Annotated in this window: 108 protein-coding genes and 1 riboswitch (2 of these 109 cut by a window edge); of the genes, 48 read left to right on the top strand and 60 right to left on the bottom strand. The window is 46.6% G+C overall.

Annotated elements, in window-relative coordinates; all coding sequences use genetic code 11:
• A protein-coding gene (locus ACP7H9_RS08215) for a serine hydrolase domain-containing protein (protein ID WP_114982448.1) crosses the window boundary here: on the top strand, positions 1-1,025 show its 3' portion. It extends 595 nt beyond the left edge of the window; the window shows 1,025 of its 1,620 coding nt (coding positions 596-1,620); its start codon lies beyond the left edge, outside the window; it ends in the stop codon at positions 1,023-1,025.
• A 13-nt stretch (positions 1,026-1,038) separates the two neighbouring features.
• On the opposite strand, the gene gdhA is transcribed toward ACP7H9_RS08215, so the two are convergent.
• The 4 genes from gdhA to ACP7H9_RS08195 all read right to left on the bottom strand — a co-directional run bounded on the left by gdhA (position 1,039) and on the right by ACP7H9_RS08195 (position 7,263).
• Entirely contained in the window at positions 1,039-2,391 is a 1,353-nt protein-coding gene (gdhA, locus tag ACP7H9_RS08210; RefSeq protein ID WP_114982449.1) for an NADP-specific glutamate dehydrogenase, read from the bottom strand.
• 127 nt (positions 2,392-2,518) lie between these two features.
• Complete coding sequence (locus tag ACP7H9_RS08205; RefSeq protein WP_439222565.1) at positions 2,519-5,446, bottom strand: TonB-dependent receptor; 2,928 nt, start codon at positions 5,444-5,446, stop codon at positions 2,519-2,521.
• A gap of 165 nt (positions 5,447-5,611) precedes the next feature.
• Positions 5,612-6,817: a GGDEF domain-containing protein gene (locus tag ACP7H9_RS08200; RefSeq protein WP_439222564.1), complete on the bottom strand. Its 1,206-nt coding sequence runs from the start codon at positions 6,815-6,817 to the stop codon at positions 5,612-5,614.
• Positions 6,818-6,819: 2 nt separating this feature from the next.
• A complete protein-coding gene (locus ACP7H9_RS08195) occupies positions 6,820-7,263 on the bottom strand; it encodes a YaiI/YqxD family protein (protein WP_114982459.1) in 444 nt (147 codons plus the stop codon).
• Between the two features lie 126 nt (positions 7,264-7,389).
• Here ACP7H9_RS08195 and ACP7H9_RS08190 point away from each other — a divergent pair, with 126 nt between their 5' ends.
• Complete coding sequence (locus ACP7H9_RS08190) at positions 7,390-8,019, top strand: peroxiredoxin (protein ID WP_114982452.1); 630 nt, start codon at positions 7,390-7,392, stop codon at positions 8,017-8,019.
• A 129-nt stretch (positions 8,020-8,148) separates the two neighbouring features.
• Positions 8,149-9,789, top strand: a complete 1,641-nt coding sequence (locus ACP7H9_RS08185; protein ID WP_034822656.1) for a methyl-accepting chemotaxis protein — start codon at positions 8,149-8,151, stop codon at positions 9,787-9,789.
• Here ACP7H9_RS08185 and ACP7H9_RS08180 read toward each other — a convergent pair.
• From ACP7H9_RS08180 to hemH, 4 genes are read right to left on the bottom strand one after another with little or no spacing between them, the layout of a single operon-like run.
• A complete protein-coding gene (locus tag ACP7H9_RS08180) occupies positions 9,786-12,086 on the bottom strand; it encodes a putative bifunctional diguanylate cyclase/phosphodiesterase (RefSeq protein WP_114982454.1) in 2,301 nt (766 codons plus the stop codon). The genes ACP7H9_RS08185 and ACP7H9_RS08180 overlap by 4 nt on opposite strands.
• 27 nt (positions 12,087-12,113) lie before the next feature.
• Positions 12,114-12,617 (bottom strand): hypothetical protein, encoded by a 504-nt coding sequence (locus ACP7H9_RS08175; protein ID WP_439222563.1) that lies wholly within the window; start codon positions 12,615-12,617, stop codon positions 12,114-12,116.
• 23 nt (positions 12,618-12,640) lie between these two features.
• Complete coding sequence (locus ACP7H9_RS08170; RefSeq protein WP_439222562.1) at positions 12,641-13,144, bottom strand: retropepsin-like aspartic protease family protein; 504 nt, start codon at positions 13,142-13,144, stop codon at positions 12,641-12,643.
• Positions 13,145-13,155: 11 nt separating this feature from the next.
• The gene (gene hemH, locus ACP7H9_RS08165) at positions 13,156-14,250 is read right to left on the bottom strand and encodes a ferrochelatase (protein WP_011235573.1); all 1,095 of its coding nucleotides are present in this window, start codon (positions 14,248-14,250) and stop codon (positions 13,156-13,158) included.
• Between the two features lie 134 nt (positions 14,251-14,384).
• On the opposite strand from hemH, the gene ACP7H9_RS08160 reads away from it, so the two are divergent.
• A complete protein-coding gene (locus tag ACP7H9_RS08160; RefSeq protein WP_114982455.1) occupies positions 14,385-14,969 on the top strand; it encodes a YqaA family protein in 585 nt (194 codons plus the stop codon).
• 15 nt (positions 14,970-14,984) lie between these two features.
• A complete protein-coding gene (locus ACP7H9_RS08155) occupies positions 14,985-16,031 on the top strand; it encodes a CNNM domain-containing protein (RefSeq protein ID WP_439222561.1) in 1,047 nt (348 codons plus the stop codon).
• On the opposite strand, the gene ACP7H9_RS08150 is transcribed toward ACP7H9_RS08155, so the two are convergent.
• Positions 15,948-16,706 (bottom strand): sulfite exporter TauE/SafE family protein, encoded by a 759-nt coding sequence (locus tag ACP7H9_RS08150; protein ID WP_439222560.1) that lies wholly within the window; start codon positions 16,704-16,706, stop codon positions 15,948-15,950. The genes ACP7H9_RS08155 and ACP7H9_RS08150 overlap by 84 nt on opposite strands.
• 145 nt (positions 16,707-16,851) lie before the next feature.
• Between ACP7H9_RS08150 and trhO the strand changes: the two genes are divergently transcribed.
• Together trhO and ACP7H9_RS08140 are read left to right on the top strand one after the other, a co-directional pair.
• Positions 16,852-17,775, top strand: coding sequence for an oxygen-dependent tRNA uridine(34) hydroxylase TrhO (trhO, locus tag ACP7H9_RS08145; RefSeq protein WP_439222559.1), 924 nt, complete (start codon positions 16,852-16,854; stop codon positions 17,773-17,775).
• A 145-nt stretch (positions 17,776-17,920) separates the two neighbouring features.
• On the top strand, positions 17,921-18,397 hold the full coding sequence (locus ACP7H9_RS08140) for a Dps family protein (protein WP_439222558.1): 477 nt from the start codon (positions 17,921-17,923) through the stop codon (positions 18,395-18,397).
• A gap of 62 nt (positions 18,398-18,459) precedes the next feature.
• Here the strand turns inward: ACP7H9_RS08140 and ACP7H9_RS08135 are convergent, their stop codons facing one another.
• Positions 18,460-20,916 carry a TonB-dependent receptor plug domain-containing protein gene (locus tag ACP7H9_RS08135; RefSeq protein ID WP_439222557.1) on the bottom strand — a complete coding sequence of 819 codons (2,457 nt, stop codon included), beginning with the start codon at positions 20,914-20,916 and terminating at the stop codon, positions 18,460-18,462.
• Between the two features lie 179 nt (positions 20,917-21,095).
• Here ACP7H9_RS08135 and ACP7H9_RS08130 point away from each other — a divergent pair, with 179 nt between their 5' ends.
• On the top strand, positions 21,096-21,293 hold the full coding sequence (locus ACP7H9_RS08130; protein ID WP_034822665.1) for a DUF3185 family protein: 198 nt from the start codon (positions 21,096-21,098) through the stop codon (positions 21,291-21,293).
• Between the two features lie 14 nt (positions 21,294-21,307).
• Here ACP7H9_RS08130 and ACP7H9_RS08125 read toward each other — a convergent pair whose 3' ends face one another.
• The 9 genes from ACP7H9_RS08125 to trxA form a co-directional block, all read right to left on the bottom strand.
• A complete protein-coding gene (locus ACP7H9_RS08125; protein WP_110013426.1) occupies positions 21,308-22,633 on the bottom strand; it encodes an MFS transporter in 1,326 nt (441 codons plus the stop codon).
• Positions 22,634-22,648: 15 nt separating this feature from the next.
• Positions 22,649-23,392, bottom strand: a complete 744-nt coding sequence (locus tag ACP7H9_RS08120; RefSeq protein WP_034822669.1) for a phosphotransferase — start codon at positions 23,390-23,392, stop codon at positions 22,649-22,651.
• Positions 23,389-24,015: a nicotinamide riboside transporter PnuC gene (gene pnuC, locus ACP7H9_RS08115; RefSeq protein ID WP_011235582.1), complete on the bottom strand. Its 627-nt coding sequence runs from the start codon at positions 24,013-24,015 to the stop codon at positions 23,389-23,391. Before pnuC ends, ACP7H9_RS08120 begins: the two co-directional genes overlap by 4 nt.
• The gene (locus ACP7H9_RS08110) at positions 24,008-24,265 is read right to left on the bottom strand and encodes a YkoF family thiamine/hydroxymethylpyrimidine-binding protein (protein WP_110013427.1); all 258 of its coding nucleotides are present in this window, start codon (positions 24,263-24,265) and stop codon (positions 24,008-24,010) included. The genes pnuC and ACP7H9_RS08110 overlap by 8 nt, the downstream gene beginning before the upstream one ends.
• Positions 24,266-24,276: 11 nt before the next feature.
• Entirely contained in the window at positions 24,277-26,406 is a 2,130-nt protein-coding gene (locus tag ACP7H9_RS08105; RefSeq protein WP_439222556.1) for a TonB-dependent receptor, read from the bottom strand.
• Between the two features lie 49 nt (positions 26,407-26,455).
• A riboswitch (TPP riboswitch) is annotated at positions 26,456-26,554 on the bottom strand.
• A 50-nt stretch (positions 26,555-26,604) separates the two neighbouring features.
• Positions 26,605-27,306, bottom strand: coding sequence for an NAD(P)H-flavin reductase (fre, locus tag ACP7H9_RS08100; RefSeq protein ID WP_110013429.1), 702 nt, complete (start codon positions 27,304-27,306; stop codon positions 26,605-26,607).
• Positions 27,307-28,779, bottom strand: a complete 1,473-nt coding sequence (gene ubiD, locus ACP7H9_RS08095) for a 4-hydroxy-3-polyprenylbenzoate decarboxylase (protein WP_439222555.1) — start codon at positions 28,777-28,779, stop codon at positions 27,307-27,309. It abuts the gene before it with no gap.
• A gap of 7 nt (positions 28,780-28,786) precedes the next feature.
• The gene (gene rho / locus ACP7H9_RS08090; protein WP_011235587.1) at positions 28,787-30,055 is read right to left on the bottom strand and encodes a transcription termination factor Rho; all 1,269 of its coding nucleotides are present in this window, start codon (positions 30,053-30,055) and stop codon (positions 28,787-28,789) included.
• 249 nt (positions 30,056-30,304) lie between these two features.
• Positions 30,305-30,631, bottom strand: coding sequence for a thioredoxin TrxA (gene trxA / locus ACP7H9_RS08085; protein ID WP_011235588.1), 327 nt, complete (start codon positions 30,629-30,631; stop codon positions 30,305-30,307).
• 91 nt (positions 30,632-30,722) lie between these two features.
• Here trxA and rhlB point away from each other — a divergent pair, with 91 nt between their 5' ends.
• A complete protein-coding gene (gene rhlB / locus ACP7H9_RS08080; RefSeq protein WP_011235589.1) occupies positions 30,723-32,000 on the top strand; it encodes an ATP-dependent RNA helicase RhlB in 1,278 nt (425 codons plus the stop codon).
• A 1-nt stretch (position 32,001) separates the two neighbouring features.
• On the top strand, positions 32,002-32,928 hold the full coding sequence (locus tag ACP7H9_RS08075) for a Ppx/GppA phosphatase family protein (protein WP_439222554.1): 927 nt from the start codon (positions 32,002-32,004) through the stop codon (positions 32,926-32,928).
• Here ACP7H9_RS08075 and hemB read toward each other — a convergent pair.
• Genes hemB through trmH form a run of 11 tightly spaced genes read right to left on the bottom strand, consistent with a single transcriptional unit; the run spans position 32,925 to position 43,659 of the window.
• Positions 32,925-33,932, bottom strand: a complete 1,008-nt coding sequence (hemB, locus tag ACP7H9_RS08070) for a porphobilinogen synthase (protein WP_439222553.1) — start codon at positions 33,930-33,932, stop codon at positions 32,925-32,927. The genes ACP7H9_RS08075 and hemB overlap by 4 nt on opposite strands.
• Positions 33,933-33,949: 17 nt before the next feature.
• Positions 33,950-35,728 carry a sensor domain-containing diguanylate cyclase gene (locus ACP7H9_RS08065; RefSeq protein WP_439222552.1) on the bottom strand — a complete coding sequence of 593 codons (1,779 nt, stop codon included), beginning with the start codon at positions 35,726-35,728 and terminating at the stop codon, positions 33,950-33,952.
• A complete protein-coding gene (locus ACP7H9_RS08060; protein WP_417438986.1) occupies positions 35,721-36,512 on the bottom strand; it encodes a TatD family hydrolase in 792 nt (263 codons plus the stop codon). Before ACP7H9_RS08060 ends, ACP7H9_RS08065 begins: the two co-directional genes overlap by 8 nt.
• A complete protein-coding gene (gene tatC / locus ACP7H9_RS08055; RefSeq protein ID WP_153850111.1) occupies positions 36,502-37,236 on the bottom strand; it encodes a twin-arginine translocase subunit TatC in 735 nt (244 codons plus the stop codon). Before tatC ends, ACP7H9_RS08060 begins: the two co-directional genes overlap by 11 nt.
• Positions 37,229-37,579: a Sec-independent protein translocase protein TatB gene (tatB, locus tag ACP7H9_RS08050; protein ID WP_153850112.1), complete on the bottom strand. Its 351-nt coding sequence runs from the start codon at positions 37,577-37,579 to the stop codon at positions 37,229-37,231. The genes tatC and tatB overlap by 8 nt, the downstream gene beginning before the upstream one ends.
• Positions 37,580-37,801 carry a twin-arginine translocase TatA/TatE family subunit gene (gene tatA / locus ACP7H9_RS08045; RefSeq protein ID WP_153850113.1) on the bottom strand — a complete coding sequence of 74 codons (222 nt, stop codon included), beginning with the start codon at positions 37,799-37,801 and terminating at the stop codon, positions 37,580-37,582. It abuts the gene before it with no gap.
• A 20-nt stretch (positions 37,802-37,821) separates the two neighbouring features.
• Entirely contained in the window at positions 37,822-39,483 is a 1,662-nt protein-coding gene (gene ubiB, locus ACP7H9_RS08040; protein WP_194928054.1) for a ubiquinone biosynthesis regulatory protein kinase UbiB, read from the bottom strand.
• A gap of 2 nt (positions 39,484-39,485) precedes the next feature.
• On the bottom strand, positions 39,486-40,091 hold the full coding sequence (locus tag ACP7H9_RS08035) for a ubiquinone biosynthesis accessory factor UbiJ (protein WP_439222551.1): 606 nt from the start codon (positions 40,089-40,091) through the stop codon (positions 39,486-39,488).
• On the bottom strand, positions 40,091-40,846 hold the full coding sequence (ubiE, locus tag ACP7H9_RS08030) for a bifunctional demethylmenaquinone methyltransferase/2-methoxy-6-polyprenyl-1,4-benzoquinol methylase UbiE (RefSeq protein WP_011235599.1): 756 nt from the start codon (positions 40,844-40,846) through the stop codon (positions 40,091-40,093). Before ubiE ends, ACP7H9_RS08035 begins: the two co-directional genes overlap by 1 nt.
• 41 nt (positions 40,847-40,887) lie before the next feature.
• On the bottom strand, positions 40,888-42,969 hold the full coding sequence (gene recG / locus ACP7H9_RS08025) for an ATP-dependent DNA helicase RecG (protein WP_439222550.1): 2,082 nt from the start codon (positions 42,967-42,969) through the stop codon (positions 40,888-40,890).
• A 9-nt stretch (positions 42,970-42,978) separates the two neighbouring features.
• On the bottom strand, positions 42,979-43,659 hold the full coding sequence (trmH, locus tag ACP7H9_RS08020; protein WP_439222549.1) for a tRNA (guanosine(18)-2'-O)-methyltransferase TrmH: 681 nt from the start codon (positions 43,657-43,659) through the stop codon (positions 42,979-42,981).
• A 96-nt stretch (positions 43,660-43,755) separates the two neighbouring features.
• On the opposite strand from trmH, the gene ACP7H9_RS08015 reads away from it, so the two are divergent.
• Positions 43,756-44,964 carry an EAL and HDOD domain-containing protein gene (locus ACP7H9_RS08015; RefSeq protein ID WP_439222548.1) on the top strand — a complete coding sequence of 403 codons (1,209 nt, stop codon included), beginning with the start codon at positions 43,756-43,758 and terminating at the stop codon, positions 44,962-44,964.
• Between the two features lie 5 nt (positions 44,965-44,969).
• Here ACP7H9_RS08015 and ACP7H9_RS08010 read toward each other — a convergent pair whose 3' ends face one another.
• Positions 44,970-46,499 carry a bifunctional GNAT family N-acetyltransferase/carbon-nitrogen hydrolase family protein gene (locus ACP7H9_RS08010; RefSeq protein WP_011235603.1) on the bottom strand — a complete coding sequence of 510 codons (1,530 nt, stop codon included), beginning with the start codon at positions 46,497-46,499 and terminating at the stop codon, positions 44,970-44,972.
• Between the two features lie 122 nt (positions 46,500-46,621).
• Between ACP7H9_RS08010 and ACP7H9_RS08005 the strand changes: the two genes are divergently transcribed.
• Positions 46,622-47,962 carry a Na+/H+ antiporter NhaC family protein gene (locus tag ACP7H9_RS08005; protein ID WP_034822693.1) on the top strand — a complete coding sequence of 447 codons (1,341 nt, stop codon included), beginning with the start codon at positions 46,622-46,624 and terminating at the stop codon, positions 47,960-47,962.
• On the opposite strand, the gene ACP7H9_RS08000 is transcribed toward ACP7H9_RS08005, so the two are convergent.
• The 4 genes from ACP7H9_RS08000 to gmk form a co-directional block, all read right to left on the bottom strand.
• On the bottom strand, positions 47,963-48,355 hold the full coding sequence (locus ACP7H9_RS08000) for a RidA family protein (protein ID WP_011235605.1): 393 nt from the start codon (positions 48,353-48,355) through the stop codon (positions 47,963-47,965).
• A 1-nt stretch (position 48,356) separates the two neighbouring features.
• Complete coding sequence (gene spoT, locus ACP7H9_RS07995; RefSeq protein ID WP_034822695.1) at positions 48,357-50,462, bottom strand: bifunctional GTP diphosphokinase/guanosine-3',5'-bis pyrophosphate 3'-pyrophosphohydrolase; 2,106 nt, start codon at positions 50,460-50,462, stop codon at positions 48,357-48,359.
• A gap of 102 nt (positions 50,463-50,564) precedes the next feature.
• Positions 50,565-50,834 (bottom strand): DNA-directed RNA polymerase subunit omega, encoded by a 270-nt coding sequence (gene rpoZ, locus ACP7H9_RS07990; RefSeq protein WP_011235607.1) that lies wholly within the window; start codon positions 50,832-50,834, stop codon positions 50,565-50,567.
• 68 nt (positions 50,835-50,902) lie between these two features.
• Positions 50,903-51,535 (bottom strand): guanylate kinase, encoded by a 633-nt coding sequence (gene gmk / locus ACP7H9_RS07985; RefSeq protein ID WP_011235608.1) that lies wholly within the window; start codon positions 51,533-51,535, stop codon positions 50,903-50,905.
• Between the two features lie 114 nt (positions 51,536-51,649).
• Between gmk and ACP7H9_RS07980 the strand changes: the two genes are divergently transcribed.
• The gene (locus ACP7H9_RS07980) at positions 51,650-52,858 is read left to right on the top strand and encodes a CynX/NimT family MFS transporter (protein ID WP_051018795.1); all 1,209 of its coding nucleotides are present in this window, start codon (positions 51,650-51,652) and stop codon (positions 52,856-52,858) included.
• Here the strand turns inward: ACP7H9_RS07980 and ACP7H9_RS07975 are convergent.
• Positions 52,842-53,432, bottom strand: a complete 591-nt coding sequence (locus ACP7H9_RS07975) for a TetR/AcrR family transcriptional regulator (RefSeq protein WP_034822697.1) — start codon at positions 53,430-53,432, stop codon at positions 52,842-52,844. The genes ACP7H9_RS07980 and ACP7H9_RS07975 overlap by 17 nt on opposite strands.
• 143 nt (positions 53,433-53,575) lie before the next feature.
• Here ACP7H9_RS07975 and pyp point away from each other — a divergent pair, with 143 nt between their 5' ends.
• On the top strand, positions 53,576-53,953 hold the full coding sequence (gene pyp / locus ACP7H9_RS07970; protein WP_034822699.1) for a photoactive yellow protein: 378 nt from the start codon (positions 53,576-53,578) through the stop codon (positions 53,951-53,953).
• Position 53,954: 1 nt separating this feature from the next.
• Positions 53,955-55,223 (top strand): AMP-binding protein, encoded by a 1,269-nt coding sequence (locus ACP7H9_RS07965; protein ID WP_439222547.1) that lies wholly within the window; start codon positions 53,955-53,957, stop codon positions 55,221-55,223.
• Here ACP7H9_RS07965 and ACP7H9_RS07960 read toward each other — a convergent pair.
• Positions 55,220-56,386: a PAS domain-containing protein gene (locus tag ACP7H9_RS07960; protein WP_439222546.1), complete on the bottom strand. Its 1,167-nt coding sequence runs from the start codon at positions 56,384-56,386 to the stop codon at positions 55,220-55,222. The genes ACP7H9_RS07965 and ACP7H9_RS07960 overlap by 4 nt on opposite strands.
• A gap of 153 nt (positions 56,387-56,539) precedes the next feature.
• Here ACP7H9_RS07960 and ACP7H9_RS07955 point away from each other — a divergent pair, with 153 nt between their 5' ends.
• Complete coding sequence (locus ACP7H9_RS07955; protein WP_439222545.1) at positions 56,540-58,582, top strand: BCCT family transporter; 2,043 nt, start codon at positions 56,540-56,542, stop codon at positions 58,580-58,582.
• A gap of 112 nt (positions 58,583-58,694) precedes the next feature.
• A complete protein-coding gene (locus tag ACP7H9_RS07950) occupies positions 58,695-59,585 on the top strand; it encodes a MaoC family dehydratase (protein ID WP_439222544.1) in 891 nt (296 codons plus the stop codon).
• Positions 59,586-59,602: 17 nt separating this feature from the next.
• On the opposite strand, the gene ACP7H9_RS07945 is transcribed toward ACP7H9_RS07950, so the two are convergent.
• From ACP7H9_RS07945 to ACP7H9_RS07935, 3 genes are all read right to left on the bottom strand, one after another.
• The gene (locus tag ACP7H9_RS07945; protein ID WP_439222543.1) at positions 59,603-60,877 is read right to left on the bottom strand and encodes an amidohydrolase family protein; all 1,275 of its coding nucleotides are present in this window, start codon (positions 60,875-60,877) and stop codon (positions 59,603-59,605) included.
• A 94-nt stretch (positions 60,878-60,971) separates the two neighbouring features.
• Positions 60,972-61,424: an RrF2 family transcriptional regulator gene (locus ACP7H9_RS07940; RefSeq protein ID WP_439222542.1), complete on the bottom strand. Its 453-nt coding sequence runs from the start codon at positions 61,422-61,424 to the stop codon at positions 60,972-60,974.
• An 18-nt stretch (positions 61,425-61,442) separates the two neighbouring features.
• Positions 61,443-62,384 carry an META domain-containing protein gene (locus ACP7H9_RS07935; RefSeq protein WP_439222541.1) on the bottom strand — a complete coding sequence of 314 codons (942 nt, stop codon included), beginning with the start codon at positions 62,382-62,384 and terminating at the stop codon, positions 61,443-61,445.
• A 230-nt stretch (positions 62,385-62,614) separates the two neighbouring features.
• Here ACP7H9_RS07935 and ACP7H9_RS07930 point away from each other — a divergent pair, with 230 nt between their 5' ends.
• Positions 62,615-64,750: a TonB-dependent receptor family protein gene (locus tag ACP7H9_RS07930; RefSeq protein WP_439222540.1), complete on the top strand. Its 2,136-nt coding sequence runs from the start codon at positions 62,615-62,617 to the stop codon at positions 64,748-64,750.
• A gap of 64 nt (positions 64,751-64,814) precedes the next feature.
• On the opposite strand, the gene ACP7H9_RS07925 is transcribed toward ACP7H9_RS07930, so the two are convergent.
• Both ACP7H9_RS07925 and ACP7H9_RS07920 read right to left on the bottom strand, forming a co-directional pair.
• Entirely contained in the window at positions 64,815-65,762 is a 948-nt protein-coding gene (locus ACP7H9_RS07925; RefSeq protein WP_011235620.1) for an ATP-grasp domain-containing protein, read from the bottom strand.
• Positions 65,763-65,771: 9 nt separating this feature from the next.
• A complete protein-coding gene (locus ACP7H9_RS07920; RefSeq protein WP_439222539.1) occupies positions 65,772-66,995 on the bottom strand; it encodes an APC family permease in 1,224 nt (407 codons plus the stop codon).
• 134 nt (positions 66,996-67,129) lie between these two features.
• Here ACP7H9_RS07920 and ACP7H9_RS07915 point away from each other — a divergent pair, with 134 nt between their 5' ends.
• Entirely contained in the window at positions 67,130-67,468 is a 339-nt protein-coding gene (locus ACP7H9_RS07915) for a zinc ribbon domain-containing protein YjdM (RefSeq protein ID WP_034822721.1), read from the top strand.
• Positions 67,469-67,489: 21 nt separating this feature from the next.
• A complete protein-coding gene (locus tag ACP7H9_RS07910) occupies positions 67,490-68,698 on the top strand; it encodes an alkaline phosphatase family protein (RefSeq protein ID WP_034822723.1) in 1,209 nt (402 codons plus the stop codon).
• Here the strand turns inward: ACP7H9_RS07910 and ACP7H9_RS07905 are convergent.
• The gene (locus ACP7H9_RS07905; protein ID WP_011235625.1) at positions 68,695-69,189 is read right to left on the bottom strand and encodes a DUF4199 domain-containing protein; all 495 of its coding nucleotides are present in this window, start codon (positions 69,187-69,189) and stop codon (positions 68,695-68,697) included. The two genes, ACP7H9_RS07910 and ACP7H9_RS07905, sit on opposite strands and share 4 nt — an antisense overlap.
• A gap of 103 nt (positions 69,190-69,292) precedes the next feature.
• Here ACP7H9_RS07905 and pgsB point away from each other — a divergent pair, with 103 nt between their 5' ends.
• From pgsB to pgsW, 3 genes are read left to right on the top strand one after another with little or no spacing between them, the layout of a single operon-like run.
• Entirely contained in the window at positions 69,293-70,498 is a 1,206-nt protein-coding gene (gene pgsB, locus ACP7H9_RS07900; RefSeq protein ID WP_011235626.1) for a poly-gamma-glutamate synthase PgsB, read from the top strand.
• Positions 70,495-71,070 carry a poly-gamma-glutamate biosynthesis protein PgsC gene (gene pgsC, locus ACP7H9_RS07895; RefSeq protein ID WP_011235627.1) on the top strand — a complete coding sequence of 192 codons (576 nt, stop codon included), beginning with the start codon at positions 70,495-70,497 and terminating at the stop codon, positions 71,068-71,070. The genes pgsB and pgsC overlap by 4 nt, the downstream gene beginning before the upstream one ends.
• Before the next feature lie 14 nt (positions 71,071-71,084).
• Positions 71,085-72,236: a poly-gamma-glutamate system protein gene (gene pgsW / locus ACP7H9_RS07890; protein ID WP_417441575.1), complete on the top strand. Its 1,152-nt coding sequence runs from the start codon at positions 71,085-71,087 to the stop codon at positions 72,234-72,236.
• 25 nt (positions 72,237-72,261) lie between these two features.
• Here pgsW and ACP7H9_RS07885 read toward each other — a convergent pair whose 3' ends face one another.
• Both ACP7H9_RS07885 and ACP7H9_RS07880 read right to left on the bottom strand, forming a co-directional pair.
• Positions 72,262-73,152 carry a TIGR00730 family Rossman fold protein gene (locus ACP7H9_RS07885; RefSeq protein ID WP_034822727.1) on the bottom strand — a complete coding sequence of 297 codons (891 nt, stop codon included), beginning with the start codon at positions 73,150-73,152 and terminating at the stop codon, positions 72,262-72,264.
• A gap of 77 nt (positions 73,153-73,229) precedes the next feature.
• The gene (locus ACP7H9_RS07880) at positions 73,230-73,718 is read right to left on the bottom strand and encodes a GNAT family N-acetyltransferase (protein WP_414018733.1); all 489 of its coding nucleotides are present in this window, start codon (positions 73,716-73,718) and stop codon (positions 73,230-73,232) included.
• Between the two features lie 91 nt (positions 73,719-73,809).
• On the opposite strand from ACP7H9_RS07880, the gene ACP7H9_RS07875 reads away from it, so the two are divergent.
• Positions 73,810-74,988: an MFS transporter gene (locus ACP7H9_RS07875; protein ID WP_414018734.1), complete on the top strand. Its 1,179-nt coding sequence runs from the start codon at positions 73,810-73,812 to the stop codon at positions 74,986-74,988.
• 135 nt (positions 74,989-75,123) lie between these two features.
• Here the strand turns inward: ACP7H9_RS07875 and ACP7H9_RS07870 are convergent, their stop codons facing one another.
• Entirely contained in the window at positions 75,124-75,546 is a 423-nt protein-coding gene (locus ACP7H9_RS07870) for a secondary thiamine-phosphate synthase enzyme YjbQ (protein WP_414018735.1), read from the bottom strand.
• 86 nt (positions 75,547-75,632) lie between these two features.
• On the opposite strand from ACP7H9_RS07870, the gene ACP7H9_RS07865 reads away from it, so the two are divergent.
• Positions 75,633-76,067 (top strand): nuclear transport factor 2 family protein, encoded by a 435-nt coding sequence (locus tag ACP7H9_RS07865; protein ID WP_034822732.1) that lies wholly within the window; start codon positions 75,633-75,635, stop codon positions 76,065-76,067.
• Positions 76,068-76,093: 26 nt separating this feature from the next.
• Positions 76,094-76,372: a peptidylprolyl isomerase gene (locus ACP7H9_RS07860; protein WP_034822733.1), complete on the top strand. Its 279-nt coding sequence runs from the start codon at positions 76,094-76,096 to the stop codon at positions 76,370-76,372.
• A gap of 21 nt (positions 76,373-76,393) precedes the next feature.
• On the opposite strand, the gene ACP7H9_RS07855 is transcribed toward ACP7H9_RS07860, so the two are convergent.
• A complete protein-coding gene (locus ACP7H9_RS07855; protein ID WP_034822802.1) occupies positions 76,394-76,864 on the bottom strand; it encodes a hypothetical protein in 471 nt (156 codons plus the stop codon).
• 143 nt (positions 76,865-77,007) lie between these two features.
• Here ACP7H9_RS07855 and ACP7H9_RS07850 point away from each other — a divergent pair, with 143 nt between their 5' ends.
• Positions 77,008-77,151 (top strand): DUF2256 domain-containing protein, encoded by a 144-nt coding sequence (locus ACP7H9_RS07850; RefSeq protein WP_082815469.1) that lies wholly within the window; start codon positions 77,008-77,010, stop codon positions 77,149-77,151.
• Positions 77,152-77,411: 260 nt separating this feature from the next.
• Complete coding sequence (locus tag ACP7H9_RS07845) at positions 77,412-78,311, top strand: sensor domain-containing diguanylate cyclase (RefSeq protein WP_011235640.1); 900 nt, start codon at positions 77,412-77,414, stop codon at positions 78,309-78,311.
• A gap of 63 nt (positions 78,312-78,374) precedes the next feature.
• Here the strand turns inward: ACP7H9_RS07845 and ACP7H9_RS07840 are convergent, their stop codons facing one another.
• The 4 genes from ACP7H9_RS07840 to ACP7H9_RS07825 form a co-directional block, all read right to left on the bottom strand.
• A complete protein-coding gene (locus ACP7H9_RS07840) occupies positions 78,375-80,243 on the bottom strand; it encodes a DUF885 domain-containing protein (protein ID WP_439222538.1) in 1,869 nt (622 codons plus the stop codon).
• A gap of 99 nt (positions 80,244-80,342) precedes the next feature.
• The gene (locus ACP7H9_RS07835) at positions 80,343-80,639 is read right to left on the bottom strand and encodes a hypothetical protein (RefSeq protein ID WP_439222537.1); all 297 of its coding nucleotides are present in this window, start codon (positions 80,637-80,639) and stop codon (positions 80,343-80,345) included.
• A gap of 102 nt (positions 80,640-80,741) precedes the next feature.
• The gene (locus ACP7H9_RS07830) at positions 80,742-81,845 is read right to left on the bottom strand and encodes a Fic family protein (RefSeq protein ID WP_439222536.1); all 1,104 of its coding nucleotides are present in this window, start codon (positions 81,843-81,845) and stop codon (positions 80,742-80,744) included.
• A gap of 127 nt (positions 81,846-81,972) precedes the next feature.
• Positions 81,973-82,611, bottom strand: a complete 639-nt coding sequence (locus ACP7H9_RS07825; protein WP_439222535.1) for a LysE/ArgO family amino acid transporter — start codon at positions 82,609-82,611, stop codon at positions 81,973-81,975.
• 88 nt (positions 82,612-82,699) lie between these two features.
• Here ACP7H9_RS07825 and ACP7H9_RS07820 point away from each other — a divergent pair, with 88 nt between their 5' ends.
• A complete protein-coding gene (locus ACP7H9_RS07820) occupies positions 82,700-83,275 on the top strand; it encodes a helix-turn-helix domain-containing protein (protein ID WP_110013469.1) in 576 nt (191 codons plus the stop codon).
• 341 nt (positions 83,276-83,616) lie between these two features.
• Here ACP7H9_RS07820 and ACP7H9_RS07815 read toward each other — a convergent pair whose 3' ends face one another.
• Together ACP7H9_RS07815 and ACP7H9_RS07810 are read right to left on the bottom strand one after the other, a co-directional pair.
• Positions 83,617-84,012, bottom strand: a complete 396-nt coding sequence (locus tag ACP7H9_RS07815) for a type II toxin-antitoxin system death-on-curing family toxin (protein ID WP_439222572.1) — start codon at positions 84,010-84,012, stop codon at positions 83,617-83,619.
• Positions 84,012-84,185, bottom strand: coding sequence for an acetyltransferase (locus ACP7H9_RS07810; RefSeq protein ID WP_439222534.1), 174 nt, complete (start codon positions 84,183-84,185; stop codon positions 84,012-84,014). The genes ACP7H9_RS07815 and ACP7H9_RS07810 overlap by 1 nt, the downstream gene beginning before the upstream one ends.
• 571 nt (positions 84,186-84,756) lie before the next feature.
• On the opposite strand from ACP7H9_RS07810, the gene ACP7H9_RS07805 reads away from it, so the two are divergent.
• Complete coding sequence (locus ACP7H9_RS07805) at positions 84,757-85,215, top strand: hypothetical protein (RefSeq protein WP_439222533.1); 459 nt, start codon at positions 84,757-84,759, stop codon at positions 85,213-85,215.
• A gap of 230 nt (positions 85,216-85,445) precedes the next feature.
• Here ACP7H9_RS07805 and ACP7H9_RS07800 read toward each other — a convergent pair whose 3' ends face one another.
• Positions 85,446-85,958 (bottom strand): hypothetical protein, encoded by a 513-nt coding sequence (locus ACP7H9_RS07800; RefSeq protein ID WP_439222532.1) that lies wholly within the window; start codon positions 85,956-85,958, stop codon positions 85,446-85,448.
• A 237-nt stretch (positions 85,959-86,195) separates the two neighbouring features.
• Positions 86,196-86,981: a hypothetical protein gene (locus ACP7H9_RS07795; protein WP_439222531.1), complete on the bottom strand. Its 786-nt coding sequence runs from the start codon at positions 86,979-86,981 to the stop codon at positions 86,196-86,198.
• 321 nt (positions 86,982-87,302) lie between these two features.
• Here ACP7H9_RS07795 and ACP7H9_RS07790 point away from each other — a divergent pair, with 321 nt between their 5' ends.
• Complete coding sequence (locus ACP7H9_RS07790; RefSeq protein ID WP_439222530.1) at positions 87,303-87,755, top strand: antitoxin Xre/MbcA/ParS toxin-binding domain-containing protein; 453 nt, start codon at positions 87,303-87,305, stop codon at positions 87,753-87,755.
• Positions 87,756-88,089: 334 nt separating this feature from the next.
• Here ACP7H9_RS07790 and ACP7H9_RS07785 read toward each other — a convergent pair whose 3' ends face one another.
• Positions 88,090-89,007, bottom strand: a complete 918-nt coding sequence (locus ACP7H9_RS07785) for a hypothetical protein (RefSeq protein ID WP_439222529.1) — start codon at positions 89,005-89,007, stop codon at positions 88,090-88,092.
• 1,026 nt (positions 89,008-90,033) lie between these two features.
• Here ACP7H9_RS07785 and ACP7H9_RS07780 point away from each other — a divergent pair.
• The 13 genes from ACP7H9_RS07780 to ACP7H9_RS07720 are packed head-to-tail and all read left to right on the top strand — an operon-like array spanning position 90,034 to position 108,628.
• Entirely contained in the window at positions 90,034-90,927 is an 894-nt protein-coding gene (locus tag ACP7H9_RS07780; RefSeq protein WP_439222528.1) for a WYL domain-containing protein, read from the top strand.
• A complete protein-coding gene (locus tag ACP7H9_RS07775; RefSeq protein ID WP_439222527.1) occupies positions 90,920-91,699 on the top strand; it encodes a hypothetical protein in 780 nt (259 codons plus the stop codon). The genes ACP7H9_RS07780 and ACP7H9_RS07775 overlap by 8 nt, the downstream gene beginning before the upstream one ends.
• Positions 91,692-92,237, top strand: coding sequence for a BREX protein BrxB domain-containing protein (locus ACP7H9_RS07770; protein WP_439222526.1), 546 nt, complete (start codon positions 91,692-91,694; stop codon positions 92,235-92,237). Before ACP7H9_RS07775 ends, ACP7H9_RS07770 begins: the two co-directional genes overlap by 8 nt.
• A 28-nt stretch (positions 92,238-92,265) precedes the next feature.
• On the top strand, positions 92,266-95,718 hold the full coding sequence (brxC, locus tag ACP7H9_RS07765; RefSeq protein ID WP_439222525.1) for a BREX system P-loop protein BrxC: 3,453 nt from the start codon (positions 92,266-92,268) through the stop codon (positions 95,716-95,718).
• A complete protein-coding gene (locus ACP7H9_RS07760; protein ID WP_439222524.1) occupies positions 95,718-99,209 on the top strand; it encodes an N-6 DNA methylase in 3,492 nt (1,163 codons plus the stop codon). The genes brxC and ACP7H9_RS07760 overlap by 1 nt, the downstream gene beginning before the upstream one ends.
• A gap of 1 nt (position 99,210) precedes the next feature.
• Positions 99,211-101,007 carry a DUF262 domain-containing protein gene (locus ACP7H9_RS07755; protein WP_439222523.1) on the top strand — a complete coding sequence of 599 codons (1,797 nt, stop codon included), beginning with the start codon at positions 99,211-99,213 and terminating at the stop codon, positions 101,005-101,007.
• Positions 101,007-103,331 (top strand): BREX-1 system phosphatase PglZ type B, encoded by a 2,325-nt coding sequence (gene pglZ, locus ACP7H9_RS07750; RefSeq protein WP_439222522.1) that lies wholly within the window; start codon positions 101,007-101,009, stop codon positions 103,329-103,331. Before ACP7H9_RS07755 ends, pglZ begins: the two co-directional genes overlap by 1 nt.
• A complete protein-coding gene (gene brxL, locus ACP7H9_RS07745; protein ID WP_439222521.1) occupies positions 103,331-105,379 on the top strand; it encodes a BREX system Lon protease-like protein BrxL in 2,049 nt (682 codons plus the stop codon). The genes pglZ and brxL overlap by 1 nt, the downstream gene beginning before the upstream one ends.
• Positions 105,380-105,405: 26 nt before the next feature.
• Entirely contained in the window at positions 105,406-106,191 is a 786-nt protein-coding gene (locus ACP7H9_RS07740) for a hypothetical protein (protein ID WP_439222520.1), read from the top strand.
• The gene (locus ACP7H9_RS07735; RefSeq protein ID WP_439222519.1) at positions 106,184-107,065 is read left to right on the top strand and encodes a restriction endonuclease; all 882 of its coding nucleotides are present in this window, start codon (positions 106,184-106,186) and stop codon (positions 107,063-107,065) included. The genes ACP7H9_RS07740 and ACP7H9_RS07735 overlap by 8 nt, the downstream gene beginning before the upstream one ends.
• 54 nt (positions 107,066-107,119) lie before the next feature.
• Positions 107,120-107,545 carry a hypothetical protein gene (locus ACP7H9_RS07730; protein ID WP_439222518.1) on the top strand — a complete coding sequence of 142 codons (426 nt, stop codon included), beginning with the start codon at positions 107,120-107,122 and terminating at the stop codon, positions 107,543-107,545.
• Between the two features lie 10 nt (positions 107,546-107,555).
• Positions 107,556-108,134, top strand: a complete 579-nt coding sequence (locus ACP7H9_RS07725) for a type II toxin-antitoxin system MqsA family antitoxin (RefSeq protein WP_439222517.1) — start codon at positions 107,556-107,558, stop codon at positions 108,132-108,134.
• Positions 108,134-108,628 (top strand): hypothetical protein, encoded by a 495-nt coding sequence (locus ACP7H9_RS07720; RefSeq protein WP_439222516.1) that lies wholly within the window; start codon positions 108,134-108,136, stop codon positions 108,626-108,628. The genes ACP7H9_RS07725 and ACP7H9_RS07720 overlap by 1 nt, the downstream gene beginning before the upstream one ends.
• 17 nt (positions 108,629-108,645) lie before the next feature.
• On the opposite strand, the gene ACP7H9_RS07715 is transcribed toward ACP7H9_RS07720, so the two are convergent.
• On the bottom strand, positions 108,646-110,646 hold the full coding sequence (locus ACP7H9_RS07715; protein ID WP_439222515.1) for a hypothetical protein: 2,001 nt from the start codon (positions 110,644-110,646) through the stop codon (positions 108,646-108,648).
• Between the two features lie 196 nt (positions 110,647-110,842).
• On the opposite strand from ACP7H9_RS07715, the gene ACP7H9_RS07710 reads away from it, so the two are divergent.
• Positions 110,843-110,974 carry a hypothetical protein gene (locus ACP7H9_RS07710; protein WP_439222514.1) on the top strand — a complete coding sequence of 44 codons (132 nt, stop codon included), beginning with the start codon at positions 110,843-110,845 and terminating at the stop codon, positions 110,972-110,974.
• Positions 110,931-111,209, top strand: a complete 279-nt coding sequence (locus ACP7H9_RS07705; RefSeq protein WP_439222513.1) for a helix-turn-helix transcriptional regulator — start codon at positions 110,931-110,933, stop codon at positions 111,207-111,209. Before ACP7H9_RS07710 ends, ACP7H9_RS07705 begins: the two co-directional genes overlap by 44 nt.
• A gap of 43 nt (positions 111,210-111,252) precedes the next feature.
• Here ACP7H9_RS07705 and ACP7H9_RS07700 read toward each other — a convergent pair whose 3' ends face one another.
• The 3 genes from ACP7H9_RS07700 to smrA all read right to left on the bottom strand — a co-directional run bounded on the left by ACP7H9_RS07700 (position 111,253) and on the right by smrA (position 114,122).
• Positions 111,253-112,464: a tyrosine-type recombinase/integrase gene (locus ACP7H9_RS07700; RefSeq protein WP_439222512.1), complete on the bottom strand. Its 1,212-nt coding sequence runs from the start codon at positions 112,462-112,464 to the stop codon at positions 111,253-111,255.
• A 197-nt stretch (positions 112,465-112,661) separates the two neighbouring features.
• The gene (locus tag ACP7H9_RS07695; protein ID WP_439222511.1) at positions 112,662-113,525 is read right to left on the bottom strand and encodes a YicC/YloC family endoribonuclease; all 864 of its coding nucleotides are present in this window, start codon (positions 113,523-113,525) and stop codon (positions 112,662-112,664) included.
• 9 nt (positions 113,526-113,534) lie between these two features.
• Positions 113,535-114,122 (bottom strand): DNA endonuclease SmrA, encoded by a 588-nt coding sequence (gene smrA / locus ACP7H9_RS07690; RefSeq protein WP_439222510.1) that lies wholly within the window; start codon positions 114,120-114,122, stop codon positions 113,535-113,537.
• A 136-nt stretch (positions 114,123-114,258) separates the two neighbouring features.
• Here smrA and rph point away from each other — a divergent pair, with 136 nt between their 5' ends.
• Both rph and pyrE read left to right on the top strand, forming a co-directional pair.
• Positions 114,259-114,972 carry a ribonuclease PH gene (gene rph / locus ACP7H9_RS07685; protein ID WP_439222509.1) on the top strand — a complete coding sequence of 238 codons (714 nt, stop codon included), beginning with the start codon at positions 114,259-114,261 and terminating at the stop codon, positions 114,970-114,972.
• 36 nt (positions 114,973-115,008) lie between these two features.
• A protein-coding gene (gene pyrE / locus ACP7H9_RS07680) for an orotate phosphoribosyltransferase (protein ID WP_110013477.1) crosses the window boundary here: on the top strand, positions 115,009-115,343 show its 5' portion. It continues 310 nt past the right edge of the window; 335 of the gene's 645 nt are visible here — the first part of the coding sequence; the start codon lies at positions 115,009-115,011; its stop codon lies beyond the right edge, outside the window.

The raw sequence follows: 115,343 nt of genomic DNA, 5'->3' as shown, positions 1-115,343 counted from the left end.
AAAAGACAACTGAAGGCTACGAAGGTACTTTCAAACAGGGGCAGGAATTTCCTCTCACCTTCAAAAAAGCCGGTTCGGATGATAAGCAGGCCAGCGCACCGACACCCGAGTTGGGCGAGCACGGTGCAGCGGTTGCCATCATTGACCAAGATGAAATCAAAACCCAGTTTTATGGCAGGCATGATCATAATACACAATACGAAATTGGCTCAGTCACAAAAACCATGGTGGCTTATTTACTGGCCCATGCAGTAGTTAATGAGTCTACAACCCTTGATACCCCAGTCAACGAGTTTTGGCCGCAAGCACCTGATGCAGTGACACTGGGGCAACTTGCCACACACCACAGTGGGCTGCCCCGCCTCCCTGAAAATTTATTAAGCAAAGCCGACCAGACAGACCCGTACGTTCATTATGGTCAGTCAGAATTGGAAAGTGCCTTGGCTGAGGTAGAGCCCGGCGTCAACAGTTACGAGTATTCCAACTTCGGGTATGGCTTACTTGCGGAGTCGCTCGCTAGAAATGCGGAAAAGCCTTTCCCAGAGCTGTTAAATGACGTTGTATTTGAAACTTTCAGTATGCCGGATACTTATGTGGCAACCAGCAAAGAACACACCCCAGGCTCCTTAGCAACAGGACATAATGTCTTAGGTGACGTAGTACCTCACTGGCATTTTCAGTCTCTGGCCGGCGCAGGAGCTATTGTTTCCACACTGAGTGATATGACCAACTACACTAAAACGCTCATGCGAAAAAGTGCAGAAGGCGATACCACTGTCGAGCAATTACTTGCCCCGCAAAAAGCCATTGAGGGCTGCTGCCAACAAGCTTTAGCCTGGCTTATCAGCGAAGACGAAGATGGTAAAGCCTACGCCTGGCACAACGGACAGACGGCCGGCTTCAGTAGTTTTGTTGGCTTTTATCTTGATGGCTCAAGGGCTGCCGTTATGCTAAACGCACAATCAATACCAGTAAATGATGAAGCCATAAAACTGCTAACGCAAAATACAGGCAACAACAAATAGTCCGGCTTTAAACTTAAACCACGCCTTGTTCCAGCATGGCGTCGGCGACCTTACGGAACCCGGCAATATTTGCGCCAAGAACTAAGTTATTAGGTTGTCCGAACTCTTCGGCGGTGCTTTTTGCATCCTGGTAAATATTGCTCATAATCTCTTTAAGTTTTTCATCCACTTCTTCAAAGTCCCAGCGCGACATACTGGCGTTTTGCACCATCTCCAGCTGACTTGTGGCAACACCACCGGCATTTGATGCTTTGCCTGGACCGTAGCCAACACCACTTTCAATGAACAGATCGACTGCAGCCTGAGTTGTAGGCATATTAGCCCCTTCCACAATGTACTTGCAGCCGTTTTCGAGAAGTGCCTGAGCATCTTTTTCGGTCAATTCATTTTGAGTCGCACAGGGGAAAGCAATATCGGCTTCGTAACGCCAAACGCAGTGACCTTCTTCGGGGTAATCGTCCTTAGACGTATATTCCGCATCCTCATGAGTTTCAAGGTACTCTTTGAGGCGCCCGCCCCGTTCTTCTTTTATGCGCTTAACCAAGTCGAGAGCAATACCGGAGCCATGGTAAATGGTTCCGCTGGAGTCACTGCAACTTATCGGTTTAGCTCCCAATTCATACAGCTTCTCCATAGCATGAATAGCGACATTACCAGAACCTGAAATCAAACAACGTTTCCCGTCCAGAGAGTCATCCTGGTCATCCATCATGCATTGCGCGAAATAGACAACCCCATATCCTGTCGCTTCTTTTCTAACTTGCGAGCCGCCCCATAATTCGCTTTTTCCGGTTAAAACACCGTCAAAACGGTTGGCCAGACGCTTATATTGACCAAACAGGTAGCCAATTTCCCTTGATCCCACACCGATGTCTCCCGCCGGAACATCCGTATGGGGCCCTATATGACGATACAGTTCACTCATAAACGACTGGCAAAAACGCATAATTTCCGCGTCCGACTTGCCTTTAGGATCGAAGTTGGCGCCACCTTTGCCGCCGCCAATGGGTAAACCGGTCAGCGCATTCTTAAATATTTGCTCAAAGCCAAGAAACTTAACAATGCCGGCATTAACACTTGGGTGAAAACGCAACCCGCCTTTATAAGGCCCCAGCGCCGAGTTAAACTCTATTCTGTAGCCTTTATTCACCTGAATTTTACCATCATCGTCCATCCAGGGGACACGAAACATAATTTGCCGCTCAGGCTCAACCAGACGCTCAATAATAGAGTGTTCCCGATACTTAGGACGCCCTTCCAGCAAGGGTTCTATCGACTCAAGTACATCCTCTACCGCTTGATAGAACTCAACTTGAGCCGGACTGGTTTGCTTTAACTTTTCGATGGTTTCTTTTATGTAGCTCATTGACGTATCCGTTATTGTTAAAGGCATATTCATGCTTATTAATAACGTATTTTAGAAAGTTTAGATCGCCCAAAATAAAAAACCCGGAGGCAAACCTCCGGGTTACAAAACCGTTCCACCAGGGAGACTAGAACGATAAACGTGCACCTAAGTAGAAGCGGCGTGGTTTAACCCAATCGACACTTTCACCAAAGGCGTAAACACCATCACCTGCTACTAGATCCTGTTCACGACGAGTAGCTTGATCATCCAGTGCATTAAATATGTCCAGGAAGAACTCGGCTTTATAACGCTCACCGAAGTCATGGGTATATTTAACACGCAGATCTAAAGTACCGTATGCTGGCGACTCATTTACACCAACAGTTCCCTCAGGGATCCACGTTGTGGTGTAACCACCATACTCATACGCAGGCCCTGGAGTCGGCAAGTGACGACCACCGGCAGAGAAGGTGTTGCTATAAAGCGTACCGGAGTTCCAGTTATACACACCACCAACTTCAATTCCGTTATCAAATTTATAGCTACCAAATAACTTAACCAAATGCTGCATGTTACCTGGTTGATCACCGTATACACCCGGCGCTCGTGGGTCTAACCATGGCACATCGCCCTGATAATCAGCATTACTATCTGAGTTTGAGTTACCTTCTGCTTTGTTGTAAGTCCAAGATGCATTGAAGAACCAGTTCTCAGTGCGGTGTTTAGTAAAGCTTACCTCTAAACCTTGATACTCACGTTTTGCACCCGCCAGTGTTGCAATAACATAGTTTGAGTTAGGCATCGTGTCGTAACCGAAATACGACAGCGGTAACTCAAGATCTGTACCCGCAAGCACATTACTGTATAGATCCAAATCGTAATCTTCTAAGATATTCTTAGTAACACGATCCGTGTAGGTCACCTGAATACTCATATCATCAGCAATATTTGTTGCATAACCGAGCAACAGCTCATCTGTGTAAGGAGTTTCCGTTGTTGGAGCAAAGAATGCATCAGGCTGAGTCTCACCACCGCGTACACGATATGTTAACCACTGGTCTTCGAGGTAAACCTGTTCGTTCAGAACCGGACCGGTCAAGCTACCCGCAAAGTCCGTCATATTTGTACGAATTGGATCGTAATAACGACCTGCAAAAGCCCAAACTTTACTTTCGCCGTCGATGTCATATATAACACTGAAGCGAGGCGCTATTTCCCAGTCAAATTCAGCTACCTTAGTTCCCTTAGTGGAGAAGTGTTCCCATTTTTCAGAACGTATGCCTGCGTTAACAGTCCACTGATCCAGTGTCCAGGTATCCTGAACGAAGAAGGTACTTCCTTCAGTTTCAAGGGTCACTGCACCCGGGTTTGTTTGTAATATCCGATAAGCATTGATATCACTTGTTGGGTTGCCCGTAGTTTGATCAAAAACAACACCCTGCCCTAACTCACTGTCAGAAATGGTTCCGTCGCCATTAGCATCATAACGAGCGTAAAACTGAGCAGAGTTATCACTCTGGTTCATCGCATTTACAATACGGGCGTAGTCTTCCTGAACAAACTCAGTTGCCCCAGTCCAACTTGAATTAACATAATTGTCTAAGTCAACGCTACCAGTTACTGCTCCAATAGAACTGTATTGAGCGCCATCACCTGTAAACCGGCTATCTTGGGCGTTTTCATTTTTAGTTAAGACATAACCCGCCTTAATTTCATGGCTACCAAAATTCAACGTATCAAGGAAATACTCAAGCGTTGCTGAGTATTGATCACGGCCACGAAGATTAGAAGTGTTCGTTCCATAGCCACCTTTGTCCGTATCCGCATTTGTTGGCTCAAACGAGCCACCTGACAGATAGGCCACATCATTTCGTGTTGAATTATCTTTCGCCAAGACCGTTGATTCACTCTCATGACTTGCCGCTTGAACAGTCAGGATAAAGTTATCCCAGTAACGAGAGTATTCTAGCTTATAGTTATCGCCGCCATATTCTCTTGATTGGTCACGATTCATCAAAGTTGAAGGCGAAGATGAACCACTAATCTCACGCGGGTCATTAAACCAACTTGCCACAAAGCGGTCATTCCCCGTTGGTTGCCAGGTTAATTTAAAGAAGCCTAAGTCTGACTCATCGGTAACCGAACGCATGATTTCATCAGTATTAGGGTTTACGACATCATCTTCACGGCTTTTCTTCTGAAATGAACCGAAGAACCAAAGTTCGTCTTGTATTATGGGGCCACCCAGCGTGACAGCAGTATCGTAAGTTGAGAACTTCGCGCCATCAAGGTGTTCATTATCAGCAACTAAACTATCATTCTGAAAATAGTAGTTAACCGAGCCGCTCCATTCGTTACCACCTGACTTGGTGATAACCCGAGTTACCAGGCCTTGTCCACCTGCGTATTCAGCTGGAATACCGCCCGTTAAAATTCTCTGTTCCTGAATGATTTCGGAGTTGATGCTTGAACCAAAAGTACCTGTCTGGTTATCCGTGACATTAATGCCATCCAGATAATACACATTATCAGAAGATGAACCGTATTCTCCCCCAATGTCAGAGTAGTTTACACCAGACTTTGATGACGGATTACCGCTCGGAGATGGTTTAACACCTGGTGCTAATTGCAAATAATCCTGGAAGCTCCGCGCAGTTGGTAGAGACTCTGTCATATCCAGAGTAACGGCTACACCTGTAGTTGAAGAAGTCGTATCAATTGTTGATGCTGCTCGTCCAGTAACCTGAATCGTTTCAATATTCGAACTTTCCGGCGTAAGAACATAACTTAGTTCAAATGTCTGACCCGACGACACTCGAACATCCCCAGATTCGAATGTTGAGTAACCTTCTTCAACAACTTCGACCTGATACTGTCTTGAAGGTTGTAATCCGCCTAATCGAACATAGCCGTCATCATCCGTTTCCGCATTTCTCGAAACCAACGTATCCGGCGCCTTAACAACCACCGATGCATTCGGAATCGGGTTTCCCTGATTATCAGTAATCTGTATACGAAGTGTACCGGTATCCTGAGCGTAAGCGCTAGAGGCAGCAGTTAATGCCGCAGCCACCGATAACGCTGTTAACGTTTTTTTAGTTTTAACATGATTGTTCTCTCCGTTAACAAACGCCACTATCTAAGTGAACGTACAACTTGTTTTTGTTATAATTTCTTTTTGTTATTGAGGCGAGACCTCACAACCACACTAACTTTCAGTCTCTTTTTTGTCCAGTTGTTATTTTTGATAACAAAAATATATTTTATTACGCCCAGCCTTTTTCGCAGAATAAAGGTTCTCATCAGCACGTTTCAAAATGCTATCCGCGGTATCATCAGGCTCCTTTAACGTCGCGCCTAAACTGATAGTAACTTTTACCGTTTTACTCTGCTCCTTTTTACCTCGCGCTTCTTTGCCTTTTGTCTTACTCTCCGGCCGCGAGGGCTCTCGCAATTTAAGCGGGTAATTAGCTACCTGGCTACGAACGCTTTCCAGCGTACTTTTTAACTTTTCTTCATCGTTGTGGAAAAATACTAAGGTAAATTCCTCTCCGCCATAGCGGTATGCCTTAAACCCGCCGTGTTCTTTTAAGATACTGCCTAACAGCCGCAACACCTGATCACCAACCTCGTGTCCATAGCGGTCATTAAACTTTTTAAAATGATCAACGTCGAGCATGCAAACGGCACTGCGTTTGCGTAAGTGTTGCAACTGACTCATCAACGCACGCCGTTGCGGCAGCCCGGTTAGTTCATCAATGTAGGCCAGCTTCAACATTTGGTCGGCCAGCGCCAGCAATAAGCCTGCGCTGGCTGCCAAAGCGGCCCAGGTAGAGGCTTGCTGGTACTGCACAGCCAATAAAAAGACCATAAGAGAAAGCCATGCCGCCCAATGACTCCAGGCAAAAGCGGAAGCGCTTTTATAAAGCAAATAAGTTGCCCAAATTCCCCCCATAGCGACTGTCCAAATGAGAAGTCCAATAGCAAACGAACTTTGCTGCCAGTCAGGTAAAGTCAAAACCTCCGCGGGGTTCAATAAAGCGAGAACCTGGGCAACTGGCGGCAGCAATAACGATAAAGGCAATGTCGCTAAAGCTACAAATATCAGTATGCCTTTTCCGGTGAGTAGTACTGGCTTTTTCAGGAAGGTCAGGAGCAAGGCACTAAGCGATAACCACACAGGAAGTGCATCGTACAGCTGGGAAACCTCCTCCTGCGCCAGCGGTTGCTGTAAACCGAGCTGAACTGTGGCATAGATACCACCAACCCAGGCGCACCAATAAAACCATTGCCACTGCCGAAAGAAAGCGGCAACTAAGAACACCACCCCTAGTGCGGCTGAGACGGTTCCGGGAACCGAAAGCGAGACAGACGCAAGCCACTCGGGATAAAAACAAACCACAAGAGCCCAGATAATTGCCGGTAACGCCGCAAAAAAGGTCAAGTTCAACTCCCTGCTAATAAACGGTCTAAATGATCCGCAAAGTTTTTGCGATCCACATTCGATAACGGCGGCGGGCCACCAGACTGAATACCACTACTGCGCATGGTATCCATAAAGTCTCTTATATTCAGGCGCTGGCGAATATTATCGGGGGTGAAGAGCTCCCCCCGGGGGCTTAATGCCTTAGCGCCTTTATCTATCACTTCAGACGCCAGCGGAATGTCACTGGTTATGATTAAGTCGCCCGCTTCACAACGCCGGACTATTTCATGGTCTGCCACATCAAAACCACTACCTACCTGCACCATATGAATAAATTTAGATTTAGGTGTTTGAATTCGTTGATTAGCCACTAAGTAGAGGTGAAGTTGTTTTCGTTGTGCCGCGCGAAAGAGAATTTCCCGTATTGCCACAGGACAGGCATCGGCATCAATAAATAAAGTCATTGCTAATAGTCCATGCATCTATATTAGAGTAAAAGGTTATAAGCCCAATGCCTTGTAATGTGTTCAGTACGCTATCATTTAATGATACCAGCAAAGCTTATCAATAATTGCTTCAGGAGGCACTCTATGACATTACGTATTGGCGATACTGCACCGAATTTTACCATTGATACCACACAGGGTTCGATAGAATTCCACGACTGGGCGAAAGGCTCGTGGGTATTTTTCTTCAGCCACCCGGCAGACTATACACCGGTTTGCACAACGGAAATGGGGCGTACAGCGCAACTAGCACCAGAGTTTGAAAAGCGTAACGTGAAACCTCTTGGGTTATCTACTGACACCGTAGAGGCTCATAAAGGCTGGATCAACGATGTGAATGACACTCAAAACACAACATTGGAATTTCCTATTGTTGCAGATAAAGAGTTAAAAGTTGCCCAGCTTTACGACATGATCCATCCAAACGAAAGCGCCACAGCAACAGTGCGTTCGGTTTTCATTATCGATCCGAATCAAAAAGTTCGCTTAATCATGACGTACCCAATGACTGTCGGTCGTAACTTCAATGAGATTTTACGCGTTATTGATGCTCTGCAAACAACGGATAGCAATGAAGTCGCCTGTCCGGCAGACTGGCAACCCGGTGACTCTGTCATTATTCGCCCAACGGTCACTGATGAAGACGCAAAAGAGAAGTTTCCGCAAGGTTGGAAAACCTTACGTCCATATTTGCGACTGACCGATATTAAGTAATATAAAATGTGAGTATGCTGAGTGTAATATGACGCTCAGCATTTTTTCATCCCCCCCTAAAGTAACCCTCTTTAGCTTCCGATAATAAGTCACACGACATCGGTCGCGAGCTACTTTAGAGGTTAAATTATGAGCTGGTTTAACAACCTTACATTTCGGTACAAGTTAATACTTCCTATTGCACTGTTGGCTTTAGTGCTTATTGGTATTGCTACCGTCAGTACCGTGAATTTTAAATCCGTTGCTAACAGCGTTGATGAAATAGCCAGTGAACACTTACCCGGCCTTAATTACTTATTGCAAGCGGATCGCGACCTACATCAGGCTCTGGTAGCAGAAAGAACCTTACTTTCAGTTCCACCAGGTTCGTCAAAAAAACAAGCACTTGTCGACACAGTCAATGAGAACCTACAGCAAGCTTCTCAACGGGTGGACCGATTTTTAGCTATCACTTCAAGTGCCGAAGAACGTCAAATGGTTGCTGATTACAAGCGAAAAAATGAGACCTGGGTCGCAACCACTAAGCGAGTAATAGAGCTTCATGGTCAAAACAGGGTTGAAGAAGCCATTAGTTTAAGTGAGCAGCAAAGCGGCCCTCAGTTCGAGACCATGCGGGACGTTCTTGACCAGCTAGAGCAACGCAAAGAAGAAGCAGCACTCAGTCAGTCTGACATTATTGACGAAGTCATCAGTCAAAGTAACTGGACAGAGATGGTTGTCCTGACCATAGGTTTAGCTATCTGCGTATTGCTGGCATTATTCTTTCCACCATTAATTACCAGGCCATTGAACTTAATGCTTGAGCGTTTTGAAGATATGGCCAAAGGCGAAGGAGATTTAACCGCACGCGTTAATCTGGACAGAACAGATGAACTGGGTCGAGTAGCCGATGCATTTAATGCTTTTGTCGAAAAGCTTCAGCGCATTATTACCAAAATTAATGAAATGACCGAACAACTGGCAACATCGTCAGAAGAGCTTTCCAGCATTTCAGAAGAGTCTAACGAAAGCATCAGGAAGCAACACGAAGCGGTTGAGCAGGTGGCAACGGCTATCCATGAAATGTCGACCACAGTGGACGAAATAGCCAAAAGTGCTAATGACGCAGCGACTTCTGCGAAAACAGCTGACGATCATACCAAGCAAGGTCGCGATGTCGTTAAGTCGACAGTTGATGCGATTCAGAGTTTAGCTAACCACGTGAATCAAACATCTCAAACTATTTCTAAGGTAGCGGAAGATAGCGACAACATAGGTAAGGTACTGGACGTTATTGGTAGCATAGCTGAACAAACAAACTTGCTTGCGTTAAACGCGGCTATTGAATCTGCGCGTGCAGGGGAACATGGAAGGGGCTTCTCTGTTGTTGCTGACGAGGTCAGAACCTTAGCCAGCCGCACACAAAAATCAACCCAGGAGATTCAGGAAATGATTGAGCGTTTACAAACAGCAACTCATGAAGCTGTCCGCTCAATGAACACCGGTAAGGAAGAGGCGGATCACACAGTGGAAAGAGCAAGAAATGCTGATGAGTCACTCCAGGCAATAACCTCGGCGGTAGCAGAAATTAATGATATGAACAGTCATATTGCCAGCGCGGCTGATGAGCAAAGCTCAGTTACAGAGGAAATTAATCAGAACATTAATACTATTAGTAGTATTTCAGATCAGTCCGCGCAAAGTTCGGCGCAGGTAAAAGAGTCCAGTGAAAATTTGGCGGAGCTATCTGCCAACCTGCAACAGGAGCTCCGTCAGTTCCGAATCCGCTAACGTTCGTTTTCGAAAGATTGCTGGCGTTCTGCCCATTTGAGCAGTTCTCCCAGCGGCTTCGGCTTACTGAATAAGAACCCTTGCATAAAGTGGCAACCATGCTCCACTAAATAAGCACATTCTTCTTCTTTTTCTACACCTTCAGCAACGGTTTCGATACCTATGCCTGCAACCATGCTCAGAATACCGCAGGTAATAGCAGCGTTATGCGAGTTCTCATGAATATTTTCGATAAAGCTGCGATCAATTTTGAGCTTATTTACCGGCAACATATTTAAATAACGTAAGCTGGCAAAGCCACTACCAAAATCGTCAATGGCCACATCCAAACCCAGATCTCGCAATTGCTGCAATAACTCAGCAATACGCTGAGTATCATTAACTAATACATTCTCTGTAATTTCGACGGTGATCTCGCCGGGTTTAATATCAAACTGTTCGAGTATCGCTTTCGTTTTACTGACAAAATCTTCACGATAAAACTGGATAGGCGAAAAGTTCACCGAAACAGATTTTATACCGTACAGCTTAAGCTGCTGCAGATCGCGACAAGCCTGCTTTAGCACCCATTCACTAATTGGAATGATTTGCCCTGTGCGCTCAGCAACAGGAATAAAGTCTGCGGGTGAAACATAACCTTTGGTTGGATGTTGCCAGCGAATGAGCGCTTCGGCTCCGGCAACTTGACCTTTGTCGGTCATAATGGGTTGATAAAATAGCTCAAACTGCTCTTGCGCAAGCGCTTCCTGAATTTTGGTCCGCAATGCCACTTTGTAACCTAAGCCTTCATCAAGGTTTGCGGAATACCAGTAAACAGAGTTACCACCGCGTTTTTTCGCTTCATACATAGCAACATCGGCACGTTGAGTAAGCTCCATCGGGTGTTTAAATTCAATATCATTTGCTGAAACACCAATTGCTGCCGATAAAGAAACCTCGACTTCGCCAATCCGAAAAGGCTGTTCGAATACCGCTAAAACTTCCGCGCATAACGCATTAACTTGCTCAACAGCACTCATATCCTGAATAACGGCGACAAACTCATCGCCACCAAAACGGCAAAGTAAGTTAGGTTCCGAAACAACCTGCTGCAAGCGTTGCGCCGTTTCAATTAAGACCTCGTCTCCAAGGTAGTGTCCCAAGCTGTCATTTATAGGTTTAAAGCCATCTAAATCGATAAAGAGAACGAATATTGCCGCGTCACTCTTGTTTTCCTGCAACTGTTGTAGTCGCTGCTCCATTGCACTGCGGTTTACCAGGTGCGTTAAGCTGTCGTGAGAAGTGAAAAATTCTAACGCTTCTTCTCGCTGAATTCGTTCGGTAATATCTTTAGCTATGCCGTGAACACCGGTAATTTCGCCATCGATAATAATAGGAATATTGGTTATCGCTAAGTCATGAAGCTGACCGGTCTGGTCTTTTACCTTTATCTCGTAGGACTGTGGAATACCGGCTTTAGCCGCTTCAAAATGCTCTGAGGTTCGTTTCTGGTCACTTTCAGGCACTGCCAGCTCATAGTGTTTACCCAGTAAATCCTCTTCTTTAAGCAATAAAAGCTCACAAACTGAACGATTAACACTCGTAAAGTTGCCTTCTAAGTCGAGCATAAACACGGCATCGGGGTTGTGAGTAAAGAGTGAACTTTGACTTTGCTCAAGACGAGCTTGTTTCCTTCTTTGCTCCTCCTGTTCAATGATGAGAGCCACCAGATCACGATTACGGACAATAATTTCAAGTTCAGGTCCTAAAGGCACTCTCGGCTCTGAAAAGTAAATTGCGAAAGTTCCAATAACGTCACTGTCAGAGGTTGCAAAAATAGGGTGGGACCAGCACGCCACTAAACCTTGCTGCTCGAGGAGGGACCGGAACTCATTGAAGCGCTGGTCCTTTCTCATATCAGCAACCAGCACGGGCTCACCGAGTGCTGCCGCTGTACCACAAGCGCCAACACCGTCTGCTACGGCTAAGCCATCTAAGGCGCGGTTATAGGACTTAGGTAGGGAAACAGAAGCGGCGGTTGATAAGGTTTGTGTTTTTTTATCAACCGCCATAATGGAGCACATGGCACCATCAATTTGAGACTCAATAAGCCGACAGATGCCCAACAGGCGGCTTTCAATATCCCGATGCCGGGCTAACGAGTTAAACGCTTCATAATGTGACTGAATTAAGTAATTTGTGCCTTGGTATTTCTTTTCCGCTCTTTTGCGGACCACTACGACAAAAATTGTCGTAGCAATCAGAACAATAGCTATGCCTGTCGCCAACAGGCTGTATTCGGGGAGGCTATCCTGCATTGGCTCGCTGCATATTTACCGCCTATTTTATTTAACCCGCTGCACTCGCATACGGCGATTCGAACCTTCACGGCCAAAGAAAAATGAATTTAATGCGCCGCGTTCAATATAATAGGTATCGTCTTCGTCCCAGGGAAAATAACCACCGCTGTCGGTCTGTTTCCAAATTTGGCCATTACTCAGTTCGATACGCCACTTGTCATAAGGTCCCTGCTCTTTCGCTGCGACTTCAACCTCAATTCGGTCGAGCTGGCCTTCCTCTTTGTCTTTATGCTCCATACCAAAGGTTCGCTCTAAAGAAGAGTTACCACGGCGCTCAGCCTTTGATTTTTGTTTTTCTGCCTGAGCTTTTCCTCTGGCTTTTCCTTCTGCTTGCTTCGACTCACCCTGAGATTTCTTAGCAAGACTGTCATAACATACCAGTCGCTCCAGCGAGTCTTCAATCCCTGCACATTGCTGTAACGCCTCTTGTTGTGCATTAACACTGCCCGCCGCCAACAATAAGGTTGCCCCTAGTAATGTTTTGTACATAAATCGTTCCTGTTTTGTTTTATTTAATAACGTAATGTAAGAGTATCGCCTTTTTGCGTTAACTCAAATTCCTTCAAAGCACTCATGCCCAAAAGTATGACATCCCCATCCATCCCGGGAGTGATAGACGCCGCGACATTCGTTAGCTTAATTTCACCCAATTCTAACCTATCAATTTCTGTCCTATAAGTTATAACACGTCCGTTCGCGGTTTGAGACATACCTTGCCGGCCTTTTCGTAAACCCAGTTCTGCGGCCAGGTTTTCAGGAACAGCAACCAGTGTCGCCCCGGTGTCCAACAAGAAAGTCACAGGCTGACCATTCACTTTACCCTGAGCCACATAGTGGCCCATCCGGTTTTGCTCCAGCACAACGGTGACTTGTCCGTTATCAACATGGCTTTGCACCTGAGAGTTCGGGTTAAACTGTTGCTGCAACTGGTCTTCAAAAAACCAGACCAACATGACAAGGGCTAGCCCCCAGGCAATAAACATAAAAGGTTTGCCGAAAGAAGTCGTACGCGCCAAGTTAATCTCCTTTAATCATCATAGGGCAAACTTTGCTTTTTTACCTGGTCAGCTCTTTGCTGTCGCTGTTCGGTTACGTCTTCAACTGACCAGCCTTGCAAATTATTTTCAATAAGCTGACTTAGCGCATCAATATGCCCGCTTTCGGCATTCAGAGCTGAAATGTACTCGTACCGCTCACCACCACTTTCCATAAAGTATTCACGGTTTTCTTCACCAATTTCTTCTACGGTTTCTAAGCAGTCAGAAGAAAAACCCGGACAAAAGACCTGAACCGACTTTACTCCTTTACCTGGAAGCGCTTTCATCGTCATATCGGTATAGGGCTGCAACCACTCTTCGCGACCAAAACGTGACTGAAAAGTCGTCAGATACTCGTCTTTTCCAAGCCCTAATCGTTCTGCCAGTAAGCGCGATGTTTTGTAGCATTCGCAATGGTAAGGGTCACCATTTTTCAGGTAGCGCAGTGGAATCCCATGGTAGGAAAACAGCAACTTATCAGCCCGTCCATGAGCGTCCCAGTGTTTTTCAATGCGCTGAGCAGCGGCCTCGATAAAAGGTGAAAAATCGTGATAGTGAGTAATAAAACGAAGTTCAGGTAACCAGCGGCGTTTGGTAAAGTCTTTGGCCAGCGCATCAAAGGTTGAGGCCGTGGTCGATGCCGAGTACTGCGGATACAAAGGCAACACCAGCAGTTTGCGAACGCCTTTTTGCATCATCTTCTCAACCACCTCGCTAAGAGCCGGGTTCCCGTAACGCATGGCAAAATCCACAACAATGTTGTCACCCCAGGTTTGCTTCAGTTTTGCCTCAATGGCCGAAGCCTGGTCTTGCGTGTGAAATAACAAGGGAGAGCCACGATCAGTCCAGACAGTTTTATAAGCTTCAGCTGAACGTTTAGGCCGAAAACGCAAAATAACGCCGTTTAAAATCAAAAACCAAAGTAAGCGCGGAACTTCCACCACTCTAGGGTCGGATAAAAACTCTTTTAGATAGGGCTTGAGCGCTTTTTTTGTTGGAGCCTCTGGAGTTCCCAGATTAGTAACCAAGACACCAATTTTGTCCGCCTGCCCATGAGAAAATCCCGGGCTTCCTTGATATTTCATTTTGAGTTACCTTTTAACAACACGATGTAAGTGCAAATTTTACGTAAGTTTTAACGGCTTCGATCCCTATTTGCAAAAAAATCACGCTACACTGGGCCGATGAATGCTATCGAAAATCATATGTTGACGCGCCAATGACAGAAAACTCGAAGACGCAACAATGGTATCAGAAACTGGCCAGTTCCCCCCATGCGTTGATACTTCTATTTTTTCTGTCTGCCCTGGAGGCAACGATACTTCCCATAGCCTTAGAGTTGGTCTTAGTACCTTACATGGTACTAGAACGCAAACGCATATGGCTGGTTTCGACTGTCGCTTTAGCGGGTTTTTTGGCCGGGGCTATTGTCGGTTACTACATTGGCTTTGCCTTATTTGATACCGCTGGAGAATGGTTCATCAACTACCTGTCCATTCAGGACTACTATAAAGAATTCCAGGACACTCTGAGTGAAGACGGTTTTATTGCTATTTTTCTGGTGGGTGTTACTCCCGTTCCTTTCCAGGTAGCCATGCTGGCTGCAGGTGCTGGTGATTATCCGCTTTGGCTATTTATGCTAGCGGCTGGTGCCGCAAGAGCTTTACGTTATTATGTATTAGCACTTATCGTTTTATGGTTAGGGCCTTATACTGAACGCTTATGGGGTAAATACGCAGGTCTCGTCGGTTGGTCTATTCTCATCGTCGCGGGAACTATGTTATTACTAATGCAGTTTTTGTAAGTATTTAAGGTACCAATGTTCCTACTCATTGTTTTTGCTGTTATTGCCATTGGCGTTTCATTTATTTGTTCAGTTTTAGAAGCTGCCATTTTGTCGGTTACACCAAGCTATATAGCCCAGCTAAAAGAATCCCGGCCTAAAACCCATCAACAGTTGCGCAAGCTAAAAGATTCTATCGATAAACCGCTGGCAGCTATTCTGACACTTAATACTATAGCTCATACAGCAGGTGCCGCAGGAGTTGGAGCACAAGTTGGGGTCGTCTTTGGTGACGGTTATCTGGGAGTAGCTTCAGCAGTTATGACGCTGCTTATTCTGGTGCTATCAGAAATAATTCCGAAAACCATAGGTGCTAAATTCTGGCGTGGGATAGCTCCTATGCTACCTCCAGTACTAAATTTTTTAATTTTATCGCTTAAGCCGTTTATCTGGCTTTCCGATCAAATCACCAAACGCATTGGCAGCGGAGAAGCAGACATTGACGTTCGCTCTGAAATTAAAGCTATGGCGACCATTGGTCATGAAGAAAAAGCGTTAGATGACGACGAACGTCGGGTCATTCTGAACATTCTCGACTTACATGAAATTCGTGTACGTCAGGTCATGACTCCAAGAACAGTATGTGAATCCATTCGACCAGATTTAAGCATGCCGGAAGTCAGCGAAAGGATTAGAAAGCTGCCTTTTTCCCGATACCCGGTCATTGATACCGACGAGGAGCCACAAGGCATTGTTTTTCGTAGTGATATTCTTGATGCTGAGGAATCAGACTCGCTGAAAGACATTGTACGACCGGTTGAGATCGTCACAGAAACCGTCAGTGTTGAGGCTCTAATGAGCCACCTGCTTAAAGAGCGTCAGCATATGGCTCTGGTTTACGACGAACACGGCAGCTGGCTGGGACTCATCACTCTTGAAGATATTATCGAAACCATACTCGGTACCCCCATCATGGATGAAACCGATAACATAGCCAGTTTACGACGCTACGCTCGTCAACGCTGGGACAAACGGCTCAAGCGCGACCCAAAGCAGGCGCAAAGCAAGCAAGGTAATGATTAAACGGAATAGTTGGTCAAAGCGCTGGTCAGTAATTTTTTTCAGCCAGTGCAGGCCAATCCAGGTACCGGCAAAACCGGCCGCTATCATTGCTAATACCAGCGGTAGCCAGTCCTGAAATACAAACCCGGCCATGCCAAACACCAGCGCTTTAGGCGCGTGTTGCATGGTCATTACTGCGGAGAACGTCGCGACGGTTTGCATTCGCTGACTAAACCGGGCTTTTACAAAAGCGGCAACCAGTGGCCCTGACGCACCAACAAAAAGAGAAGTAAAGCCGGTAACCAAGCCACCACCGACCAGACCAGCACGCCCACGGAAACTCTGTGGCAACTTAGGTCCCCAGGTTAGCCAGATTAAAAATAGTGCGATGGTAATTTGCAGAAAATGTGTCGGAAGCTGAACCAATAATAAACTGCCGATAAAAGTGCCTAACAAACCAAAGGGCACAAACCAGGCAACGGTAGGCCAATGAATGTGTTTCCAGGACAACCCGGTTCGGCCAATATTAGACCCCATTTGCACTAGTCCATGTACCGGAATAACCGCGCTACCGGGTAATACCAGAGCCATGACACCAATCAATACCGCGCCCCCACCGGCGCCGGCCACGGCTGTCAATAACGAGGTTGCGGCCGATAAGAGTACCAGGCCATAGAACAAGGCTTCGTTAATCATGCTTTCTTACTACTCCCTGAGTTCCTAATTTGCGCTGATTGGGATCAAAACGGTATAATCCGCGCGATTTTTACGCGAATTGCTAAAGCAATTTAAATGAAGGCTCCGGATTTACGTTCCGGACCGCTGAAAAAGGTAACATGATATGTATATTTGTGCGGCATTGTATAAATTTGTTGAGCTCAATGACTATAAAGAACTCCGCGAACCTCTGTATCAGACGCTTATTGCAAACGATGTAAAAGGCACTTTGTTGTTAGCCCGGGAGGGCATTAATGGCACCATTTGCGGTACCCGAGAAGCCATTGACAACGTTTTGAATTACTTACGTTCCGACGAACGTTTTGCTGACATTGAACACAAAGAATCCCCCAGTGACGAGCAAGCGTTTTATCGCACCAAGGTAAAACTGAAAAAAGAAATTGTCACCCTGGGCGTTGACTGGGTTGACCCCAAAAGCTCGGTCGGTACTTACGTAGACCCGGAGAAATGGAACGACCTGATAGCCGATCCGGAAGTGCTGGTTATTGATACCCGCAACGAATATGAATACGCCGTAGGAACCTTTGAAGGCGCCATTAACCCTAAGACCGATACTTTCCGCGAGTTTCCGGAGTACGTGAAGCAACATCTGGATCCGGAAAAACATAAGAAAGTTGCGATGTTCTGCACCGGCGGTATCCGCTGCGAAAAGTCGACCGCTTATTTAAAAGAGCAGGGCTTTGATGAGGTTTACCATCTAAAAGGCGGAATTCTTAAATATCTGGAAATGATGCCGGAAGACAACAGTCGCTGGAATGGCGAGTGCTTTGTTTTTGATCAGCGCGTTACTGTTAAGCACGGTCTTGAGCCGGGTGAATATGACCAGTGTTATGCCTGCCGCATGCCCATTACTGCTGAAGAAATGCAGTCAGAACATTACCAAAAAGGTGTCAGTTGTCCGCATTGCTATGACAAGACCTCAGCTGAGCAAAAAGAGCGATTTGCCGAGCGTGAGCGTCAAATTCAATTAGCTAAAGCCCGCGGTGAAAAACACATTCGCGACGGCAAACTTGAAAGCCTGAGTTGATTTAACTCACAGCGCCCCCATACTCCTTATGTAAGCATAAGCTGACAGTTATCGAGTTTAGCTGTCAGCGTTATCGATTTCCATCGCTTTCTTTAACCTCATGATTCAACTATGGTTAAGGCATAACGATGATAAAGGAGGGTTTATGAAACAGTTAAGCGTTATTGGTTTAGACCAGAAAAAAGCAGAACAACTTGCTGACAAGCTCAATGAGCTACTTTCAAATTACCAAGTTTTTTATATGAATGTTCGTGGTTTTCACTGGAACATTAAAGGTGAGCGTTTTTTTGAACTGCACGCTAAATTCGAAGAAACCTACGACGATTTGTTGCTGAAAATTGATGAGATTGCAGAACGTATTTTAACTTTGGGTCAACGCCCTCAGCATGCTTACTCAACTTACATCAAAAACAGCGAAATCGAAGAAGTTAAAGACGTACACGACGGTCGTGCCTGTGTAGCCAATATTCTGGATAGCTATCAGACTACCATTCGTTTGCAGCGTGAAATTCTTGAAATTGCTGATGAAGCAGGCGATGAAGGGACGAACGCATTGATGAGTGATTACATCAAAGAGCAGGAAAAAACAGCCTGGATGCTGACGTCTTACATGGGCAATTAATTGTCCAAAGTAACAATAAAAAACGCCCCGATATTCGGGGCGTTTTTTTATGTCGATAACAATTAGAAAGTGTAGTTCAGCCGAGCGTAGTAGTAACCACCGTTAATACCGAACGGGAAGGTTTCCCAGCCATATTTAAAGCCCGCATCAGAAAATGGTGAACCTGCACTACCCCATTCATCCGGGTAAGTATCAAACAGGTTATTAGCACCAATACGAACGTTTAAACTGTCAGTAAAGTCGTAGCCGATAGAAAGATCCGTCAACCATTTACCACCCCACTCATGACGGACACCAGTAAAGGCCTGACCTTCTACGGCCCCAAAATAGTTGAAGGCTAAATTGACGTTCCAGGCGTCACGAGTCCAGTCACCGCTTAACGTTGCTTTCTCACTGGGTTGTCCCTCTTCAAGACGCAGGACTTGAGTGTCGTTGAAGATCTGTTCCCCCGGAATTAATGAAGAGACCGAATTCACCTGCTCTACATCGGTATTCATAAAGCTCATTGCGGCAGTTAAATTCAAATTGCCGTCCATAAACTCAGTCGGGTAAGACGCGATCACATCCAGACCTGTGGTTTTGGTGTCAACAGAGTTGGTAAAAAACTGAGCGGCGCCCAGGTTATTATCCTCCAGAATTTGGCCAAACTCCGCACCAACATCGGCCGTCAGAGATTCCGATAACACAATGCGATCATCAATATTGATTTGATAAAAATCCATGGTCAGATCGAAACCGTTGTTGAAACGCTTTATAAGACCCATACTTATGCTTTCAGACGTTTCTTCTTCCAGCTCGTTAATACCAAACTGACGTGCGACTTCGTCATCATTAGCAATGGTCCCGGTTTCTACCAGAGTGCCATTAACAATGTTAGTGGATACCTGACTGTAATAAATTTGCTGTACACCAGGAGCCCGGAATCCGGTCGATACTGTGCCACGCACAGAGAGGTCACTGTTGATATCATATCGGGCAGACAGTTTACCGGAAATATTGTCTCCGGCTATGTCATAATCTTCGTAGCGTAAAGCCCCGGCTAACAAGAAGTCCGGCGTTACATAGTATTCTGCATCGACATAAGCACCATAACTGTCACGGTCAGCATCTACCGCCTGGCTCGGACTAAAACCCGGAAAACCTTGTATGCCGGCTTCAGCAGGGTCACCAGATGGGGTTAGGATTTCAATGCTGGGATCATTAGCTCTGCCATAGGACCAGGATACCGGGTCACCAGGGTTAATTTGATAGCCGTCACGGCGCATCTCTAACCCCACAGCCAGATAAAGCAGCTCATTTGCGATATCAACCGTACCATTAAAATCTAAATTGAATGTCGTCTGCTCAAAGACCAGTTCGCCATCGAAAGCCTCTGTTGGTGTTTCGCCGTAAATACCGCCGTCCGGACTTGGTTCGTAGTACCAACTTACATTTGCAGAGTTTGACGAGTTAAAGCCAAATTCATTTTTACCGTAAACCACACTGGCATCCCACAGCCAGGCGTTAGGTAGGTCTCCGCGAACTCCAACAGCCAACGATTGATCATCCGCTTCAGTCTCTAGTTTCGGCAGAAAACCATCGGGGTAAATTGCTTCTATGGTTCTAGGGTGTCCGCGTCCGCGGAAAAAACCTGAAGAACCACCGTCACGGCTGGAGATCCCACCAAAAGCGTAAAGCTCGGTCGTTTCACTAAAGTTATAACCGGAGTTAAACCAGGCGTATAAGTTCTCCGAATCGGCATCACCAATATGCAGACGAACCACAGGGTCGCCGCTGGGCGATGACCAGTCTCCTATGAGCGATGCTTCAGCTGGAGACGCCCGGTTCGTCATTCCCCGGTCACGGTACTCCAACGTGCCGTTGAAAAAGCCGTTGTCTGACTCAACACCAAAATTAACGCCAACAGTATTAACTTCGCCATCACCCTCGTAAGTTTGGCCTATTTCAGCGGAAACACTGCCGCCTTCGGAGCTTTTCAGCGTGATATTAATGACCCCGGCAATGGCATCAGACCCGTATTGAGCCGCCGCACCGTCTCGTAGAATTTCGACACGCGCAACAGCGGTAATTGGAATGGCGTTAATGTCGTAGCCTGCCGAGCCTTTACCAATGGTCTCCTGGACGTTCACCAGAGCTTGCTGATGCCTGCGTTTACCGTTAACCAGAACCAGAACCTGATCCGGATTGAGTCCGCGCAGTGTTGCCGGACGAATGATGTCAGAACCGTCAGAAATGGTTGTGCTGGAAAAGTTAAAAGAAGGCGCACTCATTTGCAGGGCTTTACCGAGTTCAGTCGCTCCTGTATTTACGAGTTGCTCTGCAGAAATAATATCAATTGGCGAAGCCGATTCTGTCGCTGTTCTGCCATTAACCCGTGAACCCAAGGTGATAATGCGCTCCATAGATTCGTCAGACTCTGCATTAGCATCCGCTTGTTGCGCAAAACCGGTACCCGGGATTGCTAACGCTGCTGACATTGAAATGGCCAAATACCCAAGTTTAAAAGATGCTCTGCTCATAGTTCTGCCTTACTTTTGTTGTTTTTTTGTTTTAAACGCGACCAGCTTTTTAACAACTACAGCCATTTCATTGGCTTGGGAATATACCAGATGATATAAATCAATATTTGTAAGGAAACTTGCGGATCTGACAGAGTGCTTTATATTGATAGTTGTAAACACAACAAAAGGAAGACTTTATGACTCGTATCGTAGGTATTGTTCTATTAGTTGTTGGCGCTATTTTATTGTATTTCTCATATGAGGCTTCACAATCAATTGCCTCTAGCGTATCAGAAGTGGCCACAAATGAACCAACTGACAACACCATTTGGTATTTAATTGGTGGTGTTGCCGCAGTTATTATTGGTCTCTACGCGGTCATTCGCGGAAAGTAACCTAGTAAACGTAGTTAGCCAGACGTGTCGCCTGATACGTCTGGCAGTCTTAAGGCTGTAAGGGTAGCAAGTAAGCCAATAGCTCCCAGTACCCATAAAACGGCAGCAACGCCATAAGCAGCATCAACCCACCCCAGTAATAAACCAGCTAAAAGCACTACCCCCATCACGGTATTAGATACCGCCGTCAGTTGCGCCCGGTTATCTTGCGTTGCCATATCAACCAGATAGGTTTTTCTGCCAACTCGTGCTCCATGATGCGCAACCGCCGAACTGAATAAAAGTAATGCCGCAATCCACTGCGCGCCCAGCGCCTCAGGTATCCAGTAATAAAGTGCCAGCGCAGCCGATATTACCAAAGTCGACATAACGGAAGCTGCTGCCATCACATGGTGACTGGCAGAATCGGACCAACGCCCCCAAAAGCGCCCCGCCAACAAACCGGCAAGCCCACTCGCTAGCATTAAACTGCCCAGACTAGTCAGTTCGGACTCACCTTCGCGCTGAATTAGAACCACGATATAAGGAATAGCAAAAGCGGCGGCGACTAGTAACGCCCGCGAAATGACAAAGTGTCCAAACTGACGATCCTGCCACAGCAAAGACATTGATTTCAGTGCTTCGGTCAGCGCGTTACCACCGCCCTCGGTTGCACCGGCAACCTCAGGAATGCCCGCATAAAGTAGAGCCGCAACAAACCAGAGCACAACACCGGCACCTAGTAGTCCAATAAATAATGAGCGCTGACCTTCCATATCGGGTGCAAATATAATAACGAGTGCGGTTAACAGTGTGAGTAATCCGGCGGTGGAGGCTGCGACACCGGACATTCGTCCACGGCGCGTTTTAGATACCGTTTTACCGGTCACATCCTTATTCGCCACAGAACAAATGCCCCGTGACAAGCTAAATATTGCCAGTAAAACAACTACAGACCACCCCAGTGCAGATTCATCTAAAGTTGCTACCGCAAACAACATCGCCAGCAACGAGACTGCCTGACCGACACTGCCCGCAACCCAGAACCATTTGCGTACCGGCTGCTCACGGAGCTTTTGAGCAACAAAGAGTTGAGGTAATAAAGCCAGAGATTCCCTTAAAGGCACTAAAGCGCTAATAAACACCGCCGGAGCGCCAAGCGAACTCAACATCCACGGCAATACAAGGCGCGCGCTGACTAAGCTGTCACCCAGTTTTGTCAGAGTTAACGACAACAACATCAAAACGAATGAACGCGGTTGCTCGTTACAGGCAGACTCAGGAATATCTTTACAAACGCGAGCATCTTCGTCTTCAGCTAAGTAGCCGTAAACGCGTTCAGTCAGTTTTTTATCAGTCATGGCAAAGTGTTCACTTTAAGAAAGGTGTCGAAATAGATGCTGCCATACTTTATTCAACCATTCCACAAACTCAAACCATTGCGCTAAACGCTGCCGATCAATTTGATAATGGGCTATTTTTTCGTACTCTGTTATTAAGCGAACCGAGGCTTGGTCACTGAGTTCATTCACGACAATTGCACTGGCAATATCAAACAAGGGGTGGCCAATACCCGCGTACTCCCAGTCAATAATCCGGATAGGATCGGCCATTAAAATATGATTCATAGATAAATCGTTGTGGCATAACACCGGATAACTGAGCCAGTCCTCTAACAAGGGTTGCATGGGTACCAATTTCTGGCTCATTTGAGCAGCAACCGCCGAATTGACCGAACGCAACTGCTGCAAATAATGCTCGACCCGCTCAGACATAGACCAGGCCGGAATATCAACTCGTGTATTGTGGATTTTCGACAGCGTTTCAGCCAGTACAGTGGCTTTAATCAAAGGCGACAGCGTAACTTGCTGTAAAGACGGAGCCTGGTAGTAAGGCTGTAAAAACCAGCCTTGCTTAGCATCGTAAGCTAAAACTTCGGGGGCAAGAGCCTGTTGCGCCAGCTCTTTTTGTATAGATACTTCCAGCTCACGGTCAACCGCGAATACCTGTTCATAGCGCCAGCGTTTTAACACATAATCTTCTGTATCTGTTCGCAGTCGCAACGTCTGATTAGACTGCCCGGAAGCAAGCAGTTGTATTTCGCAGGGCCGGCCAATCACCCGGCTTCACTCGCAGATTTCAGCGAAATGTCATGGCGCCAGCGCCACATGGCATAAATCACCAGTATCAGATAAACCACGAACAACAAGGCGGTGGCGACAAAGCCTTTGCTGGCGTACAAATAAACGTAAACACTGTCGATAACCAGCCAGTACCACCAGGTTTCATACGCTTTTTTGGTAACCAGCCAGGTGGCCAGCAAACTGAATATTGTGGTGTAAGTATCGAGCCATACTGCGTCTGCGTCGGTATAAACCGAGAGTAAATAAGCAATGCCTGCAGCCAGAGGAACCAACCACGCCCATTGCAGCAGGTGCCAACGAAACGGGTATTTCGCGCCATCAGGACTCTCCTTTGCTGCGCTTTGCTGACGCTGCCATTGCCACCAACCATAGCCTGCCAACGCAATGTAGATTGTTTGCAGCAAAGACTCCATATACAACTTACCTTGCCAGAACAAGACAGCGTATATAGTACAGCTGACCGCCGCCGCAGCCCAGCACCACTGGCGCTGATGCGCCGCCAGAACTAAATACCCCAAAGCCATGACTAAAGCCGTCAGCTCCCAGGGGGAACTGACCATCAACTGCTCAAGCCAGGATTCGAGCAAAGACTCAGGCATTATCCGGCCTTAAGTCTTTGTTAATAAATTTACAAACCAGAACATTCGAAGGCACATTCTGGAAAAGCATCTCCATTTCTTCACCCATAATGCGCATAACGTCCTGCATTTCACCAAATACTTGCGTACTCATGGTGTTGGTCAGAACCGTTAGTTCTGAATGCTGATTTAAACGCTCAATAAAATCTTTAATGGTATCCAGGTAATTTTCAGCCAGTGGATACAGCGACATTTCTACTGAAACTTGCATATTAAGCTCCCTTAAAACGATTTTCTGACAGTGATACCAAAGCGACGCGGTTCACCGTATTGGACGTAAGTTTCCGGCACATACTCCTTACGAGGGTCATTACGAAAGTAAAAACCGCGAGTTTCGTAGTCTTCATCCGTTAAATTACGACCCCATAAGCTAAAGTGCCAATCCTGATAGTGATAGTTTAGCGCAAGGTGCAACACTGCCATGCTGTCCGCTTTTTGGTTATGCGAATCAGAGAAGTAGAACTCGTCTTTCGCGTCGGCCTGAATCACCCACTGGAAGTTCTCGCCTAACCAACCTTCAAAGCCAATATTCAACTGGTAATTAGGCGCTTGCGCTTGCTCCCGCCCGGTCATATCGGTGCCGTCTTCGGTAACAAAACCTTCAATTTCGGTTTTTAACCAGCTGGCCGAAGCGAAAACCGCCAACCAATCCGTAAACTGATTGCGAATTTCCGCTTCCAGACCGTAACCTGCGCCTTCAGCGGCGTTCTCAATGTAACCCACAAATAACTGGTCTCGGTTTACCCAGCCCTTGAGCTGAACATCGTCACGCCAATGGTAAAATGCGCTGACTCTTGAGGTTAAACGCCCATCGGCACTGCTGCCTTTTACGCCAAACTCGGTACTCCAGAGCGTTTCCGGAGCAAAGGTTGAGCGGTCTAACAAGTAGTTTTCTAATTCTTCCAGACCCTGATCTTCAGCTTTTCCTAAAGCTTCACCATTAACGCCACCGGCTTTGTATCCGCGCGCCAGAGTCGCGTACAGGTAACTGTCGTCAGACGCCTGATAGCGGACACTGAAATTACCACCCACCATGGTGTCTTCAGGTTCAGCGGTAATACCGCGACTGTCGAGGTAGTCATTGTCGTAACGTTCTACCCGCAAGCCAGTTATAGTACTAACCCGGTCACTCCAATGCTGAGTTAGCTCACCATAAATAGCAACGTGATTGCTATCATAGTCGCTGTTGAAAATGCTTGGCTGGCCTAAGTCCCAGTTAAAATAGTCACGTGTCAGCTGAACCGATTTGTCGTAATAGTACAAACCTAAAACCCATTCGCTATCAATACCAAACAGGCTTTCGGGCTCGTCGGATACCCAGCGAACTTCGGCGGTTTTGTCGTCACGGTCGCGGAAGTACGCGTCAAAAGCTGAGTATTCCCAGCCCGGAGCGATACCTTCATAGGTCCAGTCTTCGTCGTAAGCGTAGCCGGTGTCTGCATCCAGGTAGTTAACAGACATTTCCAGACGGCTGTTGTCAAAACCCAGGTAACTGAGCTGCAAGCGCAATGCCTGACTTTCTAAGCGGTCAAAACCCGGTTCATCGGACAAAGTTTCGCGGGTGTTGTCGAGACTAAACGCATCGTAGCCATTGTCGACATCGTTATAGTGCAGAACCGTTTGCAGCAACCAGTCTTTACTGAGCTCTGTATCCAGCTTGAAGCGCGCAGTGAGTTCGTCGCGCTGTTCCGTGTCATCACGCTCAAGATAGGTATTTTCAATGTAACCGTCTTGCTGAAACTGGCTGACCGAGAAGCGGGCGTTACCTAACAGCCCTAGGTTTCCGCCCATAGCAAGGCCGCCCATGGCTTCGGAATAGTTGCCTGCTGATAGCTGAAACTGGCCGTTAAAGTCGCTGCTCGGTGCGGTGCTGTCCAGCAACAATAAACCGGCCATAGCGTTCACGCCAAAACGTCCGCTTTGCGGACCGCGAAACACTTCCACGTGATCAATATCGAAAAGCGATGCGGCACTGCCTAATCCGCTGTAATCAATACCATCAATTATCAAACCGACCGAGGGCGTTACAGGATCAACAAACTGAGAGCGCTCGCCAATACCACGAATTTGAATAAACCGAGCCGTGGAAGTACCACCCGAGAAATTCACGTTGGCCAAACTGTTCAGAGTGTCTTGTAAATGCTGTGAGTGACGCTGTTGCATCGCATCTTTATCAATAATAGAAACGCTGCTGGTGGTTTCATTTAAGGTGCGGCGGTGAAAGTCACCACTCACTTCAATAATTTCAATGTCTTTTGTATCTTGTGTGTCCTCTGCTGCAAAGGCAAAAGCGGGAACACTGGATAACGCAGCGGCAATGCTGGCTGCTAAGTATGAATTGATTATTTTCATGGATCATTTCCTCAAAACAAAGTCAGAAACGATCCGGTAAGGCTGTATTAGACGGGTTTTCTACCATCCCTACGCCAGTATTAACCGGATCAGGTTTTAAGGGTTCGCTAATGCATCTCAGCCGTTGCCGGCACCCCTTGGTAAAGCGGCGTCAGTATAACGCAGCTTGTTAGTTAAACAAATTTACTTTCAGTGCAATTAAATAAAGGACAGAGCGTCGCCGTAAAGGTTTTCTAACGGTACGTCTTTAGCGACAAAGTCGTCGCGAATAACGCGTATCATTTCAAAACGGCCAGCCATGTAAATTTCACACTCAGGCAGACTTTGCTCACGGGCCATAACCGCGTGGTGCACTAAACCAATAGAATAAGCCCAGTTGTTATCCGCGTCTTCGACCACCGGGTGATAATCAAAGTGCTCGTACTGGCTTGCTAAGCGTTCCAGTTCGTCATGCAAATACAGGTCGCTTAAGCTTTTTGCACCCCAGTAAAGTGTCAGAGGCCGCTCTGGCGACACACGTAAATGTTGCTGCAAAATAGAATAGGTATACGAGAAACCGGTGCCACCAGCAATTAACACTGCCGGCTTAGTGTTTTCCTGACGGTAAAACGCAATACCGTCCGGCGCATCAATTTCTAGTTCCCCATCGTCACGCACTTTATCCAACACTTCCATGGCATAGCTGTTGTCCGGCGTAGCGCCAACATGAAGTAACCACTCACTTTTATTGGACGGGCACGACGCAATACTGAAAGGCCGCTTATCGCGTTCGCCCATCACCACCATAAGGTACTGGCCTGCTTTAAACTCAACCGCCTGCGGCAATTGTAAACGCACTTCCCACACAGCATCCGCCAACTGGCGCGAAATTTTAGCTTTACAGGTCATTTGTTGACTCATTCACGACTCCATAATATTCAGTTCGTCCCACAGCTCGTCAACACGCTGTTTTACCTCATCGCTCATGACGATTGGTTCGCCCCACTCACGGTCGGTTTCACCCGGCCATTTATTGGTGGCGTCCATTCCCATCTTTGAGCCCAGTCCGGAAACCGGTGAAGCAAAATCAAGGTAATCTATTGGCGTATTTTCGACCAGGGTCGTATCACGTGCCGGATCCATCCGGGTTGTCATAGCCCAGATAACATCTTTCCAGTCACGCGCATTTACGTCGTCGTCACACACAATCACGAACTTGGTGTACATAAACTGACGCAAGAAAGACCAGACACCCATCATCACACGCTTCGCGTGACCCGAGTACTGCTTCTTCATAGTGACTACGGCCAAACGGTACGAACAGCCTTCCGGTGGCAAATAAAAATCGACAATTTCTGGGAATTGTTTTTGCAGCAACGGAATAAAAACTTCATTTAAAGCAACGCCCAGCACCGCAGGTTCGTCCGGTGGACGTCCGGTATAGGTGCTGTGGTAAATAGGATCTTTGCGGTGGGTCACATGAGTCACGGTAAACACCGGAAACTCATCCACTTCGTTATAGTAGCCGGTATGGTCGCCATAAGGCCCTTCTGCCGCCATTTCACCCGGCTCTATGTAACCTTCCAGAATGATTTCAGCGTGCGCAGGTACTTGTAAGTCGTTACTGAGACACTGCGTTACTTCGGTTTTGCTGTCGCGCAACAAACCGGCAAAGGCGTATTCCGACAAGCTATCAGGCACAGGGGTTACCGCACCCAAAATAGTCGCAGGGTCTGCGCCCAAAGCAACTGACACCGGGAACTTTTCGCCCGGATGCTGCTGGCACCATTCCTGGAAATCCAACGCGCCGCCGCGATGCGACAACCAGCGCATAATAAGCTTATTCGGACCCAAAAGTTGCTGGCGATAAATGCCTAAGTTCTGACGTTCTTTATGCGGACCTCGAGTTACCGTAAGACCCCAGGTCACCAAAGGCGCAACGTCGCCCGGCCAGCAGTGCTGAATAGGCAGCTTGGTTAAGTCAACGTCGTCGCCGCTCATAACCACTTGCTGGCACGGTGCCTTTTTAATGCTTTTTGGCGACATACTCAGCACTTTTTTGTACTTAGGCAGTAAATTCAACGCGTCGCGAAAGCCTTTAGGAGGCTCAGGCTCTTTTAAAAAGGCCAGCAATTTGCCCACATCCCGTAAAGCGGTTACTGACTCCTGACCCATGCCTAAAGCCACGCGGTCGGGTGTGCCAAACAAATTAGCCAATACAGGCATATCATGGCCTTTCACGTTTTCAAACAATAAGGCCGGGCCTTGTGCTTTTAACGTACGGTCTGATATTTCGGTAATTTCGAGGTAAGGATCGATCTCTTGTTGGATGCGCTTAAGTTCACCGCGCTCCTCGAGGAGCGCGATAAAGTCACGCAGATCTTGATATTTCATACGCCACTTAACTGTTGCGTTGACGTTTCATCGATTCGAAGAATTCGTCATTGGTTTTGGTCATCTGCAGACGGTCAATCAGGAATTCCATGGCCTCAACTTCGCCCATTGGATGCATGATTTTGCGCAGGATCCACATTTTTTGCAGCTCGTCCGGCGTAGTCAGCAACTCTTCGCGACGCGTACCTGAACGGTTGAAGTCGATGGCAGGGAACACACGGCGTTCAGCCAACTTACGGTTCAGATGCAGCTCCATGTTACCGGTACCTTTAAACTCTTCGTAGATGACTTCATCCATTTTCGAGCCGGTATCAATAAGCGCGGTTGCAATAATGGTTAAACTACCGCCTTCTTCTACATTACGCGCAGCTCCAAAGAAACGCTTAGGTTTGTGCAATGCGTTAGCATCCACACCACCGGTTAACACTTTACCGGAGCTTGGAATAACGGTGTTATAAGCACGGGCAAGGCGAGTAATTGAGTCCAGCAAAATCACTACGTCTTTTTTGTGCTCAACCAGGCGCTTGGCTTTTTCAATAACCATTTCGGCCACCTGAACGTGACGGCTGGCAGGTTCATCAAAGGTTGAAGCAACCACTTCGCCATGTACAAGACGGTGCATTTCGGTGACTTCTTCCGGACGCTCATCAATCAACAGAACAATCAGTTCAGCATCAGGGTGATTCGCCGCAATAGAAGTTGCAATATTCTGCAATAGTAAGGTTTTACCCGCTTTTGGTGGCGCAACAATAAGACCACGCTGGCCTTTACCTATTGGCGCTGATAAGTCCAGTACCCGCGCAGTGATATCTTCTTTACTGCCATTGCCGCGTTCTAAGTGAAAACGCTCTTCCGCGTGTAGCGGCGTTAAGTTTTCAAATAAGATTTTATTGCGGGAGTTTTCAGGCTTGTCGAAGTTAACTTCGCGAATTTTCAGCAGGGCAAAATAACGTTCGCTGTCTTTCGGTGGGCGAATTTTCCCGCCAATTGTGTCACCCGTACGCAGGTTAAAGCGACGAATTTGGCTTGGCGAGACGTAAATGTCGTCCGGGCCAGCCAGGTAAGACGAGTCGGCTGAACGCAAGAAGCCAAAGCCATCCTGCAAAATTTCCAGCACACCACCGCCGTGAATGTCTTCACCGCTTTTAGCGTGAGCTTTTAAGATAGCAAAAATGATGTCTTGCTTACGTAGGCGGGCCATATTCTCAAGGCCCATTGAGTCCGCGAGCTGAACCAGCTCGTTTACGGGTTTATCTTTAAGTTCTGTTAGATTCATAGGAGGGTTTTCGAGTTATCGATTGAACACAAAGCCTTTTTTAATTTGACTCTAGAAAGTAAAACAATTGGAACATTCGGAATTCGCGAAGTGCGAAACCAGAAACAGACGTTTCATTTAAAAACAGGTTAACCGGTGGAGTTGGTGAACCCGTATGAACAGTTAATGAGCAGAAGTTATCACCAAAAAAGCGATTCGTCCAGTTTTCTCAACAAAAACGGCGCATAACACGCCGTTTTTTGACAATCATTAAATATGCTGGTCTAAAAACTCAGTCAATTGAGCACGTGATAATGCGCCCACTTTCGTTCCGACAACTTCGCCGCCTTTAAACAACAATAACGTTGGAATGCCACGAATATTGTACTTAGGTGGAGTTTGTTCATTATGGTCGACGTTCAGCTTACCAATAACTAATTTATCAGCGTACTCGCTGGCAATGTCATCAAGAATAGGCGCTACCATTTTACATGGTCCACACCACTCAGCCCAAAAGTCGACTAATACGGGTTTATCGGAATTTATGACATCAGCATCAAAACTGTCATCACTTAGCTGAACTATTACGTCACTCATGGTACTCTCCGCTACTTTCTTCGCGTGGAAATATTAGAATAGTATTATTTCTGTTTTTGAATACAAGCGCAAACTGATATGCTTATAACTTATGACTAAAAAACATCTTACAGAAACTCGCTTTGCTGATTTGGCGCTTCACCCCAAAATCCAGCAAGCAATATCCAGTGCCGGATTTGAGTATTGTACTCCAATTCAGGCGTTAAGTCTGCCCGTTGCTCTGTCTAACCGCGATGTTGCTGGTCAGGCTCAGACAGGTACAGGCAAAACCTTGGCATTTCTGCTGGCTACTTTCAACCGCTTAATGCAGAACGAATCGTCCGAAAAAACCGAATCGGGCCCACGCGCGCTGATTATGGCACCGACTCGGGAGCTCGCTATTCAGATAGCTCACGACGCGGATGCCCTCATTGAGCATTGCGGTTTGAAAATGGGCGTAATTTACGGCGGCGAAGGCTACGAAGGTCAAAAAGAACAACTGGCTGCACAACCAGACATACTGGTCGGCACCACGGGTCGTCTTATAGACTTTTATAAGCAGGATCTATTTAGCCTTAAAGATATTGAAGTTGTGGTGCTGGACGAAGCCGACCGCATGTTCGATCTGGGCTTTATTGATGACATTCGTTACCTGTTACAGAAAATGCCGGATCCATCCAAACGTCTGAATCTGCTGTTCTCTGCAACCTTGTCTTATCGTGTGCAGGAACTGGCGTACGAACACATGAATGCACCGACCAAGCTCGAAGTAGAACCGTTACAAAAAACGGCCACACGGGTAACTGAAGAACTGTTTTATCCTTCTAAACCCGAAAAGTTTCCGTTGCTACTGACATTAATAGAAGAAGACTGGCCGGATAAAGCCATTGTTTTCGCCAACACCAAGCACGGTTGCGAGAAAGTGCATGGCTGGCTGGTCGCGAACGAGCACCGTGCGGGTCTGTTAACCGGTGATGTTCCGCAGAAAAAGCGTTTACGCATTTTGGAAGACTTTGCCGAAGGAAAGCTCGACTTTTTAGTTGCTACCGATGTCGCAGCACGTGGTCTGCACATTCCTGAAGTAACCCATGTATATAATTTCGACTTACCGGATGACTGCGAAGACTACGTTCACCGTATAGGCCGCACAGGTCGCGCAGGCGCCAGTGGCGCTGCAATAAGCCTGGCGTGCGAAGAGTACGTATACAACTTACCGGCTATTGAAGACTATATTGGTCACACCATTCCGGTCACCAAATACGATGGCGATGCTTTGCTTTCTGATTTACGACGTCCGCGTCCAATTCAGCGCCGTCGTCGTCATAACTCAGGCGGAGGCAAGGGCAAACCTCGCGGCCGTCGCTCGGGACCTCCGCGCAACGCGTCATAATATGCCAGCCAAAAAGCGCAAACTTGCTGCCATCGACATGGGATCCAACAGTTTTCACCTGTTGATGGCAGAAGTTTCAATGACGGGGTTCTTTCCTAAGCCCCGGATTCTTTCCCAGCATAAGCAGAAAGTTCGTTTAGCCGACGGCTTGAACGACAATGACAGCATAGACGACGCTGCCATTTCCCGTGGCATAGATTGCCTTACTCTGTTTGCCGAAGAGCTTAAGCGCTTCCAGCCTTTTGCAGTAAAAGCGGTAGCAACTGCGGCGCTGCGCAAAGCCAATAATCAGAAAGAACTTCTTGCACGCTTTGAGTCGACATTAGGCTTCCCCATTGAAGTTATTACCGGAGAGAGTGAAGCTGAATTCATTTATGCCGGGGTTTGTAGTGCGTCACAATGCCGGGATAAAGTTCTGGTTATTGATATTGGTGGTGCCAGTACTGAGGTTGTAGCCGGTAATGGAACTCAGGCCAATGTGCTTCATAGTCTGGATATGGGCTGTGTGGTGTTTCAAAACCGTTTCTTTAAAGGTGGAGAAATTAACCCGGATAATGTAGAGCTGGCCATTCAGGCCGCTACCAAACTTATTAGGCCCTACATCGCTGATTATCAGCAGCATGGATGGCTACGAGTTCTTGGCGCCTCAGGTACTTTTCGTGCACTTACTGAAATAGCGACGGCAGAGAAACAACCGGGGCTTACTCAAATCTGGTTAAGTGAACTGATTCAGCGTTGTATCCGGCAGGGGCAAGTTGAGCGTCTGAATTTTGCCGGATTACGTGATGACCGCCGCACTGTTCTAATGGGCGGAATCACTATACTTTTGGCGGCACTGAAAGCACTTAGTGTGGACGATTTTCAGGTGACTACAGGCGCGTTACGCGAGGGGCTACTCGCGCAACTTGCCAATGAAATAACAGCTTAGCCTTTCTTCGTTGTCAGACGTTCAGCCACCGATTTTGCAAAGTAGGTAAGAATGCCGTCAGCACCTGCCCGCTTGAAACCCAGCAAACTTTCTTCAATAACGTCCTGACCCAGCCAGCCATTTTTAATGGCGGCCTGGAGCATGGCATATTCACCACTGACCTGGTACGCGAAAGTCGGCACGCCGAAGGTGTCTTTTGCGCGGCGCACAATGTCTAAATAAGGCATGCCCGGCTTCACCATCACCATGTCAGCGCCCTCTTGAATATCCAGTGCAATTTCCTGCAGAGCTTCGTCTGAATTAGCCGGGTCCATCTGATAGGTCTTTTTGTCAGCTCCCTTCAGATTGCCGGCAGAGCCGACCGCGTCGCGGAATGGGCCGTAAAACGCGCTGGCATATTTAGCCGAATACGCCATAATTTGAGTGTTGATAAAGCCTTCGGCTTCCAGTGCTGAACGAATAGCGCCAATACGCCCGTCCATCATGTCCGACGGAGCCACAACATCTACTCCGGCACGCGCGTGAGACACAGCCTGCTTTACCAGAACCTCAGTGGTAATGTCATTGACTACATACCCGCTGTTATCAAGAATGCCGTCCTGACCATGGATGGTAAAAGGATCCAAAGCAACATCGGTCATTACTCCTAGCTCCGGAAAGTCAGCTTTTATGGCTTTGACTGCTCGCTGAGCCAGACCGTTATCGTCATAAGCCGCCTCAGCCATCTCCGACTTAGCCGAAGCAGGAGTCACCGGGAATAAAGCGACCATAGGAATACCTAACTCAACCAACTGAGCGCACTCTTGCAACAACAGGTCAATGCTCACGCGGTCAACGCCGGGCATTGAACTGACCTGCTCACGCTGGTTCTCACCTTCGAGAACAAACATAGGATAAATTAAATCGTCCACACTTAACTGGTTTTCTGCCACCAGCCGTCGGCTAAAATCGTGGCGGCGTAAACGTCTTAGTCGTCTGCCCGGAAAAGTACCCTGATTTGTCATTCTTGACTCCTGATTGGTTACTGCACCGCTAATCTGTCACGGCCTTCATGTTTAGCCGCATATAGTGCGTCGTCTGCGGCTTTAAAAAGCTCATCTACATTATCAAAAATACGTACGCTGGTGGAGATCACCCCAATACTCAGCGTGATCTTAAGCAAACCGGCATCGGTTTTAAATTCGGTATTACGAACCTTTTCCAGTAACTGACTGGCAAAAGTTTCCGCCTCCTGAAGGTCGGTTTCCGGCAAGATAATGGCAAACTCTTCACCACCATAACGACAGACAATATCAGCGGCCCGTTTAGCGTGTTGCTGCATCAATTTTGCTAACTGTTGCAGGATCTGATCTCCGGCAAGATGACCATAGGTATCGTTAACTGGTTTAAAATGGTCGACGTCGACCATCAGTAATGCAAGCGGTAACTCGCGACGTAATGTACGCCGCAGTTCACGTTCCAGATGCTGTTGGAAATAACGGCGGTTATACAAACCGGTCAACGGATCTTCGGTATTCTTCTGTTCCAGCTCAGTGTTCACGTCCTGGAGCTCGCGCAGAGCGACTTGTAACTCAAACGTACGTTCATCCACGCTTTCTTCCAGCTCGCGGTTATGACGTTGCTCGGCCTGCAGCCGCTCTTTACGTTGCTCGCTGTAGCGTACGGCCAGAACCCAGGACAACAGCAGAATTTCAATACCTGAACCTATCATAATGGCATGACGCTGAATGAACATGCTGTCGATGATGCCCAGATACCCGAGAGAATTCACAACTACAGAAACGAGCAAGCTACACCAGGCTAAGGTGAAAATGCGGGCGTAAACAAAACCCTTACGCCACATATATACGCCCACAACCAGCAGGAATAAACAACCAGGTACAGCTAAACTCAACAACACATGAATGCTAACTCGATAGTTGGCAAAAATAGCAATTAGCAGACTCAAACCAGCAAGGAATGCCATCACCATTAACCCTCTGCCCCAAGTGTATCGATAACGTTTTAGTTCAAGGAGCTGATAAGCAAACAAGGCAGCGGTCAGAAAGGTTAGACTACCAAATATAGGAATTCCCTTATCCTGCAAATACAGAGAGTCAGGCCATAAATAATGAAAGCCAAGCCCTTCTAAAGACAGCATCAGTCCGGCAAAAAATAGGGTGTAAAGCGAATAGACACCAAATTCAGGCTCGCGCGACGCAATAAAACCAAAAAGATTATAAACCGCCATACAAAGCAGTACGCCAAAATAAACTCCTTCGGCAATACGACGGTTCATTTGCGTTTCGAAAAAACCAACTTCGGTACGCACGGCGATAGGCAAACGCATTGAACTTTGCGTATTGGTCTTGATATAGATTTCACCGCCGATGTCATTGGGCAAAGGAACCGCAAATTCTGACGTTGGTATTGGCCGCTCGTTGAAAGGCAAAGTGTCACCCAGCCGATAAGTTCTTACCCCTTCTGGCCTCACGATATAAATAGTCAACTCATCGAGCAAAGGGTAGGCAATATGCAAAATACGGTCGTAAGGCTTAGCCTCGAGTTTAAAGCGAAACCAGTATTCATCCGTGGTGTAACCAAAGGAAGCCCGGTCTGTATCCAGCTTACTCCAGTCAGTTGAAGGTAAGCTTTTTGCGGTTTCTAAGTCCAGCTTTTGCTGACTGTTAGTGTATTCAATTGACAGTTCTGGCTGGCTCTCAGGAAGTATTTGCGCCGCAGCAGTGGATGCAGAAAAAAGCAAAGCCACTAAAGCCAAGAATAGCCACTGCAATGCACTTACCCCGGAAGCTTTAGTCACTGTTCTCTCCCAGCCCGAAAAACCGTTCCGTATTCGCATAGGTCAGCTCGGCTAAATGCTGTACCGACACGTCAAGATAGTTGGCCAGAGCTTCTCCAATTACCGGTAAAAGCGCAGGCTCATTCATTTTAGGCCGCGGCTTCAGCCCCCGCGGTAATAAAAACGGTGCATCCGTTTCAAGTACCAGCCTGTTCAGAGGCAGGTACGGCAAAGCTGACACCAGTTCCTGGTTACGTCGCTCATCACACACCCAACCAGTAATGCCAAACCAATGGCCTCGCTCGGCATAACGGTTCAGCGCTTCAGCACCACCGGTAAAGCAATGCGTTAAGCAGGGCGTTGAGTCGTCACAATACTGGTTTAACAGCTCTATTTGACGATCGATTGCATCGCGTTCATGCAAATACAGTGGAAGGTTTAGCTCATTAGCCAGCTCAATTTGAGCAACGAACACCTCTTCCTGTGCCTCGCGGGGAGAGAAATTCCGGTTGAAATCCAGACCACATTCGCCAATAGCCACAACATAAGGCAACCCGGCCAATTCCCGTAACTGCTCTTTGTAATTTGCTGGCGCCTCGCCGGCGTCGTGTGGGTGAATACCCACGGTCATCAGCAACTTCTCAGGAAACTGCTGACACAATTTAACGGCTTGCTCAGCCTCTTCAATAGAGGTCGATATAATCAGCTGCTTTTTCACGTTGTCCTGCTCTGCACGAGCCATAACCCCGTCCAGATCGCTCAACAACCTTTTGTTGGTTAAATTCACTCCGGCATCAAACCACATCGTCGTCTTCCTGCTGAGTGGGTGTATACCAACGGCTAACTTGTAAACCTAACTCAAACAACAACCACATAGGTATTGCCAGTAAAGTTTGGGAAATAACATCGGGAGGGGTTAGCAACATACCAATAGCGAACGCACCAACAATAATGTAAGGCCGTTTTTTTGCTAATGATTCGCGGGTGCAGGTGCCGGTCCAAATCAACAGCATAATGGCAACCGGCGTTTCAAAGGCAATACCAAAGGCAACGAAAATCGCCAGAATAAAATCCAAATAACGGGAGATGTCGGTGGCAACAGTCACCCCCTCCGGTGCTGCGCTGCTGAAAAATGCCATAGCAAGAGGCAAAACCACAAAATAGGCAAAGGCGATACCGGCATAAAACAGCAACGTGCTGGTAGCCAAAAGCGGAATTACCAGGCGCTTTTCACGACCGTACAAGCCAGGTGCTATAAAGCCCCATATTTGCCACAGTAAATAGGGAACGGTAAGAGCCAACGCCACAACCAGAGTTAACTTAAAAGGTGTGAAAAAAGGTGCGGCAACGTCTGTGGCTATCATTTGCGAGCCAACCGGCATGTTCATCAGCAGCGGCTGTGCGACAAAATGGTATATGTCATTGGCAAAGTAAGCGAGCGCAGCGAACACAACCAGAATAACCAGCACCGAGCGTAATAGGCGGTTTCTGAGTTCCAGCAAGTGGTCTAATAAAGGGGAATCACTCATTACCTTTACCCACGTCAGTTCCGGGTTTTTCTTTCGGTTCAGAATCCTGCTTAGAGTATGGTCGCTGAACTTCTTCTGCTGCACTTCTTAATTCGACTAGCGAGCGTTGCAGTTCCGGACTTAAATTTTCAAGGTCCTGACTCTCGGCTTGCTTTAAGTGTTCGTGCAGCTCTTTTATACGCAGTTCGTGGTCAAGCTCATTCTGTACTTTCTGAGAGTACTGCTTGATACCCGATATGGTTCTCTGAAAGCCACGAATAGCTGACGGCAGGCGCTCGGGACCAAGCACCAGCAAGCCGACTATCGCAATCAGCAATAACTCCCAGAAACCAATATCGAACATTTAAGATTTCCCGGATTTATCCGAATCGGACTTATCGTCATGTTCTTCTTTGTGCTGCAAAGAGTCGTCTTTATCTTTGCTGTCATCTTCGTCGCCCATAGACTTTTTAAAGCCTTTTACCGCATTACCTAAGTCTGAACCCAGGCTACGCAGACGCTTGGTGCCAAATAGCAATACAACAATGACCAACAAGATGAGTAACTGCCAAGGTGATACACCCATGTTATTTCCTACCGTTTAAGTTAAACAAATTCACTATTCGTTGCTTTCGGACGAGTCCGCCAGGCCATAAGGCCAAGCACTGCCGTGACAATACCCGCGCCAATTGTCACTTCTGAAAGCTCAGTCTGGTTCCAGAGCAATGTCGTGCAAATTAAGCCGCTGCCGGTTAACACCGTCCAGAAAAGCGAGGTCGATGCTTGTCTTTGAGTTAGCAACTGCTGCTTGCGTAACTCCCGCTCACGCTCATCAATATTATGTTGTTGGCGAAGGTTTTCATACAGCATCATTGGCATTTCCGGCAGTTTTTCCGCCCAGTACGGCGCATTCTCTTTTACCGACCGTACAATTGCGCGCCAACCAAGCTGTTCCTTCATCCAACGCTCAAGAAAGGGTTTGGCGGTTTTCCATAAGTCCAGCTCCGGGTACAACTGACGCCCCAAACCTTCAATGTACAACAGGGTTTTCTGAAGTAATACCAGCTGCGGCTGTACTTCCATTTCAAATCGTCGCGCCGTATTAAATAAGTTAATCAATACATGACCGAATGAAATTTCCGCCAACGGCTTCTCAAAAATTGGCTCACAAACCGTTCTTATGGCTGACTCAAATTCTTCAATATTGGTGTGTTTGGGTACCCAGCCTGAATCAACGTGCAGCTCTGCCACTTTGCGGTAATCGCGATTAAAAAACGCCAAAAAATTTTCAGCTAAATAACGTTTGTCGTCGCGGTTCAAAGTTCCGACAATACCAAAATCAATACCGATGTAGCGCGGGTTCAATGGGTCATCTTTCGCCACAAAAATATTGCCTGGGTGCATATCGGCATGAAAAAAGCTGTCGCGGAACACCTGAGTAAAAAAGACTTCAACGCCCCGCTCAGCCAGTTTTTTCATATCTACGCCGCGGGCTTTCAGAGCGCCAATGTCGCTCACCGGAATGCCATCAATGCGCTCCATTACCATCACGTTACTGCGACTGTAGTCACTGTAAACCACCGGAATATAAAGCATGTCGGAGTTTTCGAAGTTGCGCTTCAGCTGTATCGCGTTACCGGCTTCGCGCATTAAGTCCAGCTCATCCAGCAGGGTTTTGCGATACTCTTTAACCACTTCTTTAGGCTTTAAGCGCCGCCCGTCGGGTAAATGGTGCGCAGCTACCGAGGCCAGGGTTTCCATCAATTCTAAATCCGCATTAATGGTCTCACGGATATCCGGACGAATAACTTTTATAACAATATCCGTTAGCTCACCGTCTCTGGTTTTCAGCTTTCCGGTGTGTACCTGAGCAATTGACGCTGAAGCTAAAGGCGTTGTGTCAAAATCCGCAAAACAGTCATTGATGCTCTGCAAGCCTAAGGACTTTTCGATAATACGCTGTGCGGCATGACCGTCGAAAGGAGGCACTTTGTCCTGCAGGCGTGCCAGTTCAATTGCAATATCAGGCGGTAATAAGTCGCGGCGGGTTGAGAGCATTTGCCCGAACTTGACCCACACCGGGCCCAGCTCTTCCAGTGCCAGTCTTAAACGCACACCGGCAGGCTTGTCTTTATGCTTATTAGGCAACCAGAAAAAAGCATGGCGGCCTAAACGGATAGTCCAGGGCAACCAACCCGCAGGGATAAGATCATCTAACCCGTAACTCAGTAGTGTTTTGGTGATTTTGTAAAAGCGGCGCGTCCGCATCATTAACCCTTCTTCTCACGACACTGGCGTTCAAGGCGCTCGATTTGAGCCCGCAGCTGTTGTAAATCGGTTTTAAACTGGTCAAATTCAGCTCTTACCGGTAATAATTTCTTCTCTTCGGTCAACACACCATGCACCCAGCGCTGCTGCTGTTGCCAATGTGTTTTTACCTTCTCGCGGCTGCGTCGCCACAGCTTACCCAGCCAGTAGGCAGGCGCATCACCAACGGTTTTCGCCAGTTCGGCTTCCCAGTCAACGTTCAACGACTTAAACAAGCTAACCACTTGTTGCGCCAGCATGGGGTCACCATCAATATCCAGTAAGTCCGCTTTTATCAGCCGCGTGAGGTTTGCGGTATCCTGCAACTCAGGCAGTACACCCATTTCTGTTGCAATACGGCAGTCTACTTCGCTGTCATCCGAGGTACTGAGCTGAACACCATGGGCATCAACACTCACAGTGACTTCAAAGGGCAGTTCCTTCAGATGAAAACGCAGGCGCTTACCGTCCAGCCGCTGCAAACGTTCCGCCGATTCCGGGTCACGGTGCAGCACATTGTTTGCTAACTTCTCGACCAACAAGATTGGAATAAGCGGTAATAAAGTCATCAGAACTTATACCCTCGGTGCAGGGCGACCACGCCACCCGTCATGTTCTGGTAGTCGACTTTTTCGTAACCGGCAGCTTCCATCATTGACTTCAGTGTTTCCTGATCCGGGTGCATACGGATAGATTCCGCTAAATACTGGTAACTGTCAGAATCGTTAGCAACAACCTGCCCCATTTTTGGCAAAATGTTGAACGAATAAAAGTCATACACCTGGTTCAAGGTAGCCGATACCGGCTTAGAAAATTCAAGAATTAATACCCGACCGCCAGGTTTCAGTACCCGCAGCATAGAGCGCAGAGCTTTGTCTTTGTCGGTGACATTACGCAGACCAAAAGCAATGGTAATAACATCAAAGGTATTGTCATCAAACGGCAGTTCTTCGGCATCCGCCTGTACGTAACGAACATTGCCAATAATGCCTCTGTCACGCAGCTTGTCACGACCTACTTTCAGCATAGCGTCGTTAATATCGGCCAGCACAACTTCGCCCTCAGCACCAACACGACGTGAGAACTGAGCCGTTAAGTCGCCGGTTCCGCCGGCAATATCCAATACCTTCATACCACGGCGAACACCACTGCAGTCAATGGTATAACGCTTCCATAAACGATGAATACCAAACGACATTAAGTCGTTCATAACATCGTATTTTGCCGCTACCGACTGAAAGACATCAGCGACCAGGTTTTTTTTCTGATTACGGGCGACTTTTTGGTACCCAAAATCAATGGATTCTTCGTTTTTATCGTTCATTCAACTATCCCGAACTGATTTTGTACTAGTGTACTTGATGATCACACCTGAGCATAGTGATCACGACGTGGTAACCAACGCTCAATTAGCGCTTCTGCGCTTTGCGGATAATGCTCTAATACGTGCTGAGCAATATTTTGGGCTTCTGGTATTAACGCTTCATCGCGCTCTAAGTCAGCCACTTTTAATTCAGCTAACCCAGTCTGCCGATGACCCAGCAATTCACCCGGCCCACGAATTTCGAGATCGCGCTGCGCAATCACGAAACCGTCATTACTTTCGCGTAAAACACCCAGCCGCTGTTGCGCGGTTTGCGACAACGGGCTGTGATACAGCAGTACGCAATGACTGGCTACCGAGCCCCGGCCAACCCGACCACGTAATTGGTGAAGCTGTGCTAAACCTAATCGCTCCGGGTTTTCAATGATCATCAGCGAGGCATTAGGAACATCTACTCCAACCTCTATGACCGTCGTTGCGACCAATAAGTCAATATCACCCGCTTTAAACGCCTGCATGACCTGTTCTTTCTGCTCATGTTTAAGCCGGCCATGCACCAGGCCAATACTCAAGCCCGGCAGCTGCTCCTGCAAGTCGTTGGCGGTGTCTTCTGCCGCCTGACATTCAAGTACATCGGACTCTTCAATAAGGGTACAGACCCAATACGCCTGACGGCCTTCAGTGGCACAGACCTCACGCACTCGCTCCACTATTTGCTCGCGCCGGGTGTCCGGAATGGCGACAGTGGTAACCGGTGTGCGACCCGGTGGAAGTTCATCAATGACCGAGGTGGCAAGGTCAGCATAGGCTGTCATAGCCAAAGTTCGCGGGATAGGTGTTGCAGTCATAATTAACTGGTGAGGATGCACACCCGCCTGAACGCCTTTTTCCCGTAATTGTAACCGCTGGTGCACACCAAAACGGTGCTGTTCGTCAATAATAACCAATGCCAGACGCTGATATTCAACATCCGCCTGAAACAACGCATGGGTGCCAACCAGTAGATGGATATCCCCTTGCTTTAACTGCGCCAGTAACTCCCGACGGGACTTACCTTTGGATTTGCCACTTAACCAGCCCACGTTGATTCCTAAAGGCATCAACCACTGACTGAAAGTAATGGCGTGCTGCTCAGACAAAAGCTCGGTCGGCGCCATTAAAGCCACCTGGTATCCGGCTTCAATGGCTGCCAGAGCACTGAGCGCAGCAACCAGAGTTTTGCCTGAGCCGACATCCCCCTGCACCAGCCGCATCATTGGCTGACCTTGCGCCATATCGCTGGTAATTTCTTTCACCACTCTTGCCTGCGCGCCAGTGGGTGAAAACGGTAACTGCTTTAAAAATGCCTCTTGTAACGAACCGTTGCCTTTTATAGTAAAGCCCGCCTGAGCCTGTCGAGCCTGACGTAACTGCAGCAAACTTAACTGATGCGCAATAAGTTCTTCTGATGCCAGTCGCTGCTGCGCGGGATGCTGGCCTTGTTCCAACTGCGTCAGAGGAACATCTACCGGTGGCCTGTGCAGGGTTAAAATAGCCTGCTCCAGAGAAAGTTGATGGGGCCTTAAATTTTCAGGCAACAGTTCAGGTAAAGAACCGGGCTGAAGATAGGTCAGTGCCTGCCCAATGATCTTACGCAAAATTCCCTGAGTCACACCTTCTGTCATTGGGTAGACTGGTGTCAGGGTTTCCTGCATATTCAATGGCTCACCGGCTTTGATCACCCGGTATTCCGGGTGGATCATCTCCCAGCCGGTCATGCCGCGGCGCACTTCGCCAAAGGCTAATAGCTGCGTGCCTTGAGCAAATTGCTTTAACTGAGCCGCGCTAAATTGAAAAAAGCGCAGACTGATACTGCCGGTTTCGTCGCTGGCCTGACAAATCAGCATACGCTTACGACCGTACTTGATATCGGCGTGCCGCACCGTGACCAGAACATTGGTAGCCACACCTGCACGTAAGTTTGCAACGTCGGTCACTTGGGTACGATCTTCGTATCGCAGCGGCAGATGCAACAGTGCATCACTGACAGAGGCTAAGCCCAGCTTGCGCAGCTTAACCGCAACCTTTTCGCCCACACCTTTAAGTGCCGTCAGTGGAATGTGCTGCAGTCCTTTTACCGCCACCTTTGCTCCTTATCTTGCGCGCATCGCCAGCCACCAGGCTTCATCAGCGACAATTTGTCCATTTTCATCCAACTCCGGATAAGGCATATTCTTACGTTTACAAGCCTTGGCATAAATTGGATGACCACCTTCAAATAACACCCTGTGCCGCTCTTCGGCGCTGATATGTGTTTTATCGTACAAGCCAGCCTGCTCTCGTTGTCGCTGCGCTTCATACAGCATCACCGCGCCAGCAACAGAGACATTCAGTGACTGTACCATGCCTACCATAGGAATCATTACGTGATGATCAGCAATATCCAAAGCTTCATCGGTTACACCGTATTTTTCCTGCCCCAGCAGAATAGCCGTTGGTTTGGTGTAATCCACTTCACGAAAATCCACCGAATGTTCCGAAAGGTGAGTCACTACAACTTGCATGCCCCGACCTTGAGTTGCCTCAAGAGCTTCACTAACGGTTTTATGATTATGAATTTTCACCCAGTTTTGACTGCCAAGCGCAGTACCACCCGACAAACGCGCCTTTTTGGTCAGCCATATGGCGTGCATTTCATGCACGCCTATCGCATCTGCTGAGCGAACCACCGCAGACAAGTTATGGTTTTTATGCACGTTCTCCATGACAACAGTCAGGTCTGGCTGGCGTTTGTCCAACATTTGGTTAATTCGTTGATATCGTTCAGGACTCATTGCTTTTTTAAGAAAATAGGACTAGATATAAGCAGTATACCCGAGAGATTCGGTCAGAACTAACCCTATGCTTCACTCAGGATAATAAGAATAACAATGTCGTACTCCTACATTGCGCGGCAACCTATTTTAACCAGAGACCAAAAAGTTTTTGGTTACGAACTGCTGTTCCGCAACAGCACTGAAAACAGTTTTCCGAATATTGACCCTAACGAGGCCACCTCCAAACTGCTTTTGCAGCAACATTTACTGGGCGACATTCAGACGCTTTGTATGGGTAAGCAGGCGTTTATCAATTTTCATGCCCGCTCTTTGCTAAATGACTTCCCTTCCTTTCTCAACGCCCGCACCGTGTGGGTAGAGCTACTGGAAACCGTGGGGGTTGATGCCCCTTTGTTAGAAGCATGTAGCGCCACTCGTGCAAAAGGTTATCGGATTGCATTGGATGATCACGATTTTGCCGGGCAATGGGAGCCTCTCATTCCCATGATCAACATGGTAAAAGTTGATATCCAGGAGCAAGGTTTAGAGCTCGACGAAAAAATTCGCTTCTTCAAAGAAAAGGGCGTTCCACTGCTCGCGGAGCGGGTTGAAACCCGAGACGAGTTCGAACGTTGTTTAGAGCTAGGCTTTGATTATTTTCAGGGTTTTTTCTTCGAAAAACCGCAAATAGTCCAGCAAAAATCTCTCGCGCCTAATCGCATTAGTATGCTGACACTGTTGTCTGAAGCGCATAAAAAGGAACTCGACTTAGATACCATACGACAAGCCATTGAGCAGGACTTATCACTCACTTACAGCTTGCTTAAACTGGTCAACAGCGCTTTATACGGCGGTCGAAGGAAGATTGAAAACATTCAGCATGCTCTGGTTTATTTGGGTACTACCGAAATTCGCCGTTTTATCACTCTGATTGTTTTAGCTAATGTGTCAGCAGGGCAGCCTGAAGAGTTGACCATTAAATCGGTCACCCGAGCGCGCTTTATGGAATTGGTTACGGTTGAAATTCTTAACGAAAAGCACCGTTCCAGTGCTTTTTTAACAGGCATGCTGTCATTACTGGATATCATTTTGGGCGTATCTATGCAGGAGGTGCTTAGACAGCTTCCGTTGTCTTCAGAAATTACAAAAGCATTGAAAAACCGCGAGGGTGTATGGGGGTATCTGCTGCAAATGACCGAGCTTTATGAGCGCGGCGAGTGGAAAGCTCTGGATAAGCACCCGCTAAAACAAAAATTGAACGGCACCGATATTGGCCAGCTTTATATCGATGCCAGCCAGTGGTGCCGTTTAGCCCTATTCTAAATGCCCTAGCTCATCCGTTTACGAGATACTTCATAGATATCCGTACGACGATCCTTTTTATTGGTCACTGAACCTTCATGGTGCAAATAACGCAGCTCATCCAGATTTAAGTCTGAGAACATTAGCATTTCCGTGTTCGGCGTGGTCTCCGACATGATCGCGTCATGCGGGAAGGCGAAATCCGAAGGAGAGAATACTGCCGACTGCGCATATTGCACATCCAGACTTTCCACTTCAGGCAAGTTGCCCACGCTACCGCAAATCACCACATAACACTCGTTCTCTACCGCACGGGCCTGAGCGCAATGTCGTACACGCAGGTAGGCGTTACGGGTATCGGTCCAGAACGGTACAAACAGAATTTCTAATCCTTCGTCCGCCATTATGCGGCCCAGTTCAGGGAACTCCACGTCATAGCAAATTAAAATGCCAATGCGTCCGGCGTCGGTATCGAACACTTTAACTTCGTTGCCGCCTTCAATGACCCAGTCGCGCTTTTCGTGCGGGGTAATATGCAATTTGTACTGCTCTTCTACCGAGCCATCGCGACGACACAAATACGAGACGTTATAAATACTATCTCCGTCCTGCACCGGCATCGACCCGGTAATAATATTGACGTTATAGCTGACTGCCATTTGCGACATTTCACGCTTAAACAGATCGGTGTACCCAGCCAGAAAACGAATTGCGTCCATTTGCTGACTCTGGTCAGTTAGCCCCATTAACGGCGCATTGAAAAACTCCGGAAAGACGGCAAAGTCGCTTTGATAACCCGACAGCGCATCAACAAAGTACTCCACCTGCTTCAGCAACTCTTCTACCGACTCCACCGAGCGCATTTGCCACTGCACCGCGCCTACACGGACGTTCTGAATACGAGTTGTCAGAATATTGTCTGAAGGCTCGTACAGGAAGTTATTCCACTCCAGCAATGTGGCAAAGCCGCGTGACTTTTTATCCTCCGGAAGATACTTACCCAACAGGCGCTTTACGCTAAAGTCATTCGCCAGCTGAAAGGTCAGAATGGGGTCATAAATTTCACGCCGCTGCACTTTGTCCAGATACTGACTTGGCGTCAGCTCATTTGCATATTTGTGGTAATTGACAATACGACCACCAGCCAGAATGGCGCGCAGATTGGCCTGCCGGCACAACTCTTTACGTGCGTCGTACAAGCGACGCCCCAGACGATAACCGCGATACTCCGGATGAATTAAGACATCCAGCCCATAAAGCGCGTCACCTTTTTTATTGTTAAGAATGGCCTCTCTGTGGCCAATTAAATCGTCATAGGCGTGAGGGTTGGAAAACTTGGTGTAGGCCACCTTAACCGTTAAGGCGACACCAACAATGCGGCCATTATCCTCCAGACAAAACTGACCTTCAGAAAAATCCTTTATCAGCTTTTCTATGGTGAACTGGCTCCAGGAGCCACCTATGTCTGTGTAGACAGCATCCATTAATTCTTTTAACTGTTCGTAATCTTCCAGCCGCAAATTTCGTATTTGCAAATGCAGTTCATCGGGGCTCATTATCTTTATCCTGATCTAAAACAACTTTACCGACAGTCTACACGTAATTGGAATAAGGTTGCATCAGGATAATTAGCTGTATAAACTTCTGGACGTCCAAATAAAAATAAGAAGGCTGACACATGACCAATGCTTCGCCACAACCGGCTAGCGCTAAAGCGCTATTACCTCTCGCATTATTCTTGATCCTGTTCTTAGGAACCGGATTGTATTTTCAAAGCGAAGGGGTCGAATACGCGTTTTACCAATTACCCAGCCCGGTTGCGATTCTGCCGGCCATAGTCCTTGGTATTTTACTCAGTAAGCAGGCATTTGAAGAGCGCATCGAAACCTTCGTTGGCGGCGTTGGCGACAACAACATTATTACCATGTGTCTCATTTACTTGCTGGCGGGTGCGTTTTCGACGGTGGCAGAGGCAACCGGTGGGGTCGACGCGATGGTGGCGCTTGGGCTAAATGTTATTCCGGCTTCTTTCCTGCTGCCCGGGTTGTTTATTATTGCCGGGGTTATCTCTACCGCTATGGGCACCTCTATGGGCACACTGGCGGCGCTGGCTCCGGTGGTTCTGGGCATTGGTGAAGCAACCGATATTAGCTTGCCGCTGCTGGCCGGGGTACTTGTTAGCGGTGCCATGTTTGGCGATAACTTATCCATTATTTCAGACACCACCATTGCAGCAACTCGTACACAGGGCTGTACCATGCGGGACAAATTCCGCGCGAACTTAAAAATTGCCATACCCGCGGCTATCTTTACCGTAATTTGGTTAGTCACTTACGACACCAGCCAGGTGCCTTTAGAAATTCCGGAAGCCAACTTGTGGCTGTCATTACCTTATTTCATCATTATTGTTTTAGCGGTTATGGGGCTTAATGTTTTTGCCGTACTCGGGCTTGGCATTGTATTAGCAGCCGCTTTTGGCATGTTCACTGTCGACTACGAATGGGTGGCTTTTAGTCAGGATATCTACGAAGGTTTTGGCAGTATGCAGGAAATCTTCCTGCTGTCGCTGCTCATTGGCGGCTTGTCGGCGTTAATTCGTCAGCAAGGGGGATTGGCTTTCTTAGCGGGTTTTGTCGAAAGCGCAGCGAATAAAGTCAGTAAACACAAGCAGCGGGCATCAGCTATTGGCGTGGCGGCCCTGACCGCTCTGACAAATCTATGCGTCGCCAACAACACCGTCAGTATCTTACTGGCCGGCGAAGTTAGTAAACGTCTGGCCAAAGTGGGCAATTTAGCACCGCGCCAAAGCGCCAGCTTATTGGATATTTTTGCCTGCGTTGTGCAGGGAGCTTTGCCTTACGGGGCACAGGCACTGTTGATGGGAGCCAGCTTTAAAATATCGCCACTATCGGTCAGTCTGCATACGGGGTATTGCTTTATTCTGGCAGCCGTGGCTATTGCCATTATCATCTGGCGCCGCCCTCTGGAAGACAGAGAGCCGACACCAGAAACAGCTTAATTAATAGGTACTGGGCAGTTCCATAATGCCGTCAATTTCGATTTGCGCGCCTTTCGGCAACTGCTTTACGCCGATAGCCGCGCGAGCCGGATACGGTTCTCTGAAATGCTTCGCCATGACTTCATTTACAATGGCAAACTGCCCCAGATCGGTCAGGTAAATCTGTACCTTTATCATGTCCTGCAGTTCGCCGCCGGATGCCTCACAAACAGCCGTCAGGTTTTTAAACACCTGCTCGGCCTGGGCCGTGAAGTCTTCGCTAACGAGCTCCATACTTTCAGGAACCAGAGGAATTTGTCCGGAAAGGTATACTGTCGTACCAATTTTTACCGCCTGCGAATAAGTGCCGATAGCTGCTGGCGCTTTATCCGTTGAAATAATCACTTTAGACATATTACTTCCTTAAGCGCGTCACGCGCTGAACATCCGGCATCTTGCGAATATGACGGATCACATCCGCTAAATGCTTACGGTTTTTTATCGTTAAAGCCACATCAATGAAATAAATGTTGGCATCAATTTCTTCGGTCTGCAGACCATCAATATTACAGCCCGTGGTTGCAATAGCCGATGTTAACTTAGCCAGCACGCCCTGATTATTGACAATTTCAATGCGAATTTCAGAAATAAACTCGGCTTCGGGTTTGTTATCCCACTCAACCGGGAAGTAACGCCCCGGGTCATCTTCATGGCCACGAACGTTTTTACACTCACGACGATGAATAACCAAACCTTTACCCGGACTCACATGGGCAATGATATCGTCGCCCGGAATGGGGCGACAGCATTTGGCAAAACTGACCAGCAGACCTTCTGCGCCTTTAATTGAGAGGCTTTTCTGTGATGCGTTGTCATCTTTTATCGGCTGTAAGTCGCCTAAAAGCCGCTTCGCAATGGCCACCGACATCATATTGCCCAGCCCAATTTGTTTCAGCAAATTCTCGCGGCTATCAATTTTTGTTTCCTGCAATACCCGCTTAAATTCCGACTCTGGAATTTCATCGTAACTGACCTGCCCGAGTGCTGAGCGAAGTAAGCGCTCACCCAACTGTTGCGCTTCGTCAGCTTCCTGACTTTTCAGGTACTGGCGAATTTTAGCCCGGGCTTTACCGGTTACCACAAAGTTTAACCAAGCAATATTCGGCCGCGAGTTAGGTGCTGTTTTTATCTCAACCGTTTGCCCGGTTTCCAGCGGTTTACTCAACGAATAAGTACGATGGTTAACTCTCGCACCAATACAGGTGTTACCAACGTCGGTGTGCACAGCGTAGGCAAAATCTACCGCGGTAGCGCCCTGAGGTAATTCGGTAATTCGGCCATCGGGACTGAACACGTATATTTCATCCGGGAATAAGTCAGACTTTACGCTTTCAATGAATTCAAACGAGTTGCCTGCACTTTGTTGTAACTCTAACAAGCTTTGCATCCACTTACGCGCACGCACCTGAGCCGTGGTACTGGAGTCATCCGATTGTTTGTACATCCAATGCGCGGCGACACCGCGGTCAGCCATCAGATCCATCTCTTCGGTACGAATCTGAATTTCTACCGGCACCCCGTGAGGGCCTTTCAAGGAGGTATGCAAAGACTGATAACCGTTCGACTTTGGAATAGCAATGTAGTCTTTAAACCGCGTTTCAATAGGCTTATACAAATTGTGCAGCGCCCCAAGAACCCGGTAACAAGTATCGACACTGTCCACAATGACGCGGAAAGCGTATATGTCCATGACCTGTTCAAACTTCACTTCTTTGGCCTGCATTTTCCGGTAAATGCTGTGCAGATGCTTTTCACGGCCAGACACCCGTGCCTGAATATTGTTACCGTCCAGGCGCGAACTGATTTCACTTTGCACTCGCTCGGTAAACTCGCGACGGTTACCGCGGGCACGTTTTACTTCTGACTCAAGCAATTTTCCACGCCAGGGGTACAGCGCCCAGAAGCCCAGTTGCTCCAGCTCATTTTTAATATCGTGCATACCCAGGCGGTGCGCTAAAGGTGCATAAATTTCTAAGGTTTCACGGGCAATACGGCGGCGTTTGTCGGGGCGCAAATGCTGAATGGTGCGCATGTTATGGGTGCGGTCAGCCAGTTTAATCAGAATAACCCGGATATCCTGCACCATCGCCATAATCATCTTGCGGTAGTTTTCGGCCTGGGCTTCTTCTTTGGAGTTGAACTGCAACTTATCCAGTTTAGACACGCCCTCTACTAAACTGGCAACAGTTGCCCCAAAACGCTCGGCCAGATCTTCCCGGCTGGTTTCAGTATCTTCAATAACGTCATGGAGTAAAGCCGCCATTAAGGTTTCGCAATCCAGCCTCATGTCAGCAAGCAGGCTTGCAACCGCAACCGGGTGCGTAATGTAAGGCTCGCCGCTGCTGCGTTTTTGCGAACTGTGGGCTTCGTTTGCTACAACAAAGGCATCACGAATACGTTCCACCTGCTCGGACGGAAGATACTCACTAACCTGAGCCTTTAAGCCTTCAAATAAGTACACCAGTTAACTCCCCGGGTAATACCGGACTATGAATATACTTTCAGAATAAGGGGATTTGACGGAATTGCCAACGGCATTGATGCCGTTGGCGAACAGAAACTTTTATTCGATACCGCGTAGTGCATCTACCGCACGCAGTTCTTCAGCGTCTTGCTGCTTTTGAGCCGCCTGATCTTCAATATCAAGGCGTTCATTGTCGATAAGGCCTTGCTCTATTTCACGCAAAGCAATAACAGTTGGTTTTTCGTTTTTTGTTTCAACTAATGGCTCTTTACCATTGGCCAACTGACGCGCGCGGCGTGAGGCTAACAAAATTAAATCAAAACGGTTACCAACACGGTCTACAGCATCTTCTACAGTTACGCGAGCCATGGTTTACTCCCAATAAAGCGTGAGTCGTATTTTTCGAAAGGCTAAGAATTATACGGAATTAAGGCCTATTATCCAAGCAATTCCTTCAATACGCTTGAATATCTTATTTGCTGATGCGGCATTTTTTGCCGCTGAGCTAAAACAATATGCTCCAGCGATGCCAGGCTGTTGTTAAAGTCATCATTTACCAGTAGATAGTCAAACTCATGATAATGCGACATTTCTGCCTGAGCTTTTGCCATGCGCTCAGCAATAACTTCGTCAGAATCCTGTCCGCGAACACGCAAACGTTCCTCCAGAATTTCCAGGCTGGGCGGAACAATAAAAACCGAACGCACTTCAGGGTGATGTTCACGAACCTGTTGAGCGCCCTGCCAGTCAATATCCAGAAACACGTCTTTGCCTTCAGCCAATAAAGACTCTACAACTTTACGGGAAGTGCCGTAATAGTTGCCAAATACACGTGCCCATTCGTAAAATTCACCGGCATCAATACGTTGCTCAAATTCTTCAGTACTGAGAAAGTGATAATGAACGCCCTGTACTTCTCCCGGACGCGGAGCACGTGTGGTGGACGATACAGACACCTGCATAGACTGATCAGGATGCTTTTCCAACAAAGCCCGAATCAGGCTCGATTTCCCTGCGCCACTCGGGGCCGCAATGATAAACAAATTCCCTAACACCGGAGACGCGGTCATAACGGGTTCTCTTTTAAAAAACGGACGATCACTGTTGGCGCGAAATAATAACACGGTTTCACACCGCGATGAAAATTGAGTAAAGTATGGCTTTTAAGGACTGGTGGTATTACTTTGCAGACTCAATCGGCGCCTGTCGCAAAACCGTCTAAATTCCCCCTGCTGTTCGGCTTGCTCGTACTGGTATTGCTAGGGCTTAATCTGCGCCCTTTGCTGACATCCGTAGGGCCACTAACCGATGAGCTACAAACCATCACAGGTCTGTCTTTCAGTGAGATATCGCTGTTAACGACACTGCCCATTCTAATGATTGGCTTAATGGCCTTATTTGCCGGGCGGGTGACAACAGCTTTGGGTTATCGGCAAGGTATTGGGCTGGGCTTGTTGATTCTGTGCGCAGGCCTTACCACCCGACTATTTGAGCCGACCAGCACCAGCATGATTACCAGTGCTTTAGTAGGCGGAGTTGGCATTGCATTACTGCATATCGTTATTCCGGAACTGACCAAACAACAGTATTTGAATCGCTTAGGCATGGTCACTGGCCTTTGGTCTGCGGCACTCATGGGCGGCGCGGCACTAGGTGCTGTCGCGACTCCATGGGCTGCAAATTTGTTACCTGAGCGCTTTCAGGCACTAGGCAGCTGGTCTCTTTTGGCGGCAATAGTGCTGATTATTTGGTACTTACCATTTAATCGCACACCGGTTGCCAGCATTCCTCCCCGACACCTGTTACTGCGGGCTCACCGTTACCCCCGGGCTTGGCTTCTGGGTATTTATTTCGCCCTGGTGAATGCCGGATACGCCGGATTTATTGCGTGGATAGCGCCATTTTATGGTGAATTCGGTTGGCCCGCACAAAAAGCAGGGAATTTACTGGCGCTATTTTCTCTGGTTCAGGTTATCGGCGCTTTGCTGCTGCCGGCTCTCTCGCGCACACAAGACCGAAGGTTGTGGCTAACAGCCGCGGTACTTATTCAAATGGCAGGCTTTGCGGGGTTAAGCTGGTTTCCGACCGAAGCTCCCTGGCTATGGTCGGCACTTTGCGGCTTTGGCTTAGGTGGCGCTTTCCCGCTATGCATTGTTATGGCGCTGGACCATATCGATAACCCTGTGCAGGCAGGACGCCTAGTTTCTTTTATGCAGGGTATTGGCTTTATGTTTGCCAGCCTGATGCCGTTATTAACCGGATGGTTCAGAGACGTTTCCGGCAATTACAGTTTCGGCTGGCAGTTACACATTATTGTCGGCATTCTTATTTTGCTGATAACCTGGCAATTTAACCCTAATAGCTACCGTGGCCTGTTTAACTTGCGGGAATAATTCTCGCAATTATATCATCGGCTAAGCTTTCCAGCTGCTGCCGCGGAATTTCTCGCCTGGCCATGGTGCGCAAACCAATAATATTCGTCTGTAATAAAAGCCCCAGACGTTCAGGAGACTGCGAACTACCGATTTCTCCACGCTGCTGCGCCTGCTGAAACGCCTCTGTAAAAAGCTGTTCAAATTTATCAAGATAACTTTGTACAGGCTCGCTAAACGCTTTGTCTTCCGGCGTAAATTCCAGCAAGGTTTTTACCAGCATACACGCCTGAGTTGGTGCACAGGTCTCTGTCATTACCGCAATGTTACGAAGGTACAAACTTATTCCCTGCAGCACCGAAGATTTCTGCGCTAAGGCTTGCTTAAACTCATCTTCTGCAAGAGAGGAGTATTCTTCAAGGGTCTCTTTAAATAAGGCTTCTTTATTGCCAAATGCAGCATAAATACTTCCTGGCCTCATATCCATTTCTTCCTCTATGTCTTTCATAGAGGTTGCGTGGTACCCCTTGCGCCAGAAAAGCTTCAGCGCATTGTTAAGCGCTGTTTCCCGGTGAAATTTAGGCGTTCTGGGCATTATTTTTATCCTTAATTATTTACCTGGGAGCAAGTATAGACCTGCTTGTTGTTAATTTCACTTTAAGAAGTGTTAAGAAAACATGATCTAAATGTCTCGGGCTCCACTATTAACCCATACATTTCGTACTTAGAGGTAACACAATGGAAATTGTTCAATTCGGTTCTGATGATATCGAAAACACCTTAGCTAAAATGTCAGACGACAAATTAAACGACATTGCGTTTGGTGCTATTCAGTTAGACGCCAGCGGTAAAATCATTCAATACAACGCCGCCGAAGGTGACATTACCGGTCGTGACCCGGGTGCTGTCGTTGGCAAAAACTTCTTTAACGAAGTGGCACCATGCACCAACAGCCCTGAGTTTAAAGGACGCTTCGACGAAGGCGTTAAAAACGGCAATTTAAACACCATGTTTGAATATGTTTTTGACTACGAAATGCAACCGACCAAAGTTAAAGTTCATATGAAAAAAGCTTTAACCGGCGACACCTACTGGGTATTCGTTAAGCGACTATAAAGTGACAGACTCACTTCAGCAGCACCTTATTGTTACTGTCATAGGCGATCTTATCGCCGATGAACTTGCGCGTATGCGTCCGGCTGAAAGTGAGTACTGGAAGCGTCGCCAATGGCATGAAGACGACACGTTAGTGGCAAAAAACAAGTCAACCAAAGACAATGGCGAGGATGACGTTGTAGTTGATTCGCTGGAACGACTGGCCTTAGCTGGCCGGGTAGTTCAGTTCTTTCATATGGGGGACAGCGGAGTGGAAGATTACCTTCTGCGCCGTAACAGTCTGGCTCAATGGGCTGAAGTTGTTCTGAAATCGCGGCAAGTTCACACCCAAAACTTAACAGTTACCACTTCCGGCAGCACCGGCCAACCCAAAGCCTGCGAGCATTCATGGAGTGCATTAGTTGAGGAAGTGAGAGAGTTTGTCCGTATCTTTGACAACGATTATGAGTTATCTCCAGTTCGTATTGTCGCTTTAGTGCCAAGCCACCATATTTATGGATTTCTGTTTACCGTATTGTTGCCACATCTTGTCGATGCGCCGGTTTTGCGTGGTTTCAAAGCTTATAGCCACGTTCGCAACGGTGGCTTACGTGCCGGAGATGTCGTTGTCGGTTTTCCTGAGTTGCTTACCCAGTTATCGTCAGAGATGCCGCCATTACCGCCCGGAGTACTTTTTATTAGCTCTGCCGGACCGTGCCCTGCCAGTACCTCGCACCAGTTATATGCCATAGGAGCAGCACGCACTGTCGAAATTTATGGTAGCTCTGAAACTGCAGGTATGGCTTACCGGAGTAAACCAGAAAACAACTACCGTTTGTTATCCCGCTGGCGCAGAAATACAGAAAACCATCAGCAGCTAATTGATAAGAAAACAAAGGTTATTTACGAAATACCAGATAATACCCAGTGGCATACAGAGGATGAATTCCAAATCACCGGACGAGTCGACAAGGCGGTTTCGATACGAGGAATCAATGTGTTCCCGGCTCATATTGCTAAGTGTCTGCGTCAACACCCGGCAGTTGCCGATGCAACGGTACGCCCGATGAGATCCGACGAAGGCTATGGACTGAAGGCCTTTATTGTTTTACAGGAGAATATTAGTGAAACGGTAACTGAACAAAGTGTTCAAACCTGGTTAAGTGACAACCTCTGTGCCGCGGAAATACCTGAACGAATTAGCTTTGGGGAGCAATTACCCATAAATTCTATGGGTAAGGCGCAAGACTGGAGTATCGATAACTCGCCAACGGGTAAGCCGTTAGATTAATTCAACGCACGCAATAACACATCGTCAAATCTTAGATCCGTTATCTGTGCACACTCTAACGCTATTTTGTGCTCAATTTCGTGCTGCTCTAACAACTGCCGGGTAGCCTTTAGGCAGTTCTTATTTTGCTCAGCTGACAACGTTGACATGAGTACAACGATAATTCCTTTTCCCAAGCAACCCGGAGTGTCGTAATCCTGAATATTCTGACGAACAATTTTACTGACCGCTTTTAAAGTTTCTGCGTTGTTAGCAACTCGCACGACCATCAAATAATACTGATGCTCAGAATGAGCCTGATATAAGCTAAAGCGCCGTTGCAAAGACTGCAGCATCAGCCTGCGATTATAAAACCCGGTGTGTTCGTCATTACCACCAGTTTCTCTGAGCCTGAGTTCCAGCTCTTTATAATCGGTAATATCCTGCGTGGTACCAAAAATAATTTCACGCCCGGCTTCGTCAATACGGTAAATCCCCGAGCGTCTTAACCATCGAATTTCACCGTCACCCAACATAACGCGATGCTCGACATCTCTCGCGCCGGACTGTTTAACGGCGTTTATTGCTTCTGTTACAGCTTGTCTATCTTCAGGATGAGTTCTTTCTAAAGTCAGAGCCAAGGAGGGGGTAACTTTGGCCTTGTTCAGTCCATGCAAATTGTACATGGTATCCGACCACTGCGACTGCCCGGTTTCTAAGTCGAGCTGCCAATGGCCTAACCCGGCAACTCGTTCAGCAAGCATTAAATTTCGCTGGTTCTCTTCAACTTTCAGCTCCAGCATTTTTCTCTCAGTAATGTCCAGCATCTGTCCATTCCAGAGTGTACTGCCGTCGGCCTGTTGACTGGTCACTGCGTGCCCGTATATCCAGCTTACTCTTCCATTTTTAATCACTCGATACTCTTTCACCCACAAATATTGATAGCGGGCAGAGTTGTGCATACTGCTCAAAACAGATTGTAAGTCGTCGGGATGAATAATTTCACTCAGCAATGTCACGTCATTTGCCAGTGACTCAGCAGAGCACCCAAAAATGGCCTCAACGCCCTGACTGACATAATTAAATTTCAATTGCCCGTCCGGTGAGCGTTCAAGCTGGTATAGCGCACCCGGTACCGAGTTTGCTAAATGTTCAAGATTAACCAAGCTTTTTTCAAAATCCATAAACTGCAACATGACTCTTTATCGACAACTATAACAGCCATAATCTTAACCTACAGGCCAGAAACTAGACAGCAAATAAATGCAAAGTGACCCATTACAAATCTTTTTAAGTAGTCTATATATAAATAAATCATAATAAAAACAGGAGCTTTTATGTCAGCCGAGAAGCGAAAGTGGCATTCAGCGATTTTACTGCCTGTCTTTCTTCCTGCGGTTATCGTTATAGCTTTACTGGTTGTAGGCACTTTAAGTGCCCCGGAAAAAGCCGGCGAGCTGTTTAGCTGGACTCTTGCTGGTATTACCGAAAATTTCGGTTGGTTCTACATGTTAGCCGTCGCACTTTTCCTCATGTTCATTATTGGCGTGGGTGTTTCAAGCTGGGGGAAAATTAAACTCGGCCCCGATCATTGCGAACCCGAATACAGTTTCACCTCTTGGTTTGCGATGCTCTTTTCAGCAGGTTATGGCATAGCCTTACTCTTTTTTGGTGTCTCTGAGCCCATACTACATTATGCCGAGCCCCCGGCTGGTGCGGCTGAAACCGTCGGCTCAGCTAAACAGGCGATGCAAATCGCTTATTTTCACTGGGGCTTTCACATTTGGGCAATTTACGGCCTGGTCGGTTTGGTTCTGGCCTATTTTTCATTTCGCCACGGCTTACCGCTCACCATGCGCTCAACCTTGTACCCACTCATCGGTGATAAAATTAATGGCCCCATTGGGCATACTATTGATACCTTCGCCATTCTCGGCACCATGTTCGGCATTGCCACCACGTTAGGGCTTTCGGTTATTCAAATTAATGCCGGTCTCAACTATTTGTGGGAAGACATTCCGGTCGGAACCACGGTTCAGGTTATCGCTATTGGCATTATTACCTTGGCCGCAATTGCTTCAGTAGTTGCAGGCATGGATAAAGGAATTAAACGATTATCTTTGATCAATATAGCTTTAGTCCTATTCCTGGTTCTGTTTGTTTTCGCGGTTGGGCCGACTATCCATATTCTGGAAACCTTCTTGCAAAATACCGGCGCTTACATAAGTGGCATTGTAGAGCGCACCTTCAATTTACAGGCCTATGAGCGCAGTGACTGGATTGGTAACTGGACATTATTTATCTTCGGCTGGACCATTGCCTGGGCACCTTTTGTCGGGCTGTTTATTGCCAAAATCAGCCGCGGCCGCACCATCCGCCAGTTTGTTTTTGGCGTTATGCTGGTACCAACCATATTCACTTTCTTCTGGTTTGCCGTATTCGGTGACACAGCGTTGAATATGATCATGAACGAGGGTTACACAACCTTAATTTCAGAAGTTCAGGATAACCAGGCAGTAGCGCTGTTTAAGCTCTACGAAAATCTGCCTATGACCAGTGTCCTGAGCTTCCTGACAGTACTGTTAATCATCACCTTCTTTGTAACGTCATCGGATTCTGGCTCATTGGTTATTGATTCATTGTCCTCTGGCGGCATGATGGAAACGCCTGTCTGGCAGCGTGTTTTCTGGGCGAGCACTGAAGGTATTGTTGCATCCGTATTGCTCGTAGCGGGTGGGTTAGGAGCTCTGCAAACCGCAGCTATTACCAGCGCGTTACCCTTTGCGATCATTATCTTAATATCGGCGGCGGGTATGTGGCGTGCGCTCATAATTGAAGGTCATCAGTCTAAAAGTCTTCAGAGTCACCGCCATTCTCATCGTCGCGGAGTCAACGAGGGAGCCGACTATTGGAAAAAACGTCTGGCTGGGCTGGTAGACTTTCCGAATAAAGAGTCAGTACTTAAGTTTATCAACGGACCAGCTACCGAAAGCATGAAAAAGGTGCGGGACGAGTTAAAAGATCAGGACTGGCCGGCAGAATTCCGAGCTGACGAAGAGCATAACCGCATTATTCTCAGCGTTGAGCGAAAAGGCGACTTAGAATTTGCTTACGAAATTCGCTTAAAAGACTACCTGCTGCCAGAGTATGCTTTAACTAACGATGAAGGCAGAGAAGTTTATTATCGAGCTGAAGTATTCCTCAGACAAGGTGGGCAGTCTTATAATCTATATGGTTATGAGCAGACTGATATCATCAACGATGTGATTAATCAGTTTGAGAACTATCTGCACTTCCGTCATAACAGTCCCGGAGTTCTCCCGTGGGACCTTGAAAAGCATGACGAAGACCTGAATGAAGACCTTGAATCACAAAAGTAAAAGGAACGTAAAGAAGCCGCTCTCCGGAGCGGCTTTTTAGTGGTCGGACTGTTGATAGCAGGAGACATGTGCGAGAATAGCCATATTGTCAGTATGGAGTTTAACTATCACTATGGAACGTGTTGATACAAGCCCGCAAAAGCTAAGCCCGATGCCCAGCATGTTACTGCGTTCTCTGTTAACGTTACAACGCAGCGATGAGTCAGCAGCAGAGTCTGAAACTTTGCTCAAAGAGTATTCTATTCCTGCGCCAACAGCTAAGCATCTGAGCCGTTATCAACAGTCGTTTGGTGGTTTTGTCAGTGATGTTCCTCTGGCCATGCTGTACTGCATTGCGCAAAGAGCTCATTTATCGCAAATGCTCGATGACAGCTTTCCCTGGCCTGCGCCTGGTCTGGTTCATGTCAGTAATAAAATTGAACGCCACCAGGTTATTTCTGCACAAGTGCCTTTTCAATTAGTATCCAAAGTGAAAGTACCCAAACGTGGTCCTGATGTTTCTCCGCGCCGACTGCGGCCTCAATTTGTGGTTGAGTTCTGGCAAAATAATGAGAAAGTAGCAACATGCTCCAGCGTTTATCAGGTTATGAGCGGACAAAACACCGGGTCAACGAAGAAATCGACGCCTCCAATAAAAGCATTTGAGCCGGAAGCCGGCTGGGAAAATCTCAGTCACTGGCAATTAGGCAGTGGTATGGGCCGACGCTATGCACGCATTTCCGGCGACTTTAACCCAATTCACCTGCATCCGCTGGTCTCACGCTGGTTTGGCTTTGAAAAACCAATTATTCATGGCATGTATATGATGGCAAGAGCTCAGGCTGAGCTTGAGCAGCGTCAGCAAAAAGCCGTAACTTATATCGACGTTACCTTTAAGCGCCCGGTTATTTTACCTGCACGGGTGCAGCTATGGGCGTCAGAGCAAGGTGATAAAACCAAATACGAAGTGCGCAGTGCGGATCACAGTTCATTGAAACTGGAAGGGTCAGTTCGTTTCGACTAACCCTTCCGGGTGGTGCATTACTGGTGCTTATAAACCTTGCCGTCTTTCATCACGAAACTCACATTTTGTAATACCGTGATGTCCTCCAGCGGGTTTCCTTTTACAGCAACAATATCGGCCAATTTACCTTCTTCAAGATGCCCAATATTGTCATTCTTCAGTATTTTCGCTGCCGTTTTAGTCGCTGACTGAATTGCCTCAGCTTCTGATACGCCGGCCTCTACCATGTACTGGAATTCAAGCGCGTTATCGCCATGCGCCGAAACTCCACTGTCGGTGCCAAAAGCGAAATTCACTCCAGCCTTGTACGCTTTAGCAAAAGTGTCCTGAATTTTAGGACCTATGGCACGGGCTTTGGGTCTGACCACATCCGGAAAATAGCCGTCAATTTCAGCTTTCTCCGCAACAAACTTACCGGCCAGAATTGTCGGAACCAAATAAGTACCATGTTCTTTCATAGCGGCAATCACTTCGTCATCCATGTAAGTGCCATGTTCCACCGAGGTGATACCCGCTTTTACAGCACGTAACATACCGGCTTTGCCGTGAGCATGGGCTGCAACGTGAAAGTTATAATCGTTGGCAATATCCACCAGAGCTTTTAACTCATCTTCGGTAAACTGCGGATTATCACCGCTGCTGGCCATACTTAAAACACCGCCGGTCGCGGTAATTTTGATGAAGTCCGCACCATCTTTATAATGCTGTCGTACCGCTTCACGGGCACCTGCGGCACTGTTGATTACGCCATCTTTAGGCGTAGGCCGCCCCATCAATTCCTCTTTCCAACTATTAGTCGGGTCAGCATGGCCGCCGGTTGTTGCCAGTGACTTGCCCGCAGAGTAGATTCGGGGACCGTCAACCACACCTGCATTCACTGCATCACGTAGAGCAATAGTCACATTATGAGAGTCGCCCGGATTTCTTACTGTAGTAAAGCCCGCGTTCAGAGTCTTCATCCCGTAATGCTGAGCAGTTAAAGCAAGATCAGCCGGATTTTCGGTAAACTGCTTTATATATGAGTTTGGCCCTGACTGACCGTCAAGATGCACGTGCAAGTCAATGAGGCCGGGTAAACAGGTATGAGAACTTAAGTCAGTAACCGAAGCATCGTCACCAGGACTGTTCACTTTTACCGCCGTAATTTTGTTATCAGTGACTTCAATATAGCGTTCGCCGGCCAGCCGAGCACTTTCACTATCAAAAACGTTTCCGCAATGCAGCCATTCACCGGCTTGAGCAGAATGACCGGCTAAGGCAACAGTCAATCCGATGGCTATCTTTTTCAGCATAGTTTTCCCTCATCTTCATTTTAGTTATTGTTCTTCTTTGATACTCCGAACTCTAACCAATTGCAACGACAGTGGCTAACATTGAGACAAAAAGTCAGTCTTTGTCGATAGTTACCGGAATAGGGGTACCCCAAAACTCTCGAATTTGTGCGTCGTTACTCACCAATGAAGCAAGCGTATAGTTGGACAGAAAGTCATAGAAGGTCTCTTTGCCCTGGTTAATCACATTTTTCAGCTCGCAAACAGGAAAAATAGCGCACTCGGGTTTATGGCAGTCGACCCAGTACTCATCACCCTCCAGTCTGCGTATGACTTTATCCAGCCGTATATCAGCCGGTTCAATAGCCAGCAGGAAGCCACCATTTTTGCCTCGACGTGTTTCAATTAGACCTTCTTTGCCTAATTGATGAACGACCTTATTTAAGTGATTGCGGGGAACATTGAATATGCCGCTCAACTCATCAATAGTGGCGCGCTTCGTATCCTCTTTTGCAGCCAGATACATAAGAACTCGCAGACCGTAATCTGTGTACTTTTTTAATTGCATGGTGGCGCCCTTTTGCCGTTATTCGCTCTGTTGCTTAAATGTCATTTGACGGCCCCCACGAGTGCTCAATATCAAGCGCCCTTTATCATCAATATTCACTTGATAAACTCGCTCCAGAACACTGCTGAACTCTTGCGAGAGTTCGTTAGCCTCGCCACTGCACGCCATTTTTGTGCTTCCTGTAATACGAATTTGAGCGAGTTCTCCACCCATGTTGTAGTTCCCAAAATAACGATTACAACCATTAAAACCGGCAAGCTGGCTGTCTTTCAAAAACTGAATTGTCGGCGGTTTAGAATGAATGGCATGGCCTTCAAATTCAGAGAGCTCCCAGGTAGCCCCCTGAAGTAACCATTCGCTATCGCCGCCGCAGCCAGAATACATGCGGTCAGATTCTTGTAAGTCGACTTGATATGGATATAAACGTCCGCTCATCGAATCGCGACATAGCCTGTTAATAACAATAAGATGTTTATCGGTCGTCGACTCAATACGCCATTCATAAGGTTGCTCAGAAACAACCTCCGCGGCGACTAAATCAATAATTGCTTCGCTCTCAGGAGTGGTCAGTGCCATATGCTGTGGGTTTACCGCCACTTGCCAAAAAGGCTCATTACCTCTTGCCGTAAAATGTTTGGGTAAAGTTCCCTGCTCGATGCAAAGCGGCATTTCCTGACCCCGCCAGATAATATCGGCTTCGTTACCTTTATTCCAGACTTGAGTTAATGGCTCTTTATCATTTGAGTAGCGAGCCCCGGAGCCACTCACAGCCTGAGGTAACTCTTCCTGTTGTGACCCGTAACTTAACAGCACACCGTCTTCTTTTTGCAGTACACTGAGCTCGCTGGCACCACACTGGTAATATGTCGGCACTTGCTCTTTCGGAGTTAACAGGGCGCAACCTGACAGCAGCATTACAACGAGAATAGAGACACTTCCTTTCATATGTATCGCGGGCATACTTGCCATCCTTATATTTTTAACCGTTAAGTTAGAATTCTATAGATCGCGCTGGTAATTGCATTAATTCTTCCAAGTCTTTTTCAAATCTGTGGAAGCAGCGCCAGAATCAAGAGCTAGATCAAAAAACAACGGAATCTATTATTGCGAATCATTCTTATTTTAATTATCATCCCCTCGAATTTAATTAATCTAAAATAACTTTTTAACAAAGGTGAACCGAGTCCGTTATGAAGAAAACGATCTTAGCCAGCACCATATTGGCCGCTCTTGCAACTCCCGCTATGGCCAATAACGCCAACGGCGATACCGATATCGAGCAAATCAAAATTATTGGCAGTAAAACAGACGCCCGCAATGTAGCCGGCTCCAGCGCCGTCATTGACGAAGAACAGATGCGCATTGAAGTTCCGAGCGACATCAACCAGTTAATGAAAACCATCCCGGGTGTTTATGTCCGTGAAGAAGATGGCGAAGGCCTACGTCCGAATATCGGTATTCGTGCTGCAACAGCAGGGCGTGTCAGCAAGGTCACGCTGCTGGAAGACGGTGTCATGATGGCTCCGGCACCTTATTCAAACCCGGCCGCCTACTACTTCCCGACGACCTTCCGTATGTCGTCAGTTGAAGTATTAAAAGGTGCACCTTTATTACGTTACGGCCCGCAAACAACCGGCGGCGTTTTAAACCTGGTTACAACACCTATTCCAGAAGACTTTGGTGGGCAGGTTCTGACTCAGTTTGGCGAAAACAGTAGCCGTGACATTCACGCTCATGTGGGCGGCACTGAGGGTCAATGGGGCTTTTTATTAGAAACCGTGCAACGCAGCAGCGACGGCTTTAAAGAAATTGACCGTAGCAGTCGCGATGCCGGTTTTGATATTGAGGACTATGTTGCAAAACTGCAGTGGACTGGCGATCGCCAGAGTCTATTAGCTAAAGTTCAGTACTCCGAAGAAATCTCAAATGAAACCTATCTTGGCCTGACTGATACCGATTTTGCTGAAAATGAAAATCGCCGTTATGGCCTTTCTGAAATTGATCAGATGGATAACTCCCACAAAGGCTACAGCTTAAACTACGCTTTTGAAGCAACTGATAATCTTACTTTTAATATTTTAGGCTACTACAACGACTATGCTCGCAACTGGTTCAAACTGGATGGCGGTAATGCATACGTCAGTGCGGCTAATAACGGTGACGCCGATGCATTAGCTATTTTGCAAGGCACTCAGGATGAAGCCGGTTTGAACTACAAAAACAACAACCGAGCTTATGAATCTAAAGGCATTGAAGCCAATGCTCAGTTTGCTTTAGGAACTCATAACCTTGAAGTAGGTGTTCGTGACCACAGCGACGAGATGGATCGTTTTCAGCCGGTTGAAATTTATGATCAGGTTAACGGCAGCCTCGTCTACCAGGGCGAAGTTATGCCTACCGGCGGCAATAACCGTTTAGAAGGCGCTGACGCAATCAGCTTCTGGCTGACAGATCAGTGGCAGGCAACAGAAGACCTTAATGTACACTTTGCGCTGCGTTATGAAGACGTAGAGTCTTATCGTAATCAGTTTGCTGATTCAGCCCGCGAGCAACTGGACAGCACGCGTTCAAACGATAGCGACGAGTGGTTGCCGGGCTTATCCTTCACTTATGACGTGAACGAAAACTGGCAGGTTCTGGCTGGCGCACATAAAGGATTTTCTCCTTTAGGCGGCGGTGCGAAAGACTTCCAGGAACCAGAAACCAGCAATAACTACGAAGCCGGTGTTCGTTTTAACCAAGGTTCATTCTTTGCGGAAGCCATTGGTTTCTACAGCGACTTTAGCGACACCACACAACAGTGTTCAATTGCTAATCCGTGTGACAACGGTGCTGAATCGGGCTCTTATGTTCTGGGTGAATCGACCGTAACGGGTCTGGAGTTACAGGCAAGCAATACCTTTGAACTTGGTCAGTTCCTTATGCCAGTTGATTTTGCTTACACCTACACTAAAGGTGAAATCAGTCAGGACAATGCGGTGACAGGTTTGATGGACGGCGATGAACTGAATGACATTCCGCAGAATACGTTCAGTGTTCGCGTTGCGCTAGATAACAACAAAGGCTGGGTAAACTATGTGGTCGGTAAATACATTGACGAAATGTGCGTCTCTGTTGGCTGCAACCGCGACAACAGCCGTTTTAACAAAACCGAATCATTGTTTGTGACCGATTTTGTCAGCCGCTACGAAATGAACAACAACATGGCGGTTTATTTCAAAGTTGAGAACCTATTCGACCAACAGAAGATCGTTGCTCGCTCACCACATGGCGCGCGTCCGAACAAACCTCAAACCGCTTCTTTCGGTGTGGAATACTCTTTCTAAAAGCCAATCCCTCCCTGCATTTGTTATGGCCCCATTTTTATGGGGCCATTTTTTCTGGGCCGCCTTATTGCGCTAAGCTAATAAGGTAATCCGCTAACGCGCCCATGCCTGTTTTCTTAACACCCGCTTCGCGTTCTGCACTTTGATTATAGTTAGTGTTGGTGTTCACATCGTAAACGTACAGCTCGCCTTTTGCGTCTTCGATAAACTCAATGCCAGCCACATCAATATCATTGGCTTTTAAAAAGGCTTCCAGCGCAAAAATAATTTCATGGTCATTAAAGCGCTGCGTAATAGTGAATTTATTGGGTTGATTGCCATCAGCAGGCGCTTCGCTGGTTGGACAAAACGCATCATCCACACTGCAAACATCGGCAGGGCATAACTCGAAGCCTTGCTCAGTATTAACGTTAACCGCGTAAACAAATTTCTGCCCGACAAACTCGCTGCGCGTAATATGCGGTTGCTTTGGCTGAATATATTCCTGTAACAGCCAAATGCCATCTAAAGGCTCTTCATAATCATCGCTGTTTATGTAGCTCTTTAAGCCAGCAACATCATCAAACTTAATAACACCTAAGCCTTTACCACCGCGGTTAGGTTTTAAAATCAATGGCCACTCGGCAAATTTCTCAGCGGCCTCGGTCAGCAGCTCTTTCCCCACCACAGCCTGTGTTTTAGGCACGTTAAGGCCGGCTTTTTGTAATGCCGCATACTGCGACAGCTTACACACCTCCAGCGCCAGCACCCGGGTACCATTAACCACGGTTCTATTACTGTTTTCCAACCAGGTTAACGCCATGCGAGTCAGCTCCGGTGCAAAACGATGTCCTCTTGTATGCGAGGAGGCACTCATACGATTATAGTAAACCGCATCTTCCGGAAGCTCGGAAAAAGGTATAACCCCCGTATCCAGGAACCATTCTTTGGCTTGCACACCGCGTTTCTCAAACTCTGCTCTTAGTGGCACCAGCCACTCTTCATTTTCGTGCAGAATAACAATATCTCGCATGGTTACCTCTTAGCGTCTCAGCTGATGTATCAGCAGAACTACGACAATAAAAATAAGCCCTGACAACAATACCTGCCAGGGAACAAAAACGACCAGTCCAAGACAACTGACTAAACCTAGTATGGATACCCATTTAGGCACAAAACGATCACTTTTTGTGACCTTCAATGCCGCTAAATTCGTGATGCCATAATACACTAAAACCGTGAAGGCACTGAACGACCATGCGGTCTTTATATCACCAATTGCGACCAGCACCAGCATGACAACACAAGTTAACCAGGTTGCCGATGGCGCCGAGGTTTGTTGGTCATTTAAATTAGCAAAGCGCATTGGCAAATCAGCTCTGCGCCCCATGGCCAGAACCACCCGCGATACCCCCAAAATTAAGTTGAGAATAACTCCGCTCATAGCAACCACTGCACCCACGGCCACTAACCATTGTATTGGTCCAGTTGGCAACAAACTCGCCAAAGAGAAGTGCTCCGCCTGAAAGTCCGCTATGCTGGGAAAATGCAAGAGAGCGCTACCAACGCCCAAATACAGAAGCGTCACAACCGCCAGAGTTAAAATAACGGCCAGCGGAATAACCTGACGCGGATTTTGTACCTCTTCCCCCATAGTGGCAATACGTCCGTAACCTGTGTAGGCAACAAAAAGCAGAGCTGCCGCCTGCAAAACGTGCCACCACTCGACCAAAGCCCGCTCAACAACAACGGCGGTTTGTTGATGACCTGTAATAATAAAAGCCAGCAGAGCCACTATGCTCACCGTAACAATGGCTGCATTAACCCAGTTTGTGCGCTTAACGCCCCCCAGTACTAATAACGTAAATAGCACCAATACTGCGGCGGCTATCCACTGTGCTAAATATTCAGGTATTGCCGTGACATTCGTCACATACCAGCCTACCGCCAGCGCAGCGGTTGCCGCTGACGCACTTTTTGCTACTACGAACAAGCTACCCGCCGTTACGCCATAAGCCGGGTTCAAAAACCGATAACCATATTCATAGGTGCCGCCGCTTACTGAATGTGCGGAAGCTAACTGAGCCGAAGACAGGCCATTGCATAAAGCCGTTACTGCCGCAATGAGAATGGCCCATAAAACGGCACCACCGGCAATATCCGCACCAATACCCACACTAACGAACGCACCGGTACCTAAAATGGAACCCAGCCCTAAAACTATAGCTCCAGCCAGCGAGGTGGAACGCACGAGTTGTTGACTCATAGGCTGCCCTTTTTTCTTTCGTTGGTTATTCAGTCACTTCTCTATTATCTTACAGGGTAAAAGATGAAATGGATGTGACAAGACCACTTTAAGAGCTATAATCGCACGCTTTCATCTCCTCAAAAGGATCTGACATGAGCGACTTCCCAGCCTGCCCTGAGTGTAAATCAAGCTTCACCTACCACGATGGTACCTTATTAGTTTGTCCTGAATGCGGACACGAATGGTCTGAAAACGAGCCAGAAACAACTGACGATGCACCCACTTTTCGCGATGCCAACGGTGCACCACTGGAAGACGGCGATACTGTCACTGTCATTAAAGATCTTAAAATTAAAGGTTCATCATCGGTCGTTAAAGTCGGTACCAAAGTTAAGAATATCCGTTTAATTGATGGTGACCATGACATCGACTGTAAAATTGATGGTATTGGTGCAATGAAACTGAAATCTGAATTTGTTAAAAAGGTCTAAAATCGGATACCGGAAATTACTATGAGAACGCTTTTAGCTGTCTGCCTTGTTCTTTTTTCGTCATTTACTTTCGGGAAAAGTAATGAACAAACTGTGGTGCTTATTTCAATTGATGGCTTTCGTCACGACTATATTGAAAAACATGACGCCAAAAACATTGCAGAATTAGCTAAAAGCGGTGTGCGCAGTAAAGGGCTTATTCCTGTTTATCCGTCAAAGACATTCCCAAATCATCTATCTATTATCACCGGCCGTTATCCCACTAATCACGGCCTGGTGGATAATAATTTTTACGATACCGAACGCCAGCAAAAGTACAGCATGGGCGACGGCTTAGAGGACAGTAGCTGGATTACCGCTTTACCCCTATGGAACCTTGCCGAATTTCAGGGCGTAAAAGCGGCGACCTTTTTCTGGCCTGAGTCTGATGCCCGCATTAATGGCCGGACGCCCAGTTACTTCTATCATTACAGTACACCGGTTCCTAATAGCCAACGAGTAGACCAAATTATTGAATGGTTAAAGTTACCGGAGCAAGCGCGTCCAAGACTGGTTACTGGCTATTTTTCTGTCGTTGACACAATGGGTCATCGGTTTGGCCCGGGCGCTAAACAAGTGAAAGGTGCAGTTCAGCACGTTGATAAGCTTATTGGCGAGTTATGGCAGCGAATGCAAACGGAAGTGGATGCGCCGGTTAATCTGGTTCTGGTTTCTGACCACGGCATGGCGCCGATAAAGGCCAACAATATGATTGATGTTAATGAGCTGAATATTGATGAAGAGCTTTTTAACGTTGTGAATGCACAAACTCGACTGCTTATTTACGCAAATGAGGAGACTTCGGACAAGCAAGTGGACTCACTCCGACAACGCCTGAACCAAATGGCTGATGCCCCCTTTTATACAGAATCGGAAGCAGCGTTGGCTCAACGGCACTTCGTGAATAGCCCACGGGTTCCTGCCATTGTTTTAGCAACGGATGCTCCTACCAGCTTCGCTACACGACCGCGTAGTCAGTGGTCAGACGGCGGCACTCACGGGTATTACGGCACCCGCGATATGGACGGCTTTTTTGTTGCAGCCGGAAGCGGTTTTCATCGTGGCCAGCAAATTGAGCGTTTTGAGAATATCCATATATACCCAATGCTGGCAGAATTACTCAATTTAGAGCTGCTCACCGAAATTGATGGCCGGGCTGACGTACTCCGGCCAATCTTAAAAGCGAATTAATTATCGTCAAGTTGCGGTGTTTTCATAAATATCGCGACTATTGCTGCCGTGATGGTGCCGACAACAAGGGCAAAAAGCATTGACTGAATAATATAGCTACCTAAAGTAAAATAAACTTCTGCTTGCTCAGCGTCCATTCCACCTTCATTAACAGCAAAGTTACTAACATTTTCAAAATAATTAGGTGAAATAATAACGTGTGTTATCCACTGGCTAATTGGCGTTAAAACCGCCACCACAATGGCTATAATCAGACCACTGATAAACCCCTGTTTCCAGGTCATTGATCCGTTAAGATCTTTTTCTCGTTTTTCTCTAAGTGCTAATACATAAATGGCGATAGCAATAAGTGCAAAGAAGTTCGAGTAAGTTGAATGGTAAGCAATGTAATTGTCATGAAGACCAACTAGCCTTGCTATTAATACCCACAACATACTGACTATAATAAAAATAACGCCCCACTTTATTTCTGTTGTTCGTGTTTTAAGCATTCTGGATTACCCTTTTGTAAAGATCCCTAAAAACAATAGCACTATTAAGGGATAGTCTGTAATTATAGTCCCGTTTTAAACGAATTAATTCAGGAGGATTCTCGTGGAAATACCCAGCATGCTCGCTATCGTGGCTGCACTGTGGGTTGTTCTGGTGATAGCCGGCGCTTTTGAGGCCGTTCGCCATTGGGCACTTGTCCGTAAAATTCCAGTGCGAGTCCATGTAAATGGTACTCGGGGAAAAACCAGCGTTACCCGGTTAATTGCGGCAGGATTACGCAGTGGTGGTAAACGCATTTGTGCTAAAACAACTGGTTCTGCAGCAGCTATTACCGACCCGGATGGTCGCGAATTTCCTATTTACCGAATAAGCGGTGCAAATATTATTGAACAAATGCGCACACTCAAAAGAATGGCAGCATTAAAGCCTGAAATTGTGGTTATGGAATGTATGGCACTGCAGCCTCAGTATCAGTCTTTGAGTGAATTGCGAATGGTTCGCTCAACTGTTGGTGTTATTACCAATGCCCGTGCCGACCATTTAGATGTTATGGGCCCCGGAGAGAACGATGTCGCCTTAGCTCTGGCAGGTAGCACCCCACTAAAAGGCGACTTATTCACCGCCGAACGCGACTTACTGGATGTGTTTAAACATTCATGTAACGACCGTAAAAGTGAACTGCATGGCGTAACCGAGGACGAAGTTAACGCTATTACCGATGACACCATGAAGCGTTTCCGTTACGCAGAGCACGCCGAAAATGTTGCTTTAGCTCTGAATGTCTGCCAGCACCTTGGTGTTGACCGGGAGAAAGCTCTGGATGGCATGGTTGCATTAGAGCCGGAAGCGGGTGCCATGCAGGTTCTTCACGTTAACTACTTCAAGCGCGAAATTGTATTCGTCAACGCCTTTGCAGCCAATGACCCTGAGTCTACAGGACGCATTTGGGAAAATATGCTGGAAAAACATGGCGAAGAGCGACGTAAAATTGTTTTGATCAACTGCAGGGCTGACCGCCCTCACCGCTCTCAGCAAATGGCCGAAGACATCGTCAAATGGAGTCCGGCAGATAAATATCTGCTGATGGGCTCAGGAACCTTCATTTTCGTCCGTAATGCCGTGAAATACGGCCTTGACCCCGAAAAGCTACTTGTTATGGAAAATGCTGAGATGACCGAAATTACCGAAACTATTTTAGAAGAATCCGGCAGCAGCGCATTAGTTGTCGGTATGTGCAACATTCACGGAGGTGGCGAAGAAGTCGCTCGTTTCTTCCAGAACCGGGCAATCAAGGAGGAAGATTTATGATTGCATTAAACATTCTTGCCGTTGCCATTGGTGTCGGTTTATTTTTTACTTTGTTACTCACACAAACATTAGGTTTAGCCGCCGGTGGCTTGGTTGTTCCCGGTTATGTTGCATTGCAACTGACTGATCCTCTAAGCTTGGCTATCACGCTTGTTGCGGCGCTTATTACCTACCTAATTGTCAGAGTTATCGCTAGCTTCGCTATTATTTATGGCCGTCGCCAAACCATTATCATGATTCTTACCGGTTATCTCATTGCCGGCTTGATGGATTTATTCCTTGGTAACATTGTTAACTGGGTAGATTTGCAAATGATAGCAGGCGGTGGTGATGCACAGGCTCAAGTTGCCACTCTTGAATCTAGCTTTATGATGTCGATTATGGAAAGTAGCATCGTCGGCTACATTATTCCCGGGCTTATCGCTATTTGGTTTGATCGGCAAGGCGTACTGCAGACCTTATGCGGACTCGCAGTAACTGCGGTACTGGTCCGCTTGGCACTTATCATCATTATGCCCGAATCATTACAAATGTACGAAGCAAGCCAAGCATTTCAGATGCCAGGCTGGTAACAGGAGGACGAATCATGAGTAGTTTTACAAAGATTTATTGGCGTTCGTCGGGCGTACCAACCTGGGGACTTATTTTTCTTATCGTACTGTCAGTAATCGTTATGGTTGCGGCAGAAAATGTTAAACAGCGTGATCCCGTTGTTGATGACAATTATGCCACCATGGTCAATGCGTCAAAAATAATGCGTGAAGGTATGCAGGTTCTTAAACCGTTACGCGCAAAACTGGCTCCAATTAACCCGGAGTTCGACCCCCAACGCTCTGGCATGGTTGGTTTGGAAAACAGTATTGTTACCACTAACCATGGTAGTCGCGAATCCAAGCAAACCACTGTTAACCCTAACTGGGCAGCGGTCGCGGTCAAATTAATGGCAGATGCTGGTGTGCAGGAAGGAGATTTAGTTGCAGTTACGGTATCAGGCTCCTTTCCGGCAATGAACCTGGCCGTCTATTCAGCTATCGAAGCGATGGGAGCAGAAGCGATTATTATCGCTTCCGCATCATCCTCGCAGTGGGGCGGAAACGTACCCAACTTTCTATGGCTTGATATGGAGCGAGAACTCCGCGAAGCCGGCGTACTCAGTTCAAAACCCGTTTACGCTTCTATTGGAGGTATTGAAGATCGGGGAATTGGTATTCCCGAAGAAGGCATTACCTCAATACGAAATACAATAGAAAGAGCCGGTATCAATTTTATTGATCCTGCAAGCTACCAGGAAGCCGTCGCTGACCGTATTGCCATATTTCGTGAATATTCAGCTGACCGTCAATACAAAGCCTTCATAAATGTTGGTGGTGGCGCAACTATAGTAGGCCCTCCCGGTATTGATGATATGTTCAAGTCAGGTCTTCAGAGGGACGCTCCTTCACGAGCTTTTGCTGTCGACACCATGATGGGCTATTTCCTGCAAGAAGATATTCCGGGTATTCACTTTAGTGGCATTAAAGATATGGCCACACGACATGGCCTTCCGTTAATGCCACAAGAAGTTGTGCCCGTTGGCAATGGCGGTATCTATTCAGCAACCGTTTATAACCGCTGGTTAGCACTTGGTTTAGGCCTTGGTTTATTCGCCATGACCTGGCTTATCGTCCGCTCTGCACGCATCACTAGCTTGTGGCGCCGAACCGGCGAAAGCGGTAAGAGCACGAAACCGATGGTTTAATAGAACCAAGCGCAACGGGAGCAAGTTAACCTTTGCTCCCGTTTTTTAAGTCATAACAATGACAAATTGCCTGCCACGCGTCTTCCGCACTATCTACAATCTGGAACAAATCTAAGTCGTATTCTGCAATAGTGCCTTCTTCTACCAGTAAATCGAAATCGATTGCCCGACTCCAAAACTCAGAACCAACCAAAACGATAGGTACTGGCTCAGACTTTTTGGTTTGTACCAAAGTTAAGGTTTCGAATAACTCATCGAGTGTTCCAAACCCTCCGGGAAAAGCAACTAACGCACGGGCTCGTTGCAGAAAGTGCATTTTGCGAATAGCAAAATAATGAAATTGAAAGCAATATTCAGGCGTTATATATGGGTTCGGGCGTTGCTCATGAGGCAGTACGATATTCAGCCCAATACTTTCGCCTCCGGCTTCCATCGCACCACGGTTTGCAGCTTCCATTATGCCGGGACCACCGCCACTAACAATCATCAGGTTTTCTTCATCGTGCCTCAGGTTATGTTCAGTCGCAATACGCGAAAAATCCAATGCCTGCTGATAATAAGCGCTATTTTTTAATGCCCGCTGAGCACGCTTTAAGTTACCCTTTAAGCTGTCGTTATCCGGGTCTTCTGCTAATGCCTGCTCGGCCATTCGGGCATCATGCTGCGCCTGTTCGGGGGATAAAAATCGTGCACTACCAAACACAACAATGGTTGCGTCTATCTGATGCTTTTCGAGGGTTAACTGAGGCTTTAAATACTCCAGTTGCAAGCGTACCGCGCGCAAATCGTCCTGCAGTAAAAATTCATGGTCGGCAAATGCCAGCTTATACGAACCTTGCCCTTCTATCTTGGCAATAGATTCTTCAGACTGCTTTGCTGAAATTAAGCGGCGTCGATGTAATTCATTTTCTGTCATGGGAAGCCCGTATGCATAGATTTAGTGTTGACCAATAACGGCCAGTTTATCTTAAATACAGAGCAAAGCCTTTTGAATTATTCTCTCTCCAGCCGCATAGAGACCATGTCATTATTCTCGCCCACCTCTTGAAATCCCAAATCTTTATAAAGTGACCGGGCCGGGATATTTTCAGGATATACATTCAACGTAATAAACCGGGTTTGCTGCTGCGCCCAGGCATTTTCCAGTAATGCTTTTACAAACAACCGACCAACGCCTTGGCCTCTAACTTTCGGGTTAACAATAAGGCAGGCTATGTGAATACCGTTCTCGACTTTTTCATAAGCCTGGGCAAAACCAACCAGCTCTTCATTCTGGTAAAACCCAAAAGTCCCGCGTTCGTTACCTTTAATCTGTTGCCAGATGGCCTCAGCCGGACTGCCATACCGAACTTTATCGCCAAACCACAGCCTGAACTCGGCCGCATTCTCAGGCCAGGTCAGCGCCTCTTTTAACTCGTTGATTTCAGCTTTCTTTAACATCGCTCTTTGTTTTAACAATGGGTTTCCAACGTAAATTAGCACAGAAGAAAACCTAACGTCGCGTTAGTTCACTAACTAAGGTAATGTAAGGCAAATAAAAAGTGACCTCCTAAAAGATGCAACTAACGGCGCCATGCTAAGCAATACCAAACTGCACCAGCAACTCGCTTTACCCTTGATTATTCTCTCTCAATTACTGGGCACGTCCTTGTGGTTCAGCATTAACGGTGTCTGGCTTCCTTTATCGGCAGAGCATCACCTTAACGAAGCAGACTTAGGCGCTTATACCCTGGCTGTGCAGCTGGGCTTTATTATCGGAACTCTAACGCTGGCGTTAACCGGTTTTGCTGATCGTTACCGAGCCAGTCAGATATTTTTACTCTCGAGCATTGCCGGTGCCCTGGTTAATGCCCTATTTATTGTTGCAATTGATCACTCAACTCTCGGCTGGCTATTACGTTTCTTAACCGGACTTTGCCTGGCAGGAATTTACCCAATGGGAATGAAACTGGTGATATCCTGGGTGCCTCGTTACGCTGGCAGTGCACTTGCCTGGCTATTGGCAATGCTGACCCTGGGCACGGCCTTGCCCCACCTCATGCGCGGCATAACTCTGGACTTTTCATGGCAGATCCCGTTACTGGCATCTTCGCTATTGGCATTGCTTGGTGGTTTATTAGTGGGTTGGCTTGGTAGCGGGCCTCATTTACCTAGCGTAACGACACCCCACACTTTTCGTTCCGGATTACGCGCACTAATCCAACCTAAATTTCGTGCTATAGCCATAGGCTACTTTGGTCATGCCTGGGAACTCTATGCTTTTTGGATGCTGACACCGTTATTGGTATTGCACCCACTAGCAACTCTAAACTTGCCATTAAGCGCAGCGCCTTGGCTGGCATTTAGTATTATTGCTATTGGCAGTCTGGGCTGTATTGGCGGCGGTATCATGAGTAAAAAAATAGGCGGTTTGCGCGTTGCCCGACAGGCTTTATTCAGTTCCGGTGCCATTTGCTTACTATACCCTCTAATGACAGGGCTTCCAGCAGGGTTAATTTTCGGTTTGTTACTATTGTGGGGCCTAACTGTTATCGCCGACTCCCCACAATTTTCGGCACTAGCCGCCCAGTTTGCGCCAAAGGAGAATATTGGCTCGGCACTAGCTATAATGAATGCTATTGGCTTTTCTTTAACACTACCGGCAATATGGCTAACCAGCAATTTGTGGTCTATACATAATGAATGGGTCACTTGGCTTTTACTGCCCGGCCCAGTTATTGGTTTATGGGCAATGCGTAAATTATCGGCATAGAGAAAAGACATGACGACAGAACAGAAAGACCAGCGTATCTACAAACACGGCATTTTCACCATTGTCGGGGTGATTGCTGCTTTAGCCCTTATTTTTCTTATTGCCAGGTTTGGCTAAGTGAGTACTAGCTCCCTCTCACTCACCCTGCAATGTCAAAACTAAAGTACGGCCGCCACCATGATCTCTATGTTCACATAGGTATATACCTTGCCATGTTCCCATATTCAAACCACCGTCGGTAACCGGAATCGTCACGCTACTTCCCAGAATACTGGACTTTAAATGCGCAGGCATGTCATCAGGACCTTCAAATGTATGCCGATAATAAGGCGCATTCTCTGGCACCATCTCATTAAAGTGGCTTTCGAAATCCTGACGGACTGTTGGATCGGCGTTTTCGTTGATGGTCAGCGATGCCGATGTGTGTTTTATAAATACGTGTAATAGCCCAGCTTTAACCGAACCGAGTTGTGATAAAGCTTGTTCTACTTCATGACTAATAAGATGAAAACCACGCGGCTTAGCCGCTAACTGAAGTTCCGTTTGTTTGATAAGCATTTGTAAACCTGTTTGCCGTATATCAGAGCTTGCCATATGCTGACAGCATACAGAAAATAAAAGTATAACTTAAAGGAAGACTGACGATGCGATACTTAATTATAGTTTTCAGCCTGCTATTCAGCAGTACGGTTTTAGCTCAAGAAAATGTAGAGGAAGCGACAACGAAGGCTGTTGAGGGCTTTCTTTACGGTGCCAGCATCAATGACCACAAGGTTCACGATAACTTCTGGGCAGAAGAACTCACTTACACCAGCTCGACTGGAAACCGCTTTGGTAAAGAGCATCTTATGTCCGGCGTTAAAAGCTCAAAGACCAAAGACCCGGAAGAAGTTGAAGTGTGGTACGAGGCCGAAGATATCGAAGTAAAGCAATTTGGTGACACTGTGGTTTTTAATTTCACACTAACCGCCGAAGAAGAAGGAAAAGTGACAAAATACTATTACAATACCGGCGTTCTCATTGAGCGGGATGGTCGCTGGCAGGCAGTTAACTGGAACGCGACTGAAGTCCCTGAATAAAACCGACATAAACGCCGGGGGTAAAAATGGCAAGAGCACACGCATTACATATTTTAGTCGAGACTAAAGATGAAGCCGAAAAACTAAAAGAGCAACTGACCAAAGGTGCTAAGTTTGCCGAGCTTGCACGTAAGCATTCACTTTGCCCCTCGGGCAAAAAAGGTGGTGACTTAGGCGAGTTTAACCGCGGACAAATGGTTCCTGCTTTTGACAAAGTAGTGTTCGGCAAGCCCACTCTTGAAGTGCATGGCCCGGTCAAAACCCAATTTGGCTGGCACTTAATTAAGACATTGTCTCGTAGTTAGCTGGCCGGGGCGGTGCCGGACTTAATTATTTTGTTCCGGCTCAACGCCTTTCTCGTTTTCAGATTTTACATAAATAGCAATGCCTTCTCCGGTTTTATCAGTCAACCCAAAAGCCTTACCCACACTTACTCCTAAGCCCAAGTTACCCGAGTATTTCCCTGCGCCGGTGCCGACATAAACAGAGTTACCTTCTTTTTCACCCGTTTTTTGAAGCAAAATTCCATTAGCACCAACTTTTGCCGCTTCCTGTTTCAGGCGCTTTAATACCGCGTCCATTTTCGCCTGCTCACCAAAGCTCCACGAGGAGTCGCTGGTTGCTTCAATTAAAGCTATTTCCTCATAGTTTTCTGGTTTTTCTAAATAGACTTTTACCTGCTCAGCCGGAATTTCCGGACGAGCATCACCAATAAGCACGGAAGAAGACGGTGACGCACAGCCCGCCATTAACAACGCCAGACCAAAAACTAAACCATAAGAAATGTTGTGTTTCATAATACGACTCTCGGTTTCAATTCCATCCTTAATCAATAGCACAGAAGTGGAGATTTCACTCAACTCTTTCAATATCTTTAAGGAGCCGTAGAATGCAGTTGGAATAAACGCTGTTCATGCTTTATTAAAAGAGGAGCTTTCAATTGGCGCACCAAAAACCGCACCTGCCCAGCAAGCTATGTCCGGTTTGCCAGCGTCCATTTGTCTGGCGTAAAAAATGGAAGGACTGCTGGGATGACGTTAAATACTGCTCTGAACGCTGTCGAAGACAAGGCCGTCAAAACTAGCGACACCTGATGATACCGAGGGTCATCAGCGCCAATAGTCGGGTGGTATTTTCGCCAATATTTCATAAAATTCTTTAGCCGCTTTTCTTCTATGCTAGCGTGGTTTTGTAAAGATTGGAATGTGTATACTGAACCTACGAACATAAAATTACGTACTAAATCGCACAGGAGAAAACCTGCTTAAAACAGTGGACAATGGTTTTGCTTAAGCGTAACCATGTCCATATTCCTATTTACACCAGCCGGGTCTTATATTTTCAATGAATAAAGCCGCGTTCGCCGATCTTGCCGAATACATGGATTTGCTATTAGATGCGATTTGCGTTGTTAATAAGCAGCACCAGTTCAGTTATTTGAGCCCGGGTGCAGCCCGTGTTTTTGGTTATACCCCTGAAGAAATGATTGGTCGTTCAATGTTTGACTTTATGCACCCCGATGACCATCAGGCAACCATGGCTATCGCTCAACAAGTCAACTCAGGTAACGAGGTTGTTCAGTTCGAGAACCGATACATACGTAAAGACGGCTCAATAGTGCATTTGCTATGGTCCGCGCGCTGGTCTGAACGAGACCAGATGCGGGTTGGCGTTGCCCGGGATGTATCTGAGCAAAAGCAACTTGAAGCAGAACGTGAAGCTTTAATAGCGCGCTTAGAGCATATGGCACTGACCGATCCATTAACCCAGCTCCCCAACCGCGCACTATTTTATGACCGGGTTCGTACATCACAAACACGAGCAGAACGCGATGGCGGCGGCCTGGGTCTGTTGTATTTAGATCTCGATAAATTCAAAGTTATCAATGACGCCTATGGGCACGCAACCGGAGACCAGTTACTGAAGGGAGTTGCTGAACGGATTGCAGCTTCAGTTCGTGCAACCGACACGGTAGCGCGCTTAGGTGGCGATGAGTTTGTGGTACTTATTGATGCGGTTCCGACAACAGATGAAGGAGTCGATATAGTGCGAACCGTTGCTGAGAAAATTCGTCAGGCAATGCAGGCACCATTAATACTGCCGCATGGAGAAGAGGTTGTTACCGCCAGTATAGGAATGGCTCTGTGGCCTAAACACGGAGACACCGTAGACGCTCTAATAAACCGGGCAGATCAAGCTATGTATCAGGCCAAGCGCGGCGGTGGGAATCGACTAAGTGAATAACCAATGAAAGCAGCGCATCACCGCAGAGTTAGTGCGGTGATGCGCTGTATTTAGGGAAAAGATTTAAGAACTTTTCGTTTCGCTAATATAGTCGTTAACGAATTGCTCAAGTACATTAAGTGGTACCGGACCACTACCCAGCACAACGTCATGGAACTCACGAATATCAAACGCATCACCAAGCTCTGATTTAGCTTTTTCGCGCAATTCAAGAATTTTGTTCATACCAATTTTATAGGCTGTTGCCTGGCCTGGCATAACAATATGACGCTCAACCATTTTCACGGCATCGGCTTTCGCGTTCGGCGTATTGTTCACGTAGAAATCGATACCCTCTTCACGAGTCCATTTTTTGTCATGGATACCGGTATCAACAACCAAACGCACTGCACGCCAAAGCTCCATAGCTAAACGACCAAAGTCAGAGTAAGGGTCTTCATAAAGGCCAATCTCTTTTGGAAGTTTTTCGGTATATAGCCCCCAGCCTTCTGTATAAGCCGTGTAGCGGCCATACTTTCTGAAACTCGGAATACCTTCCAGCTCCTGGGCCATTGCAATTTGCATATGGTGACCCGGAATACCTTCATGATAAGCCAAAGCTTCCATCTGATACGTCGGCATAGATGACATATCGTACAGGTTGGCGTAATAGATTCCCGGACGTGAACCGTCCATTGACGGCTGCTGATAGAATGCTTTACCTGCAGACTTCTCGCGGAAAGGCTCTACCGCTTTTACCGTTAACTCAGCTTTTGGTTTATTAAGAAACAATTCATCAAGGCGTCCACGCATGTCATCAATAACGGCAGTGGCTTCATCCAGATAACGTTGACGACCTTCTTCCGTACTCGAATAAGTAAAGTCGTCACTGTTGCGCATATGCACAAAGAACTTCTGAAGCGTGCCGTCAAAGCCAACTTCTTTCATAATGCCGCGCATTTCTTCGTGAATACGCTCTACTTCGTCCAGACCAATTTGATGAATTTCATCGGCAGTCAGATCGGTCGTGGTGGTGCGTTTTAATGCGTTATTATAAAAAGCTTCGCCATCAGGAAATTTCCAGGCGCCGTCTTTAGTATCCGCTTGCTCAGCAATGCCCTCTACTGAGGTGATCAAGCTTTCATAGGCCGGTTTTACTGATTCCAGCATCGCTTTTTTCGCCAAATCTAAAAGCTCATCGCGCTGACTGTCATCAATATCTAAGCCGTCTATTTTCTTAGAAAAGTCTGCCCATAACGCGCTGGGTTCACCATCATCAAACGGCGCACCGGTAATGATATTTTCACTGTCGCTAATGACATAAGGGTAAACGAACTTAGGTGCGATAATGCCTTTCTCAGCCCGCAGCTCCAGGTTCTCTGCCAACTGCTCAAATAATTCCGGCAGGCCATTAAGACGCGCAATATAGTCTTCTGCATCATCCACTTCGCTAATACCGTGCTGATTAATTAGCAACGATGCTACGCTGGAGTGCATACCGAACATTTGGTTAACCGGGTAGTTATAGTGACGCCATTTAAAGTCAGCAATGTCGTTTTCCAGCTTCTGCTTCATTAGCGTCCAGCTTATTTTAGTCTGCTCATTCAGCTTAGACTCATCAATAGCCATTACCCGTTCCAGCTGTGCTTTCTGAAACTCTAAATCTTCTTTTGCGCGCTCTTCAGAAATATCGTCCCATTTATCCTGGTCATCTTTAATACCAAGGTAAGACTGATACATAGGGCTGCGCATAACATTTTCCATGAAAATGTCTTCAAACAGCTTATTCGCCTTTTCCGATTCGGTTTGCTCCGCATTATGGGTAGTGTTTTCAGTCGTCGCAGTTTTCGACTCCGCAGTTGCCGTCGTCGCTTCTTCTTTGGAAGCGTCAGAGCAGGCTGTTGTCATTAACACTAGCGAGACCGCCAGCGCTATCTTTTTATATTCAAACATGTGTTCTCTCCTGTCAGTTTTCTAAACTTGATATCTGTTGTAGCACAGTATGTCAACGCAGGCACGACCACAGGGTAAATTGTTAAGGCAGGCAGCTGCTTATTGCAGTCTATGTTCCCGGCACGCCTCAATTTGTGCAGCCGGCAAGGGCTCACCTATTACAGGTTCAAGTGCGAACTGCACCTTTGGAATCAAAGCCTGAAACTCGGTAAGTAATACATCCTTGCTTACGCTCTCGTTAAACACAAGCGTCACCTTCAAACTTTGCGGAAAGCGCTGATAGTTCACTTCATGCGTGAGCCAAATAAAGCCTTCATGTTCAAACTTCGCCACTTCGCACAACTGAGTCAGTTCGCGGATTATCTCCCGTTCTAGCTTTTTGTCCGTTTTTCGCATAGAAACCTTTCGTATTCGTTCAACAGAAAGCCTCGGCTATATTGGTATGGAAAGCGTATTTATTACGGTGCTCTATGCTGGTAGCATGTGGTTGTCGATAAGTTAGGTAGAAGCCTTATAACGCGTACTTCGCCCACCGCCTTCTGTTTTATAAAGCAGCCCTTGTGCAACCATATCCGCCAAGTGTCGCGTCGCCGTTGCTTTGCTCACTTTAGCCACCGACTTATACTGCGATGCATTAATGCCGTCCGCAAAATCACCATCCAACAACCGGTTAAGCACCTTTTGCTGATTCGGTTGAACATTTTTATCCGCGTGGTGAGCCCAGAATTTTGCCTTAGCGACAACCCTGTCAATTTTTACTAGGGCAGCGTCAATAGCTTCAGTAAGTGTTTGTAAAAACCAAACAAGCCATGGCGTTATATCAACCCCATGTTTCTGGGTATATTCCAGTATGTCGTAATAACCCGTACGATTTGCCAAAATCGCTTCGGACATCGCAAATAACCGAATACTTTGCCTGTCCGCCTGAGCCAGAGCTCTGTCGGTAAGCGCTCGAGTTATACGCCCGTTCCCATCCTCAAATGGGTGTATTGTCACAAACCACAAATGGGCAATAGCAGCACGTAACAAAGGGTCGTAGTGCGAGTCCTGCTGCGTTTCGTTGTACCAATTAACAAAGCTTTCGAGCTCTGGCTCAATATTGGCTCTTGGTGGCGCTTCAAAATGAACGGTCGGTCGTGAAATAGGGCCAGAAACAATTTGCATAGGTGCTTCACCGCGCAAAACACCAGGCTCTACTTTTTGCATAAGCGATTCATGATGTTCAAACAACCATCGATGCCAGTTTAGTAGCCTTTCTAATTTAATTGGCTCATCCAGGTCTGTTACTGCAGATCGCATTAAACTGGCTAGCCCTTCCGAGGAACCATCCGTTTTTACCGGAGAGTTATTATTAATACCAAGCTGCCGGGCTAAAGATGAGCGCACCGCGTACACATCAACTTTTTCACTTTCTATCGCCGACGATGCAACAATATTTGCCAAGAGCGTATCTAGGCTAAACTCAGCGTCATTCTCAACCAGTGCAGATTTACCTTTGAGCTGACCAAGACGATCATAAACACCTCGCAACAAAGGCGCCAGCGGTTGTTGCTGCCACACCATGTTCGGCCAATCTTTATGTTGCCAGAGCCACGCGGTCATTTGCTGATTACCTTAGTTGTTTGCGTCGTGAGCTGAATAACAAGCTTATTCGGCTCACAGTATGAGCCAAATAGTAGATGTATTCGGCTCATTTTGCAAACATTGGTACTTCTGTATCTTTTATCGGCTAAAGCCAATACGGGACTACATCTACTAAAAGACTACCTGCGATCAGATACATTACCGCACTGATTAATGCATTGATAATACGCCAGGTTTTTGGTTTATTAAGTTTGTTAGCGAGCTTTTTTGCAACAAATACCAATGTGTAAAACCACGTTGCGGAGGCACATAGAGCGCCGGCCACGAACCACGGTCTATAGACTTGCTCAAGGCCAGCAGTAACGCCGCCAACCAGAACAACAGTGTCTATATAAACGTGTGGGTTTAAAAATGTCATTGCAAAAGCCATCAATAATGCGCTTTTTAACGATGTCTTTTTGCTTTCACTTTCGTCTATCGATAATCGACTTTCACCCTTTATTGCAGCTTTTAGCGCATTACTTCCATACCAAATTAAGAAAATAGCACCCGCTAAGCTCAGCATTTGCCCCCAGATGCTTTCAATCGAAAATAGCGCGCCAACGCCAAACACGCCCGCACCAATAAGTAGAATATCGCCAACAAAACAAACGGTCGCCGCTGCAAACGGATGATTATTCGTTAGCCCGGTTTTTAACAGAAAGGCATTCTGGCTACCAATTGCAATAATCAATCCACCAGAAATTACGGCACCCATAACGAATACACTGACAAACTCAAACATTATCACTTCCTGCGTTGTTCTAATCGTTTAAGTCAACGATAATGGAAATTATCGTCAGTTTAATATAAAGAAACAAATAGTCAATATAATGACCGATAAAGATAAAACAGCTATTAACGAAGCTATCGCAAAACGCGTTTACACCTTTCGTAAGCAATACGGAATGTCCCTTGATGAGCTGGCTAAAAATGCCGAAATCAGCAAGGGGATGCTAGTGCAAATAGAAAAAGGGCGTGCAAACCCAAGCATCGGAATTCTATGTAAATTAGCCAATGCACTTGCCGTTTCTGTGGCGGATATCGTAGCTGTATCAGACGACCCGAAAGTAACGATTCGACAGCCTCAGGACATTCCGACACTCTGGAATGGTGATCATGGGGGGACTGCTCGACTGCTTGCAGGTTCAAAGGGCACAATCATGATCGAGTTATGGCGATGGTCTATGTTTCCCAAAGAACAATTTGTATCTGAGGCGCACTCTAAAGAAACCATTGAACTCATTCACGTTGAGGGAGGTTGTTTAGACGTTTTGGTGAATGGAGAAACTTATACTTTATCGGCAGGTGACTCAATGACCGCCGAAATGGACGTTGCGCACACCTACCAAAACAGCACTAACGAACCCGTTCACTTCACAATGACGGTTTATGAAAAGTCTCGGTAGGCGTTTCATAACAACAGTGGCGTCAGGGGAAAGTGAACAGTCGTAGCGCTGGCTTAGCCAATGCGCTTAAATATCACGGTTTGTCTTTTGAAGGCACGCATCACCGAGCTATTGATGATGCGTTAAATATTGTTCGATTGCTGAGGTTTACTGAACTATGAGCTCTCACCTGCGGTAAAACCGCAGGCTACTCAAAGCACGTCATTCTATATTTTGGATCTGCTTGTTGATTGAAAAGATTATAATTATTAAAAATCAATCACTTAAAATATATCTAGCAAACTTGATTTTAACTATACTCACCGATGTACTCACCAGTCGGCGGAAGTGTAATCTGCTTTTTACTGCTCTAAGTTGTTTGCGTAACAATCGTAAAGTAGATCGGCAAACTGTTTTTCATCAATAACACCTAAAACCAAATCGACCATTGCATCAGCAAGCTGCTCTCGCTCAATTGAAAGTTCAAAATCATTCAGCGCTAGGTATTCGAGTGCAACCATCAAACCTGTGCGTTTATTGGCATCGGACAAGGCGTGCGCTTGCGCTATGACTAGAGCATATTTTGCTGCAATTTCAAAAACGTCGTCCAAGCCTTCATAAGTTATTGCATTATCGATCCTGGCAAGAGCCCCCTCTAGCTTTCCTTTATCGGGTACGCCTTTGTTTCCCGGTTCAGTCGCTAAGATAAATGCATTAATTTCAATAACGCGGGTTGCTGGGAATTGAATAAGTTGCATCACATAGAAGCCAAGCGTCTAAAAGTTTTCTTGTGTTGCGCCAGAATCACTCGTGCCTCTGTATAAACTAGACGTTGCCCCTCTGGAGTATCCAGGTTCAGTTGCTTAGTTGGTTTGATCTTCGGTCGACTAACCGGTTTTTTAACACCATATTTTGCGAGTTTATTTTCCATAACCGCACTCCACCTTTTCAGCCGTTGAAGCTCAACGTAATGCCCAATAAGAATTTTATTATAAACCGCTATGTAACACCACTTATAACAGAAAATTAGATTCGTAAACATGTGTACGAAAGCACTAGCACAAATTACGCAATGAACTCGCCTTTTACGATAAGCGTCTGTCAGGCCCCTATTCATCGATAATGATCAATTGAAAGTTGTTGAAAATACAATAGCCATGCCGCACCCTAACCCAATGTGAAATTAGCCTCTGAGAGAAAAACAGCACTAGGGGCAACCGAGGTCTATCAGCTTAATCGTCGACTTCGGATAACATGTATAGAGAAGTTGCTAAATGAAAAATCAAACAAAGCGTTATCATAGTCAGTTTACAACTGCATTTATAAATGTCTATACAACCTCTTTTGCTAATGAAGAAACAAAAGTTGAGCACATGGTACACTGGCCAACACTACTTCTGGCGCCTGCAAACTGAGCACCGTGATTATGACTAGGTGTTTTCACTGTTTTTAACACGCCTAAAATATTAAACACATTTTCACTTATATGGGTTGGAGCTCAAGTGGACACTATTCTCATTTCAATAACCAGCACATTAACAACAACCGTACTTATATCCGGTCTCCTTTATTTGTGCAGAAACTGGTTACTAGAAAGACTAAAGGCATCGATTAGACACGAGTACAACATCAAACTGGAAAACTACAAGAGCGATATTTCACGCAGGGAAAAGGCTGCATTGATTGCAGAACTAGTTGCTGAGTGGACTCACCCAAGAGAGTCAACAAAACGATTAAATCAGCTACTTTGGGAGCTTAGCTTGTACTTACCTTCAGCATTCGTCAAAGATTTGAATGCAACAATTTCTAAAGAGGCTGACTGCAAACCGATTAATGATGTACTGGTTAATATCAGGGATTATTTATTGGATGGAAAGGATCCGATTGAACCACATCAAATAAGACATTTTAAAGACCCGAACAACCCAGATATGATTTCAAATAACGGAATACGAAAATAAAAACCAAACTTAAATCGCTCAAGGTTTCAATAGGAAAAGTGAACTCATGCATAGTCCGATGGGTTCCTTCAAACAAAAGAATAAAAAACAGTTCCATTCGCTATTCTCGTTTGGTAGGATTTTCCTGTCGCTAGCCTCTCACACTTGGCAATCGGAGCCGCAATGTCATGCTAAGCGATACTCAGTAGCCACCTTCACAGGTGGCTTTTTTGCTTTTAACGCTTGAGTGTCTATAGATGCTTCCTAATGAATGTTTTTAGGATCTCTAACTGCTCGTCAGTGACATCAAATTCCTGGTTCCCGACCCGACCAGATAAGTTACTAGCCTCTCCCAGTCTCTTTATAAAACCTTTCGAAACCACGTAGCTCATACTTTCTGTAATGTAAGGGTATCCGGAGCTGGTGGAGTTAACATCGCCTTCGTGCGTTCCCGGGCCGGCATCGAGGCTTTTCCCATCAGCCAGAAAGTAAAGGTGATGATGCTTTAAGAACTTCCATTTGGAACCAGGGCTATCGTAAGCTCCGTTACGTTGAAAATATACTAGGTAGCTAGTTTCGCCTTCAGATGTGCCTTTGCTAATATCCCATTTGAGTCCCGGCGCTATCTCAAACGAGCCGACACTGACCATTTTCACCTCAGAATAAGGGTCGTACTTTGATTCAATGGTAGGTTTGGTGGACGTTTGGGCGCAGCCTGTCAGAAAAAGTGTTAACGTGAAACCCAAAAGCGAAAGTAACTTCATAGCTCCTCCATTAGCTTAGCGATTGTGTAAAGCGTTATAAAAATCAATATAGCTGATAACCAAGCCTAACGCATCCTCAGACTCTTACCCGCTTTGAACTAAACTAACAGCTGCCCTTCGGGTTTACCGGACCAAAGCACCTAATTTCACTTACGATAACCACACCACGAAACAAGCATAAGCCTATAACAGCCAAAAGCAGCATTATTATGTTGCCTTGACACTTCAATAGTCACATTAACCGGTGATTTTTTCTTTCTGTTTTAGCGAAAATTCTTTCATCGCATCCAGCCCTGGAACCTTATCAAATACACTAATTCCGTTGTTTTCAAAGTATTCTATGTAAGGATCGGGTTTGAGGATGACTTCATCACCATTATGCACAATTGTAATAAGAGAGGCGGAAGCTAACTCTTTTAATACCTTCATTCCAACCCGCCATTCCTCTTCGTTGACCTCAAAAGGTTCATCGCTGCCCTTATTGAGCATTTGCAGAGTAGCATTTACCTCAGTGTTATCTCCGACAGAGCGAATTGCTTGGTTAGCAAGCTCACTACAGACAAATGTGTAGCGAGCCCAAATGTCATCAAATAGGTCTGGATTGATTTTTACTATCCAAAACTTTTCCATTTTGGCCACATTCACTAGAAGTCCGTTTTGATACATATCCCTTGCAAAATCATGCGTATCCGCAAAACCGAAATAATTAAGTCGCCCCGAAGGGATAAATTCGAATAGTTTGTCTATATCAGCTTTTCCAAGCTCGTTAATGAGCGCTTTTTGTTGGTTGATTTTCTGTTTTTGCTTTTGCTTTTTTGCTCGTTTATTACGCCAAAGTTCAGGAATAGGAGCTAGCCATGATTGATAAGTGGAGGCCGCCAAGAATCCCAAGCCGACAGATAAAGAGAACAGAGCAAACCCATCAAATGGTAGAAAAAGCCACGCAGTTCCGATAACAATGAAAAGAACACCGATTGCTGCAGGGTTTAAAGTGATTTGTTTAATAAGGCTTAGGAAATTCATGGCGTAAAGTTTCTTGCTTACAAAGTGAGCACTTTAAGAGAAAAAACAAACAAGCACAAACAGATGGCGCACACCAGACCATATGTACGGAACTTTGTCTTATAAGTGAGACCCTATTTCTGCCGCATAGTGGCTGTAAATCCAACAGAAAATGCTATTCTAAGTACCTGGTAACCTGGTTGGAGTATCTGATGGGCAACGAATCATTATTAATTTGGGTGGCAGTGATGCCGGTCGTTATGCTGGGTGTTCATTTGCTGATCACGTTTTTTCAAAGCAAGAAGAAAAGCACTGACTGAGCTTTCGCTTTGAGGTACTCAAATGCACCACGAATACTACATCCCAAAACCTGCGCAACAGCCTTTAAAGCTGACTTTAAAGGAGAGGCTCGGGCTACCTGAAGACTACCCTGCAATGGGCGATGCCATCGTGCAAGGTTTCACTTTTGACGTCGTCGCTTATCTAGCGCACGAAACGGAGCTGTCAGAGGCTGAGATATTGAATGCGCTTAACCTTCCTGACCGGAATAAGGTACAGAGAAGAAAGCACAGACGCTTTACCAGGGTAGAAAGCAACCGTATTTATGCGTTAATTGAAGCCATAACGGCCGCTGAGGCACTGTTTGAGGGTGAGGCGTGCGTTGCTATTAACTGGCTTAAAAAGCCTTGTAGAGGGCTCGGTGGGCGCTCACCTATCGAAAACCTGAACTTATTCATAGAGCTTCAGCAGGTACTCGCTCTAATTCATCGCCTGGAGTACGGTGTTTTCAACTAGCGGCAAACGTTAAAGTTGCGGACTAACATCAGGCCAGCCCGCTCATCGTCTATTTTCAAAACAGATAATCTTCGCTAACTCATTTTCCCTTTCCTTTTCCCCCTTTGTATTCAGGGTTGTTAGGGTTTAATTGGTTACCACGGTTCCTTTGGTTGTGATGATACGCCGGATTATTCGGGTTCTTTGAATTTGGACGATTAGCAGTTGACGTTTTAGCCATTTTTCTATCCTCTCAATTTAAGTTAATTATTTTGCTGAAACAGCAAAGAGGATGTTTTCACGGCAACTCGTCGATGAGGAGGACATCTGAATGGAATTTTAAAATTTAGCCGAATCAGACAGTGAATTGCTCATAAATTCTGGGGTAAACGGCAAACACTTTTTCAATATCCGTGGGCGTGCCATTATCCTTGAGCATCGCCGCTTGCTTTTTCGTCATCACTTCACAGAGCAGTGCAATCAGCTCAACCGGCTGCATGGGAGCTTGCCTTAATTTGGTATCCAGGACGCGGAAATTACTCTCATAGTTTTTTCTGTTTAACCGGGTCTTACCGGTGCGAATTCTTTTTAGTGATTTTTCGACAGCAGCTTTCGGGTCTTCACCCTCGTTCGAATAAAAAGTGCATTTCGCTTCCGTTATTTTTTCGTAAAACGAAACCCAACTGCCTTCAGTACCAACCCATTTTTGTTTAATCGCTGATACATATCGCTCATTACTCAATATCAATTTATTGTTTTCGACAACAGGCAAAAACATTTTCATCATGCCCTGCTCTGGAAAGCGATCATCAAAACCTTCTGTCGTTACACGAAGAAACTTTTCAAAAAAGGCGAGCCATAAAAGTATTTTTCTGATTTCGAATTCAGCATTGCTTCCCCAGTCATCACCAATCCATTTTTCAATATGAGGCAAAACGCTACGCGAATCTTTTTGTTGCAGATAAACCGCAACCGCCTTTTTCTCATCGGCTAAAAATTCATTAAGTTTTTCAAATTGCAGCTCTGGCTGTTTCGATAAAAATATATTCAGAACAATTTCTAAAAGCCACCAGGCACCCGAAGTTTCCTTTTCATCAGGCGTTTCAGAATCAATCCACGTACTTTCAAGTTCCGGCGCATACTTCAAACTCAACGTTTTAAATTTTTCCGACGTTACCGATTCTCGATTCGAGCTAAGCAATTTAAATAATTGCAGATCAGAAGTAATTGCCGCAGCATTACTTTCGTTTTGCGTTCGCAGAAACTGCATCACCAAATCGCTGAAACTTTCAAACCAACCTGATTCAAACAGAAGTTCACCTGGCATACCCGCCAGTAAGACACCTCTATTGGCAACTGAGTTAACATCCATTTCAACCCTCCTGCTTCAAAATCCCCCCTCGCTTAAGCGCCGCAAAGCAATGCTCACGTTAACGGTATTTCGTACTAAATACCATCTGGTGTACGGCACATTGTGCTGGTTCGCAAAATACCTTCGGCTTATATCGCCAGCGCAACTTAGCGTACACCAGATTATTAGTACGACACTTGTTCCTGGTTGTTTGCGTATTTATGACAGCCAAAGCGGCAGGAGCCTGCCATTGCTAGCCAGTATCATTAAAAACGGTATCCGTACTAAATACCATCTGGTGTACAGCACATTGTGATGGTTCGCAAAATACCTTCGGTTTATATGGACAGCGTAACTTGCCGTACACCAGACTATTAGTACTGCACTTGTTCTCGGTTGTTTGCGTGTTTTCGACTCCCAAAGCGGCATGAGCCTACCCTTGCTAGCCAGTATCAGTGACTATGTTTAGTAATAAATACTATCTGTTGTACGGAATCTAGTATGTGGTGGCAAAACACCTGGTTACCGTAATTTGCCAATGCAACCATCTGTACAACAGATCTTGTGTACATATCCCTGACATAGCAACTCAGCTTCCACGATTTTCACCCAAATCCCCCCTTCGTACAGCAGATCTGTTGTACGGAACCTTGTCACTGCGACTAATTTTCGCGACGATTTCTCCACATGCATGTTTCCGTACTAATCGATATCAGTGACTATGATTAGTACTACATACTATCTGTCGTTCGGAAGGTAGGATGTGAGAAATCCTAAAGCTTTTCCAAATACACCTTCTGAACGACAAAGTGGTGTCAGAACCTAGGTTTTGAATGCGCCCGCTAAGCGAGCCCAATTTCTGATAACAAACTGGAGTTATCAAAATGATTGCATTATCCAGGAGTGCAAAGTACAGTGATGTACTAAACCAAATTAAGACAAAATCCAGTGATCGAAGACCTTACTTTTGCACAACGCGAACGGCTAGAATACATCGACTTCCGGTTGATGTTTTTTGGCTTTGTCGCAAGAAGCGATTTGACCGAACAATTCAAAATTGGTCCGGCATCGAGTTCTCGTGACTTTTCACTTTACAAAGAACTTGCTCCCGGCAATTTAGAATTGCGCCACGAAACAAAACGCTACTATTCGCGAAAAGCGTTTAAGCCACTATTTGATCACGATGTCGAAATCGCTTTAAAAAACTTAGCAAACCAGAAAAAAAACTCTGTTTCTTCGGAAACGAAAATACGTTCGGTCGATTCCGTCAGCTTAATAAAAGCACAACCGGAAATCGTTTCTTCGCTGACCAAAGCAGTCATTAATTCAAGTGTAATTAAAATTGAATACGCTTCGTTGAGTTCTGGTATTACCCAGCGTGAAATTCTGCCTTACGCATTTTTAAATAGTGGCCACCGCTGGCATATTCGCGCGTTCGATCGGAAATCAAATGAGTTTCGTGATTTTGTTTGCACCAGAATACTTTCCGCCGAAATAGTAGAGAACGCAAAGGTCGCTTCCCACGAAAAGCAAATTAATGACGACGAATGGGTTAATGAAGTGACTTTGCAATTGGTGGCGCATCCAGCGCATGAGCACCCCAAAGCAATCGAACTCGATTATCAAATACAAGATCATCAGCTTGAATTAACGCTGAAAGTAGCAGAAGCAAAATACTTGCTTCGGTTTTGGAATGTAGATGTTACTCCTCAACATTCACTCAGCGCCCAAACTCACCATTTATGGTTAAAAAACTCGGCTGAAATAAGAAAAAATAACCGGCTAGCAGGTGCTTTAGCACTCGCTCCAGGCAATAACTTCCAGGGTAGTGAAAATGGTTAATGAAGATATTCAAATGAAATTCGGCTTTAAGTATGGGCGCAATGGAGCACATGCCAGCCGAACCATGATGTTAGCTGAAATTACAGAGCTATTTTCTCATCGCCCTGTGAATGCGACCGCCGAAGATTACCAACAAGATATTGAGCAATTTAATTTGCTGAATAAGCCGACCTCAAAAGCTCGGCAGCTGACTTGGCGCCACTTAATCGATTTGTACGGCATGAATACCGAAATACCACTTTTTCGTATTTTCCGCCTTTTCTGGGAAGCCGATGAAAAAGCTCGACCCGTTTTAGCCTGTCAAATGGGCCTAGCGCGTGACCCATTGCTACGCCTATCCAAAGAAAAAATACTTGAGCTCAACACTGGACAACTTCTCACTCGACCGGAAATGGAAAGCCTGTTTGCAGAGCGTTTTCCTGATAGGTTTAGTCCAGCTACGTTAAAGTCGATAGCACAAAACGTGAACGGTACATGGACCCATGCGGGCTACTTAATCGGCCGCAATAAAAAGCATCGGTCAGAGCCTGATATTCGCCCTGTAAACGTCGCTTTTGCATTGGTTATGGGACATTTACAGGGTGCTTCAGGCAATCGCCTATTTAATACTGAGTGGGTGCAAATGTTTGAATACCGAACCGACCGATTATTAGAGCTAGCTCGCTTGGCGAGCCATGCAGGTTTAATCACCTTCAAGCATTCAAGTGAAGTCATTGATATTGGCTTTCAGGATCTTTTAACGCGTGAAGAGGAGTCAATGCTGCATGAGTAACCGACTAGATCGCTTGGTCAGAAGCTACTCTAACTTCATTAGTATTCCATGGACTCATGGCCTAGCGAATGAACAGCGCGTGCTATTTGCCGTTTATTACAAAGAAGATGAATTAAAGCTACGCGCCCGAATTGAAGAGTTTCAGTTTGCTACAGAGGCAGCTGGTCATAACTGGTTACAGCTAGACATTACTCGTCTTTTTCCGGAGTGGATGGCAAGCCAAAAGTATCGAGAAGATTACTTTGAAGAGCCAGAGAGCCTACAAACCAAATACAAGAAATTTGCAAAGCAATCCGTCGAAAAGCTCGCCGAACAACTCGAAGGGAACGTCGATGAGAATACGCTGGTAGCGCTTATCGGCTGCGGAACGTTATTCGGCTTTGCTTCTGTTTCTGACTTTGTAAAACAGCTTTCAGCTTATGTTCCGGGGCGCTTACTCGTGCTATTCCCCGGTGAGTACATTGATAACAAATACCGACTATTAGATGCCAAAGATGGCTGGGGCTATCTAGCTACTGCAATTACTGCAGAAAATTAAGCCCAGGCGCAACAAGGAGTTTAAGCACATGTTAAACCGCGATATTTACCAGCTCGACCCGCAAGAAAACCGTTTAGAAAATAACGGTGTGGCGGATGTTAAAGACGACCAAACGTCACAGGCACTGAAAACACTGCGTTATGAGCTACAAACATTCGTTTGCGACGGCCAGTACCAAAAAGGTTTAGATAAAATTCTGTCAACCTACTTGCGCAACCTGACCGACGACCATGAGCAGCCCGGCGTGTGGATTTCTGGCTTCTTTGGCTCAGGTAAATCGCACCTTGCGAAAATGTTGCGCGCATTATGGGTTAACCAAACATTTGAAGACGGAGCCAGCGCACGTGATGTGGCTGACCTACCCGAAGATCTCCAGGCACACTTTGTCGAACTGAGTAATCAGGCGAAACGTTATGGTGGGCTACACGCCGCATCTGGCACGCTGGGTTCCGGTGCTGACAACAATGTTCGCCTGGCGTTACTGAATATAATTTTCAAATCAGCCGGACTGCCCGAGCAATATCATCAGGCACGATTTGTCATGTGGCTGAAAAAAGAAGGGCTTTACGAACAAGTCAAAGCGGCCGTTGAAGCAGAAGATGATGACTGGTTAGATGAGCTTGACGATTTATACATGTCACGCAGCATTGCAGGGGCACTATTAGAGGCTGACCCGACATTAGCGGATGACATTAAACAAATGCGTCAGCTGCTAAAAGAGCAGTATCCACACGTATCTGACGTGACTAATACCCAGATGGTTAATGCCATTCAAGAGTCGCTGTCTGTCGACGGCAAATGCCCGTTAACCGTTATTGTGCTTGATGAGGTTCAGCAATATATCGGCTCCGATACCGAAAAATCCTATTCAATACAGGAAGTCGTAGAGACCTGCTGTAAAGCTTCTGCATTAAGAGGGCGCATTTTGTTCGTGGGAACCGGCCAAAGCTCGTTATCCGGAACACCGAGCCTGCAAAAATTAATGGGTCGCTTCCAAGTACAAATTCAACTCTCCGATACCGATGTAGAAGCTGTTATTCGTAAAGTAATTCTGCAAAAGAAAGAAGCGGCTAAACCCGATATCGATAATGTGCTTAAGTCGCACCTTGGAGAGATTTCGCGTCAGCTACGCGGGACACGTATCGAGTTTCATCGTGATGATGAAAAAGTCATGGTTGCCGACTACCCGCTACTACCCGTCCGCCGTCGTTTTTGGGAAAAAGTACTTCGTATCGTCGACACCACGGGTACCGTTTCTCAGCTGCGTAACCAGTTAAAAGTTATCCACGAAGCAGCGCAAGCGACTGCTGACAAGCCTTTAGGACACGTTGTACCCGCAGACTTTATCTACGACCAAATTTCCGTGAACTTGATTCAAACCGGCGTGATATCAAAAGAAATGGGCGAGATTATCGGTCGCCTTGCCGCGGGAGATGAAAGCAGTAAACTCAAATCACGTATTCTTTCTTTGGTGTTATTGATAGGTAAGTTACCAACGGAGCCGGCCGCTGACAGTGGTGTTCGTGCTACTGCTGAAATGCTCTCAGACTTGCTCATCGATGATCTTGACCAAGGGAAAGACTCAATCCGCACCGCCGTACCTAAGTTACTTGAAGAGCTTGTCGACGATGGCCACATTATGGCAATGCAAACGGCAGCGGGAACAGAGTACCGCGTGCAAACGCAAGAGAGTGCCCAGTGGTACGACACCTTCCGGCAAGAGGAAGTTGACCTGCGAGGCAATATGCAACGTGTCGACAACCTGCGGATGGACATGATCCATAAAAAAGTTCGCCAGGAACTGGGCCAAGTCCGACTAACACAGGGGCAAACCAACGAAGTTCGCCAGTTACTGCCATGTTTCGAGTCAGAGCTACCACGCGATGCCGATAAGAAAATTTATGTTTGGATCCAAGACGGCTGGAGTAGTACCGAGAAGGATGTTCTAACAGAAGCTCGTCGGATGGCTCCGGAAAAACCAACGATCTTCCTGTTTATCCCGGCTCGTAACCGTTCAGAGTTATCGTCTGCCATTATTGCAGCTCATGCTGCTGACGCTACGCTACAAAAACGCGGCATTCCCGGTACTGAAGCAGGTAAAGACGCTCGCAGTGCCATGGAGACCCGTAAGCGTGATGCTGACCGCAACGTAGAAACCTTATTAAAAGAAATTTTTGAAGGCGTCATGGTATTGCAAGCTGGCGGCAACGAAGTTGACGGTAATACCATTACAGAGCGCGTAGAAAAAGCCGGCCAAGCATCCGTCGTACGTTTATATCGAGATTTTGATAGCGCCGACCACCCGGGCTGGGCGAAAGTCTATGAACGCGCACGTAAAGACGGCGGACAAAATGCTCTTGAGGCCATTGGTCATAAAGACGATGCCGAAAAGCATCCGGTATGCGCCAAAATCAAAAACTTCATTGGCGTGTCGAAGCAAGGCAAAGAAATTCGTGAAGAATTTCAGAACCCACCTTACGGCTGGTCACAAGATACCGTTGAGGGAGCAATCTACGCCATGATTTCGGCCGGCGTATTAATTGCCGAACCTGGCTTAAAAGCGTCTGAACTTGAACGTAAACAATTACCGCACACCACCTTCCGGCCTGAGAAGTTAACGATTAGAACCGTTGATATGATCAAGATTCGACGTGTGATCAACGCGGCGGGTATCAAGTGCGAATCCGGAGAGGAAAAAGCCAAAGCGGCGCTATTAGCTGAGAAAGGTCGCGATCTGGCAGAAAGCGCATGTGGGCCGGCGCCTTTCCCTGCCAAACCAGACACTCAGATTTTTGATGATATTGCTCGTCAGTCCGGCAATGCACAACTCAATGTCATTTTAGAAAACCAAAGTGACATAACGGATACCTTGCTTGAATGGCAGGAAACGGCCGAGAAAATTACCAAACGACGTACCGATTGGAGTCAACTTAATGACTTGCTCGATATCAGTAAGGATTTAGCTTTCTACGCGCCGGCAAAAGAGCTCGCTGATACCATTATTAAAAACCGTTCAATACTCGATGAGCCCAACCCTGTTAGCGGTATTATCAAAGAGTTAGTCACTAAACTGCGTGAGGCCTTACGCCATCGCATTGACGCGTACCAAGCGGAATATCAACGCGGTTTAGAATCGCTAACCAACGATGAGCATTGGCAACAACTGTCTCACGAACAACAGCAGCAAATTTTGGACAAGCGCGCACTCCATGAAGTTGCAGCCCCTGACTTATCAACCACTGAGTCACTCATTGATGCATTAGACTCGGTATCGCTCGGACAATGGAGTGATCGCAAAGAATCCCTGGCCAGCAAATTTGAAAACGCGCGCCAAGAGGCAGTAGAGCTCCTGTTACCCAAAGTACAGCGCTACAGTACCCCGCGGGTGACGGTCAACACCGAAGCAGAATTAGATGCCTGGCTAGAGCAGGTGAAAAAAGACGTATTAGCGAAGTTAAATGACGGACCGGTGACTTTCTGATGACGACAGTAATAGCAAATTCATCTTCAACCCGAAAAGCCCTTGATAAAGCGCTACGATCAGGTTTAGAACGCACAGTAATAAAAGCCCGTGATATTGCTGAAGAAGCAGCAACGCAGGCATTAAAACGCCATGCTGTGGGCGACAAACAACCGCCGGACTATTTTACGGAAGGGCAACGCGCGCTAAGAAACCGACTGCGTGCTCATGGTCGTCAACTCGGCGATGTCCGCTACGAAAACGGCGAGCAAACTATTCATAAACTGGTTACTGAAGTTGCTTATGAGCACTGGCATCGTATGTTGTTTGCTCGCTTCCTTGAGCAAAATGGCTTGTTGATGTACGACCAGCATACCTCAGTAACACTGCAAGACTGTAACGAACTTATCGAAGAGGGCGTATTTCAAGACGAGCTAGAACAAGCCTGCAGCAACGGCTGGGAGCTTGCTGGTGTATTGGCATCCAAGATGTTGCCACAAATTTTCCGTACAGATTCACCCGTGTTTCAACTGCAGTTTGCCTTAGAACTTCAACGTGAGTTAGAAGCATTAGTCATGGGCTTGGCGCCGGAAGTGTTTCAGGCGCAGGACAGCTTAGGCTGGGTTTATCAGTTCTGGCAAAGCAAACGCAAAGAGGAAGTGAACAAATCGGAAGTGAAAATTGGTGCGGATGAACTCTCGCCAGTGACTCAGTTATTTACCGAACCCTACATGGTTAACTTCCTGCTCGATAACAGCTTGGGCGCTTGGTGGGCTGGCAAACGATTGAATGAGCATGACTGCGCCAACGCCGAGAGTGAACAGGAGCTGCGCGAAAAAGCCTCCATTAATGGCGTACCACTGAATTACCTCCGTTTTATCAAAGAAGACGAACGCTGGCAACCGGCCTCAGGCTTTTTTGAAGGCTGGCCAAGCCAATTAAGTGAACTTAAAACCCTCGACCCGTGCTGCGGCTCTGGCCACTTTTTAGTCGCCGCATTTTTAATGCTGGTACCCATGCGGATGGAACTGGAAGGCTTATCCGCTAAGGCAGCCGTAGACCGCGTACTTGAAGAGAATCTGCATGGCTTAGAGCTTGACCAACGCTGCGTTGAGCTAGCCGCTTTTGCCGTGGCGCTGGAAGCCTGGCGTTACCCAAACGCAGGTGGTTATCGCACCTTGCCAGAGCTACACCTTGCTTGCAGTGGCCTGTCGATTAGTGCCGCCAAAGACGAATGGAAAGAGCTCAGCAAAAAAGCGGGCAAGCAAAACCTGACCATTGCGCTGGATTGGATGTACCAAACCTTTAAAGACGCCCCAGTGCTTGGCAGTTTAATTAACCCCAAACGCTTACAAGCGGCAAAAATAGCGCAGTGGGATGAGCTCGATACCGTGCTTACAGACATTCTGACCGAAGATGAGCGAATCCAAGCGGAAACCGGCAGTGCTGTGCGTCGGTTATCGGAGGAACGCGAGGCTGGGATTGTGGCGCAAGGCTTGGTCAAAGCTGCTAAGTTACTTTCCATGCAATACACTTGGGTCATCACCAATGTGCCTTTCAAAGAGACAAAACAACTAGTAAAAGTTGCCCAAAATTTTATCGGTGAACAGTATTCTTTAGGAAAGCCTAACCTTGCAACAGCATTTGTCTTGAGGGTACGAGACTTTCTTGCTAATGGAGGTACCGCATCGATTGTAACGCCGCACGAATGGCTATTTTTAAAGTCTTACAAAAGAGTTCGTGAGAACCTATTAAAAGAGGCAAAATGGAACAGCATTGTCGACTTAGGTGAGCATGCATTTGAAAGTAAGCAGGCTGCAGGCGCTTTTACTGCACTAATCTCTTTCACGAAGGGAAAGCCAGAAGGCGACAACACGTATCTTGGTATCAATGCAACATCTCAGAAGGGAGCGCAAGATAAGACTATTTACCTTAAAACGAGCAATGCGGAAAGTTACTCTCAAACACAGCAACTAAGTAATCCTGATTTTAGAATAGGTCTTTTTGAACCCAGCAGTCACCCTTTACTTTTAAAGTTAGCTGGATCCTATGTTGGGCTTCAAAACGGAGATACACCACAGTTTGTCATTTATTTTCATGAAGTAGAATGGCCAAACCGAACTTGGAGCTTTTTTCAGCTCCCGTGTGCTAATACTGAAAAATTTAATGGAAGAGAAGGTGCGATTCGCTGGGAACAAGGAGAGGGTAAACTTCAAACTTCCCCATTAGCATACATCAAAGGAAAAGAAGCGTGGGGTAGAACTGGTATTGCTATCCGACAAACTCGAACTCTTCCAGCCACCTTGTACTCCGGGGAACTATACGATCAATCTAGTGCGGCAATAATTCCTACGGTTGAAGTTAATTTGCCCGCAATTTGGTCTTTTTGCGCTAGTCAGGATTTTCACGATGAAGTAAGGAAGATTGACAAAAAAAAGAATGTAACTAATGCAACGTTGGTTAAAATTCCCTTCGATCTTGCTCATTGGACCAAAGTAGCCCAAGAAAAATATCCCCATGGTTTACCAAAGCCCTACACCAACGACCCGACACAATGGATCTTCCATGGTCACCCCTGTGGCTCGGTGGTTTGGGATGAAGAGCAAAAGTGGACGGTCGAATCCGATCTGCGTGTCGATGATACGGTATTACAAGTGGCGGTTGCTCGCTTGCTGGGCTACCAGTGGCCGGCAGAGCTTGACGCTGAAATGGAACTGGCGGACGAACAACGCACTTGGGTTGAGCGCTGTAAAACGCTTGCTCCTTTTGTCGATGACGATGGAATTGTCTGCTTGCCTGCCGTACGTGGTGAGAAAGCCGCTGAGCTGCGTTTAGAAGCCATGTTAGAGGCTGCCTACGGTGATGCCTGGACCACCAACCTTAGAAACCAATTACTAGATACCGTGGGAAGTAAATCGCTGGCTGCTTGGTTACGTGAAAAGTTCTTTGAACAGCACTGTAAGTTATTCCAGCACCGCCCATTCATTTGGCAAATCTGGGACGGCTTGAAAGACGGCTTTAGCGTGCTAGTGAACTATCATAAACTTGACAAAGCTGGTTTAGAGCGCTTGATTTACACCTACCTAGGTGACTGGATCAGCACCCAACAAGCTGAGGTCGCGAGCGGCGTTGATGGTGCCGATATTCGCTTAGCCGCTGCACAAACGCTAAAAAAAGAACTCGAAAATATCCTTACCGGCGAAAAGCCCTACGACATTTTCGTGCGTTGGAAACCACTGGAAGAGCAACCCATTGGCTGGAACCCAGACTTAAACGACGGTGTTCGCCTCAACATTCGCCCCTTAATGCTCGCCAAAGACATGGGCAAGAAAGGCGCCGGCGTACTGCGCGCCAAACCCAATATTCACTGGAAAAAAGACCGTGGCACCGACGTTGAGTCCGCCCCATGGTATCACCTCGGTCCAGAGTACAGTGACAAGCTAGGCGCGCGTATAAATGAGCATCATTTAAGTTTGGCGGAAAAGCAAAAAGCACGGGATAAGGACGTCTAAAATGATTAAATCGGTATTTAACTACCCTATTTCTACCTTGCTCGACATTGAGAGCAATGTGATTTACACCATACCTCGCTATCAACGTGAATACACCTGGGGAAAAGGTCAGTGGGAGCGCCTGTTCGATGATTTGATTGAGAATGATTCAGGTTATTTCTTAGGTTCTATTATTTGCATCAATCAAGCGCAAGACACCCTAGCTACTCAATCGTTAGAGGTTGTGGATGGTCAGCAACGGATGACCACGATATCGTTACTGCTTGCGGCTGTTTACTCAGTATTAAAGTCACAGGACGATCTATCAGATGAAGAAAACTTTGAACTGTTAAAACTTAAAGGAAAACTGGTCTTGAGACGGGACCCTAAGCAATCCCGCCTTATTCCTCAAGTTCAGAATAGTAACCAGCAAGACTACTTTTACGTGTTATGCCTGGCTGATCTTTTAAAAGATGTATCGAAGCCGGCTAATGCGGGCAAGCGACGCCTCGTTCGAGCGTACCGATATTTTGTTGAGCGCATAAATTCTTTTCTCGCTGAAAATGATAACCGAGATACGCCAATACAAGATTTATTGGAAAAAGTGAATACTGCAACCTTAGTGAAAATTGAGGTTGGCGGTCATTCTGATGCGTACACCTTATTCGAGTCATTGAATAACCGAGGTGTCCCTCTCACCGCAATTGATCTCATTAAAAACAAGCTATTAGCAACTTTAGAGAGCACCGAGCCAGGCAGTATTGACGAGAACTATGATAAGTGGAAGCGTGTAATGGACGCACTTGGTGATGACTATGCGGTCCAGGAGCGTTTTTTCCGACAGTATTACAATGCTTATAGGACCGAACTGCGTTCAATTATTGCTGTTCCAGTAGCGACAAAGTCAAACTTGATGCAGGTTTACGAAAAGCTGATATCACATGACCCTCAGCGTTTCTTAGCTGAAATGGTACGTTTATCAGCAATTTACGCAAATCTAACTAATAGCTCCCCATTAGACAACGCAAAACTTAGTAGCCTCCTTTTATCACTGGAGCGCATCCAAGCTGCATCCGCTTATCTTCTGCTGCTTATACTGTTTGATAAACGAGAAAGCTTGAGTTTAAGCGAAGAACATTTTGAAGAAATTACTGAGTTCCTGATTCGCTTTTTTGTTCGCCGAAACACAACAGATCTCCCCCCAACAAGAGACTTAAACCGCATATTTATGGATGTTGCGGAAAGCTGCCTTAGCCTTCAAGGCAAAGACATTGTAGTCACAGTAAAAGAAAAGCTTACCCGCCATAGCTCTTCGGACGAGTACTTTAAAGAGAACTTGAACGGAGCGATTTATCAAGATAATAAAGCCGTGTGTCGGTTTGTTTTATGTGCTCTTGAAGAGGAACAAATGACCCGAGAACGCCAACTTGATTTGTGGGCAACCAAAGGCAAGCACTATGTATGGACCATTGAGCATATTTTCCCACAAGGAGAAAATATTCCTGACGCTTGGGTCGATATGATTGCTGACGGAAACCGGAAGTTAGCTAATGATCATCGGGAGCAATACGCTCATCGACTTGGGAATCTCACAATTTCCGGATACAACAGTTCGCTTGGCAATAAAAGCTTTGAGGAAAAGCAGTCTAGGAAAGATAAGAAAGGCCGTCCTGTCGGCTACAATAACGGTCTATACCTAAACCGAGAATTAGCGGACGCAACAGCTTGGACTGTTGAGAAAATTGAGCGCCGAACAAAACAGCTGGTCGACCGTATTGCTGAGAAGTATTCACTGTCAGAAACAAAAGGCAGTTCGTAATGAAACTACTCGATATCCTGTGCGACGAAATACGTTCCAGTGCCACGTATAACTCCAATATTCAGGTAGCACCTTCGGTTGTACTCTGGACTGATAAATTGCGTCAGTGGGAATCTGCATTGCCATTACTGCAAGCGGCAATGCCAGAGTTATTGGTGCTTGGTGATTATCAGCCGGATAAGCGCCAAGGCCCTGCGATTTGGCTCAAGTGTGTAATTGAAAACACACTGCCCGAATTTGAGTTGCCCAATGACAGAACACCGATCATTTATTTGCCGGGTTACGAGCGTCGTGATTTGCGTGCAATTGCCAAATGCCCGGAAGAACTAAAGCCACTGGCAGAACTGCAATACCGGGGCAGCTGGTGGGTCTATAACACAGCAGGTCGAGACTGGACCGTCAATGCGTTTCTTCTCTCTACCTCCGGCGGTGCGGGTTTAGATGTTGCTGCGGATAAAAGTACCCAAGCTGCGCTATTAAAAGTTTTGCCTGAAATTTTAGAAAGCGAGCGCAGTGACTTAGCCAATAAACGACTCGAAGCGCCTGACTTCAATAAGCTGATATCAAGTGACCCTATTCGTGATTTATTAACCTGGATGAACGAGCCAAAACCCTCTCGAGAACGCTGGGACGATAAGCGCTGGGATGCGTTAGTGAGCATTTGGGAAACCGAGTTTCACTTTAATCAGAAAACAGATGGCGAGCTTACTGCGGCACAATTGCTATGCCGACATCAAGGCCCTTGGGAAGCGGTTTGGCAACGTTACGCCGAAACTTGCACGCATTATTCGGAAATACCGAATTTATTATTAAAAGTCGAGCCAGACTTAGCGGCTGATGGTGCCAGCTATCCTGCGGTAAATGAAAAAGAAGAACAAAAGCTTGAAGCAGAACTCTCAAAGCTTGTAAGTGGCCATTCAAGCTCTGACGTTCGTAAATCATTGCTTGCACTGGAAAAGCAACATGCCGATCGCCGTGACTGGATTTGGTATAACCTCGACTTATCACCCATGGCGGGGATTCTTCAGCATCTGGCTATGATAGCTGACTTAACAGAGCACGCGTTCAACGGCTCAACCGTTGACGAAATGGCAGAGCAGTACAAAGAACGTTTCTGGCAGGCCGACGACCAGGTCTTGCGTGCTCTGGCTTATCCTCTTAAAAACCAACATCAAGAGCTAGTACAAGGGTTACTGACGATTATTTATACCCCCTGGCTCGAAGAAATTAATAACAACTTCCAAGCTCTGGTTAAGCAGTACGGTTATAACGGCGAGTTAGTGGCTAGAGAGTCAACTGCCGAGTACCAAGCTGGCGGAGAAGTTGTATTTTTTGTAGATGGCTTGCGATTTGATGTCGCGCAGCGTCTCTGTCGACGGTTAGAGAGACTCGGAGAGCTGACGCTAACCAATGACTGGGCGGCTTTGCCCTCCGTTACGGCCACAGCAAAAGCAGCCGTTACACCGGTACATGAAAAACTTACCGGCCGTACCAGCGACAAAGATTTTCAACCCAGCTTAAAGGACGACAACACCTCCTTTTCTTCGCACTACTTAAAGAAGTTTCTTTCGGAAAAAGGGTGGGTTTACCTATCGGAAACTGAAACCGGCGATCCTACAAGCAATGCCTGGGTGCAAAGCGGTGATATCGATAAAGAAGGCCACGTTAAAGGTTTGAAATTGGCCACGCGCATTGATCCCTTGCTTGATGAGATTGTAGAACGCGTTGAAGACCTATTTTCTGCTGGGTGGCGACGTATTCGTATTGTTACCGACCATGGCTGGCTCTTAACTCCGAATACCATGGCCAAAGTGGATATTGCCAAGTATTTGACCGAAACCCGTTGGGGACGATGCGCACTGGTCAAAGACAATGTCCAGACGGAACATTTAAAAGTAGGTTGGTACTGGAATCAGGATGTTACCGTAGCGATGGCGCCCGGTGTGCGAAACTTTGTTGCGGGTAAACACTATGACCACGGCGGGTTGAGCCTGCAGGAATGTTTCACTCCGGTGATTGATGTTGTAAATAACCAACCTGCGGTAGCGACTCCTTCAGTTTCTGCGTCAATAACTGAATTACGCTGGGTTCGCTTGATGTGCAAGTTAAGCTGTGACACTGAAGGAGACGGTGTGGTTGCTGTTCTTCGCACTCAGCCTGGTAATGCGGAGACTGAAATTAGTCCGCGCAAGCCGTTAAAAGATGGAAAGTGCACATTAATGGTCGATGATGAGTTTGAACAAACATCAGCTGTTGTCGTGTTACTCGATGATGCCGGTAACTTACTGGCGAAGCAGCCCACAATTGTTGGAGGTGATGATTAATGGAATTAGACACACTTGATTTGAAGGCTGCGCAAGCACTTGAAGGTTACCTGGTTCGCAAAGATTTAGTTCGCACCTTTGCAAGGCAGTTTCCCGTACCAACCTATGTCGTTGAATTCATGCTGGGTCGCTATTGTGCGAGTACCGATCCCGATGAGATCAACGAAGGATTAGCCATTGTTCAGAAGCAACTCGAGTCACGAACAGTTAGAGCCGGTGAAGAAGAGCTGTTTAAAGCAAAGGCGTATAAAAACGGTACGGTGAAACTTATCGACCTGGTTAGCGCACGATTCAGCCAAAAAGATAATGGCTACCTAGCTTCGTTACCCAGTATTCAGCTTAATAAGGTACGCATCAGTGATTCGATTGTCGATGATAACGAAAGACTGCTCACCGGCGGTTTTTATGCCGAAATCACCTTGGAATACGACAGTTTAATTGCTGAAGAAAAAGGCAACGCTTTTGGTATTCGCGAGTTGAGACCAATTCAGCTGTCCAAGCGTGATGTTCTGGATACGCTCGGTGAGGCGCGTGCGTCGTTTTCTACTGAGGAATGGAAAGACTTTATTCTTCGCGGTATTGGGCTAGAACCAAGCACGCTGGAAGAGCGTGCAAAAGACGCTGTTTTCCTTCGGATGGTTCCTTTTGTTGAACGCAACTATAACCTGGTAGAGCTCGGCCCGCGCGGTACCGGTAAAAGTCACTTATTCCAGCAAGTATCGCCCTACGCTCACTTAATTTCTGGCGGTAAAGCAACCATTGCCAAGATGTTCGTCAATAACGCGACAGGTGCGCGGGGCTTGGTATGCCAATACGATGTGGTGTGCTTTGATGAAATCAGTGGTATTTCATTTGACTCCAAAGAAGGCATCAACATTATGAAAGGCTATATGGAGTCCGGTGAGTTCTCCCGCGGAAAGGAAAATATTCGCGCGGACGGCTCTATGGTGTTTGTCGGTAACTTTGATGTTGATGTTGAGCACCAACAACGAGTGGGTCACTTATTTGGTCCACTGCCAGAAGAAATGCGTGACGACACGGCATGGATGGATCGTATCCATGGTTATCTCCCTGGGTGGGACATTCCTAAAATGAGCGCCGACTTGGTAACGGATCATTTTGGTCTGGTCAGTGACTTCTTTTCTGAGTGTCTCAGCCGATTGCGCTTCCAGAGCCGTGTCAGTGTATTGCAGAATCGCGTGCACTTTGGCGGGGCATTAAGCGGCCGCGATGTTAATGCCGTTAATAAAACCGCGTCAGGCTTGCTGAAGTTAATTTACCCAAGCCCAACCATGCAAGTGAGTGATGAAGACCTTGAGTGGGCAGTAAGGTTAGCACTTGAAGTACGTCGCCGTGTTAAGGAACAACAAAAGCGCATTGGTGCAGCGGAATTTAGAAACACGCATTTTAGCTACTTTATTGGTGATGATGGCGTCGAAAAATTTGTCGCTACGCCAGAGCTACGCTCTGACAACGAAATTGGCGACGACCCGCTAGAGCCAGGCCAGATTTGGACCATTAGCGAGGGTGGTCAGGATACAGGTGATAACTCCGGGCTGTATCGCATTGAAGTCAATGCCGGACCCGGCTCAGGTGTGAAAATATTAAATAACCCTGTGCCTGCCCCATTTAAAGAGTCTGTACGCTATGCCGAGCAGAACCTTTACGCGCGAGGAATGCAGCTAGTTGGCGACAGAGACCCCAGAGCTCACGAATATTCAATTCAGCTACGCGCTTTTGATGCTGCCAAAAAAGGCTCAAAACTCGGTGTTTCAGTGCTTTTAGCTATTAGCAGTTCGCTACTTAAGAAGCCCATAAAAGGCGGCCTGATTGTCGTCGGCGAAATTAACCTTGGCGGCTCAATTGAGCCGATACATAACGCTGTGAACATTGCTGAGCTAGCAGTGGAAAAAGGGGCTACAGCGCTATTGATGCCCGTAACCGCTCGTCGACAGCTTTATGATTTGTCAGACGACATGGCTACAAAGGTCGATATCCAGTTTTACCAGGATGCGCGGGATGCACTTTTGAAAGCGTTGGTGGAGTAAAACTTTTTGAACAAGGAGGTGCAATCATGAGGAAATGGCTAGTACCGTTATCAGGTAATCGGCAAGTTCTGTATAACTTCAACGATTGGGTGAAGTCACCGGATTTTTGTATTTTTGAGGACAGCGAAGATCATTTAGGAGAAGCGTATTTCCTTGAATCTGTTCACTTGAACGGAGAGACAGACTTAAACGTTGTCTTAGGAAAAATTAAAGGATTATTGGAATTAATCAACGGCGCTGCAGCTATTCACTGGGGTTTTAATAATATTTTTATAAATGACAAACTACGTTTTAGGGAAGCTTTATACTCTGATTTAGAGAGTCCAGGCCTTGACGACTATTCAACCTATTCCCAACATTTTAATTTAAGTGAAATTCCCCCATTAAAGCCTTTTACTAAAAACCTTTCAGCTTCGGAATTGATTGAAATAAAGGACACGGGAATCTCCGCCCGCGTTCGCATGGCTGAAAGTCGAGATGAAATATCGAAGTTGTTACGACAAATATCATACGGGTTTGACTGGCGAAATTTGTATTCAATATGGGATACCGTTACATACTATTGCGGAGGCGAGAAAAAAGCTGTAGCGGACCTTTCTATAAACCAACAACATAAAGCTGCTTTTACTGGTACGGCTAACTCATTCGCGCTACTTGGTCCGGATGCCCGACATGGCGAAAAAGGATGGGCAGAGCCAAGCTCAACGATGTCTCACGATGATGCAAAAGAGTTTGTTCATACCACAGTGAGAGCTTATCTAAAAAAATACCACTGCCCCAACTGTTTCATACGAGGGTTTTCTGATGCCTGATACTCAAAGCGTACCTACATACGATCGTTTAATGAACCCTTTATTGAAAGCGCTCGTCGCACTTGGTGGGTCAGCTTCTGTCGATGAAATGTTTGAACAGGTAATTGAGCAAGAAGGTTATCCGGAAGAAATTACCTCGGTTTTGCAAAACCCAGAAAAGTCGAGCCAACCAAAAATTGCATATCGATTAGCCTGGGCCCGAACCTACCTGAAAAAAGCAGGATACTTAGAAAATTCGCAACGCGGTGTTTGGGCTCTAACGGAAAAAGCGCGAAAAAATCCGGAAGTGGATTCATCAGAAATTGTTAGGTTTGTTCGTGAACTTGATGGGTACGGCACTAACAAAAATACAGAAGCTATCAGTAGCGAACAGGCTGAAGAAGCAGATAGCACGCTACCAGATGAAGCCGAAGCTTGGCGTGAACAACTTCACAAGGTCCTGATTGATGAAATGAGCCCAGATGCATTCGAGCGATTAACCCAACGTATTCTTCGTGAGTCTGGATTTATTCATGTTGAAGTCACAGGCAGAACCGGCGACGGCGGTATCGATGGCCGTGGAATTGCTCGTATAAACGGGCTAATGAGCTTTCATATTGCTTTCCAGTGCAAGAAATACCGTGGCTCTGTAGGGGCCTCCGAGATACGTGACTTCCGTGGCGCTACCGTCGGACGCTCGGATCGGGGGTTATTCATTACCACTGGCACCTTCACCAAAGGCGCAATCGATGAAGCCAACCGTGACGGTGTACCGCCTATTGATCTTATCGATGGAGAGCAATTAGCGGATAAGCTCAAGGAGCTAGAGCTTGGTGTAAAAACTGAGTTGGTGGAGAAAGTAACGCTGCGGCCAGATTGGTTTTTGTCGCTTTAAGTTTACGACATTATCGAATTTGAGATACTTGAAAAATGAAATGGACTTACCATAATGGTAAATGATAAAGTACTTAGCCGCTTTTGCGACAACCCACCAGCAAACTGGGATGATAATGACAATCGGGACATAAAAGGCGGTCCGCTTTATTCGGCTAAAGAAGTGAACGCTCTGCTTGCGGATAGTGAGTCGATAAGACTATCGACCCAAAAGTGCAGTAGAGATGTTCAGAATTTAGAGCTAGACAATGAAGAACTCGCTCTACTCATAAGAAAAGCGGTTAGTGGCGGACGTTACAGGCGATCAGTATGGTGTCGCATAAGCAACAAAGCTATTGCTGCCTGTGATGATTACGTTGTCATCGAAAAAACATGGGTAGAAGCTGTAGCAAAAGAAATGGAATGCGAAATTTATTTGAAGTTTGCCATCAATCAGAACGGCAAACTTTTGCTGATGGTGTCATGCCATCCGTCAACATAGGAGAGGAAACATGAGCAAGCATCCAATGATGTGTGACTTGTGTGGGGAAGGAACCTTAGAAGAAAAACAAGGGGTGAACACAGTCACCTATAAAAGTGTTAGCAAAGACCTACGCAATGATTTTTGCGAGTGCGATGTATGTGGTGTCGAAGTTACCTTACCTCAACAAACTCGTGATAATAAACGCCGCATGGTGGCCTTTAAAAAGGAAGTTAATGGCCTTCTTACGGGCTCTGAGGTCTTAGCTATTCGAAAGCAGTTAGGATTAAAACAGTCGGAAGCAGCCCAAATATTTGGTGGCGGCAGTGTCGCCTTTGCCAAGTATGAAGCTGATGACGTTACTCAATCTGAAGGCATGGATAAATTGCTAAGAATAGCGGCAGAATTTCCTCCGGTATTCAGTTATTTAAAACGAAAAGCCGGAGTTTCAACTAATGTGCAAGTGTTCCATCAGCCTCTATGGTCTTCAATAGGCAGAGAAGCCGCCAATGAAAGTGACGGGGCAAGTATACTTGCCGAAGCAGCGGAGCCTAAAAGAGCCTACGAAGTAAAAGAAGAACATATTAATTATTGGGGAGAGTGCCAATAATGCTTAGCGATGGTCTTAAGCAGGCTACTGAGAACTTGGTTATCCAAGATGTATATTTTGAGTCAATTAATGCTGACGTATTAGAGCGCGAATTTTTCTTAAAAAATGCATCAACGTCTTCAGAGCAAGCCTGTTTGCAACAAAAGTTTGGTGTTAAACGCTTAGCACAGGAAGAAAGCGATAATAAAAAGTTGGTTTATTTTACTTTTGATGCTGGCTTGCGTTGGACTTTAACTGACGATGAAGAAGCGTCGGAAGATGATATTAAGCAAAATGTTTTGGCTCATATTGAGTGCGAAATCGTTGCATGTTACCTCCTAAAAAGCGACGTTGCTGAAGAGCATCTCAAAGAGTTTGCATTCAAGAACAGTGGCATACACGTTTGGCCATATTGGCGAGAGTTCCTAACTTCAACCTGCGAACGTTTACGCCTTCCTCGCGTCATGATGCCCACCGTCCGCTTCCAATCTGCACCTATCGAAGAAGCTGAGTAGATAATAAGGTCTCAACTTTAGTAAATGAGCGGACGCCCAGCATCTTCAGTTTGATGGAGATGCTTCAATTTTTGTCTGTAATAGGCCAAAGGTTCTGGCTTCATATACCTATTTTTACTCCGCATTTTCAGAGCTTTCCAAATTTTTCTGATCCGATCATCTGTCGAGTCCAAACCTTCTTTTTCGAGAAGCTCCAGTACTTTTTGCCGGTTAAGCAAACGATTAGCTAGTGTCAGCTCTAATAGTCGATATTCTCCTTCAATTTTTCTTTCATTTTTTAACTGCCTGGTTTTAATAGCTGGTTTAGTAAGGAATTTTAATTGATTTTTATCGTAACTCCATTGCGAGCCGGATTGCTTATAAGATGCAAGTATTGCGTCACTGCTCGTAAAACACGAGCACCTCTTATATCGGCCACCTTGTAGAGCATTAATACTTGCTGAATCTGAATAATTTTGGCCACATGGACACACTATAGAGAACTTTGTTCTTGCTCGAATACTTTCGTCATTCAGATCTGCTGGGCTTCGCTTAAAATCAATCAAGTAGCCTTGGTCTGCAGCTAGTTCAGCAGCCCTTAATACAGATGCTTTAGTTCCTTTCGCCGAAACTCTGCAGCAGTGTTGGCCCATGCCGGCCATGATATCCATCGGGCGCCGCATCCTTTCCTGCTCATGTGGACACCAGACCTTTACTTCTAAGTGATCTGCCAGGTACTCACCAAGCACTTTGATACCGACACGCCTGCAATAATCATGAAATCTTTGCCTTTTCTCTTCATAAATACGGGGAATTAATTCTTTTACAAGCTTCAAATAAGAGTCGTGCACTTTGTCTAAAAGGGTTATGCCACAAGAAGATTTCGTATCAAATATATCCGGAGCACCATTTGCTAAAACAGGTAAAAAATGAGAAATGGCAACTGACGCTCTTTCTCGCGACGACGCAGCACTAGATAAATTCTCAACACCGGAACAATCAAGGCGAATTAGTCTGATGTTTTGCTCTCGAACAAGTTTATTTTTTCGTGCGTCACGCTCCTCGTTTGCTTTACTGAAACGAGGTGACGCTTTATTTTTATGCTGGCTTCCGTCGACTTCTATCGCTAAACACTTATCTTCTATATATAAATCAAGATGCTGGCGGCCAAGCCAATTTAGAGAAGCGAAAAGTTCTATTTCTCTCTCCGGTATGAACTGGTTAATCAATGCATACGCAAACATTTCATTTTGCGTTACAACTGCAGCACAGATCTTGCAACCAGTTGCTCCGCTTAATAACACAACTACACGAGTTGTTTTTCGCCATCGGGCCTGGTGAGCTTTTTGGCTACACGTAATCTTACACTCTGAATTAACACTAACTTTAGTTGCGGGATCATCAATTTCCGGCTTTAAGATTTTCCCACCCGGCGTTTGTATTGATAACAAGACTATCCGATTTTTATCGGCAGCACTTTGCACATCAGCAAGCGTATACTTAAGATGTGAAGAGCTAGCTTTTTGCGCACATTTTTTGCATAGTTCGTATCCGTGCGACAGACGACGAGAACTCTCCAGAATGTCTTTAACTGTCTTCTTGTTATTTCCGCCACACTGTAAGCATTTTAAAATTACAAACGAGTCACGCTTTAACTGTGATCGCGGTAAAATATCAGGAAAACCGTATTTAATAAGCGCTTTATTATTTTTTAACGCGTCATAAACTCGCGCACCACAGTGTCCTAATGCGATTTTATCGCCCTCCTCTTGGGCACAAAGTGGGCAGAAGCACTGAGACTTCTCCATCCGGCGATACAACGTTGCTGTTGATATTTTCCCAGCGCTAGGGTCATCTATTGAATATGCAAATTTGTGCTTTTCACAGCCAACAAGATAAACATTTTTGATTGCTTTAAAGTGCTTTTCTGAACACACATCAATTGGGATGAAATTACCGTCCGGCGACGCAGCAACAATTTTCACTTGTTGCTTTGCAGCCTCTGCTATTAGTTCAGTTAATTTTAAACTTGCTGGCATAAAACACCTCTTACTCTGCAACTACTGATAAATAGCTGTGCACTCTAAAAAAACATCAACTTGGTTAATAAATAGCCAACATCAGCTGGTTTATCAACATTGATCATTTAGACCCCTCAAATTCGAGGGTTCTGTTCAAATCACTCTCGTTTTTTTCGTTCAAAATTAGTGCTCCTTCAATCAACGAGGACTGCTTATGAGACGTGTAAACGAAATACTTGATGAGCTTTTATACATATTTGAAAACCGCGAGTTTCATGACGAACTGGCTTTTGAAGACTTTGATGAACAGAACTGGAGTGATGACTATGACAACGACGAAATTTAGAAATCGTGCACCTGTAATTTTTGATGTTTCGCCAGAACAACGAGCTGATGCTTTGCGGCGGCACGAAGTTAGCGAGAAGCTACTTGATGAGAAACAGCGACGAGCAGCGACAGGAATCAGCAGATCAACATGGTACCGTTTAACAACACAAAACAGAGCTCCTAAACCGCGAAAAATCGACAACAAAAACAGGTACTTGTTAAGCGATTTAATTCTATTTTTTGAGCTCTCGTGAAAATTCCGGGGGCAATATCGCCCCCAATTCAACTTTCTGAACACTACAAGATCGGCTTTAAATGTTTCGCCAAAACTTCTAATGCATCGCGGCGCTCGTTGAAATAGTCGTGAAGATTATAGACGTGCTCAACACCCTTTAGTTTGTGATTCAGACAACGCTCTGCAATATGTGAATCTATTCTGAGCTCAGCCAGCAGCGAGCGACATGTGCGACGCAGATCATGAACACGAAAATACTCGATATCTTTAATTTTTGCTTTTACCTCTCTTCCCCAGTAGACACCAAACAGGCTACCGATCGCCCTGTTGAGCGTGTCATCGCTCACGTATGCTCGACCTGACGTACGACGCGCGGGAAAGACGTACTCACTAGCTCCTGCGATAAATTTTAATTCCTGCAAGAAGCCCGCAACAATATCAGTGAGAGGTATTCGTATTGCGACCTCGGTTTTACTCCGAGCCGCTGGCAGGCTCCAAACGCGCTCTTCTAAATCAAATTCTGACCATTTTGACTGTAGTAATTCAGATTTCCGCACCCCCAGTAGCAGCAACAAACAGCACGCCAGGTAATTAGACCGCCCAAATGAAGGTTGGTGGTCTCTCATCACTTTGAAAACGCGTTTTATTTCATCGTAAGTCAGCACACGATCTCTGCTTTTTTCAACGCCGCCAGCATCGCTTATCCGAAAGGCCGAAGCCGGATTGTTTTGTGTTAAGTCTAGACGTATCGCATGGTTAAAAAATTGCTTTGCATACATCAAAACATCATTTGCGATGGAAGGCCGACCGGACTCACGCACTCGCCGAATGATTTCGCGTATATCTCTCGCCGTAACCTCACCAACTGCTAATGTACCGATCACCGGTGAGATTTCTTTGGAGTAAAGGCGTTTGGGAATATTTGGATGTTTCAGCCGAACATTTAAATCATTCTCATACCAATCTTTGAAAACGTCGTCGCAAGTCTGTAAGTTCAACCATTTTTCTCGTTGCGCCTCAACAATAACGTCCTGGCCCTGCCTCACAGCATTTCGATGTTCCTCCGCAACATTACGAGCTTGCGCGAGGGACAAGGCAGGATACTGACCCAGGGTCATTTCGCGTCGTTTACCAAGATGATTTGTGAATCGGTAAGAAAAATAGGGCTCTCCGCGCTTGGGAATCACGAAGTACAAACCTCGCCCGTCAGAGATCTTGACTTGATCTCCGATCCTTACCAAACGATCTAATTGTTTAACGGTTAACGCACCCACACCTGTCTCCATACGCTATCTATGCAGACAATAATGCACTCACCAGTAAATTGAAGTCAATAGGTGGTGAGTACTAACCATTGTACTCACCATTAATTCGGAGGATTTAGAAATTAATTGAATAAAACTGAACTAGCAATTTTAGTTTTATCTTTTATTTTCAGACGTTTAAGTTAAAAATGAATAAGGCTAGAAAATCATTCGATATTCTGGATCTGTTCTCTCATTTGCTCAATCAACACCTTAAGCTCTACCGCAGCGGCGGTGATATCGGCATTAATCGACTTTGAGGCCAGGGTGTTTGCTTCACGGTTAAACTCTTGCATCATGAAGTCCAGACGACGTCCACAAGGGCCGCCTTTTTTCAGAATTTTGCGGGCTTCTTCCACGTGCGCGTCTAAGCGATCGAGCTCTTCGGCTACGTCGGTTTTCTGCGCCAGCATGACCATTTCCTGTTCAACGCGTTGCTGGTCCAGCTCCACTTTAGCTTCTTCAAAACGAGTTAGTAAGCGCTCACTTTGCCAGGCCATAACTTCGGGCATACGTTCACGCACAAAGGCCACCTGCGTGGTCACACCGTCTAAGCGCTCCTGCAGCATGCGATCGATGGCACTGCCTTCACTTTTGCGGTTGTCGATGAAATCAGCAGTGGCTTTATCGAGCGCAGCTAACACTTCCTTTTGCACTTCATCCATGTCTTGTTCATCATTACTCACTACCCCCGGCCACTTGAGCACATCAATTGGATTCAGCTGACCAGCGGCTGATTGCTGACTGACCCATTTAGCGCCAGCGATAACACTTTTAGCCAGCGGTTCATTGATGTTTAATTCTGTCTGGCGTGCTTCGTCCATGTGTATATAGAGTTTGCATTCAACCTTGCCGCGTTGCAGTTTCTTACGAAACTGTTCACGTAAGGTGTTTTCCAGCGAACGGAACGCTTCCGGCAGGCGAAAATAGGTTTCTAAATAGCGCTGGTTAACGGAACGAATTTCCCACGTGGCAGAGCCCCAATCAGCTTTATGCTCGTAACGTGCGTATCCTGTCATGCTTTGAATCATTGCAATTCCTTATTTTTTCGCGTGTTTTTCGCGATTCTTTTGCTTTTGCTCAGCATTTTTCTTGAGCATTACATAGGCTGCGCCGCGGCCGCCGTGCGGTCGTTGCGCGCTATGGAATGCTAGTACCGGCGCCATTTCGCGCAGCCACTTATTCACATAGCTCTTTATCAACGCCGGATGTGGCTTCGAGTGTTTACCTTGCCCATGAATAATTAGCGCAGTGCGAATACCCGCCTGATGACAATCCTGCACAAAGTTAAATACCGCCGTGCGTGCTTCACGCAACGTGTGGTGATGCAAGTTCAGGCTGGCCTCCATGGTGTAGCGGCCTTGTTTCAGGCGTTTATACACTCCAGCCTGAACACCGTCCCGATGAAACTCGATAGCTTCACCCGGCTCCACTAAATCGACATATTCAGTCGACAAGAAGTTAGCATTTTCTTCTTCCTCTGCTTCCGCCGCCCGGCGCCGTTCTTTTTGCGCCAGTGTTGGTTCAAAAGCCTGCTTAATATCAGCGACTTCTTCACCAGCTAACGGCGTTACATCCGTCATTTCCTGACGAAACAGCTCAAATTCTTCATCATCTGAACGCGACATACCGCCTCCCGTCCATTTATTTTGCTACGTCTAGTGTAATACGTTGTCGACGGAATCGCGATCCATTAATCGTGCAATTCTGCTACAATTGCGTTCAATTTCTTACACAGCGACATTCACTCAAAAAGGAGATGACATGCGTCCAAGTGGCCGTACGGCACAACAAATTCGACCGGTAACCATTACCCGCAACTTCACTAAACACGCTGAAGGCTCAGTATTAATTGAGTTTGGTGAAACCAAAGTTCTTTGCAACGCCTCTGTTGAGAAAGGCGTTCCCCGCTTTTTAAAAGGCAAAGGTCAGGGTTGGGTCACAGCCGAGTACAGCATGTTACCGCGTGCCACACATACCCGCTCTCAGCGTGAAGCATCGCGTGGTAAGCAAGGTGGACGCACTTTGGAAATCCAACGTCTTATTGGCCGCTCATTGCGAACTTGCGTCGACTTAGCGGCGTTGGGTGAGAATACTATTACGGTCGACTGTGACGTTATTCAGGCTGACGGTGGTACACGCACAGCCTCTATCACCGGCGCTTGTGTCGCCTTAGTTGACGCGCTGAGCTGGATGCGCGCGCAGGGCATGGTTAAGGTGAACCCACTCAAAGAAATGGTTGCGGCTATTTCGGTGGGCATTTTAGATGGCGACCCGGTCAGCGACTTGGAGTACGTTGAAGATTCAAAAGCCGACACCGACATGAATATTGTTATGACTGAAGCCGGCAAATTCATCGAAATTCAGGGCACTGCAGAAGGCGAAGCGTTCAGCTTTGATGAAATGAACAGTCTGGTCGATATGGCGCGCCACAGCATTCGCGAGTTGATTGATATTCAGAAACAAGCGTTGGCGTAAGCTTCAGTATAAACGTAAGCGAGGAATAAGCAGGCAATGAAAGCGTATCAAAAAGAGTTTATTGAGTTTGCCATAGAGCGTGGCGTATTAAAGTTTGGTGAATTTACCTTAAAGTCCGGCCGCACCAGCCCGTACTTTTTTAATGCTGGGCTGTTTAATAAAGGTTCTGACTTAGCCCGCTTAGGCCGCTTTTATGCCGCCGCGCTGGTCGACTCCGGTATCGATTTTGACGTACTTTTTGGCCCGGCTTACAAAGGCATTCCAATTGCCACTGCCACAGCGGTCGCCTTATATGACCACCATCAGCAGGACACCCCATATTGCTTTAACCGTAAAGAAAAGAAAGACCACGGCGAAGGCGGCAACCTGGT

It is taken from the genome of Idiomarina sp. ST20R2A10 (assembly GCF_051842345.1).
GTDB lineage: Bacteria > Pseudomonadota > Gammaproteobacteria > Enterobacterales > Alteromonadaceae > Idiomarina > Idiomarina loihiensis.
This window is presented reverse-complemented; position numbering and strand designations above follow the sequence as displayed.

What these genes read in the sequence shown, in the direction of transcription:
- gdhA (WP_114982449.1), bottom strand. Translation starts at nt 2,391, where the DNA reads ATGAGCTACATAAAAGAAACCATCGAAAAGTTAAAGCAAACCAGTCCG.
- ACP7H9_RS08195 (WP_114982459.1), bottom strand. Translation starts at nt 7,263, where the DNA reads ATGACTTTATTTATTGATGCCGATGCCTGTCCTGTGGCAATACGGGAA.
- ACP7H9_RS08190 (WP_114982452.1), top strand. Translation starts at nt 7,390, where the DNA reads ATGACATTACGTATTGGCGATACTGCACCGAATTTTACCATTGATACC.
- ACP7H9_RS08185 (WP_034822656.1), top strand. Translation starts at nt 8,149, where the DNA reads ATGAGCTGGTTTAACAACCTTACATTTCGGTACAAGTTAATACTTCCT.
- ACP7H9_RS08180 (WP_114982454.1), bottom strand. Translation starts at nt 12,086, where the DNA reads ATGCAGGATAGCCTCCCCGAATACAGCCTGTTGGCGACAGGCATAGCT.
- ACP7H9_RS08175 (WP_439222563.1), bottom strand. Translation starts at nt 12,617, where the DNA reads ATGTACAAAACATTACTAGGGGCAACCTTATTGTTGGCGGCGGGCAGT.
- hemH (WP_011235573.1), bottom strand. Translation starts at nt 14,250, where the DNA reads ATGAAATATCAAGGAAGCCCGGGATTTTCTCATGGGCAGGCGGACAAA.
- ACP7H9_RS08160 (WP_114982455.1), top strand. Translation starts at nt 14,385, where the DNA reads ATGACAGAAAACTCGAAGACGCAACAATGGTATCAGAAACTGGCCAGT.
- ACP7H9_RS08155 (WP_439222561.1), top strand. Translation starts at nt 14,985, where the DNA reads ATGTTCCTACTCATTGTTTTTGCTGTTATTGCCATTGGCGTTTCATTT.
- ACP7H9_RS08150 (WP_439222560.1), bottom strand. Translation starts at nt 16,706, where the DNA reads ATGATTAACGAAGCCTTGTTCTATGGCCTGGTACTCTTATCGGCCGCA.
- trhO (WP_439222559.1), top strand. Translation starts at nt 16,852, where the DNA reads ATGTATATTTGTGCGGCATTGTATAAATTTGTTGAGCTCAATGACTAT.
- ACP7H9_RS08140 (WP_439222558.1), top strand. Translation starts at nt 17,921, where the DNA reads ATGAAACAGTTAAGCGTTATTGGTTTAGACCAGAAAAAAGCAGAACAA.
- ACP7H9_RS08135 (WP_439222557.1), bottom strand. Translation starts at nt 20,916, where the DNA reads ATGAGCAGAGCATCTTTTAAACTTGGGTATTTGGCCATTTCAATGTCA.
- ACP7H9_RS08130 (WP_034822665.1), top strand. Translation starts at nt 21,096, where the DNA reads ATGACTCGTATCGTAGGTATTGTTCTATTAGTTGTTGGCGCTATTTTA.
- ACP7H9_RS08125 (WP_110013426.1), bottom strand. Translation starts at nt 22,633, where the DNA reads ATGACTGATAAAAAACTGACTGAACGCGTTTACGGCTACTTAGCTGAA.
- pnuC (WP_011235582.1), bottom strand. Translation starts at nt 24,015, where the DNA reads ATGCCTGAGTCTTTGCTCGAATCCTGGCTTGAGCAGTTGATGGTCAGT.
- ACP7H9_RS08110 (WP_110013427.1), bottom strand. Translation starts at nt 24,265, where the DNA reads ATGCAAGTTTCAGTAGAAATGTCGCTGTATCCACTGGCTGAAAATTAC.
- ACP7H9_RS08105 (WP_439222556.1), bottom strand. Translation starts at nt 26,406, where the DNA reads ATGAAAATAATCAATTCATACTTAGCAGCCAGCATTGCCGCTGCGTTA.
- fre (WP_110013429.1), bottom strand. Translation starts at nt 27,306, where the DNA reads ATGAGTCAACAAATGACCTGTAAAGCTAAAATTTCGCGCCAGTTGGCG.
- ubiD (WP_439222555.1), bottom strand. Translation starts at nt 28,779, where the DNA reads ATGAAATATCAAGATCTGCGTGACTTTATCGCGCTCCTCGAGGAGCGC.
- rho (WP_011235587.1), bottom strand. Translation starts at nt 30,055, where the DNA reads ATGAATCTAACAGAACTTAAAGATAAACCCGTAAACGAGCTGGTTCAG.
- trxA (WP_011235588.1), bottom strand. Translation starts at nt 30,631, where the DNA reads ATGAGTGACGTAATAGTTCAGCTAAGTGATGACAGTTTTGATGCTGAT.
- rhlB (WP_011235589.1), top strand. Translation starts at nt 30,723, where the DNA reads ATGACTAAAAAACATCTTACAGAAACTCGCTTTGCTGATTTGGCGCTT.
- ACP7H9_RS08075 (WP_439222554.1), top strand. Translation starts at nt 32,002, where the DNA reads ATGCCAGCCAAAAAGCGCAAACTTGCTGCCATCGACATGGGATCCAAC.
- hemB (WP_439222553.1), bottom strand. Translation starts at nt 33,932, where the DNA reads ATGACAAATCAGGGTACTTTTCCGGGCAGACGACTAAGACGTTTACGC.
- ACP7H9_RS08060 (WP_417438986.1), bottom strand. Translation starts at nt 36,512, where the DNA reads ATGTGGTTTGATGCCGGAGTGAATTTAACCAACAAAAGGTTGTTGAGC.
- tatC (WP_153850111.1), bottom strand. Translation starts at nt 37,236, where the DNA reads ATGAGTGATTCCCCTTTATTAGACCACTTGCTGGAACTCAGAAACCGC.
- tatB (WP_153850112.1), bottom strand. Translation starts at nt 37,579, where the DNA reads ATGTTCGATATTGGTTTCTGGGAGTTATTGCTGATTGCGATAGTCGGC.
- tatA (WP_153850113.1), bottom strand. Translation starts at nt 37,801, where the DNA reads ATGGGTGTATCACCTTGGCAGTTACTCATCTTGTTGGTCATTGTTGTA.
- ubiB (WP_194928054.1), bottom strand. Translation starts at nt 39,483, where the DNA reads ATGCGGACGCGCCGCTTTTACAAAATCACCAAAACACTACTGAGTTAC.
- ACP7H9_RS08035 (WP_439222551.1), bottom strand. Translation starts at nt 40,091, where the DNA reads ATGACTTTATTACCGCTTATTCCAATCTTGTTGGTCGAGAAGTTAGCA.
- ubiE (WP_011235599.1), bottom strand. Translation starts at nt 40,846, where the DNA reads ATGAACGATAAAAACGAAGAATCCATTGATTTTGGGTACCAAAAAGTC.
- trmH (WP_439222549.1), bottom strand. Translation starts at nt 43,659, where the DNA reads ATGAGTCCTGAACGATATCAACGAATTAACCAAATGTTGGACAAACGC.
- ACP7H9_RS08015 (WP_439222548.1), top strand. Translation starts at nt 43,756, where the DNA reads ATGTCGTACTCCTACATTGCGCGGCAACCTATTTTAACCAGAGACCAA.
- ACP7H9_RS08010 (WP_011235603.1), bottom strand. Translation starts at nt 46,499, where the DNA reads ATGAGCCCCGATGAACTGCATTTGCAAATACGAAATTTGCGGCTGGAA.
- ACP7H9_RS08005 (WP_034822693.1), top strand. Translation starts at nt 46,622, where the DNA reads ATGACCAATGCTTCGCCACAACCGGCTAGCGCTAAAGCGCTATTACCT.
- ACP7H9_RS08000 (WP_011235605.1), bottom strand. Translation starts at nt 48,355, where the DNA reads ATGTCTAAAGTGATTATTTCAACGGATAAAGCGCCAGCAGCTATCGGC.
- rpoZ (WP_011235607.1), bottom strand. Translation starts at nt 50,834, where the DNA reads ATGGCTCGCGTAACTGTAGAAGATGCTGTAGACCGTGTTGGTAACCGT.
- gmk (WP_011235608.1), bottom strand. Translation starts at nt 51,535, where the DNA reads ATGACCGCGTCTCCGGTGTTAGGGAATTTGTTTATCATTGCGGCCCCG.
- ACP7H9_RS07975 (WP_034822697.1), bottom strand. Translation starts at nt 53,432, where the DNA reads ATGCCCAGAACGCCTAAATTTCACCGGGAAACAGCGCTTAACAATGCG.
- pyp (WP_034822699.1), top strand. Translation starts at nt 53,576, where the DNA reads ATGGAAATTGTTCAATTCGGTTCTGATGATATCGAAAACACCTTAGCT.
- ACP7H9_RS07960 (WP_439222546.1), bottom strand. Translation starts at nt 56,386, where the DNA reads ATGGATTTTGAAAAAAGCTTGGTTAATCTTGAACATTTAGCAAACTCG.
- ACP7H9_RS07955 (WP_439222545.1), top strand. Translation starts at nt 56,540, where the DNA reads ATGTCAGCCGAGAAGCGAAAGTGGCATTCAGCGATTTTACTGCCTGTC.
- ACP7H9_RS07950 (WP_439222544.1), top strand. Translation starts at nt 58,695, where the DNA reads ATGGAACGTGTTGATACAAGCCCGCAAAAGCTAAGCCCGATGCCCAGC.
- ACP7H9_RS07945 (WP_439222543.1), bottom strand. Translation starts at nt 60,877, where the DNA reads ATGCTGAAAAAGATAGCCATCGGATTGACTGTTGCCTTAGCCGGTCAT.
- ACP7H9_RS07940 (WP_439222542.1), bottom strand. Translation starts at nt 61,424, where the DNA reads ATGCAATTAAAAAAGTACACAGATTACGGTCTGCGAGTTCTTATGTAT.
- ACP7H9_RS07935 (WP_439222541.1), bottom strand. Translation starts at nt 62,384, where the DNA reads ATGCCCGCGATACATATGAAAGGAAGTGTCTCTATTCTCGTTGTAATG.
- ACP7H9_RS07930 (WP_439222540.1), top strand. Translation starts at nt 62,615, where the DNA reads ATGAAGAAAACGATCTTAGCCAGCACCATATTGGCCGCTCTTGCAACT.
- ACP7H9_RS07925 (WP_011235620.1), bottom strand. Translation starts at nt 65,762, where the DNA reads ATGCGAGATATTGTTATTCTGCACGAAAATGAAGAGTGGCTGGTGCCA.
- ACP7H9_RS07920 (WP_439222539.1), bottom strand. Translation starts at nt 66,995, where the DNA reads ATGAGTCAACAACTCGTGCGTTCCACCTCGCTGGCTGGAGCTATAGTT.
- ACP7H9_RS07915 (WP_034822721.1), top strand. Translation starts at nt 67,130, where the DNA reads ATGAGCGACTTCCCAGCCTGCCCTGAGTGTAAATCAAGCTTCACCTAC.
- ACP7H9_RS07910 (WP_034822723.1), top strand. Translation starts at nt 67,490, where the DNA reads ATGAGAACGCTTTTAGCTGTCTGCCTTGTTCTTTTTTCGTCATTTACT.
- ACP7H9_RS07905 (WP_011235625.1), bottom strand. Translation starts at nt 69,189, where the DNA reads ATGCTTAAAACACGAACAACAGAAATAAAGTGGGGCGTTATTTTTATT.
- pgsC (WP_011235627.1), top strand. Translation starts at nt 70,495, where the DNA reads ATGATTGCATTAAACATTCTTGCCGTTGCCATTGGTGTCGGTTTATTT.
- pgsW (WP_417441575.1), top strand. Translation starts at nt 71,085, where the DNA reads ATGAGTAGTTTTACAAAGATTTATTGGCGTTCGTCGGGCGTACCAACC.
- ACP7H9_RS07885 (WP_034822727.1), bottom strand. Translation starts at nt 73,152, where the DNA reads ATGACAGAAAATGAATTACATCGACGCCGCTTAATTTCAGCAAAGCAG.
- ACP7H9_RS07875 (WP_414018734.1), top strand. Translation starts at nt 73,810, where the DNA reads ATGCTAAGCAATACCAAACTGCACCAGCAACTCGCTTTACCCTTGATT.
- ACP7H9_RS07870 (WP_414018735.1), bottom strand. Translation starts at nt 75,546, where the DNA reads ATGCTTATCAAACAAACGGAACTTCAGTTAGCGGCTAAGCCGCGTGGT.
- ACP7H9_RS07865 (WP_034822732.1), top strand. Translation starts at nt 75,633, where the DNA reads ATGCGATACTTAATTATAGTTTTCAGCCTGCTATTCAGCAGTACGGTT.
- ACP7H9_RS07860 (WP_034822733.1), top strand. Translation starts at nt 76,094, where the DNA reads ATGGCAAGAGCACACGCATTACATATTTTAGTCGAGACTAAAGATGAA.
- ACP7H9_RS07855 (WP_034822802.1), bottom strand. Translation starts at nt 76,864, where the DNA reads ATGAAACACAACATTTCTTATGGTTTAGTTTTTGGTCTGGCGTTGTTA.
- ACP7H9_RS07845 (WP_011235640.1), top strand. Translation starts at nt 77,412, where the DNA reads ATGAATAAAGCCGCGTTCGCCGATCTTGCCGAATACATGGATTTGCTA.
- ACP7H9_RS07840 (WP_439222538.1), bottom strand. Translation starts at nt 80,243, where the DNA reads ATGTTTGAATATAAAAAGATAGCGCTGGCGGTCTCGCTAGTGTTAATG.
- ACP7H9_RS07835 (WP_439222537.1), bottom strand. Translation starts at nt 80,639, where the DNA reads ATGCGAAAAACGGACAAAAAGCTAGAACGGGAGATAATCCGCGAACTG.
- ACP7H9_RS07830 (WP_439222536.1), bottom strand. Translation starts at nt 81,845, where the DNA reads ATGACCGCGTGGCTCTGGCAACATAAAGATTGGCCGAACATGGTGTGG.
- ACP7H9_RS07825 (WP_439222535.1), bottom strand. Translation starts at nt 82,611, where the DNA reads ATGTTTGAGTTTGTCAGTGTATTCGTTATGGGTGCCGTAATTTCTGGT.
- ACP7H9_RS07820 (WP_110013469.1), top strand. Translation starts at nt 82,700, where the DNA reads ATGACCGATAAAGATAAAACAGCTATTAACGAAGCTATCGCAAAACGC.
- ACP7H9_RS07815 (WP_439222572.1), bottom strand. Translation starts at nt 84,012, where the DNA reads ATGCAACTTATTCAATTCCCAGCAACCCGCGTTATTGAAATTAATGCA.
- ACP7H9_RS07810 (WP_439222534.1), bottom strand. Translation starts at nt 84,185, where the DNA reads ATGGAAAATAAACTCGCAAAATATGGTGTTAAAAAACCGGTTAGTCGA.
- ACP7H9_RS07800 (WP_439222532.1), bottom strand. Translation starts at nt 85,958, where the DNA reads ATGAAGTTACTTTCGCTTTTGGGTTTCACGTTAACACTTTTTCTGACA.
- ACP7H9_RS07795 (WP_439222531.1), bottom strand. Translation starts at nt 86,981, where the DNA reads ATGAATTTCCTAAGCCTTATTAAACAAATCACTTTAAACCCTGCAGCA.
- ACP7H9_RS07790 (WP_439222530.1), top strand. Translation starts at nt 87,303, where the DNA reads ATGCACCACGAATACTACATCCCAAAACCTGCGCAACAGCCTTTAAAG.
- ACP7H9_RS07775 (WP_439222527.1), top strand. Translation starts at nt 90,920, where the DNA reads ATGGTTAATGAAGATATTCAAATGAAATTCGGCTTTAAGTATGGGCGC.
- ACP7H9_RS07770 (WP_439222526.1), top strand. Translation starts at nt 91,692, where the DNA reads ATGAGTAACCGACTAGATCGCTTGGTCAGAAGCTACTCTAACTTCATT.
- brxC (WP_439222525.1), top strand. Translation starts at nt 92,266, where the DNA reads ATGTTAAACCGCGATATTTACCAGCTCGACCCGCAAGAAAACCGTTTA.
- ACP7H9_RS07760 (WP_439222524.1), top strand. Translation starts at nt 95,718, where the DNA reads ATGACGACAGTAATAGCAAATTCATCTTCAACCCGAAAAGCCCTTGAT.
- ACP7H9_RS07755 (WP_439222523.1), top strand. Translation starts at nt 99,211, where the DNA reads ATGATTAAATCGGTATTTAACTACCCTATTTCTACCTTGCTCGACATT.
- pglZ (WP_439222522.1), top strand. Translation starts at nt 101,007, where the DNA reads ATGAAACTACTCGATATCCTGTGCGACGAAATACGTTCCAGTGCCACG.
- brxL (WP_439222521.1), top strand. Translation starts at nt 103,331, where the DNA reads ATGGAATTAGACACACTTGATTTGAAGGCTGCGCAAGCACTTGAAGGT.
- ACP7H9_RS07740 (WP_439222520.1), top strand. Translation starts at nt 105,406, where the DNA reads ATGAGGAAATGGCTAGTACCGTTATCAGGTAATCGGCAAGTTCTGTAT.
- ACP7H9_RS07735 (WP_439222519.1), top strand. Translation starts at nt 106,184, where the DNA reads ATGCCTGATACTCAAAGCGTACCTACATACGATCGTTTAATGAACCCT.
- ACP7H9_RS07730 (WP_439222518.1), top strand. Translation starts at nt 107,120, where the DNA reads ATGGTAAATGATAAAGTACTTAGCCGCTTTTGCGACAACCCACCAGCA.
- ACP7H9_RS07725 (WP_439222517.1), top strand. Translation starts at nt 107,556, where the DNA reads ATGAGCAAGCATCCAATGATGTGTGACTTGTGTGGGGAAGGAACCTTA.
- ACP7H9_RS07720 (WP_439222516.1), top strand. Translation starts at nt 108,134, where the DNA reads ATGCTTAGCGATGGTCTTAAGCAGGCTACTGAGAACTTGGTTATCCAA.
- ACP7H9_RS07715 (WP_439222515.1), bottom strand. Translation starts at nt 110,646, where the DNA reads ATGCCAGCAAGTTTAAAATTAACTGAACTAATAGCAGAGGCTGCAAAG.
- ACP7H9_RS07710 (WP_439222514.1), top strand. Translation starts at nt 110,843, where the DNA reads ATGAGACGTGTAAACGAAATACTTGATGAGCTTTTATACATATTTGAA.
- ACP7H9_RS07705 (WP_439222513.1), top strand. Translation starts at nt 110,931, where the DNA reads ATGAACAGAACTGGAGTGATGACTATGACAACGACGAAATTTAGAAAT.
- ACP7H9_RS07695 (WP_439222511.1), bottom strand. Translation starts at nt 113,525, where the DNA reads ATGATTCAAAGCATGACAGGATACGCACGTTACGAGCATAAAGCTGAT.
- smrA (WP_439222510.1), bottom strand. Translation starts at nt 114,122, where the DNA reads ATGTCGCGTTCAGATGATGAAGAATTTGAGCTGTTTCGTCAGGAAATG.
- rph (WP_439222509.1), top strand. Translation starts at nt 114,259, where the DNA reads ATGCGTCCAAGTGGCCGTACGGCACAACAAATTCGACCGGTAACCATT.